At 38.9% G+C, this 115,343-nt stretch carries 119 protein-coding genes, 1 tRNA gene, 1 other RNA gene and 1 riboswitch (2 of these 122 only partly in view); of the genes, 53 read left to right on the top strand and 68 right to left on the bottom strand.

The annotated features are described in order from the left end of the window. The 6 genes from I6J03_RS15690 to xpt all read right to left on the bottom strand — a co-directional run. Positions 1-677: the beginning of a SusC/RagA family TonB-linked outer membrane protein gene (locus tag I6J03_RS15690; RefSeq protein ID WP_232279636.1), read on the bottom strand. It extends 2,686 nt beyond the left edge of the window; the window shows 677 of its 3,363 coding nt (coding positions 1-677); its start codon is at positions 675-677; its stop codon lies beyond the left edge, outside the window. A gap of 257 nt (positions 678-934) precedes the next feature. After that, positions 935-2,032, bottom strand: coding sequence for a FecR family protein (locus I6J03_RS15685; protein ID WP_003004482.1), 1,098 nt, complete (start codon positions 2,030-2,032; stop codon positions 935-937). 63 nt (positions 2,033-2,095) lie between these two features. Next, positions 2,096-2,641, bottom strand: coding sequence for an RNA polymerase sigma factor (locus I6J03_RS15680; RefSeq protein ID WP_003004485.1), 546 nt, complete (start codon positions 2,639-2,641; stop codon positions 2,096-2,098). A 327-nt stretch (positions 2,642-2,968) separates the two neighbouring features. Then, positions 2,969-3,991: a nuclear transport factor 2 family protein gene (locus I6J03_RS15675; protein ID WP_157600391.1), complete on the bottom strand. Its 1,023-nt coding sequence runs from the start codon at positions 3,989-3,991 to the stop codon at positions 2,969-2,971. 419 nt (positions 3,992-4,410) lie between these two features. Continuing rightward, positions 4,411-4,992, bottom strand: a complete 582-nt coding sequence (locus I6J03_RS15670) for a helix-turn-helix domain-containing protein (protein ID WP_003004491.1) — start codon at positions 4,990-4,992, stop codon at positions 4,411-4,413. A 458-nt stretch (positions 4,993-5,450) separates the two neighbouring features. Further along, on the bottom strand, positions 5,451-6,020 hold the full coding sequence (xpt, locus tag I6J03_RS15665; protein ID WP_003004494.1) for a xanthine phosphoribosyltransferase: 570 nt from the start codon (positions 6,018-6,020) through the stop codon (positions 5,451-5,453). A 255-nt stretch (positions 6,021-6,275) separates the two neighbouring features. Here xpt and I6J03_RS15660 point away from each other — a divergent pair, with 255 nt between their 5' ends. The 5 genes from I6J03_RS15660 to I6J03_RS15640 all read left to right on the top strand — a co-directional run bounded on the left by I6J03_RS15660 (position 6,276) and on the right by I6J03_RS15640 (position 9,690). Beyond that, positions 6,276-7,307, top strand: coding sequence for a L,D-transpeptidase (locus I6J03_RS15660; RefSeq protein ID WP_003004497.1), 1,032 nt, complete (start codon positions 6,276-6,278; stop codon positions 7,305-7,307). A 66-nt stretch (positions 7,308-7,373) separates the two neighbouring features. Beyond that, complete coding sequence (locus tag I6J03_RS15655) at positions 7,374-8,126, top strand: murein L,D-transpeptidase catalytic domain family protein (protein ID WP_201693802.1); 753 nt, start codon at positions 7,374-7,376, stop codon at positions 8,124-8,126. Positions 8,127-8,346: 220 nt separating this feature from the next. Further along, entirely contained in the window at positions 8,347-8,859 is a 513-nt protein-coding gene (locus I6J03_RS15650) for a GNAT family N-acetyltransferase (RefSeq protein WP_003004503.1), read from the top strand. Positions 8,860-8,873: 14 nt separating this feature from the next. After that, entirely contained in the window at positions 8,874-9,449 is a 576-nt protein-coding gene (locus I6J03_RS15645; RefSeq protein WP_201693800.1) for a pentapeptide repeat-containing protein, read from the top strand. A gap of 40 nt (positions 9,450-9,489) precedes the next feature. Next, on the top strand, positions 9,490-9,690 hold the full coding sequence (locus tag I6J03_RS15640; RefSeq protein ID WP_236586193.1) for a DUF6965 family protein: 201 nt from the start codon (positions 9,490-9,492) through the stop codon (positions 9,688-9,690). A 103-nt stretch (positions 9,691-9,793) separates the two neighbouring features. Here I6J03_RS15640 and I6J03_RS15635 read toward each other — a convergent pair whose 3' ends face one another. After that, positions 9,794-12,985, bottom strand: a complete 3,192-nt coding sequence (locus I6J03_RS15635) for a TonB-dependent receptor (protein ID WP_232279638.1) — start codon at positions 12,983-12,985, stop codon at positions 9,794-9,796. Between the two features lie 94 nt (positions 12,986-13,079). Beyond that, positions 13,080-13,715 (bottom strand): helix-turn-helix transcriptional regulator, encoded by a 636-nt coding sequence (locus tag I6J03_RS15630; RefSeq protein WP_039989614.1) that lies wholly within the window; start codon positions 13,713-13,715, stop codon positions 13,080-13,082. A gap of 75 nt (positions 13,716-13,790) precedes the next feature. On the opposite strand from I6J03_RS15630, the gene I6J03_RS15625 reads away from it, so the two are divergent. From I6J03_RS15625 to I6J03_RS15615, 3 genes are read left to right on the top strand one after another with little or no spacing between them, the layout of a single operon-like run. After that, positions 13,791-14,411 (top strand): superoxide dismutase, encoded by a 621-nt coding sequence (locus tag I6J03_RS15625; RefSeq protein WP_003004520.1) that lies wholly within the window; start codon positions 13,791-13,793, stop codon positions 14,409-14,411. Beyond that, entirely contained in the window at positions 14,408-14,905 is a 498-nt protein-coding gene (locus I6J03_RS15620; RefSeq protein WP_003004524.1) for a DUF2480 family protein, read from the top strand. Before I6J03_RS15625 ends, I6J03_RS15620 begins: the two co-directional genes overlap by 4 nt. Before the next feature lie 8 nt (positions 14,906-14,913). Continuing rightward, positions 14,914-15,495: an NADPH-dependent FMN reductase gene (locus I6J03_RS15615; protein ID WP_003004528.1), complete on the top strand. Its 582-nt coding sequence runs from the start codon at positions 14,914-14,916 to the stop codon at positions 15,493-15,495. A 760-nt stretch (positions 15,496-16,255) separates the two neighbouring features. Here the strand turns inward: I6J03_RS15615 and I6J03_RS15610 are convergent. From I6J03_RS15610 to I6J03_RS15600, 3 genes are read right to left on the bottom strand one after another with little or no spacing between them, the layout of a single operon-like run. After that, positions 16,256-17,557 carry a hypothetical protein gene (locus I6J03_RS15610; RefSeq protein WP_003004531.1) on the bottom strand — a complete coding sequence of 434 codons (1,302 nt, stop codon included), beginning with the start codon at positions 17,555-17,557 and terminating at the stop codon, positions 16,256-16,258. Positions 17,558-17,567: 10 nt separating this feature from the next. Then, a complete protein-coding gene (locus I6J03_RS15605; RefSeq protein WP_003004534.1) occupies positions 17,568-19,595 on the bottom strand; it encodes a hypothetical protein in 2,028 nt (675 codons plus the stop codon). A 37-nt stretch (positions 19,596-19,632) separates the two neighbouring features. Next, positions 19,633-20,307 (bottom strand): hypothetical protein, encoded by a 675-nt coding sequence (locus I6J03_RS15600; RefSeq protein WP_003004537.1) that lies wholly within the window; start codon positions 20,305-20,307, stop codon positions 19,633-19,635. Positions 20,308-20,517: 210 nt separating this feature from the next. Here I6J03_RS15600 and I6J03_RS15595 point away from each other — a divergent pair, with 210 nt between their 5' ends. The 4 genes from I6J03_RS15595 to I6J03_RS15580 are packed head-to-tail and all read left to right on the top strand — an operon-like array spanning position 20,518 to position 24,622. Continuing rightward, positions 20,518-21,288, top strand: a complete 771-nt coding sequence (locus I6J03_RS15595; protein ID WP_003004540.1) for an N-formylglutamate amidohydrolase — start codon at positions 20,518-20,520, stop codon at positions 21,286-21,288. A gap of 3 nt (positions 21,289-21,291) precedes the next feature. Further along, positions 21,292-23,133 carry a flavohemoglobin expression-modulating QEGLA motif protein gene (locus I6J03_RS15590; protein WP_201693798.1) on the top strand — a complete coding sequence of 614 codons (1,842 nt, stop codon included), beginning with the start codon at positions 21,292-21,294 and terminating at the stop codon, positions 23,131-23,133. Positions 23,134-23,151: 18 nt separating this feature from the next. Then, positions 23,152-24,159, top strand: a complete 1,008-nt coding sequence (locus I6J03_RS15585) for an ATP-grasp domain-containing protein (RefSeq protein ID WP_003004549.1) — start codon at positions 23,152-23,154, stop codon at positions 24,157-24,159. Positions 24,160-24,169: 10 nt separating this feature from the next. After that, positions 24,170-24,622, top strand: a complete 453-nt coding sequence (locus tag I6J03_RS15580) for a DinB family protein (protein WP_003004553.1) — start codon at positions 24,170-24,172, stop codon at positions 24,620-24,622. Positions 24,623-24,684: 62 nt separating this feature from the next. On the opposite strand, the gene I6J03_RS15575 is transcribed toward I6J03_RS15580, so the two are convergent. Beyond that, positions 24,685-25,014: a HopJ type III effector protein gene (locus I6J03_RS15575; RefSeq protein ID WP_003004556.1), complete on the bottom strand. Its 330-nt coding sequence runs from the start codon at positions 25,012-25,014 to the stop codon at positions 24,685-24,687. 538 nt (positions 25,015-25,552) lie between these two features. On the opposite strand from I6J03_RS15575, the gene I6J03_RS15570 reads away from it, so the two are divergent. The 4 genes from I6J03_RS15570 to I6J03_RS15555 all read left to right on the top strand — a co-directional run bounded on the left by I6J03_RS15570 (position 25,553) and on the right by I6J03_RS15555 (position 27,963). After that, positions 25,553-25,825 (top strand): helix-turn-helix domain-containing protein, encoded by a 273-nt coding sequence (locus I6J03_RS15570; protein ID WP_003004562.1) that lies wholly within the window; start codon positions 25,553-25,555, stop codon positions 25,823-25,825. A gap of 239 nt (positions 25,826-26,064) precedes the next feature. Continuing rightward, complete coding sequence (locus I6J03_RS15565) at positions 26,065-26,727, top strand: FadR/GntR family transcriptional regulator (RefSeq protein WP_003004569.1); 663 nt, start codon at positions 26,065-26,067, stop codon at positions 26,725-26,727. Then, a complete protein-coding gene (locus I6J03_RS15560; protein ID WP_003004572.1) occupies positions 26,724-27,557 on the top strand; it encodes a sulfite exporter TauE/SafE family protein in 834 nt (277 codons plus the stop codon). The genes I6J03_RS15565 and I6J03_RS15560 overlap by 4 nt, the downstream gene beginning before the upstream one ends. A gap of 4 nt (positions 27,558-27,561) precedes the next feature. Then, positions 27,562-27,963 (top strand): DUF1634 domain-containing protein, encoded by a 402-nt coding sequence (locus I6J03_RS15555; RefSeq protein WP_003004576.1) that lies wholly within the window; start codon positions 27,562-27,564, stop codon positions 27,961-27,963. A 173-nt stretch (positions 27,964-28,136) separates the two neighbouring features. Here I6J03_RS15555 and I6J03_RS15550 read toward each other — a convergent pair whose 3' ends face one another. The 7 genes from I6J03_RS15550 to I6J03_RS15520 form a co-directional block, all read right to left on the bottom strand. Then, the gene (locus I6J03_RS15550) at positions 28,137-29,513 is read right to left on the bottom strand and encodes a TlpA family protein disulfide reductase (RefSeq protein WP_003004577.1); all 1,377 of its coding nucleotides are present in this window, start codon (positions 29,511-29,513) and stop codon (positions 28,137-28,139) included. A 58-nt stretch (positions 29,514-29,571) separates the two neighbouring features. Beyond that, on the bottom strand, positions 29,572-31,038 hold the full coding sequence (locus I6J03_RS15545; protein WP_003004580.1) for a PKD-like family lipoprotein: 1,467 nt from the start codon (positions 31,036-31,038) through the stop codon (positions 29,572-29,574). A 19-nt stretch (positions 31,039-31,057) separates the two neighbouring features. Beyond that, positions 31,058-31,759 (bottom strand): DUF4843 domain-containing protein, encoded by a 702-nt coding sequence (locus tag I6J03_RS15540; RefSeq protein ID WP_003004583.1) that lies wholly within the window; start codon positions 31,757-31,759, stop codon positions 31,058-31,060. Positions 31,760-31,773: 14 nt separating this feature from the next. Continuing rightward, positions 31,774-33,201 carry a RagB/SusD family nutrient uptake outer membrane protein gene (locus I6J03_RS15535; RefSeq protein ID WP_201693797.1) on the bottom strand — a complete coding sequence of 476 codons (1,428 nt, stop codon included), beginning with the start codon at positions 33,199-33,201 and terminating at the stop codon, positions 31,774-31,776. Between the two features lie 12 nt (positions 33,202-33,213). Next, positions 33,214-36,684, bottom strand: coding sequence for a SusC/RagA family TonB-linked outer membrane protein (locus I6J03_RS15530; protein ID WP_232279639.1), 3,471 nt, complete (start codon positions 36,682-36,684; stop codon positions 33,214-33,216). A gap of 153 nt (positions 36,685-36,837) precedes the next feature. Continuing rightward, positions 36,838-37,950, bottom strand: a complete 1,113-nt coding sequence (locus tag I6J03_RS15525; protein WP_201693796.1) for a FecR family protein — start codon at positions 37,948-37,950, stop codon at positions 36,838-36,840. Between the two features lie 272 nt (positions 37,951-38,222). Next, complete coding sequence (locus I6J03_RS15520) at positions 38,223-38,759, bottom strand: hypothetical protein (protein ID WP_003004601.1); 537 nt, start codon at positions 38,757-38,759, stop codon at positions 38,223-38,225. Between the two features lie 212 nt (positions 38,760-38,971). Between I6J03_RS15520 and I6J03_RS15515 the strand changes: the two genes are divergently transcribed. The 4 genes from I6J03_RS15515 to msrA all read left to right on the top strand — a co-directional run bounded on the left by I6J03_RS15515 (position 38,972) and on the right by msrA (position 41,036). Further along, positions 38,972-39,541 (top strand): sigma-70 family RNA polymerase sigma factor, encoded by a 570-nt coding sequence (locus I6J03_RS15515; RefSeq protein ID WP_003004604.1) that lies wholly within the window; start codon positions 38,972-38,974, stop codon positions 39,539-39,541. Continuing rightward, positions 39,534-39,809 carry a hypothetical protein gene (locus tag I6J03_RS15510; RefSeq protein WP_003004607.1) on the top strand — a complete coding sequence of 92 codons (276 nt, stop codon included), beginning with the start codon at positions 39,534-39,536 and terminating at the stop codon, positions 39,807-39,809. Before I6J03_RS15515 ends, I6J03_RS15510 begins: the two co-directional genes overlap by 8 nt. 78 nt (positions 39,810-39,887) lie before the next feature. Next, positions 39,888-40,355, top strand: a complete 468-nt coding sequence (locus I6J03_RS15505) for a DUF417 family protein (protein ID WP_232279640.1) — start codon at positions 39,888-39,890, stop codon at positions 40,353-40,355. A 45-nt stretch (positions 40,356-40,400) separates the two neighbouring features. Further along, positions 40,401-41,036 (top strand): peptide-methionine (S)-S-oxide reductase MsrA, encoded by a 636-nt coding sequence (gene msrA, locus I6J03_RS15500; RefSeq protein ID WP_232279641.1) that lies wholly within the window; start codon positions 40,401-40,403, stop codon positions 41,034-41,036. 86 nt (positions 41,037-41,122) lie between these two features. Here msrA and I6J03_RS15495 read toward each other — a convergent pair whose 3' ends face one another. Genes I6J03_RS15495 through I6J03_RS15485 form a run of 3 tightly spaced genes read right to left on the bottom strand, consistent with a single transcriptional unit; the run spans position 41,123 to position 44,678 of the window. After that, positions 41,123-42,310, bottom strand: coding sequence for a sialidase family protein (locus I6J03_RS15495; protein ID WP_201693795.1), 1,188 nt, complete (start codon positions 42,308-42,310; stop codon positions 41,123-41,125). 14 nt (positions 42,311-42,324) lie between these two features. Further along, positions 42,325-43,746 (bottom strand): arylsulfatase, encoded by a 1,422-nt coding sequence (locus I6J03_RS15490; RefSeq protein WP_003004618.1) that lies wholly within the window; start codon positions 43,744-43,746, stop codon positions 42,325-42,327. Positions 43,747-43,778: 32 nt separating this feature from the next. Continuing rightward, positions 43,779-44,678: a DUF4886 domain-containing protein gene (locus I6J03_RS15485; RefSeq protein WP_003004620.1), complete on the bottom strand. Its 900-nt coding sequence runs from the start codon at positions 44,676-44,678 to the stop codon at positions 43,779-43,781. A 162-nt stretch (positions 44,679-44,840) separates the two neighbouring features. On the opposite strand from I6J03_RS15485, the gene rpsF reads away from it, so the two are divergent. The 4 genes from rpsF to I6J03_RS15465 all read left to right on the top strand — a co-directional run bounded on the left by rpsF (position 44,841) and on the right by I6J03_RS15465 (position 46,312). Beyond that, positions 44,841-45,209, top strand: coding sequence for a 30S ribosomal protein S6 (gene rpsF, locus I6J03_RS15480; protein ID WP_003004624.1), 369 nt, complete (start codon positions 44,841-44,843; stop codon positions 45,207-45,209). Further along, positions 45,209-45,472 carry a 30S ribosomal protein S18 gene (gene rpsR / locus I6J03_RS15475; RefSeq protein ID WP_002998940.1) on the top strand — a complete coding sequence of 88 codons (264 nt, stop codon included), beginning with the start codon at positions 45,209-45,211 and terminating at the stop codon, positions 45,470-45,472. The genes rpsF and rpsR overlap by 1 nt, the downstream gene beginning before the upstream one ends. A gap of 12 nt (positions 45,473-45,484) precedes the next feature. Continuing rightward, entirely contained in the window at positions 45,485-45,928 is a 444-nt protein-coding gene (gene rplI, locus I6J03_RS15470; protein ID WP_002998943.1) for a 50S ribosomal protein L9, read from the top strand. Between the two features lie 87 nt (positions 45,929-46,015). Further along, the gene (locus tag I6J03_RS15465) at positions 46,016-46,312 is read left to right on the top strand and encodes a hypothetical protein (RefSeq protein WP_003004628.1); all 297 of its coding nucleotides are present in this window, start codon (positions 46,016-46,018) and stop codon (positions 46,310-46,312) included. Here I6J03_RS15465 and I6J03_RS15460 read toward each other — a convergent pair whose 3' ends face one another. Next, positions 46,313-47,584: a sensor histidine kinase gene (locus I6J03_RS15460; protein WP_039989621.1), complete on the bottom strand. Its 1,272-nt coding sequence runs from the start codon at positions 47,582-47,584 to the stop codon at positions 46,313-46,315. It lies immediately after the preceding gene. 1 nt (position 47,585) lies between these two features. Continuing rightward, positions 47,586-48,257, bottom strand: a complete 672-nt coding sequence (locus I6J03_RS15455; RefSeq protein ID WP_003004635.1) for a response regulator transcription factor — start codon at positions 48,255-48,257, stop codon at positions 47,586-47,588. A gap of 227 nt (positions 48,258-48,484) precedes the next feature. On the opposite strand from I6J03_RS15455, the gene I6J03_RS15450 reads away from it, so the two are divergent. The 3 genes from I6J03_RS15450 to I6J03_RS15440 all read left to right on the top strand — a co-directional run bounded on the left by I6J03_RS15450 (position 48,485) and on the right by I6J03_RS15440 (position 50,613). Next, positions 48,485-48,557 (top strand) — tRNA-Lys (locus tag I6J03_RS15450). A 248-nt stretch (positions 48,558-48,805) separates the two neighbouring features. After that, positions 48,806-50,023 carry a site-specific integrase gene (locus tag I6J03_RS15445; RefSeq protein ID WP_003004637.1) on the top strand — a complete coding sequence of 406 codons (1,218 nt, stop codon included), beginning with the start codon at positions 48,806-48,808 and terminating at the stop codon, positions 50,021-50,023. 53 nt (positions 50,024-50,076) lie between these two features. Beyond that, positions 50,077-50,613 carry an ORF6N domain-containing protein gene (locus I6J03_RS15440; protein WP_003004640.1) on the top strand — a complete coding sequence of 179 codons (537 nt, stop codon included), beginning with the start codon at positions 50,077-50,079 and terminating at the stop codon, positions 50,611-50,613. A gap of 140 nt (positions 50,614-50,753) precedes the next feature. Here the strand turns inward: I6J03_RS15440 and I6J03_RS15435 are convergent, their stop codons facing one another. Beyond that, on the bottom strand, positions 50,754-51,029 hold the full coding sequence (locus tag I6J03_RS15435; protein ID WP_003004646.1) for a hypothetical protein: 276 nt from the start codon (positions 51,027-51,029) through the stop codon (positions 50,754-50,756). 190 nt (positions 51,030-51,219) lie between these two features. Between I6J03_RS15435 and I6J03_RS15430 the strand changes: the two genes are divergently transcribed. Then, a complete protein-coding gene (locus tag I6J03_RS15430) occupies positions 51,220-51,636 on the top strand; it encodes a helix-turn-helix transcriptional regulator (RefSeq protein ID WP_003004649.1) in 417 nt (138 codons plus the stop codon). A 93-nt stretch (positions 51,637-51,729) separates the two neighbouring features. Here the strand turns inward: I6J03_RS15430 and I6J03_RS15425 are convergent, their stop codons facing one another. The 10 genes from I6J03_RS15425 to I6J03_RS15380 form a co-directional block, all read right to left on the bottom strand. Then, positions 51,730-52,002, bottom strand: a complete 273-nt coding sequence (locus I6J03_RS15425) for a hypothetical protein (RefSeq protein WP_003004652.1) — start codon at positions 52,000-52,002, stop codon at positions 51,730-51,732. 97 nt (positions 52,003-52,099) lie between these two features. Then, positions 52,100-53,053, bottom strand: a complete 954-nt coding sequence (locus I6J03_RS15420; protein WP_003004654.1) for a DUF5712 family protein — start codon at positions 53,051-53,053, stop codon at positions 52,100-52,102. Positions 53,054-53,056: 3 nt separating this feature from the next. Beyond that, positions 53,057-53,569, bottom strand: coding sequence for a BfmA/BtgA family mobilization protein (locus I6J03_RS15415; RefSeq protein ID WP_003004658.1), 513 nt, complete (start codon positions 53,567-53,569; stop codon positions 53,057-53,059). A gap of 47 nt (positions 53,570-53,616) precedes the next feature. Further along, complete coding sequence (locus tag I6J03_RS15410; protein ID WP_050767769.1) at positions 53,617-53,934, bottom strand: hypothetical protein; 318 nt, start codon at positions 53,932-53,934, stop codon at positions 53,617-53,619. Position 53,935: 1 nt separating this feature from the next. After that, entirely contained in the window at positions 53,936-54,199 is a 264-nt protein-coding gene (locus I6J03_RS15405) for a helix-turn-helix domain-containing protein (protein ID WP_039989784.1), read from the bottom strand. 448 nt (positions 54,200-54,647) lie between these two features. Further along, the gene (locus I6J03_RS15400) at positions 54,648-54,944 is read right to left on the bottom strand and encodes a helix-turn-helix domain-containing protein (RefSeq protein ID WP_003004667.1); all 297 of its coding nucleotides are present in this window, start codon (positions 54,942-54,944) and stop codon (positions 54,648-54,650) included. 58 nt (positions 54,945-55,002) lie between these two features. Continuing rightward, positions 55,003-56,067, bottom strand: a complete 1,065-nt coding sequence (locus I6J03_RS15395) for a hypothetical protein (RefSeq protein WP_003004671.1) — start codon at positions 56,065-56,067, stop codon at positions 55,003-55,005. A gap of 203 nt (positions 56,068-56,270) precedes the next feature. Beyond that, positions 56,271-57,527, bottom strand: coding sequence for a hypothetical protein (locus I6J03_RS15390; RefSeq protein WP_003004673.1), 1,257 nt, complete (start codon positions 57,525-57,527; stop codon positions 56,271-56,273). A gap of 335 nt (positions 57,528-57,862) precedes the next feature. Then, positions 57,863-58,489 carry a phage protein gene (locus I6J03_RS15385; protein ID WP_003004679.1) on the bottom strand — a complete coding sequence of 209 codons (627 nt, stop codon included), beginning with the start codon at positions 58,487-58,489 and terminating at the stop codon, positions 57,863-57,865. Between the two features lie 2 nt (positions 58,490-58,491). After that, positions 58,492-59,694 carry an ImmA/IrrE family metallo-endopeptidase gene (locus tag I6J03_RS15380; protein WP_003004682.1) on the bottom strand — a complete coding sequence of 401 codons (1,203 nt, stop codon included), beginning with the start codon at positions 59,692-59,694 and terminating at the stop codon, positions 58,492-58,494. Between the two features lie 329 nt (positions 59,695-60,023). Here I6J03_RS15380 and I6J03_RS15375 point away from each other — a divergent pair, with 329 nt between their 5' ends. The 3 genes from I6J03_RS15375 (at position 60,024) to I6J03_RS15365 (ending at position 63,856) form a co-directional block, all read left to right on the top strand. Then, entirely contained in the window at positions 60,024-61,226 is a 1,203-nt protein-coding gene (locus I6J03_RS15375; protein ID WP_003004684.1) for a PIN domain-containing protein, read from the top strand. A 380-nt stretch (positions 61,227-61,606) separates the two neighbouring features. After that, positions 61,607-62,479, top strand: coding sequence for a helix-turn-helix domain-containing protein (locus I6J03_RS15370; protein WP_003004687.1), 873 nt, complete (start codon positions 61,607-61,609; stop codon positions 62,477-62,479). A gap of 123 nt (positions 62,480-62,602) precedes the next feature. Next, complete coding sequence (locus tag I6J03_RS15365; RefSeq protein ID WP_201693794.1) at positions 62,603-63,856, top strand: TCR/Tet family MFS transporter; 1,254 nt, start codon at positions 62,603-62,605, stop codon at positions 63,854-63,856. Positions 63,857-64,202: 346 nt separating this feature from the next. On the opposite strand, the gene I6J03_RS22765 is transcribed toward I6J03_RS15365, so the two are convergent. Genes I6J03_RS22765 through I6J03_RS15355 form a run of 3 tightly spaced genes read right to left on the bottom strand, consistent with a single transcriptional unit; the run spans position 64,203 to position 65,194 of the window. Next, a complete protein-coding gene (locus I6J03_RS22765) occupies positions 64,203-64,346 on the bottom strand; it encodes a hypothetical protein (protein WP_003004693.1) in 144 nt (47 codons plus the stop codon). A 35-nt stretch (positions 64,347-64,381) separates the two neighbouring features. Next, positions 64,382-64,828, bottom strand: coding sequence for an Imm25 family immunity protein (locus I6J03_RS15360; protein ID WP_003004697.1), 447 nt, complete (start codon positions 64,826-64,828; stop codon positions 64,382-64,384). Positions 64,829-64,846: 18 nt separating this feature from the next. Next, complete coding sequence (locus I6J03_RS15355) at positions 64,847-65,194, bottom strand: hypothetical protein (protein ID WP_039989788.1); 348 nt, start codon at positions 65,192-65,194, stop codon at positions 64,847-64,849. Positions 65,195-65,456: 262 nt separating this feature from the next. Between I6J03_RS15355 and I6J03_RS15350 the strand changes: the two genes are divergently transcribed. Continuing rightward, positions 65,457-65,951, top strand: coding sequence for a cytidine deaminase (locus I6J03_RS15350; protein ID WP_003004702.1), 495 nt, complete (start codon positions 65,457-65,459; stop codon positions 65,949-65,951). A gap of 172 nt (positions 65,952-66,123) precedes the next feature. Here I6J03_RS15350 and I6J03_RS15345 read toward each other — a convergent pair whose 3' ends face one another. From I6J03_RS15345 to I6J03_RS15310, 8 genes are all read right to left on the bottom strand, one after another. Beyond that, positions 66,124-67,356 (bottom strand): M1 family aminopeptidase, encoded by a 1,233-nt coding sequence (locus I6J03_RS15345; protein WP_003004705.1) that lies wholly within the window; start codon positions 67,354-67,356, stop codon positions 66,124-66,126. A 296-nt stretch (positions 67,357-67,652) separates the two neighbouring features. Then, positions 67,653-68,567, bottom strand: coding sequence for an NmrA family NAD(P)-binding protein (locus I6J03_RS15340; RefSeq protein ID WP_003004706.1), 915 nt, complete (start codon positions 68,565-68,567; stop codon positions 67,653-67,655). Then, positions 68,554-68,961 (bottom strand): hypothetical protein, encoded by a 408-nt coding sequence (locus I6J03_RS15335; RefSeq protein ID WP_003004709.1) that lies wholly within the window; start codon positions 68,959-68,961, stop codon positions 68,554-68,556. The genes I6J03_RS15340 and I6J03_RS15335 overlap by 14 nt, the downstream gene beginning before the upstream one ends. A 66-nt stretch (positions 68,962-69,027) precedes the next feature. After that, on the bottom strand, positions 69,028-69,441 hold the full coding sequence (locus I6J03_RS15330) for a DUF2141 domain-containing protein (RefSeq protein WP_039989623.1): 414 nt from the start codon (positions 69,439-69,441) through the stop codon (positions 69,028-69,030). Between the two features lie 36 nt (positions 69,442-69,477). Beyond that, positions 69,478-70,473, bottom strand: a complete 996-nt coding sequence (locus I6J03_RS15325) for a DUF6268 family outer membrane beta-barrel protein (RefSeq protein WP_003004715.1) — start codon at positions 70,471-70,473, stop codon at positions 69,478-69,480. A gap of 67 nt (positions 70,474-70,540) precedes the next feature. Beyond that, the gene (locus I6J03_RS15320) at positions 70,541-71,431 is read right to left on the bottom strand and encodes a helix-turn-helix domain-containing protein (protein ID WP_003004719.1); all 891 of its coding nucleotides are present in this window, start codon (positions 71,429-71,431) and stop codon (positions 70,541-70,543) included. A gap of 90 nt (positions 71,432-71,521) precedes the next feature. Further along, positions 71,522-72,022, bottom strand: coding sequence for a hypothetical protein (locus I6J03_RS15315; RefSeq protein ID WP_003004722.1), 501 nt, complete (start codon positions 72,020-72,022; stop codon positions 71,522-71,524). A 77-nt stretch (positions 72,023-72,099) separates the two neighbouring features. Beyond that, positions 72,100-72,561 (bottom strand): hypothetical protein, encoded by a 462-nt coding sequence (locus I6J03_RS15310; protein WP_157600394.1) that lies wholly within the window; start codon positions 72,559-72,561, stop codon positions 72,100-72,102. Positions 72,562-72,576: 15 nt separating this feature from the next. Here I6J03_RS15310 and I6J03_RS15305 point away from each other — a divergent pair, with 15 nt between their 5' ends. Further along, complete coding sequence (locus I6J03_RS15305) at positions 72,577-72,804, top strand: hypothetical protein (protein WP_039989625.1); 228 nt, start codon at positions 72,577-72,579, stop codon at positions 72,802-72,804. 8 nt (positions 72,805-72,812) lie between these two features. On the opposite strand, the gene I6J03_RS15300 is transcribed toward I6J03_RS15305, so the two are convergent. Beyond that, complete coding sequence (locus tag I6J03_RS15300; protein ID WP_003004728.1) at positions 72,813-73,133, bottom strand: DUF4870 domain-containing protein; 321 nt, start codon at positions 73,131-73,133, stop codon at positions 72,813-72,815. 243 nt (positions 73,134-73,376) lie between these two features. On the opposite strand from I6J03_RS15300, the gene I6J03_RS15295 reads away from it, so the two are divergent. Next, positions 73,377-73,892 (top strand): hypothetical protein, encoded by a 516-nt coding sequence (locus I6J03_RS15295; protein ID WP_198137088.1) that lies wholly within the window; start codon positions 73,377-73,379, stop codon positions 73,890-73,892. A gap of 90 nt (positions 73,893-73,982) precedes the next feature. Next, a complete protein-coding gene (locus I6J03_RS15290; protein WP_198137089.1) occupies positions 73,983-75,224 on the top strand; it encodes a helix-turn-helix transcriptional regulator in 1,242 nt (413 codons plus the stop codon). 225 nt (positions 75,225-75,449) lie between these two features. Here the strand turns inward: I6J03_RS15290 and I6J03_RS15285 are convergent, their stop codons facing one another. Next, the gene (locus I6J03_RS15285; protein WP_157600395.1) at positions 75,450-77,711 is read right to left on the bottom strand and encodes a glycoside hydrolase family 16 protein; all 2,262 of its coding nucleotides are present in this window, start codon (positions 77,709-77,711) and stop codon (positions 75,450-75,452) included. 410 nt (positions 77,712-78,121) lie between these two features. On the opposite strand from I6J03_RS15285, the gene I6J03_RS15280 reads away from it, so the two are divergent. After that, the gene (locus I6J03_RS15280) at positions 78,122-78,424 is read left to right on the top strand and encodes a hypothetical protein (RefSeq protein ID WP_003004741.1); all 303 of its coding nucleotides are present in this window, start codon (positions 78,122-78,124) and stop codon (positions 78,422-78,424) included. A gap of 19 nt (positions 78,425-78,443) precedes the next feature. Here I6J03_RS15280 and I6J03_RS15275 read toward each other — a convergent pair whose 3' ends face one another. Further along, a complete protein-coding gene (locus I6J03_RS15275) occupies positions 78,444-78,839 on the bottom strand; it encodes a VOC family protein (protein ID WP_003004744.1) in 396 nt (131 codons plus the stop codon). Between the two features lie 191 nt (positions 78,840-79,030). Here I6J03_RS15275 and I6J03_RS15270 point away from each other — a divergent pair, with 191 nt between their 5' ends. From I6J03_RS15270 to I6J03_RS15250, 5 genes are all read left to right on the top strand, one after another. Then, complete coding sequence (locus tag I6J03_RS15270) at positions 79,031-79,867, top strand: AraC family transcriptional regulator (RefSeq protein ID WP_003004747.1); 837 nt, start codon at positions 79,031-79,033, stop codon at positions 79,865-79,867. Between the two features lie 91 nt (positions 79,868-79,958). Then, positions 79,959-81,071, top strand: coding sequence for an agmatine deiminase family protein (locus I6J03_RS15265; RefSeq protein ID WP_232279642.1), 1,113 nt, complete (start codon positions 79,959-79,961; stop codon positions 81,069-81,071). A 105-nt stretch (positions 81,072-81,176) separates the two neighbouring features. Beyond that, positions 81,177-81,512 (top strand): carboxypeptidase-like regulatory domain-containing protein, encoded by a 336-nt coding sequence (locus tag I6J03_RS15260; RefSeq protein WP_232279643.1) that lies wholly within the window; start codon positions 81,177-81,179, stop codon positions 81,510-81,512. Between the two features lie 104 nt (positions 81,513-81,616). Beyond that, complete coding sequence (locus I6J03_RS15255) at positions 81,617-82,057, top strand: hypothetical protein (RefSeq protein ID WP_003004760.1); 441 nt, start codon at positions 81,617-81,619, stop codon at positions 82,055-82,057. A gap of 17 nt (positions 82,058-82,074) precedes the next feature. Then, positions 82,075-82,797, top strand: coding sequence for a hypothetical protein (locus I6J03_RS15250; RefSeq protein ID WP_003004763.1), 723 nt, complete (start codon positions 82,075-82,077; stop codon positions 82,795-82,797). A gap of 102 nt (positions 82,798-82,899) precedes the next feature. On the opposite strand, the gene I6J03_RS15245 is transcribed toward I6J03_RS15250, so the two are convergent. Next, entirely contained in the window at positions 82,900-83,133 is a 234-nt protein-coding gene (locus I6J03_RS15245; protein WP_003004767.1) for a hypothetical protein, read from the bottom strand. A 49-nt stretch (positions 83,134-83,182) separates the two neighbouring features. Then, on the bottom strand, positions 83,183-83,509 hold the full coding sequence (locus I6J03_RS15240) for an import component protein (RefSeq protein ID WP_050767773.1): 327 nt from the start codon (positions 83,507-83,509) through the stop codon (positions 83,183-83,185). 267 nt (positions 83,510-83,776) lie between these two features. Between I6J03_RS15240 and I6J03_RS15235 the strand changes: the two genes are divergently transcribed. Further along, entirely contained in the window at positions 83,777-84,148 is a 372-nt protein-coding gene (locus I6J03_RS15235; RefSeq protein WP_003004772.1) for a VOC family protein, read from the top strand. Positions 84,149-84,166: 18 nt separating this feature from the next. Here the strand turns inward: I6J03_RS15235 and I6J03_RS15230 are convergent, their stop codons facing one another. From I6J03_RS15230 to I6J03_RS15215, 4 genes are all read right to left on the bottom strand, one after another. Further along, complete coding sequence (locus tag I6J03_RS15230; RefSeq protein WP_003004774.1) at positions 84,167-84,733, bottom strand: hypothetical protein; 567 nt, start codon at positions 84,731-84,733, stop codon at positions 84,167-84,169. 97 nt (positions 84,734-84,830) lie between these two features. Further along, positions 84,831-85,586: a LuxR C-terminal-related transcriptional regulator gene (locus tag I6J03_RS15225; protein WP_201693793.1), complete on the bottom strand. Its 756-nt coding sequence runs from the start codon at positions 85,584-85,586 to the stop codon at positions 84,831-84,833. A 122-nt stretch (positions 85,587-85,708) separates the two neighbouring features. Continuing rightward, on the bottom strand, positions 85,709-86,185 hold the full coding sequence (locus I6J03_RS15220) for a DUF6438 domain-containing protein (RefSeq protein WP_003004784.1): 477 nt from the start codon (positions 86,183-86,185) through the stop codon (positions 85,709-85,711). A gap of 86 nt (positions 86,186-86,271) precedes the next feature. Further along, positions 86,272-86,718: a GNAT family N-acetyltransferase gene (locus tag I6J03_RS15215; RefSeq protein WP_039989796.1), complete on the bottom strand. Its 447-nt coding sequence runs from the start codon at positions 86,716-86,718 to the stop codon at positions 86,272-86,274. A gap of 90 nt (positions 86,719-86,808) precedes the next feature. Between I6J03_RS15215 and pdxR the strand changes: the two genes are divergently transcribed. Then, positions 86,809-88,278 (top strand): MocR-like pyridoxine biosynthesis transcription factor PdxR, encoded by a 1,470-nt coding sequence (gene pdxR, locus I6J03_RS15210; RefSeq protein WP_003004790.1) that lies wholly within the window; start codon positions 86,809-86,811, stop codon positions 88,276-88,278. 37 nt (positions 88,279-88,315) lie between these two features. Here pdxR and I6J03_RS15205 read toward each other — a convergent pair whose 3' ends face one another. Both I6J03_RS15205 and I6J03_RS15200 read right to left on the bottom strand, forming a co-directional pair. Further along, positions 88,316-88,573 (bottom strand): Ada metal-binding domain-containing protein, encoded by a 258-nt coding sequence (locus tag I6J03_RS15205; protein ID WP_003004794.1) that lies wholly within the window; start codon positions 88,571-88,573, stop codon positions 88,316-88,318. Further along, on the bottom strand, positions 88,573-89,274 hold the full coding sequence (locus tag I6J03_RS15200; protein WP_003004796.1) for a 2OG-Fe(II) oxygenase: 702 nt from the start codon (positions 89,272-89,274) through the stop codon (positions 88,573-88,575). Before I6J03_RS15200 ends, I6J03_RS15205 begins: the two co-directional genes overlap by 1 nt. A 251-nt stretch (positions 89,275-89,525) precedes the next feature. Next, positions 89,526-89,640, top strand: a riboswitch (SAM riboswitch). A gap of 8 nt (positions 89,641-89,648) precedes the next feature. On the opposite strand from I6J03_RS15200, the gene I6J03_RS22800 reads away from it, so the two are divergent. The 4 genes from I6J03_RS22800 to I6J03_RS15185 all read left to right on the top strand — a co-directional run bounded on the left by I6J03_RS22800 (position 89,649) and on the right by I6J03_RS15185 (position 93,550). After that, entirely contained in the window at positions 89,649-89,774 is a 126-nt protein-coding gene (locus I6J03_RS22800; RefSeq protein WP_262895127.1) for a hypothetical protein, read from the top strand. 112 nt (positions 89,775-89,886) lie between these two features. Continuing rightward, positions 89,887-91,194, top strand: a complete 1,308-nt coding sequence (locus tag I6J03_RS15195; protein WP_003004797.1) for an O-acetylhomoserine aminocarboxypropyltransferase/cysteine synthase family protein — start codon at positions 89,887-89,889, stop codon at positions 91,192-91,194. A 92-nt stretch (positions 91,195-91,286) separates the two neighbouring features. Continuing rightward, entirely contained in the window at positions 91,287-92,342 is a 1,056-nt protein-coding gene (locus I6J03_RS15190; protein ID WP_003004800.1) for a homoserine O-acetyltransferase family protein, read from the top strand. Positions 92,343-92,368: 26 nt separating this feature from the next. Then, positions 92,369-93,550, top strand: a complete 1,182-nt coding sequence (locus tag I6J03_RS15185) for a homoserine dehydrogenase (RefSeq protein ID WP_003004802.1) — start codon at positions 92,369-92,371, stop codon at positions 93,548-93,550. A gap of 417 nt (positions 93,551-93,967) precedes the next feature. On the opposite strand, the gene I6J03_RS15180 is transcribed toward I6J03_RS15185, so the two are convergent. The 5 genes from I6J03_RS15180 to argS all read right to left on the bottom strand — a co-directional run bounded on the left by I6J03_RS15180 (position 93,968) and on the right by argS (position 100,108). Next, positions 93,968-95,371: a sigma-54-dependent transcriptional regulator gene (locus I6J03_RS15180; RefSeq protein ID WP_003004804.1), complete on the bottom strand. Its 1,404-nt coding sequence runs from the start codon at positions 95,369-95,371 to the stop codon at positions 93,968-93,970. A gap of 65 nt (positions 95,372-95,436) precedes the next feature. Continuing rightward, positions 95,437-95,823: RNase P RNA component class A (gene rnpB, locus I6J03_RS15175), an RNA gene on the bottom strand. 111 nt (positions 95,824-95,934) lie between these two features. Continuing rightward, the gene (locus tag I6J03_RS15170) at positions 95,935-97,125 is read right to left on the bottom strand and encodes a BaiN/RdsA family NAD(P)/FAD-dependent oxidoreductase (RefSeq protein WP_003004806.1); all 1,191 of its coding nucleotides are present in this window, start codon (positions 97,123-97,125) and stop codon (positions 95,935-95,937) included. A gap of 2 nt (positions 97,126-97,127) precedes the next feature. Beyond that, complete coding sequence (locus I6J03_RS15165) at positions 97,128-98,204, bottom strand: Gfo/Idh/MocA family oxidoreductase (protein WP_003004807.1); 1,077 nt, start codon at positions 98,202-98,204, stop codon at positions 97,128-97,130. 119 nt (positions 98,205-98,323) lie between these two features. Further along, the gene (gene argS, locus I6J03_RS15160; RefSeq protein WP_003004809.1) at positions 98,324-100,108 is read right to left on the bottom strand and encodes an arginine--tRNA ligase; all 1,785 of its coding nucleotides are present in this window, start codon (positions 100,106-100,108) and stop codon (positions 98,324-98,326) included. Between the two features lie 109 nt (positions 100,109-100,217). Between argS and I6J03_RS15155 the strand changes: the two genes are divergently transcribed. From I6J03_RS15155 to I6J03_RS15140, 4 genes are all read left to right on the top strand, one after another. Then, positions 100,218-101,609, top strand: a complete 1,392-nt coding sequence (locus I6J03_RS15155; protein ID WP_003004811.1) for an arginine decarboxylase — start codon at positions 100,218-100,220, stop codon at positions 101,607-101,609. A 162-nt stretch (positions 101,610-101,771) separates the two neighbouring features. Continuing rightward, positions 101,772-103,862, top strand: a complete 2,091-nt coding sequence (locus I6J03_RS15150; RefSeq protein ID WP_003004812.1) for a M48 family metalloprotease — start codon at positions 101,772-101,774, stop codon at positions 103,860-103,862. Between the two features lie 41 nt (positions 103,863-103,903). Continuing rightward, complete coding sequence (locus I6J03_RS15145) at positions 103,904-104,278, top strand: DUF423 domain-containing protein (RefSeq protein ID WP_003004814.1); 375 nt, start codon at positions 103,904-103,906, stop codon at positions 104,276-104,278. A gap of 66 nt (positions 104,279-104,344) precedes the next feature. Continuing rightward, complete coding sequence (locus tag I6J03_RS15140; protein WP_003004817.1) at positions 104,345-105,526, top strand: M20 metallopeptidase family protein; 1,182 nt, start codon at positions 104,345-104,347, stop codon at positions 105,524-105,526. A gap of 14 nt (positions 105,527-105,540) precedes the next feature. Here I6J03_RS15140 and I6J03_RS15135 read toward each other — a convergent pair whose 3' ends face one another. The 6 genes from I6J03_RS15135 to I6J03_RS15110 all read right to left on the bottom strand — a co-directional run bounded on the left by I6J03_RS15135 (position 105,541) and on the right by I6J03_RS15110 (position 113,668). Beyond that, positions 105,541-107,247: a GMC oxidoreductase gene (locus I6J03_RS15135; protein WP_003004821.1), complete on the bottom strand. Its 1,707-nt coding sequence runs from the start codon at positions 107,245-107,247 to the stop codon at positions 105,541-105,543. An 834-nt stretch (positions 107,248-108,081) separates the two neighbouring features. Beyond that, complete coding sequence (locus I6J03_RS15130) at positions 108,082-108,801, bottom strand: menaquinone biosynthetic enzyme MqnA/MqnD family protein (protein WP_201693792.1); 720 nt, start codon at positions 108,799-108,801, stop codon at positions 108,082-108,084. Further along, a complete protein-coding gene (locus I6J03_RS15125; protein WP_003004828.1) occupies positions 108,794-109,423 on the bottom strand; it encodes a histidine phosphatase family protein in 630 nt (209 codons plus the stop codon). Before I6J03_RS15125 ends, I6J03_RS15130 begins: the two co-directional genes overlap by 8 nt. Positions 109,424-109,427: 4 nt before the next feature. Continuing rightward, positions 109,428-110,630: an aminofutalosine synthase MqnE gene (mqnE, locus tag I6J03_RS15120; protein WP_003004831.1), complete on the bottom strand. Its 1,203-nt coding sequence runs from the start codon at positions 110,628-110,630 to the stop codon at positions 109,428-109,430. A gap of 88 nt (positions 110,631-110,718) precedes the next feature. Next, a complete protein-coding gene (locus tag I6J03_RS15115; RefSeq protein ID WP_003004833.1) occupies positions 110,719-112,542 on the bottom strand; it encodes an ABC transporter ATP-binding protein in 1,824 nt (607 codons plus the stop codon). A gap of 130 nt (positions 112,543-112,672) precedes the next feature. After that, positions 112,673-113,668 (bottom strand): Gfo/Idh/MocA family protein, encoded by a 996-nt coding sequence (locus tag I6J03_RS15110; RefSeq protein ID WP_003004836.1) that lies wholly within the window; start codon positions 113,666-113,668, stop codon positions 112,673-112,675. 160 nt (positions 113,669-113,828) lie between these two features. Here I6J03_RS15110 and I6J03_RS15105 point away from each other — a divergent pair, with 160 nt between their 5' ends. Both I6J03_RS15105 and I6J03_RS15100 read left to right on the top strand, forming a co-directional pair. Further along, positions 113,829-114,983 carry a pyridoxal phosphate-dependent aminotransferase gene (locus I6J03_RS15105; protein ID WP_201693790.1) on the top strand — a complete coding sequence of 385 codons (1,155 nt, stop codon included), beginning with the start codon at positions 113,829-113,831 and terminating at the stop codon, positions 114,981-114,983. A gap of 85 nt (positions 114,984-115,068) precedes the next feature. Further along, positions 115,069-115,343: the beginning of a prephenate dehydrogenase gene (locus I6J03_RS15100; RefSeq protein ID WP_003004845.1), read on the top strand. It continues 565 nt past the right edge of the window; the window shows 275 of its 840 coding nt (coding positions 1-275); the start codon lies at positions 115,069-115,071; its stop codon lies beyond the right edge, outside the window.

Below are 115,343 nucleotides of genomic sequence, written 5' to 3'. Positions count from 1 at the left end.
AGATTGGCCATAGCCCCCTGTAAGCCAGTCCCTACATTGGTAATCGGGCGGCTGTCTAAGAACTTTTCACCAATCTGATCCACTGCTCCGGAAAGATTAACTCTTCTCTGTGTACCGTATCCCACTACAATGACTTCTTCCAGATGGGATTCTTCAGCTTCCATACGCACATTAATCTCACTTTTGCTACCTACAACGACTTGCTGATCTTTGTATCCTATAAAACGAAATAGAAGTATTCCTTTTTCAGGAACCCGGATGGAGTACCTGCCGTTGGCATCTGTTTTGGTTGAAAGTCCTGCAACACCCAATACAGATACTGTGACTCCGCGCATGACACCGGTAGAATCACTGACTACTCCGGATACTTCATTATCTGTTTTTTTTCTTTCTTTGATAATAATAGTGCCTCCTAGAATCTCAATTGCCAGATTCTGGTCTTTTAGTGCGCGGCCCAAAACAACCCGCACATCCGATTCAGAAGCAAATACATTAATGCGGCCTGCGCGTTCGAGTAATTTTTCATCATAAAAAAAACGCAACTTCGTTTGTTTGGATATCTCCTGAAGTACATTTTCGATTTTTGCATTTTTCATAGAAAGACTCACTTCCTGCGCATATCCTGATGCTCTGGCTCCCACTGTACACAGCAGTACCAGAATACAAATTAACTTCATAGTTAGTAGGACTTTAAAAACAAGTGGATTTGATCGACTTCTCCAGTCAACTTGTTCTATTAATGGAGAAAAAAAATTCATAACTTTGAATTGTTAAAGGTTAATAAATCAATAGAATTCACATTTCAATTAAAATTTGCCTTTCTCAATACAGGGGGTGCTCCAACACCTCCTTTTTTTATTGTTCAGGCACTAAGTCAGATACCTCAGGTTCGATTCATATTCTTGTGGTTTAGATTAATAATTACTATCGTTCATTATTTTACGATGACTCTACGTCCGTCTATTTCAAATCTGCGTTGCGTGGCCGATGACAGTATATTCAGTACTTCTGACAGTTTCATCTCTCTGCTAATGGCACCTTTATACGTAGTGTTTACTGTTAAAGAGTCCGCATTTACAATTTCCACATCGTACCATCTTGCCACCTGGTTGATAATCTCTTCCAGATTATCACTGTCAAAATAAAATTCACCTCTCTGCCATGCTGTATTTTTTTGAATATCTGCGGGTGCAACAGCTACATGACTGCCTTTTATAAGTGCTTCATTTCCGGGAGATAAGAAAGTTTCCTTTTGACCGGTAATGATCTTCACCTTTCCTTCTACAAGTGAGGTACTGATTTCTTCGGTATAGGCATTGACATTAAAACTGGTACCCAGTACTTCTATTACTGACCCGTTCAGCTCTATCCGGAAAGGTCTGTGTGCATCCTTTGCAACATCAAAATAGGCTTCTCCTGATAATTTCACTATACGCTGATCCGAACCAAATGTCGCCGGATAAGTCAGTGTTGAGGAAGAATTGAGCCAGACATGTGTACCATCACTCAGAATCACTTTATATTTTCCGGCATTGGGAACCTCTACTGACAACATACCGTTTTCGGCAGATGAAGACAGGCTGTGATCAGCCTGCGAATCCGCAGAGGTCTCACGTTTACCATTGGGATAGGTAATAACAGCATAGGAAGAACCAGGCATAATATCATTTTTGTATTGCCCGGTAGAGTCCGGAATTACAGCCGCCAGGTCAGCAGTTACAGACAAGGAGTTGTTTTTCCAGTATATTCCTAAGACTCCGCTCATAACAATAAGTGCAACCGCAGCAATCAGCATACGCTTCCATGTGAAGAATCCGGGAGATACTATCCTATCGTCCTGTAGCTGAATCTGATCCAGGAGTGCCGACTTGGATCTTTTGAGCACATCTTCCTGTTCAGGGACTGCCGGCCCCTCTACTTCAAAAGAATAGAACCATTCCATCACCTGTTGCTCCTCTTCAGGAGTACATTGACCATTCAGATATTTCTGTAATAATTTTTTAGCCTGCTTATTCAGGTTGTCTTCATTCATACAACCATATAACCTGACTAAACCGAAAAAAGTACCGAAGAAAAATGAAAAAATTTGAAAAAATTATTTGACCAGGATTTTGAGACGTGACATGGCCAGAGAAATATTGTTTTTGACTGTTTGCTCTGAGATGGACAATTGGCAGGCGATATCTTTTATACACATATCCTCTCCTCTGCTCAGGTTAAATATAGAGCGCATAGTGACGGGCATCTTCTGGACTTCATCTTCCAGTAATTTGGCCAGCTCTTTGGCCATTAGTTTTTCCTCACTATTGTGCGGACAGATTATATCTTTTTCTGCTTTGACCTCCAACCGCTCAAAATGCTTTATGCGTTTTTCACTTTTGACCATCCAGTCTATTACTTCGTAACGTGCAGCTTTGAACAGATATGGATATATGGAATCTCCTACCTCGATTTTTGCACGCCTGTTCCATAACGATAGAAATACTTCCTGCAAAATATCTTCTGTATCTGTAACAGAATGTGTTCTTTTCAGGATAAAACGAAAAAGAATATCCGAGTACCTGTCAAACAAAATCGAAAAGGCTTGCGTATTGTTGTTTTTAATTACATCAAACAATTCTTTATCGGACCACGTATTCATGACTTTCCATCCCAAATTTAAGTATTCTTTTAACTGTGAATTATTGTATCATCCACAGCACAAAGTTATAATTGTAATGCTAAGCTAATGTTAAATTAATATTTTTCCAAAATAATTATAGGCCATCGCTTATAAGAGCATGGATTGCATAAAATCACAAAAAAGGATTGCTAAGTGGTTTTACCTTATATTAATTAATTACTAAAAAACAGATTACAATCCGTTATATTAAAAATAAAGCTATGAACTCTCAGAGAAAAAGCGGTGTGATTACGTAAACCACAAACCGCCCTTTATAACTTACATATTTTTTATATTACAGCCTCTTTATAAATCTAGCTGTAACGGATTTACAATATGTTCGTTCGATACTTTAGCAACAGCTTTCCAGCCATCATGATATTTTATATAGGACAGATAGTCTGTAATAATCAATTTTTTATCCCGAAAAAACTGTGTTTTCACTATCGCCGCATTTCCTGTAACTTCCATTATTTCAATAGCATAATCCAGATTTCTGATTCCAGATTTCCTTTTATCCGGAGTATTTTTATACGCTTTTACGACTTTCATCCAGTCCTGCAGAGGCAGACGAAAAAGACTGTTGTCCTTCGCTATAAGGATAGCAAAGTCTGGATGAAAACCTCTGGACATTTCTTCCACATTGAGTTTATTCAAAGCTGCATTTGCAAATGTTTCTTCCACAAGCGTCTTTAGTACCTGCTCATCTGTCATTGTATCTCTAGAAGTATGGATCAACCTGTCATCGTGTAACCATTTTTCGGTAATCCGTGCATTTTTACTGTTATCCCATTTTATATTACGTTCATATGTAATTACGGAACCGTCAAAACCGACAACCACCCAGCAATAATCGTTTTGAGCGGAATAATAACATTTATATTTCATTCCGGCTACTGCCGTTTTTTCTCCATCGATAAGGATAACTTCATCATGTCTTTCAATCCATAGATTCTTCAGATTAGCGGCTAGCGTTTTATCCAGTTTGAATAAAAATTCCATAGCTATTCTTTCTGTCTCGGATTCAGACAGCATGTGTACATTTGAATATTTTTTATCCATCGTACTAAACCCTAGAATCTGTTTGTCCTTTTTTGAAATAAGGAATGAAAAATGTTCTCCTTGAAGACCTTTGTTTTCCGGTTTTTCAAATCGGAACAAATAAGCCTCTACATCATTTGATTTTACATTTTTCACTGTGTGGAAGCTGTATCCATCCGGAATTCTTATTACTTTTTCCAATTCCTCCAAATAGGTTCTGATTTCCTTTTCGGACAGTCTGTATCCGGTCTTAAGTGTTACATTACGGGCATTTGTAGTAGTGATCATAGCGAATGAAGTTATTATGAACATCAATAGAATTATTAAATATCGTTTCATATAAAAAATGTTTTTAATTATCAAAAAATGTAAATAATCTACAAATGTAAATTAAAAACAAATATTTCATATTAACAACACTAATTGTAATTAATTTACAATTTAAGATTAGCGGTATTTATAATAAAGAATTCATCTTCTTAAATCCTATACTAAAAAGAAGTGCTGATATTGAGGAATCAGTGAAATTTAGGTTAAGTTGAAAAACAAAGTCCGGGCTGACAAATGCACCTTTAAGATACGTGCCAATATATTAAAAAGGTATTAACAGCACTGCCTTAGCTCTGATTGAGTAGGATAGCGGTAAAGCAACCAGATTCCTGGCAGCGTGATTATAATAAATAGCTATATTAATATCCGTATAAAGATCAGGCTTTATCCTGTTCAAAAAAATACACGATCAACATGCTTGCTTTCTGCGTCCCTGAATTACGTGGAGAATGAGAAAGTCTACCGTCAAACAATATAGAATCTCCTTCTTTGAGGTGTATAATTTCATTTTCAAAAATATACTCCACCTCTCCTGCCAGAATGTACTTGTATTCAAAAGCTTCTGTAGTGACCATAGGACGGTTTGCATCGGGTTCTAATTCCAGCAGCACAATATCCATTGTCGAATTGACGATTGAGGTCGTGAAGATCCTTCTGTACATAAATCCCAGTGCATGTTCTTTTTCAAAGGGTTCATACTGCTCTTTACGACGGACAATGACCGGTCCTAAATCGCCATCAGATGTAAATCCTTTAAAAAATTCTGTAAGGTCAATTTCCAGCGCACCGATAATGTTGATCAGAACCAGTAGTGAAGGAACAGTACGGTTATTCTCCACCTGAGAAATTAGTCCTTTACTCACACCTGCCCTGTCTGCCAGATCCTGTATAGTAATTCCTTTTCCTTTACGGATCTCTTTGATCCTTGAACTTATCTTGAATATGGTGTTGTCTTTCATCGTGTATAATTTGCTTTAATGCCCGCTGCCAACCGCAGATACAATCGTATATTCATATCCGCGAAGTAAAATCTATGTTACGAGAATATTTTCATATTTTAAGGCATCTCTTTCAAACATAATAAATAAAATCAAAACCCAAACTCTGAAGAAGCCTGATACCAGTTAAAAAAGCTAATATTAACAGCAGTTTAACATGTAGCTAACACCAAAAGAACTACTGTTATTTTTATTCTTCTGAAAATCAATATTATGTTCAAAAAACTATGTTAAATTGTATTTAACACATAATATCCACTATATTCTACCCGTTATATAGCCAAAGATTTATTTGTCCGATCAAGTATAACAGGTGCAAATAATATATCATAAACGGAAAGCCCGGACAGTATGGATACTGTCCGGGCTGTTTATTTAATCATCCACTCCTTTAAATAAAAAAGTATACTGTTAATTTCCTATCCGAAAACGACTTTTCCGTCTCCCAGCTCTTTAATTTTTGCCAGTGACTCTACCTGAATATCCGGCATTGCCCGTAACAATTCCCCGCCCTTCTGAAAAGATTTTTCAATGATAAACCCCATCCCCAACAGTGTTGCTCCGGCTTCTCTTATCAGATCGCAAATGCCTAAAGCGGCATTACCATTAGCCAGAAAATCGTCAATAAATACTAACCGGTCTGCAGCCCCCAAAAAGTCACGGCTTACACAGATATCATATGTCTTGTCTTTAGTAAAGGAATAAACCGAGGATACAAGCATATTTTGCATTGTTTTGGGCATTGCCTTTTTCACAAATACCACAGGGAGTTCCAGCAGATAACCCAGCATAATTGCCGGTGCTATCCCACTGGCTTCAATGGTGATAATCTTGTTTATCGGAAGGTGACCAAAACGCCTTACAAATTCTACTGCGATCGATTTCATCAACACAGGATCCATCTGATGATTTATAAAACTATCTACTTTCAGAATACCTCCCGCAAAACTTTGTCCGTCTTTCAAAATCCGATCTTTCAATATATCCATATCTTCTATTCTCTTAATACTGCCTTTTATTCTGTTCTCAGAAACTTCTTTTCTGAAAAATGATGCAAATATACGACAATCCGGACATCGTCAGGTTGATCAGGACACTTTAGCACACTTTTTGTATAACTGAGCTATTACAAATCCATACCTGATGTACTACGATTATTTGATTTTGCTTTGATATAACAAAAAGTGGCAGTATATTGATTAAAAAAAGCACATCAGGATGACTTAGCAACGGCTATTTAAATTATGAAACAAACAAAACAGGTTTACTTAACTTTTTACATTATACTCTTATTATCTTCATGTACCTCTAAAAAGAGTCCTGAGCAGACACAGGAAAACAACAAAAAGGATTCACTGGAGCAGGTTGCAAAAATGCAAAAGGAAGCTGAACGGCAAAAGCCGGTCGAAGCTTCAGATATCAATCTGAAAAAAGATTTTCTCTATGACAACCACAGTCTGGAAGACACTTATCCTTATAAAGATACTACACGCAGTTTTCAGTGGGATAAGATAAAAGAACGACTGGCATATGTGGTAAATTTTCAAAAGAAAGCCGGACAATACGCTATCCTTCAGAATTATAAAAACAAAAACAGGGAAGCTCCGGTTGTCAAACACTTTGAGCGGAATGCCTATACCCGTGTCTCTGATTCACTGGGTGTGGAACGCTATCAGTCGGCCCCCCTATATGTAGTTGGTGAATCAGATAAACCGACCCGATACGGAAGAGACGGATCATTAGTCAGGTTATTGAGCAGTGATACACTGGATATGGTCAAGGTTGAGGGTATTTCATTTGACGGCACCTGGGATGTGCCCAAAAGATATGTCAAAGCTATCAGCGATTCGACGACTTTCAATCATGTCGTTGTCGTCGATGTACGCAACCAGAATATATGTACATTAGAAGGATCCGGCAAGGACTGGACTATACGGAGTATGAATCCGGCAACGTCCGGCAGACACAAACCGCCTCATGCGCAAGAGACTCCTGTAGGCTTGTTTATGATACAGGAGCACAAGTCTAAAATGTTTTATTATAAAGACGGAACGACCAGTATTGACGGCTTTGCGCCATACGCAAGCCGCTTTACCAACGGAGCGTATATACATGGAATACCGGTCAACAAACCGGCTACAGCTATTATTGAATATAGCTCATCGCTGGGAACTGTGCCCCGCTCACATATGTGTGTTCGCAATGCTTCTTCACATGCAAAATTCGTCTATAACTGGGCTAAACCCATGAATGCACTGGTAATAGTGATAGATTAACGTTATTTAACATTTTGAAAATCATATTATTACTACCTTTGTAGTGGAAAATTGTGATTTTGTGTTATGATTAGATTTTTGTATATTTTCTCATTAGTATTGTTTACCTCGTCATCAGCATCTGTTTATACAGGTAAGCATATTGAAAAAAAAACCGTTGTAAAACCAAGTAAAAAAGTATCTCCTGTTCAACAACTGTACGCCAGCATGCATCTGGAGCCTATTCTCAAATTAGAGGCTTTTGAGCAGGCTATGCGCGGACGGAGTATGTTGTCAACGGACAACAGGGACACGATGACGATTATTGATTTTACACTCCCTTCAACGGAAAAAAGACTGTACGTACTCGACCTGAAAAACAGAAAAGTACTTTATCACAGTCTGGTATCGCATGGTCGCAACAGCGGCGAAAAATTTGCGACTTCTTTCTCTAACCGCAACAATTCGTACCAAAGCTCGCTGGGTTTTTATGTTACAGAAAAAACCTATCAGGGTAGTAACGGCTATTCGCTGGTATTGAATGGTCTGGAAGAAGGAATAAATGACCATGCAAAGGAAAGAGCTGTAGTGATGCACGGAGCAGATTATTGCAGTGAAGCCGTCATTGCTTCTACCGGACGTCTTGGCCGGAGCTATGGATGTCCTGCACTTCCGCGTGAACTCAATGCCGAGATTATCAATACGATTAAAGAGGGAACTCTTCTTTACATCTATGCCGATAATCAGAATTATGCGAATAAAAGCAACATTCTTAACCGTGAATCTTCACTGCTTGCACAAAGGGATGTTGAAAATAATGATAAACATCATTTAAATTAACATAGTTTCTAAAGAGGTATGTTTGAAGATGTTAAAATCAATCCGATAACGGGTAGATATTACCTGATTTTGGGTTTATTTTAACATCTTTTTTGTTTACCGTATACCCGTCCAAACATCTCAAACTGTTCTCATACTCCTGTTTTCTTTTCTGAAAAACCTGCAGCTTGTTGGGCTGCTGTAAAAGGATTTGTATCTTTAGTACCTAATACTAAAGCAAATGATCCGTCTGGTTCCTTTCCAACAATCCAACTTTGAGCAATTGATCCGAATGGTGCCAGATGAAGAATTACTGGTACAATTTGCCGGCTCTATTTTTTCATTCCCACTTACCTCTCAACAATTAGATTTCTATTCAAGTGATCCTGACAGAATTGCTTTTGCTGTCTTTACACTGTCTGAAAACCGATATATTGGTCATGCAGAATTGTACAAGAGCGAACATAATCATTACAAAATCTGCAGGGTATTAATAGGAACTTCCGGGGACAGAGGAAAAGGCTTTGGCTCTGCATTGATTGACGTATTGTGCAGGTATGCATTTAACGATTTGCAGGCCGAAGAAGTAGAACTCAATGTATTTGACTGGAATGATGCTGCTATACACTGCTATCAAAAGAACGGTTTTTCATTCCGCCCTGAAAACAATAAAATTATAGAATCCTCTAATGGGCAAATGCTGAATTCGCTGAATATGGTATTGAAAAAGGAACTATTTAACAAATCAAGCTAATACAAATCTATCTCATGAGTGAACAGTATACACAGGATGAAACTTTTGAAAGAATGGACTATACTTCTCTTGCTCTGGCAAAGGGGGAATATGATAATTGTACATTTATCAACTGCAATTTTGCAGAACAGGATCTTTCGGGATTCAAATTTATAGACTGTAGTTTTAAGCATTGTAATCTGAGCCTGGTTCGCCTGGAAAAAACAGCATTGCGCGATATTACCTTTGAAGACAGCAAAATGATTGGCATACGCTATGAAAACTGTACGGATTTCGGACTTGCTTTTTCATTCACTCGCTGTCAGCTGCAGCATTCCTCTTTCTATGGGCTCTCTCTAAAGAAAATAGTTTTTAAGGAATGTTCTCTTCAGGAAATAGATTTTTCGGAGAGTGATCTTTCGCAGGCAGTTTTTGAGAATTGTGATCTTCTCAGAGCCAATTTTTACCACACCAATCTGGAAAAGGCAGATTTCCGGTCGGCCTGTAATTACTCGATCGACCCTGAAAATAATAAACTTAAAAAAGCCAGGTTTTCAGTTTCGGGAATAGCCGGATTACTGGATAAATATAATCTGCAGATTGAACATTAATTGACGTATATCTATTGGTTATTTGGCTATATTTGCGGCTATGGATGCAGCTGAACTAAAACAGTATTTTTCAAGCCGAGAACTACCTACCGAAATCCGAATAGCACCACACATGGTGGTGACAAATGTTCCTGAATTTTTAAGAATTAGCTTTATATGCGTAGATATGTGGGAAAAAGATGTAGAAAAATGTCCCTCATGGGTACGTCTGCAATTGCTTAAAGATGCAATAGAGCAATAAGCAACGTATATCTTTTGATCTACTTCTCCGTTTCGGGCTTATAGCAGTCAAATAAAAAAGCACGTCTTACGGACGTGCTTTTTGAATAAGATATCATTAAGGATTAGAATCCGTACCGTAGACCTAACTGGAACTGGTATGGATTTCCGGAAGGATTGACAATTCCGGAGTTGTTGACCCGGTAATTAAACTGCTGTTTTGTGACATCAAATTGAGGTACAGCAGCTGTGCCGGTTTCTTTATTCTCAGGTATACCCAGTGCATAGAGCGCCTGTGAACCCAATGATTCGTTGACACCCCAGTCTTTCTTAAAGAGGTTACCCAGATTGAAGACATCAGCAGATACTTCCAGTGATTGTGTGCGGCCAAACTTGAATTTCTTAGCTACACGCAGATCTACTATTCCGTAGAAGCCGTTTACTCCGCCGTTACGTTCAGCTATTTTACCTGAATATTTCAGGATATAATCTTTCAGACTCTGACTTGCATTCGGATTGTTCAGAAGATCATTCAATCCGGCAGTAACATTCGCAGCAGTATTCGGACTATTCGGATCAAATATATAGGCAAGATCATTGGTATTAGATACAAAGTCACCGTTGATATTACCACCCGCAAGTAAACTGTATCGTGTACCGCCGATTCCGGAGTAACGTACACCGACACTCACACCGTAGAATGTAGGTAAAGTACCATAGAATACCACTTTATGTCTGAAATGGCCGTTTGAATAGCTCATTTTACTCAGATCACGGGGATCATCTTTTACAGGAAGAGAAAGAGTAGCTGTATTTGCGACGTTACCGTTGTAGGAAGTATTATCTTTTGTATCATTCCACGTATAACTCAATGACACAGAGCCGTCCTGAAAGTATTGATATGATCCATCCACGACTACGGCAAATTGATTGATTTTACCTTCACTGTTCAATTCCAACACACGGCCAAATTTGTTACTAATACGCCCTTGTTTCCAGTCTGCAGCACCATTTACAATTGCAGTAGCAGGCACATATACGCCACGATTGTCTTCGTTAGCTAATCTGAAAAACGGATCTGCTACCATATTGCGGTCTACATACATATAGTTATTACGTCCCAATGTCGCAAAACCTGTCACACCTACCTTGATACGATCATTGATAAATCGGGTATAGGAAAGGTTGGCTTTGTATACAACCGGAATCTTTGCATTGTCTGAATAGGTATTGATGGTAGGAACCTGAAAAGCTGCCAATGTGGGAATACTACCCGGATTCTGACGATAGGCATTAAAATCCGGTCTTGGCACATCCGCACCTCGTACGTCTACAGTTGCAAAATGTTTTCCATCAAAAGTAAGGTTATTGATGGTCATATAGTTGTTGATGTCTGACGCAAAGATACCTGCTCCGAAACGAAGAAAATCGGTCTTGTTTTCATTGACATCCCAGGTAAACTGTACACGGGGTTGTACGACAAATGATTTCAGCTTGTTATCTGTACGAACTCCTACTTCAGAAAGCAACAGTTCATTGAGCGGCGAAGTCGGATAGCGGCCATAATCCAGACGAAGACCTGCTGTCATATCCAGTCCTCTTGCAAGTTTGGTCTGCATCTGCCCGTAGATACCGGCATTAAAAATATTACCGGTTACGGTAGGGTCAGCCATTAAAGGAACCTCACGATAGAATGCATATGGAGTCAGGTTATCAAAATTCTGTAATGCTGTAAACTGATCACTTGGTCTGAACTGAAAACGTCCGTTCACCTCGCTGCCATACAGAGACTTTGCATGCGTATACATCAGGTCTACACCAAACGTATAGTTTATTTTGTCTGTACTCAAATACACGTTATCTACCAATTGGATCACATTATTAGTAAATCCTTCCTGAGCAAAACGGTGTCCTCCCAGCTGCACATTAGTGGCTAGAGACTTTCCGTCTACAGGAGAGGCAATATTTTCAACAATAGCTCTCGGAATATTCGCCCCCGGAAGCTGATCGCCCGGACTGCTTTTCTGATACGTGTACAAGTGTTGTACTTTTAGTTCATTGGTCAGTCGCGGAGATAAGGATGTACGCAAAGTTGCCAGTAAACTGTTATCTATGTTTTTATCATTCCCATACGATTCAAACATATTAATGGCTGTATTATCTTCCAGTCCTAATTTGTTTCTGTCATTGGTATAATTGTCGCGTATAGTCAATAAATTTTTCTCATTGATCTGCCAGTCTATACGTGCAAATACGGCATCCGAACCACGGGTCTTGTCAAATGAGCCATACTGAGATCCATCTCCCAGACCATACTTACTACGGCCGATATTAACAAACTGATCTAACGTAGCACGTGTGATATTAAAGCGGCTTTCGTCTGTGGCAGATTGTACATCTGCAATAATCAGAGGGCGTGCATCTCTCTGATGATCCCAGGCTACAAAATAATGAAGTTTATCTTTGATAATAGGACCTCCTAAAGTAAAGCCATACTGATACGTAGAAAACTTGTTGTTACGTTTGTTACCACGAATGTCATACGGACTGGATAACCAGTCTGCACGTGCGTATGTCCATGCACTACCGCTCAGGGTATTGGTACCTGCCTTGGTCACAGCACTCACTGTTCCTCCGCCACTTCTTCCATATGTCACATCATACTGATTGGTGACCACTTTGAATTCACGTACAGCTTCGATTGAAATAGAATAGGGTGCTCCGCTTCGACTGGTCGTAGAACCCGCAGAAGTCGGATTTTTTGCAGTCATACCGTCGATGGTAAAATTAGTGGATGAGCCCAATTGTCCTGAAAGATTATCTCCTCTGCTTAAAGGTGAAAGATCCATAAGAGAGGTAAAATTACGACCGTTCACAGGAAGCTTTGCGATGTCTTTTGCGGATACCGCTGTGGCTGCTCCGAGATTCTCGATCTTATTTTTCATAGCATTAGCAGTCACGTCTACGACATCCAGTGTATTACTGGATTCTTCCATCGGAATGACCACGCGAATGATATCTCCCTGATTAAGCATAAATCCGTTACGGACCTGCTCACTATAACCTACATATGTAGCTCGTACTACATAAGGGCCTCCTAACGGAAGTTCTTTGAATGTAAAATCTCCGTTAGCTGTTGTAGATGTTTTGGTATTGAATCCTGTAGATTCATTTCGGATCTGTACTGTCGCTCCTGCTACTGCATGTCCTGCCCCATCTGTAATCTTTCCGGAAATACTGGCTTGTGTCGTTTGTGCCATGACGTCATAATGACCCCATAACAATAAGCATAAAATAGTAAGTAAATATCCTTTCATATACATTGTTTATTGATGGGGCTAAAATAGTTGTAGCGTATTAACTTATGACCACCAATAGATTAACAAATGATTTAGAAAGTGTAAAGTAATCTTACTCCTTTTGTTTAATGACATATGTACAGCGACGTGCACCCGCCACAATATGACTGATCCGGTCTACCGTTACCTGCGCACCTAATACTGTCCGGAAGGTGTTAAGCTCATTATCACAGAATCCCTGACACTGTGAAGCTGCCGCACAAATAGGACAATGATTTTCGATAAACAGATATTCACCATCCGCTTCGCTTCTGTATTCGGCCATATACCCTTCCCGCTGACGAATATCGACAAGTGCTTCTATACGTGGTTCGAGATCTCTTATCCCGGAAAGATGTTGCGTGTAACGGTCCAGAATTTCTTCTCCGTTAGCTTTTATGACTTGCTCTAATGCCTTTTCACCTAATGTCTCCCGGATAGTACGGATAAGATTAACAGTCAGATCTGCATGTGTATCCGGAAAACGGGATTGTCCTTTGGAGGTCAGTGCCCATATTTGTTGTGGACGTCCCCTCCCTTTTGATTCAGTAGTAGACTCTACCAAACCTTCATTTGCCAGTTTTAACAAATGGAAACGTGCGCCTTCAGTAGTCACTCCCATCTCTTTGGCCAAAGCAGCCAACGGAAGTGCTCCTTTGGTTTTGAGTATCCAAAGTGATTTTTCATTATCCGGCAAATTATTATTCATAATAAACAAAGTAATTATTTGGTTTAATAAACAAAGTTAATACCTTTGTTAAACAAAAACAAAATTACAAAAATTATGGCTTATCAATTACCGGCTCTGCCTTACTCATACGATGCATTAGAACCTTTCATCGACAAGGCAACCATGGAAATCCACCACGACAGACATCATCAGGCATATGTAGACAACCTGAATAAAGCTCTTGAAGGTCAGACTAATCCCGAATCTTTAACAGCTTTACTGGAAAATATAAGTAATTATTCTCCTGCATTGCGTAATAATGCCGGCGGGCATTACAATCATGAATTATTCTGGAATATTCTTTCTCCTTCGCCACAGACACAACCACAGGGAGCACTTGCAGATGCCATTCTGGCTAATTGGGGTTCATTAGACAATTTCAAGGAGCAGTTTGGCCAGCTTGCAATGACACGATTCGGCTCCGGCTGGGCCTGGCTGTATGTCAAATATAATGGCAGTATTGCGATATGTTCTACTCCTAATCAGGACAATCCGCTCATGGACATCAATATTACAGACAGGGGATTCCCGATAATGGGGATAGATGTATGGGAGCATGCTTACTACCTGAAATATCAAAACAAAAGAGCTGATTATCTGGCTGCTTTCTGGAGTATATTAGACTGGGAGGCTGTATCCCGCAACTATAATACTATACAGAACAGACAATCATGACAGGATCAATTGTGAACAAGGTACAGCAGTCAGGTATCATCGGTCTTGACCTCATGGATTATGCACCGCAGGTATCTTTTGTGCAACTGGACATCAAAGATATGCTGTATATGGGTATGATGCTCAGGGAGAAGGAATTCAGGGAGAAACTGCAGCAGCTCGATTTTTCCTTGTTCGAAGGCAAGGCGGTCACTATTATGTGTTCCTCTGACGCAATTGTTCCTCAGTGGGCATACATGCTGCTGACAACTTTACTTCGTCCCCATGCATTCAGCTTATCCTTTGGAGAACAGGATCATCATTATCAATCACTTTGGATAAACGCGATTACAGCAGCTGACTTTACACATCTCAAAGGGACAAAAGTAGCTGTCCGCAATGATATCCGGGTACCTGAAGGAATCTATATGGCTGTTACGTCCCGGTTATTACCACTGGTATCCGGACTTATGTACGGAGAGGTGGGAATGCCAAAAGTTATTTACAAGAAATAATACAGGTTATGAACATACTAATATTTAACGGAGCTCTGGAAAGAAGACCATCTTCTACTTCACATAGTATCATTCAATTTTTACAACAAACACTGGAAGAAAATGGGATCCATTCTACCGTATTCAATCTGGCAGGATCTGCCATACCTTTATTTGATTTTACTCTTTCTAAAACACCGGTCGCTGTAGAGATCATGACGCAGCAATTCAGAGAAGCTGATGCGCATATCTGGCTTACTCCTCTCTATCATGGCAGTATGACGGGAGTTATGAAGAACTGTCTGGATTGGTTAGAAATATCAGCAAAGGAATCAAAACCTTACCTGACAGATAAAATGATCGGTCTTATTTCATGGGCTGATGGCGGACAGGCACTGCAAGGTATTAATGCTATGGATGCTATCGCCAAATCTCTGCGTGCCTGGCCGGTACCCTTCAGTGTACCGATCGTAAAACCCTTACTTTTTGATGAAGGAAACCCGGGACAGATTACGAAAGCCTATCAACAAAAATTGAAACTGCTGACCCATATTCTCATTAGCAAGCAGATATCAGCAAGATCGCTACAGGATAATGATGTTATACTTTAACATCTCTTAACATTTCAACACATACTATTGCAATTCTGACAGCGTTATAGTAGTGTTAAAAATGACTTTTCATAATTTAGGTTAATAATTGATAAGATCCTCATTCATCACCCCGGTGTTTGAGGATTTTTCATTTATCACTTTTATATTTTGCCGTTGATACTGTCCTAACCGGCTAGATTTCAACAGTTGGTGGAGACACCAACTGACGCTGGAAAGTTTCCTAATGCTGTAGTCATTTCAATGTTTCCATAGGTGTTTGGCGGACTCCTCACCGGCAACATTTCAACAGTTGGCGGGGACGCCAACCGACGCGAGAAAGTTTCCTAATGCTGTAGTCATTTCAATGTTTCCATAGGCATTTGGCGGACTCCTCACCGGCAACATTTCAACAGTTGGTGGAGACACCAACTGACGCTTGAAAGTTTCCTAATGCTGTAGTCATTTCAATGTTTCCATAGGCGTTTGGCGGACTCCTCACCGGCAACATTTCAACAGTTGGTGGAGATACCAACCGACGCGAGAAAGTTTCCTAATGCTGTAGTCATTTCAATGTTTCCATAGACGTTTGGCTGACTCCTCACCGGCAACATTTCAACAGCTGGCGGAGACACCAACCGACGCTTGAAAAGAGCACTTATATCACAGAGAAATAACTGCTCAGTAAATCAAGCTCTAAACATAGATTTTAAAATAAAAAAAGAGTCTGAATATAGTTCAGACTCTTTTTACTCATAACTCATATTCTGGGTATAAATACTTAAAACAGCTGGTATAAAGCATGTATATCCGCTTGTTTCAGTCTAATTTCACCTTTCAGAACTGACCAGTCTGCTGTTGATCTTGTTGCACTTAATGTGATATTATCGATATGATTCCATGCTGATCCGGAATCTTTCTTTAAAAACATTCTGTTCCAGCTATCAGCGCGCAAATGCAGATAGAAGTAATTCGGGACATTATTCCTGGTATTTGTAAAATCTGCAGGAGTTCCGGTATTCAAAGCTATCAGATCACCTTTCACCTGTTTTTTGAATTTATAGAACATCTTTTCCGGCAGATAAGCCGCCAGATGCGGAGATGACCGGATGACAAACTGCAGGTCCGGCACCTCAGCTTCTCTGACCTCCTTCTTCTCCGACATTTCAAAATTGTCATCCAGATCATAAGTGACAATAGTATCGATCTGTTTGACAGGATCTCGTCTCCATTGCAGATCTACATATCCGCCAAGGTATTTGGAAAGCGTATCCACGGGAATCTTATGCTTTTCCAGACTGTCTTTATATTGATTTAAAACAGGTCTGAAATCCACATTCAACCAGCCATACGCTACACTGGATGTATCCAGCTGACGAGCAGTTGCCTGCTCAGGGGCATGCCATAATGCCGAATATATATTACCTTCCACCTTGATATTCCCATTATAAAAGTTTGTCCTGATGACCGATTTATCAATCAAATCTGTATACAGCAGATCTGCTTCTAATGTATCTAACTGCATGGATTTTGCGGTAGCCAGATTCTTCGTATCTTCTAACAAGCTACGCATTACCGTAAGTCGCTCTGCCGCTTCCATTCCGAATGCAACTACAAATCTGTCCTGATTGAATAAAACTGCTGACCGTTGATTTCGCGCCTTGACAAAATAGAACTGTGATCCTTCCAGTAAGACCGGTTCCAGTGCAAAATTGACTTTCAAAAATTTAGCAAAAGCTTCCTTATCCTTCAGGGATTGAATGGTATAGTAAGTATGGGGATCGTTACGCAGTGAAAACAGATAGACATTGGCCGGGATATCCCATCCGGATTTCCATATCTTAATCCGCTCCAGACTATCTCTTTTTGATTCTTTTTTACCACCAAAGTAAGTACCCGGATGAATCAATGCATTTTTTGCAAGAGAAGTCAGCATCCGGTCAACAGAGATACGGATTACAGCTTTACTCTGTACATGTATCTGTGCATCTCCCGAAGCCGATTGCCGCACAGTCAGATACCCCCACACACCCAGCACCACTACAATAATCACAACTAAAATCCATAGGAATACCTTTTTCATGCGCTTCTATCTATTTTGCTGTTTTAAGAAAAGAATCTATTGTACCCATAATAAATGAAACTGCATTCTTTCCTTTTGACGGAAATTCGACAGACATCTCTCCACTGATCTTATTCCCCTTCATACCCGGAGAAGCAATATAAACCGGACCATATTGTTCCAGCTCATTAACCGTCTCCTGCATCTCTGATATAACAGGAACATTCAAATCTCTCAATATCTGAGGAATACGGGATGTATTCAGAAAAGCAAGGAAACTGTTTTTCTTCAATAACCTGGTATACGTTGATCCTGCTTTTTTGTGAATTTTATTATCCCGTATATCTTTTAATTCCTGACGGTCATTTCCTACGAATACAATTCCGTTATTGATCAGCACAAACGCATTAATATCTTGCCCTCTCTTGCGTTCAAATTCGTATACACCATCATTATACAGCACGACCTTTTCTTTCAGTCCGACTTTCAGCAATTGTTCAAAAATTCTAGGATCCGCAGAAGAGAACATCCACAAAAACTTAGGAAGTTCTTCCATTTTGGTACGTTCTACGGGAATACTATTATAATCTTCATCATATTCGTAGTCTGTATATTTCACTTCTTCTTTGACGACACCATTCAATACAAACAGGTTATCCCCAGGAAGTACTTTGGCTATTGCTTTTTCATCCAGCAGAATATCAAACAGCGTGGTTCCCAAAGTCAGTGCTTCTTTGTAATTAGGAATAAGAGAAGCATAATAGCCTTCCATATACTTCGGCATAAACTTCAGGTAAGCTTCTGTATTGATATTTGCAGAAATCACACCAAGTGCATTTTGATCTACGTATTGGTAAAACTTAGGGTTTGGTTTTTTCTTATAGATATCTTTATAATACCGAACCAGACTCTTATCCACTTCCATATCTGCGACCAGTTGCAGTTTATTACCCTCAACAACAAGATTAGCTGTCAATTCTCCTAATCCAAACTTGAATTTGGAATCATACAACGGGTCAAATCCGGTAGTCAGATACAAGAAGTATTTTGGAAAATAATCATTGTACAATCCTTGCACACTCTTAACCCAGATATTAGCAATTGCATTTGAATTCAGACGCTTTGCAAATCCGGTATTGGAAAAGTTATTCGCTCCCTGAGCACTAATAATGGTGGATAATCTTTGATTCATCGCCTGAGTTACAATGGCACTTTTGATGGAATCATCATGTACAACCATTTTATAATAATCCGTTTGATCCTCATCGTCCTCTTCACTGTCATCATAAGGTACATCCATTACGATTTCGGGAACACCGGTTGGTGGTGTTTCTATCTCCGGAACTGCGATGACTTCAGGAGCTTTAGGCGGAGATACAGGGACAGCCAGCGTTTTTTCTTCCGTGAGCTCTATGGCTTCTACTTCCGGCACCTCTTCTGCCATTACAGTATCTACTTCCATATCATCATACATATCAGCATAAGTAGTATCTGCCATTGCAGAATCTACCTCCACATCATCATACAGATGACTCAGTCCCCTGCTTTGTAAACCATAGCGTTCTGCAATACTATCTTGCTGAAAGTACTCATCTGTAATGATTCCTGTCAGCATATACAACGTATTGTTGTCCCAGCTCACACGTGTTTCGCGATCTTTAGAATAGAATGTCTGCATTCCATCTACCATCTCGATCTTTTTATGCGCAGGGATCATAGCACTGAATTTTTGGGCGTCCGCCAATGGAATCAATGCACCTATATAGTTGATACTATCGTTCTTAAGGTTATAAATATAAGCCTGAGAAGAAAGATTTATTCCAAGATCTTCGATGTTCTTTACATTTCTAAAATTGCTTTCATCCATCTTTCTGAAAAATCCTGCTTTTCGCAGTGTTTCATTAAAGTCCTGAGGATTGGCCAAAGAAAAGAATTTCTTTGTATCAAGAGTAACAACCAGATTGGCATCAGCAGGTATTTTACGAACCAGATCCTGTGCATAAGCGCCTACAGAGACAGCAGCAGTCGTCAATACTGTAAGCAAAAATTTCATATTCATATATTAATATTGGGTTTTTACTAAAAAAATAGTAGTATTAATTCAATTGTATTCGGTTGGACAAATCTATCTGTCCGTTGATCAGATTTACGATTCCCGTCTTAAGCATCACAGCTTTTTTATTTGGTGATACTTTAGCGTTGGTATTTTCCTGATTTTTCACCGGATCGGTAAACCTGTAGATACTGGTATAATAGGCATCCTTAAATGCGTTTTGATTTTCAGCATTCAGCTTTCCAAATTCCTTCTTTCCTTCCGGAGAGAACTTGTAATTACGTGTAAATGCTTTTTTATTAGAGTCGAACGCATAGCTTGTATGCCCCGATACTTTAACCTTGAAATGATTAGAGAGTGTAGTTGTAAATGCATTCAAAGCCTTTACATCGGTAAAGTCACATTTAATAGAGGCAATAAAGTTTGTAAAATCGACCTTTGAACTGACATTGGAGATACCGGGTGTCTGTTTTAATAGTTTGACGATGGTATTGATCTCTGTCTGAATCTTGGATTTGGAAGGAATCTTTATACCATTGACCTGGTCAAGCATCATCAGTGAAGATGCTTTTGTCTTGCTTTTACTCAGATTTAGTGTTGCCTGAATACTTCCGGATCCATTGGACTTTAAATCAATTTCTTCTACGATATCCAGACACCCCGTCAGTGAAAGAGATACGACAAAAAGTATAATACAACTTATAATTCTTCTTAACATAAAAATGTGTTTCCGTTAAAGATATAAAAATTTTAGTTTGGGCTGTAAAATCTGTTTTGAAACAGCCATAAATGAATAACAAACATCGATCCAAGATCCACCTTACAGAGTATAAATAGCCATTTTCAGGGATAAGGAATCATCAACCTGCCAAACCATTTACTTTCCTGATTGTTAATATAAGGTACATCACATCGAATACCTCTGCTTATGGATATTGCTTATACATTGAAGAAAAAAGACGGGCCTGTATGGGCCTTTGCTGTACATGATGGCCATGTGGTGCATGACGATCTGCAGCGATTAATACAACTCTCCTCTTCAGAACGTCTGCGTGAAGAAGATCCTTACACAGGCATGCTCACAGCTATTGATACCAGCCAGTTTATAGTACATACATCCCGTTTTCAGGTTGATCTTAATCGTCCACTGGAAAATGCTGTTTACCTGCATCCTGATCAGGCATGGGGCTTACAGGTATGGAAGATACATCCTGAGGAAGAACAGATTCTTAAAATGCAGAACGCATATCACAGCATACTAAGCGAGATAGGCTTACTGTTAGAAGAGACTATCCGGCAGTACGGATATTTTATTATCTATGACATCCATAGTTACAACAGTAAACGTTCAGGTCCGGATGAAATAACGGACACGCTGACAAACCCGCAAATCAATGTCGGAACTATTCACAACGATCCTAAGTGGAGACCGTTTATCAATACGTTCATTTCTTACATAGAGACACAGAAGATTGACGGCCAACAAATTGATATCCGTGAAAATGTTAAATTTTCCGGCGGTAATCTGTCTAAGTGGATCAATGAGCGTTACGGGGCATACGGATGTGTATTGTCTATAGAATTCAGGAAAGATTTTATGAACGAATGGACAGGTGAGTTGTATCCTGAACGTCTGGAGGAACTCCGCCAGTTGTTGGAGCGCTCTGTCGCATTAATGGTACCCGATCAAATCAGTTAATATATGGAACAGGCTAAATCAATACAGAAAGCTATTCAGGCGATCAAACAAAAGGAGCCTGTACACATTCAGTTTGCCGGAGACGGCAAACTGGTTTTCAAACGGATCAATCCTTTTCTGCTGGTATACCGTATACCTGAATCCGGGAAAGATCAGATGATATCAGCTCTGGCCAAATCTGAGGTTTCGTTTTTAATTGGCAAAGAAAAAGACATTAATTTTCAGAGCATAGTGCAGCCTGTCGTGCGTCAGCTTATAGAAGAATTCGGCTCCTGCCTGCTTATCGAAATCTGGAGAGAAGAAGATCTGGAACAGGATATTGCCATTCATCTGTCTCAAAAGACTGCTCTTAATATTGCAGAAAAACTTCGTAAAAGCCTGCAGAGTAGCGATGATCCGTATATCCATCTCAACATAGATCTTCAAAAGGAAACGAAATTCCCAAAACCGTCAGGTACTGAACCGCTGGTCGATCCTCAGGCTCCGGAATTCAAACAATTGCTGGGACTTGGCCTGAGTATTAAACCGAGATATATAGACCCGCATACAGGCAAACCCTATCCTTTGATTCTGCGAAGCTACCGCGATACGTTTTCCAGAAGTATACGAAAGAGTTTTCTGGAATTTATACGCATGCACACTTCGATGAAAGTTTCCCAGTTTAAGATGCTGGGAACTACGGAGTTGCAACCTCTGGTATGGGAGATTGATCGCGCTTTAGCACAGGAAAGTCAGCGGTTTGATTTCTTATTACTTGTCAGTCCTATCAATTCACATGAGGCTTGGTTGCAATTCAGAAAAGATAAATTTATGAAAACGCCCCGGTTTCAGTATCGTCCTATGCCGATAGATCCTGAACTGGTAAAGCGAAATCTGTATAATCTGCGTATAGAAGATCTGGATGATCCGACGATTGCTTATCTGTTTCGTGATAAACGAAAAGAACTGGATGCTATGATGACCATGCTCATGGATAGAGGCAATACCGGATTCTTACATGGCAGTCTGCAGATATTCGGCAACGTGGATGATAAATTGCTGGAAACGGCAAAGGCTATTTTGGTTGTTTACGGAGGAGTCAACAAATCCGCAAATACAAATACCGAAATGCTGAATGCGCAGGAATTTGCAAAACTGGCGAGGGAAGAACTTCGCTTTTTGCAGCATCAACTTCCAACTTTGGAAAGCGGAGTTCGGGTACGGGAGGACATTTCCGGTATCATGGTCAATCGGGGAATACTTAATATCAGCACCCACTACCGTATAGAAAAATCACGCGCACTAGCTCTTCTGCAGCATGAAGTAGGGACGCATATCGTCACCTATTTCAACGGGAAATCTCAACCCTTCAAATTATTCAGTCTGGGTGTACCCGGTTATGAGCAGCTTCAGGAGGGGATGGCCGTCTTTTCCGAATTTATGGTCGGCGGACTGACTCCGGAAAGACTTCGTATTCTGGCTGCGCGGGTGGTAGCCGTACATCATATGCTTGCCGGAAATACATTTGTTGATACGTTCTTTCTACTTGTCGAAGATTATGAGTTTGATGAGGAAACAGCTTTTCATATGACGAGCCGGGTGTACCGCGGTGGTGGCCTTACAAAGGATGCCCTCTATCTCAAAGGATTATTGGGTATTATCGAATATATACGTCAGGGACGGAATCTGTCAGCACTGACTGTAGGTAAAATAAGGGAAGATTATATCCCTATTGTAGAGGAACTGACTCAGCGCGGTCTGCTCCTTGCCCCTGTTCTCAAACCCCGGTATCTTTCAGAACCGTATCTTCACAATATCAGTGCTATCACACAGGGCGGGAATATCTTCAACCTTTCTAAGTTCTAAAACACATCTATCTATTATATGAAAATCGCATTTGTTATTAATCAAACACACAAAGAAGAGGCAAGCTTCACGACCACCTTGCTGGCATTACGGGCTTTGCAGCGCGGGCATGACATCTGCTATATCGGATTGGCAGATTTTGTTTATCTGGAAGAAGAAAGAGTCGCTGCTCATGCCAGATCTGTAGCTCCTTCACCGGATATCAAAGACACTAAGCAACTTTTGGATATCCTGCGTTCTACCGCCAAACTACGGATCGAGATGGACCATATTGATGTCATGTGGTTGAGATTTGACCCGGTACTGGATATGATCGGCAGGCCGTGGGCCGCTACTATGGGACTTCAGTTTGCACAGCTTGCTCAAAAACAGAATGTCCTGGTCATCAACGATCCTCATGCATTGATTGATGCAGAAAACAAGTTGTATCTGGAAAACTTCCCGGAAGAAGTGAGACCCAAAACGATGGTAACCAGAAGCTATGAAGACGTATTGCAGTTTTTTGAGGAGCAGGATCAGCATATCATTCTCAAGCCCCTGAAAGGTTCCGGTGGAAAGAATGTATTTATGGTGAATAAGAATGAAGTCAAAAATCTGAAACAGATCGTTGAAGTAATCTGCAGAGACGGATATCTCATCGCCCAGGAATATCTGCCGGAAGCTCAGAAAGGAGATATACGTTTTTTCCTGCTGGATGGCGAACCTGTAGTTGTTAACGGTAAATATGCAAGTGTCAATCGCGTACAGCAGGCTGGAGAAATACGAAGCAACATTCATCAGGGAGCTAAAGCACAGGTTGCACATATCACTCCCGAGATCCTGACACTGGTCGGAAAAGTATCTGAAAAATTAAAACATGACGGCATGTACTTTGTCGGACTGGATATCGTTGGCAATAAGATCATGGAGATAAATGTATTCAGTCCAGGTGCATTGCCTCAGGCTTCAGCTCTTAATGAAGAGGATTACACAACTGTTATTATTGAAAATCTGGAGAAAAAGGTATCTTTAAATAAAAGAAATTAATATATTCCATATGCTTATAGATACCTTGCAGACACTATTTGAGCGGGATCTTCAAAAATTAAGAATAGAGATTCTCCTGTATAAACATGAAGAAAACCTTTGGATCGCAGAAAAAGGAATTGCAAACTCTGCCGGAAACTTATGTCTCCACCTTATCGGAAATTTAAATACATACATAGGTGCTGAAATAGGCAAAACCGGATATATACGTCATCGTGAACTGGAGTTCTCTCTGCGGGATATTCCAAGAGCTGAACTCATACGCCATCTGGATGATACGATAACGACAGTTCGCGATTCGCTGAATGCATTATCTGAATCCGATCTAGATAAGGAATATCCGATATTGGTATTTGATCAAAAGACATCAGTAATGTATTTTTTAATACACCTTACCACTCATCTGGCTTATCATCTCGGACAGATCAACTACCACCGAAGATTACTGGATGGTTGGGATTAATAAAAAAACAATAAAGGGTAATGATTATATAATCATTACCCTTTATTGTTTAACAGCTAATCTTATTTCAATTTCAAGGCCTCTCCCTCAAAACGGATACCCTCCCAGCCATTAATCATAAACTGTCGGATATTCTGATGGTCAGTACCTTCAGGTGTTTCCAGTACAGCGGCATAATGTTCTGCAAATAACGTCAATGTCTGGTCTTGGCTAAGCTCCTGATCCTGAGCAAATGCAAATACTTTCGCACTTCCCTGATTCTCGGTTGCAGCATTATATTGCAGTCCGTTTTGAAAAGCTGCAGGTGTATAATCATAGCGAACAGCGATGTAAGCCAGTACATCGGCAAATGTTGCTTGTCTGGCAGACAATTGAGCAAGTAATTCTTCCATATAATGATTTAATTTATTTATTCCCGATATCAAGTAAGGTACGAAATACGTCCGAAGGCATTCAAATTTACTATTTTAAAAGAATATGAGAATGAGCTACGGACAGAAAATCGAAAAATTCAGGTGTGACCTTATCATTCTGTTTTAGAGAATATTTAAATTTATCGAAGCGCTTGCGCTGTAATTTACGACTACTTTATTATAGAAGTGGAATCGGATCAGAGTCGTGGGGGGAATTACAGCGCGCGCATTCGACAATTATGAAAAAGAATCAAAAAAAGCTTCATAAAGCCTTCTTATAAAGAACTTGCTGACCCTATGGGTTAAAAAAGCACAATCGGATCAGAAATTACTTTTATTTAAAAAAAATTACACTCATGTTTTTATTGAATTTACAAAAATTGATAAACAACGAAAACAAACCTTTAAAAATAATTATTTTTACTCCATCAACATTAATGTCAATATTAAAGATAATATTTTATTATTCCAAATTTGGAATAATAAAATTCACAGATATGTACTCTTTTTGATATAAATGGTACAACAATATATTGATAGAGAAACATTAAGAGTAATTCGTCATAATCTTTGGAAGATTGCTAAAGCGAAAGAAATCACACTCGAAGATATAGAGGACCGAACCGGATTCAGTTACAGTCAGGTATACCGAATAATGAGAGGTGATAACAATATGTCTGTCAGCGGACTGATGGCTGTTTGCCGGGCATTAGAAATTCAGCCAGTCCAGCTTTTTGATTTCAAACTGGATATACCCCCTCATCTTCCTACACGCAGAAACAGAAAATAGTACAGGCTGTCTCTTCCTGACAAATACATATTATACAAATTTATATATGTTTTATAGAATTTCTGTGTAAGAATACCGGAATAATACAACCTGTTTAAAATACCATTAAGAAATGTTTTCCTGATGTATTATACAAAGTTTCCTTTTCTTGCTTTGTAACAATTTATGCTATTTTCCTTACAAACATATGATGTTTAAATTAAACATCATATGTTTGTATTGTTTTTTACTGTAAGATCATGATAAAACAAAAAGAAAGACTATCAGATCAAGTCTATAAGCGCATCAAAGAAGATATACAGCATGGTCTGTATGTGGCCGGACATAAGATTCCCAGTGAGAGTGAATTAATGGATATCTATAAAGTGGGACGCTCTACCATAAGGGAAGCTATCAATTCCTTAGCCAGCTCGGGTATACTGTTGGTCAAACGAGGTGACGGAACTTACGTTCGACAGCTATCAGAAGAGTCTGCTATCGATGAACATTTACGGACGGCAAATTTTGAAGAAGTAAATGATGCCCGCAGGCTTTTAGAAGCTGAACTCGTGCGCAGAGCCTGTATTTCTGCTACCATACCGCAACTCAATAAGGTAGCACATTACCTGCAACTCCGGAAAGAGGCTATCCTCACGGAAGATAAATCCGCCTGTATCCATGCTGACATACAATTTCATCTGCACATTGCGTCAGCTGCTAATCATCATGTATTCTTTATTTTATACCAGAATTTCACACATCTAATTTCTAATTTCTTTCAGGAACGTGAACCTCGCGGAATCAGCTACTTTGCGATGAGTCATCATCTGCACGAACAGTTGTTTGAGGCGATTAAAGCTAAGGATGAGCAACAGGCTCTTCATGTATTGGCTAGCATCCTGACTAATAATCATTCATCATGACCATCCTTATCTTTTCACTTATCCTGCTTTTGGGAGCTTACTTTGCCGGTCTTTTGGGATCACTGACCGGATTAGGAGGAGGCGTTATTGTTATCCCTCTGCTTACACTATATTTTCATGTAGATATCCGGTATGCCATTGGTGCAGCTCTACTCGCCTCTATTGCTACGTCATCCGGTGCAGCTACGGCATATGTAAAGGAGGGTATTACAAATATCCGTCTCGGAATGTTTCTGGAAATCGCTACGACGCTGGGAGCTGTGATCGGAGCACTTGTAGCGATCTATACCCCCACAAATACTATTGCAGTTATATTTGGTGTCGTACTCATTTTTTCAGCTGCTATGACTTTAAGAAAGAAAAACGAGAGCGCACTTACAGAAGGCAGTAAACTGGCTGAAAAGCTCAAGCTCAACAACGATTACCCTGTTAATGGCAAAAGTGTATCTTACAAGCTGACGAATGTAGCCGGAGGTTTTTCTATTATGACACTTGCAGGCGTGATATCCGGACTGCTGGGTATTGGTTCGGGCGCATTGAAAGTCCTGGCTATGGACGGAGCTATGCGTATACCATTTAAAGTGAGTACGACAACCAGCAATTTTATGATAGGTGTAACTGCAGCAGCCTCGGCCGTTGTATATCTGCAAAGAGGATATATGGATCCGGGAATCGCTTTTCCTGTGATACTGGGTGTACTCGCCGGAGCATTTACAGGCTCGAAGTTACTGACCAGAATCAATCCAAAAGTATTACGGATCATCTTTGCGGTAGCCATCACACTGGTCGCTATCGAAATGATCTACAACGGTCTTAATCATCAATTCTAATCATATGAAAAAAATATTTTCTAAAGACTACTGGGCAGATCAGGATATTGAGATTCTGGTAGGTCAGATATTAAGAATCGGTGTTATTTCCGCCTCAATAGTAGTGATCATCGGAGGTATTGTTTACCTTATTGCTCACGGGCAACAACTGGTACCGGACTATCAGCATTTTGTTGGTGAAGGGGAAGTCAATACTACAATAAGTGGTATTCTGGAAGGTGTAGGCAAATTTCAGGCACCGCAGATCATTCAGTTTGGTGTTGTCATTCTTATTGCTACCCCTGTATTACGGATTATCTGTTCACTTTTTGGATTTGTTCTGGAAAGAGATCGTCTGTATATTATTATTACCTGTATTGTACTGGCTATTATCACCTTCAGTATACTAGGAGGAGTCAAAGGATAGGCAGACAATACAATCTGTACTTAATATGTAAGAACTGTTGTTATAATTATTCTCTCTTTCTTAAGGAAAGATCCCGATGTATTGGTAGAAAAGTTGATAATAAAAGTGCAGAACCTCTCCCTAACCCTCTCCTTAGAAAGGAGAGGGAATTGGGTAACAACAGTTTTTCTTTATTATTTATCTGCTTCTGAAAGTAACAGTTCTTTTAATTTAGGGTCTGAAGGACGTGGAGCATCTACAGTAACAATTTTTCCGTTCTTATCGAAGACCAGAAAACGAGGAATAGTATTTATTTTATAATAATCAGAAAAATTATCTTTTGATCCGGCAAATAGCTGTATCCCACCCAAACTTTCTTTTTTAATTATTTCTAACCATTTCTCTTTGTCTTCATTGTCATCTACTGAAATGCTTACTATCTGGATAGGTTTACCCTGAATATCTTTTTCAAGCTGTTTTAAATAGGGAAACTCTGCTTTACAAGGTCCACACCAGGTTGCCCAGACATCAACCAACACTATTTTACCTCTTAGACTGCTAAAAGAAATCTGGTTTCCATTCTTATCTGGAAAATCAAACTCAAAACCGTCGGTTCCCCGGTCATAAGTCAGTAAAGGAGCTATAAGACTAATGTAATTTTCTTTTTGTGTTTTGGTAAGCAAATATTTTCCATATTTATCAGTAACAGATTTATATCTTTTGTAATCTTTGATCTGAGCTAGATATTCAAGCACTAAATCTCCTTTTAAGGTGTCATTTGGTATATACTCGATTGCCTTGACCAGACCATCACTACCAACTTTATCCTGCTCCATATTCATCCAGACTAAGGACGAGAGCACCTGTTGGCCATAAGGGTAATTGTATATTTTCTGTGTATTTACAGCCAATTCTTTTGTTTTTAATGTAGCATAAAAAGGACTGTATTCTTCAACTTTAGGATGTACCGTTCTGGCGCTGCTGCTTATAAAAAAAGTTGCATAGTTGATCAGATCCATTTGCATAATGGTTTTGATTTCCTTGTCAAATCGGATATTACCGGTAGCTTTTCCTACTAAAAAATCTCTAGATTTAGCTATTATGGCCTCCTGTTGTGGAAAATAGTCAATATATGTACTCTGAACTTTCATAAAATTGATGGATTTTTGAAACAATGAATTAGTAAAATCGAACCACTGTTTCATAATCGTATTTTCTTTTGAATTTGATGTACCGTTAAGCAGGTAGGTCGTATCCATCAACGTAATATCAAGCTGATCCTCCCCTTTCAGATAAAACTTGTAGTTATCCATTTGTTGATTTTCATTTCCTGTCCCTAATACATATATACCTTCGTAATCCGGAAAAAACAGAAAGCCGAACCTCCCGCTTTTTGCTACTGTACTGTTTGCAATTTCTATGATCCGGCCTTCGCTGACTTTGAACAACCGTACATTATCTGCTTTATATTTCAATTCTCCTTTGATTTGCACAGGATTGGCTTTTTGTTGTCCAAAGAGGCACACAGACATCGAGACTAAAACAGCTGCATTTAAAAATTTTTTTATCATTTTTCTTATTCTTAGAATTAAGCAACCAAAAAAGCACTTCAGATTTCCTGCTCAGAAATCATTTCTTATTTTTATATTCAAGGTATTTAATTTTCTTAAACCCGGTATATTCCTTTGCATAGGTATCACCTTCAAAATCGCCTGTATTGCTAATGTCAAATTTGTATATTTTACCTTCTCCGCCCTGATAGGTAGCTGCTACAAACTGCTTATTATCATCAGGATAGTCAACTACAAGGCTTGTTGACTGTTTCAGTTTAATAGCCGTTATCTCCGTACCTGCGGGAAAACTATATGCCAATCTTGATTTCTGAGCAGGTATATCCAACAGGTAAATTTTATTGTTCACCGCATAATACATATGCGGAAACATTCCGGAAAAGGCAAAAAGACTGGCATTCTGTAGTTCAGCTGCGTCTTCAACTTCATATTGTTCCACTGCAATAACATCAGTAAAAGCACTGGCATCTACCGTATATACAAAGAACTTATTCTCGTTATTATTCTTCATCAGGCAGTTATAATAACTACCAAAGCTCGAGCCTGCTCCTCCAAAAACCATTTCTTTACCAACATTTCCAGGATCAAAAGCAGAGCCCGGCGGATTAGAAAGGGAAGATATAGATGCGTAAGAATGAGCCAAAAACCTCTGATTCTTAACATCATACAACAGTGCATAGTCCCCAAATGTGAACGGGAAAATATAGGGTGATATTTTCCAATCCCCCTTTATAGGAGCCCCAAATTTATAAATCGGGTCTTCACCACTCATTAGACTTAACGAATATAACTCACTATCATTTACAACAAAGGCTACGGCTCCTAACTTACCATAACTGTAATTTTGAACATTAACAACAGATGGCATAGAGAAAAACCAGTCTTTCATTTCGTCTATTTTTTTAAACCCTGCATAATTAATTTCAATTGCATTATTATCAGCCAGTACAAATATACGTTGTGCATTGCCACGCCCTGAATTTACGACCCTTATGGTATGTGCATTATCAGGTAAACTCTGACCATTGTTAGCCGTTTGATAAAGGTTATGAAACACTTCATCACTCGCATTAATCATAGAGATTTCCTGTTTTCCGTTCGATATATCCTCCAATATCATCCAGCCTTCACTCAGTCTGGTGCTAACCGCTATTTTGTATTCTTTGAAAAACAGCACTCCAGTCTGTGTATCCTTGACCGTGTAAAGTATGATATAATTACCTGGCAACAATTCTATTTTCACATCAAGATTTTTTGTATTACTGATAGGATAAGAAGTTTTTGGATTGGCTTCAGCATATGCCAGCCAGGAATAGACAAGTTTATCCTCATCCACAGCCATAGTTTGTTCCAATCTGGGTGTTAGTTTCAGATTATCATATTGAAAGACAGGAATAGTTCCTGTTACCTGATCATCGATACTGATCTGATTGATGGGAACCAAATCATAGTTGCCTTTATCTTTGGAACAGCCTGCAATTAACAGGTAGCATATTCCCAAAAGTATACTGCTATATTTTTTCATGTCTGTTTGATTAAAAAGATTAGGGGAACACTACAGGTTCATTATATTCATCCATTAGCGGGCTATTATTTTGAGACTCGTATTCCAATAAAGCGTTTTTACAGGTTTGTGTAATAAAAAACATTTCACTTTCATTAAACTCATTAAAGCTGATATATCCTGTATTTTCTATAATAAAGTCATATTTGGTATTACTATACTTTCCAAGATAGTCATCGGTCCATGTTGCAGGTCTGGAAAGGTAATTATTAATCTTAATCAGATAAGTAAGCTGGTTGACTATGCCGGGTTCAAAATCTTCTGAAGCTATTATTTTTACCCATAGTCTGCTTTCCTTTTCTTTGAGTGAAGTAGCTTTCTTTACCAATACCTGTATATGACCATCAAATTTACCGGCTTTAATTACTGCCGGTAACAACTGATAACTTTCCTTATCAGCCAAAGAGCTGTTCATTAATTCGTAATTTACTTTGCGGTCATAATTTACTACATCCCCCATAATTCTGAGCGGGATTAGAATGGTATCGTTTTGCGTATTATCCGGCCGTACAGCAAAAGAGTAAGTAACGCTGTCATTTGTGTAAAAGCTCTGCACCCATGACTGACTAGTCTTATAGATATATACCATTGGTTTTTGATCAAAGGACATCAATTTATCCTTTTGACAGGCTGCACTTACTAAACAAAGCAAGCCAATAATCAGATATGTATATTTTTTCATCTGTTTTTGATATTTTATTCAGTGACATATTCTATTTCATCGTCAGGTAATGGCAGTACATATATTTTGCTGCTAACCTCAGGCCCGTAACCATCTATCTTCAACTTATTTTTGCGTTTGTAGTAGTAAAAGAGTTGACCCTCCTGATAAAATTCTTTTTTATACTCCTTAAAAAGCTCATTTTCAATATCTTCATCTGATAAAGTTTTTAATAACGCACGTAACCCCCGGTTTGCTCTTACTTCATTCAGGAGGTCAATTTTTTCATCTTTATCGTTGCTCGTCTCAGCACAGATATAGTACATTTCAGAAAGCCTGATCAAAGGAACTCTCTTTATTGTAGTAGCGCTGGCATTACTGCCAATATCATCAAACCGATACTTTACAGGATATTTTGTGGCTGTTGGACCATCTGTTTTCCATAAATTCAGGTACCGGTAATCTGTACTTCCTCCAAATCTGGTTTCAAAACGAGTGTTGATAAAATCATTTGTGTTATTAAGTATCTGGCTGGCATCCACTGTTGCTCTGAATAATTCATCGTTAATTTCTCGTAGATTGGCTACATAAACTGCAAGCAAATGTTCGGTGCTGAAGGTTCTGTCAGGGGCAGAATTACTGTTGCTGATAGCAGAAGAGCTTATAAAAGGAAATTTTTTTGCATCGATCACTTCCTTAGCCTTTTGATATGCCAGTACTTTTTCGTCCCTGTACAAATATATTCTTGCCATTAGGCCGGTTACAGCCCAGTAGTTCATATGATTACGGGTAAAGGATCTATATACGTCACTGTGTCCATAGTAGACGTTTTTGTCAGCTGCCAATAGTTTGCCGGCTGCATTAAGATCATTGATACATTCATCGGTTACTTGTCTCAGGCTGAGCGAAGGTCTGATATTCATATCAAACTCTTTTCGGTATGGAATAGCCTCGGTATCCATATTACCAACAGGTACAGGACCAAAGGCTCTCAACAGATCAAAGTGTAAAAAAGCTCTTAATGCCAGCGCCTCCCCTTTGATGATCTGATAATTGATTCCGCTAAACACATTCTGTTTTTGATCTATTTGTTTCAATAAGTTATTAAGGTTGGCTATAGCTTTATAAGACGAATTCCAGAAAAAATCAATTTTAGGTCTCGTCATTATACTATTGTAATTGTAGTTTCTGGCCTGATAATAACTATGTGTATTGAGACTAACGTCATAATTTTGGGCAAGGACTTCAATGAGCCCCATTGTGCACTCCCGTCCGTAGAGATCACGGGAGGCCATTTGGGTATATACACCAGTCATTGCATCTTTGAATCCTTGTTCATTTTCAAACAGCACAACTTCACTTACCTCAGTTTTAGGCCTTATATCGAGCCATTTTGTACATGCCGTACCGTACAGGCTACAGGCAAGTAAGAAGAAGAACAAATATTTATTTTTTAGTTTCATAGCTTTAGCTCATTAAAGTGAGGTACTTATATTGAATGTAAAGTTTCGGGCAAAAGGGTAATCTAATCCGCGTTCGGCCTTTATAGTTGCAAATCTGAATAAGGAATTAGACTGAAAACTTACACGTGTATTTTTCAAGCCCCATTTTGCAGTGATTTTGTTTGCAAACAAGTAGCCTAGTGAAAGACTTTCCAACTGAATAAAATTGTCTTGTTGTAAAAACCTTGAAGTAGCATTGGTTGGTGTGGTAACAGTCTCTCCGTTAAGATCTACTATACCTTTAAAAAAAGTTTTATCACCCGGCTTTTGCCATCTTCCAAGCAATACCCGTTCATCAACGTTGCGAGACATATTTGCATTCTCTATTCGGTCCGCCAGTGTCTGGTTGTACAATTGTCCTTTCCATTGATAGCTAAAATACAGGCCTAACTGTATGCCTTTGTAGTTAACATTCGTTCCCAGGTTACCTCTCAGCTTTGGCAGAGCATCCCCTACAATCACTTTATCAGATGCTCTCCAATCATAAGTAATATCACCATTTCTCTTAATAAAAATTTCCCGGCCGTTGCTAGGATCTATACCTGCAGAACGCACTGCCCAAATGGCATTCACTGATTGTCCTTCTTCAAATCTGAGCTGTGGTCTGAGTTGCTTTAACTTACCGTCAGGATCCCGGATAGCATCATTGTCCTGATTCATCCTTTTTAAAGAATTGGAGATTTCTATTATTTTATTTTGGTTGTGAATGCCATTTATAAATACACTCCAGGTGGTAGATTTTTCCATATTTCGCAGAATAAACACATTGACATTTCCTTCAATACCTCTATTCTGAAGCCTTCCTACATTTTCCTTATAACTGCTTACACCTAATGAAGGGGGTGTATTAATGTCTAATAGCATATCGTTGGTAGTTTCCAGATAAGCATCGATACGTATACCGATTCTGTCTTTCAGTAAAGAAATATCTGCTCCCAGATTTCTTTTTAACGTTTGTTGCCAGCGTAAAGATTCGTTTCCAAAGCCCATTAATGACGCCCCTAACATACCCAAATAGTCCTGCGAAGTATTATACTGATAGGTACTTATCCCCATAAAAGGTGGAAACTGCTGATTTCCAGTGGTACCTATTCCAACTCTTATCTTGAATCGATTGATGGTTTTCTTACTCAGCTCTGACATAAAATTTTCTTCATGCAGGTTCCAGCCCAGACCAGCAGCCCAAAAGGGTGCATAACGGTTTCTGGCTCCAAATTGCGTAGATCCGTCGATATTGAAGGAAAAATCAGCAAGATAGCGTCTGTTATAAGTATAGTTTAGACTGGTGAATGCTGAAGCTCGCCTGCTGATATTATTTTTGCCGATGGGACGACTGTCTTTTTGGTAACCGTTTCCTAAAAAAACCTCATCAAGTCTGGTATTTGGAAAACCTCTGACAGTAATACCATAGCTTTGGCTATTTTGCTGAGCGGCAGATATACCCCATGTACCAAAAATAAGATGCTTATTAATACTGCGACTATAGTCAATAAAGAGACCTGCATCATAGGATAAAAAACTGCCGTTGGTTTTGCTATATCTTCCCCTATTAAAATATTCCGGATTATTATAATCTGTCATTTTGACGAAATCAGTATGATCTGCCGGCAGAAAGAGATCTGATTGATCTTTTTGGCTGGTAATTCCCAATTTCCCGGTTAATCTAAGACCGTTATCCAATCGTAATTCCAGCATAGTATTGTTATTAAAGCCTACATACTTAGCATAGTTTGCTGTACCTAAAGTAGCATTGTACATGGGATTAGAAACAATATCCTCATAATCTAAATAGCCTGGATTTAAAATAATTTCCATTATTTTTCTAATTCTGCCCTTTTCGTCATATGGCGACCAATATTGATTAAGAGATGAATAGTCAGCAAAACTTCCCCACGGCGATTCGTCAGCACGGTTGGCGCTGATATTTAACTGATTTCTGACCAACAGGCTTTTCTTTCGGTAAGATAAAAACATTCCTCCATCGTAGTTTTTTCTTGAAGATCCCTTCATTACACCACGATTTGCCATATATCCAAAATTTACACCATATCGAATAAATTCGTCCCCTCCCTCTACGTATAAAGACTGCTTATTACCTATACCTACTTGTAAAGGTTGAGACAGCCAATAGGTATCGACCCCCATTACTACATCGGCTCTTCTTTTTGAATACAACTTATCATAATAGAGTTGGTTCTGAGGGTTCAGTCTTGCATCTTTATACATTCCTGCCTTCACTTCCAGATCAAGTTTGTCGGCTGCATTTAACAGTTTATATGAAGTAAGATCTGGCCCTGTAATTTGCAGGGTTGAGGTATAGCTGAGCTGTAATTTACCTTCTTTAGGCCGAATAGTCTCCACTACTACTACACCATTTGAAGCTCTGGATCCATAAGCCGAAGTACCTACAGCATCTTTCAGAATAGTAATACTGGCCACACGATTAATATCAAGATCATATATTTTTTGCAAACTGACCTCAAAACCATCTAATATAAACAGGGGCATACTGGGATTAGATACATAAGCGGACATAAAATCAGCTCCTGAACTGGGAATTTTAGCAGATCCTCCCTGCACAGGAAAGTTATTAGTACCCCGTAAACTGATTTGAGGGAGTGTATTAGGGTTGCTGCCCATCTGTATATTATCGGGCATGCGAATAGCGGGATCAAATACTTTCAGGGCTTGCAATACATTCATAGCATTGACTTCCCGGAGTTCCTTGCCGGTAACTGTAGTCGCCGCTCCTGTAAAATTTTCAACTGGTCTAGAAAACAATCCTGTAACGACCACATCTTCCAGTTCATTTTTGCCTGGTTTTAATACAGCTATAATGACATTTTCATTACCCGGTTTTACTTTATATACTTCGTACCCTATATGTGTGAAGATTAGTTCTTCATTCCTATCCGAAATTTTTATACTATATTTTCCGAAAGAGTCGGTGATGGCAGTAACCTTACTGTTAGCCTGCCTGATTGTTACTCCAGGAATAGGTTTATTTTTTTCATCTGTGACCCACCCCGTAACCGTAATCTGCATTGTCTGATACCCTATCATTACTTTTGAAACCACTGGTTTTTCTTTGACAATGATACTGTTATCATAGATTTCATAATCAAGAGGTTGTCGGGTAAAACATGCTTCCAAGGTTTCTTTTAAAGAAGCTTTACTTACGTTGACAGTTACATTTTTAGCTTGTTTCATCAGCTCCGTACTGTACACGAAATCATAACCACTTTGTTTACCTATCTCTTTAAATATCTGCTGTAGTGGTGCATTTGTTTTATTCAAACTTATCCTCTGCGCATAGGAGGCTGTACTAATTTGCACAAAAAATGTGGTGAGCATAAAAAGAGTCAGATGAAAACGCATCAGACATCTCATCCTATCGATTTGCCGGATCTGACTTGAAACCAAATGGTTCAGGTGAAATTTCATACATTTAAATTTAAATCCCCTATTTTTTGGAAACAGGGACTGGTTAATAGTTAGTGTGATTGAGGTTTAGTATACGTATCAATAGTAAAGCAATATGGTATCCCGGGCAGGATATTCTTTTCGTTTACTTTTTGATCTGTTATTTGTAAATGTTTATATCACGATCACCCTCCTTCCTTTTATTTGAAAATCGACTTTGCCTGTTGATTTTAGCAGATGTAAGGTTTTTGTCAGTGGTCTGTTAACGGATATTTTGCCGTCAAAAGTTGCCTTATTTGTCTTATTGACATAGACAACTTCTATATCATACCATCGTGCTATTTTGCGCATAATGCCATAGATATCTTCATCTGCAAAACTAAATTCCCCGTTTTTCCATGCTACCGATTCTTCAACATCTACCTCTGTTATCTGTAGTGTATTGCCGCTATAACAAGCCCCCTGCCCCGGTTTCAATAATACATCTGCTACCGAAGCATTTTCAGTATGTATTTTTACAGTACCTTCCAGCAGAGTGGTACGGACATACCCGTCATCCTGATAATTGCTTACATTGAAATGTGTACCCAGCACTTCTATATGTTGTTTTTCCGTTTGGACAATAAAAGGATGTTCTTTATCCTTTGCAATCTCAAAATAAGCCTCTCCTTTGAGTTTGACTATACGGTTCTTTAATCCGGAGAAAGAGCTTGGAAAGCTTATAGAAGATGCAGCGTTAAGAAACACATGCGACCCATCTGCTAAACGCACCTGCCATTGTCTTCCCCTCGGTGTCGAAAGGGTATTCTCCGCTTTCTCTTTTACTGCATGTGCATCCGCAACAGTAAAGACGACTTCTCCGTCCGCTGTTTTGGTCACTTTAATACCTGATTTTCTGGCCAGATCACCCTGCTGTGCATCTTCCAGACTAATCTGCTCACCACCGGATAAGGTAAGCATGGCTTTATTCCCGACTGATTGTACGATCACAGAATGGTCTTCCGGAAGGGAAGCCTGCTGTCCTCTATAATAATAAAGCAGACCTGCACTTAAAAAAAGTACTAAGGATGCCGCCACGGCTATCTGTTTCCGTCTAATGATCTTCCTGTTGACTGATCTGTCGGTGAGTTGCATATCCATAAGCGAGATCCAATCACTGTACGATAGACTATCCGGCTGTTCTGCATTATGCAGCACATACCAAGAATACAGAAGATTTAATTCTTCTTCCGTACATCTATTGTTACGATATCTTTCCAATAGCGCTTTTGCTTCCTGATTTTTCATTCAAAAGGTTATATACTCTGGTTTAGTATATGACGGCAATCCCACCGGTTAAGGGCTAGTCTATTTGAAAAAAAATAACAGAAATATTATCGCCAGCTTTTGAAATAACAAAAAAAACACTGATAATCAGATTCTTAAATAAGAAATTTTGAAAGTAAAAACTCTTAGTATATGGGAATTACTAAAGTTTGCGGTGAATTAAGGATGGAAAAGAGGTAATTATGCGGTGTGTCAGGGAGTAACTAAATTATATTCACTGATCTTTATAGCGCTCAGGTCAATACTCTTATTTTTACTTTTTGAGCTATACGGGGTTTCTGCCTGTAAAACTCCTGATAAAAATCGTCAATACCTCCCAGATCATGATGAATAATGATATACTCCCTGCGACTACTGGACAGCCTTATACTTCCCGTATAAGTATTGTAGACGGCATGTCTGATATCTTTCCAGTGAATCACCTTTTCTTGTCCCCGGGTATTATAACAGGTGATATGATGTTCATTATAAAGTACGGTATGCACATAATACAATTTTAGATTATAGACTCCCAATATGCCAAACAAAAGAAAAACGGAAATTGCAAGCACTGTCGCAGCAGCATCTATCTTTGAATAATCATATATCACACCACCTACGATGCCTGCGCAAATCATCAGACAGCAATAGCCAAAATACATATAAGCAGCATGCATACGCATCTGCAATCTGTTATCAGCTGTACGCCCCGCCTGAGCAGAAGTATTGATGCAACGAAAAATGAAATAACAGAGCAGCCCTGCTATTGCTATAGTCACAATGCTTTTCATAGGTTCGCATTTTAGGATTAATAAATTGGAGCGCACAAACTTGAGGGTTTATGATCCGAATACAAGATAAGCAATATTATCACAGTATTTAAATAGGGTAACCTAAATATTTTTTACAACAAAAAAATCCGGAAATGACAAGGATTAATAATTATATCCGGACAATTTGATACTTTTGAATGCTGATATTTGCAATCAATTATTAAATACCTATGAGTTCTTCCCAAAAAGATGTTGAACTATGGATCGAAAACTATTCCGGATCGCTACTGAGACAGGCTTATTTTTTATTGGCCAATAAAGAGGATGCGGAAGATCTGGTACAGGATGTTTTTATGACTGCTTTTCTGATGAAAGATCGTTATCAGGGAAAGAGTAGCCCGTTGACCTGGCTTAAAGGCATTTTAAACCACAAAGCCGCTGATCTGTACAGACGCAAATACAAGGGTAATGAAACTGTCAGTATGGATTACTTTTTTGATGAGAACGGAAGCTGGCGAGATCAGGATGTACGGCATCACTGGGATATCAGCACAGACACATCTGCATCTCTTCTGGATAATGAGAATTTCAATAAATCACTTCAGGAATGTCTTCAGGCACTCCCTCAGAAATGGGGATTTCTAATCAGGCAATGTTACATTCAACAAAAAAAAGCAGAAGAAATCTGTCAGGAAGTCAGTATTTCAACGACTAATTACTGGAAGATCCTGCAACGAAGCCGTATGCAGCTACGAAAATGCCTCGATATCAAATGGTTTAATAACACGAATAATGCTTGACAAGATCATACATACTATCATTCTCCCCTGCAGTCAGGCAACACTGTTAGTGGAAAAGAGATTGCATATGGATATTCCGGTATGGAAAAAAATACAGCTCGGCGTACATCTGAAGGCCTGCAAATCCTGTCATATCTATTCCAAGAAAGCCGACTTTATTGAACATGCAATTGCCTATTATATCAAACAGCATGAGGGGGATGCAAAAAAATATTTTACTGACAACAAGGACTTTATAGAAAAAGTTAAACAAAACATAAAAAAATAACTTCTTTCTGTGTCAGGATTTTGATCAGGCAGCGACTATAACTATAAATCGAATAGTTAATATCAATTGATCATAGACATGGAATCTTTAATTTCGACATCCCGCAGCAGACCAACAGTCATGTACAGAGCCGGATATTTTATTTCACTGGCAGGAAGTGTTCTTATACTCCTCTGGATAGGAATTTATAAGTTTACTGCTGTAGAGGCCGAGGCGATCAGACCACTGATGGAACAACATCCATTACTTTCCTGGATGTACAGTATCTTTACTATACAACAGGTGTCCAACATCATAGGTATTACAGAAATATTACTGGCACTTGTATTGATACTGAGTATAAAATGGATCAAATTGAGAAAAATAGCATCTATCGGTATGATTATCACATTTGTGCTTACCCTGAGCTTCCTTTTCACCACTTCGGGAATGTGGAAATTCAGAGAAGGCATTCCGACAACAGACTTTTTTATCCTTAAAGATCTGCTGTTGCTTGGATTTGGCCTTATGCTTCCTTCTCTGCCATCCCCTATCCGTACGAACTAAAAAAATCTGTTAACATCAAATTGCAACACCATGAAATACAGCATCATGACTTTAATAATCTTCACGCTGAGTATCGGACTTGTCAGGAGTAAAAACACGACTTCAGTCCCTCAGACAGAGCGAGGTAATACGCAGGAAATTTATTTTGCAGGAGGATGTTTCTGGGGAACGGAGCATTTTTTCAAACAAATCAACGGTGTGAAAAGCACTGAGGTGGGATATGCAAACGGAAAGACCAAAAATCCGACCTATGATATCGTCTCCCATACCAAGAGCGGATATGCCGAAACTGTAAAAGTGCGCTATGATCCGGAAAAGGTAGCTCTCAAAACACTGATAGAACTTTATTTTAAAACGATAGATCCGACCAGTCTGAATCGTCAGGGTAATGATATTGGAGAACAATACAGGACAGGTATATATTACAAAGACGAAAAGGATCTTTCTGTAATCAAAACATGTATAGCTGCACTATCCAAAAATTATTTAAAGCCACTGGCCATAGAAGTAAAACCATTGACTAATTTTTACAAAGCGGAAGACTATCATCAGGATTATCTGGACAAAAATCCACAAGGTTATTGCCATATTGACCCCGCACTGTTCGAAATGGCGAGAAAAGCCAATCAGGATACCACAAAAAATAAAGGTAAGGATTCGAAAAAGACCAGCACACACTAAATACTAAGAAGAAGTCTGACCGGGAATTGAAAACTCCCGTTATGTCTGACAAACATAACGGGAGTTCTTTTTTTATATTATACTTATTAATGCCACTTCACGGGCTGAAATACGATATTCTTATAATTATCTTTTTCATACAGCACGCCTATCCGTTTAGCATCCAGCTGTACCAGATCAGAATATGCGGCATAATCGCCCTTATATCCTGCGGGAGCTGTTGCAATCCGCTTATTATAAAACCAGGTTTTTCCGTCATCCTTGCTTACACGCAGTGTCAGGCTGTCTCTTTGTGTCTTACTTGCTGCATTACTGAAAGCCAGCAGTTGTTTTTTTCCACTCAGTGATAATATGCTTCCCTGATTGACAGGGTCCGGAAGATCCTTATCAAAGTAAGTAGTATCCCAACTTGCTCCTCCGTCAGTACTGACGCTTATTAACCTGTTACGCACCTGACCTTGCTGATTTCTGCTATTCATCAGCAACCGGCCCCCGCTGATCTGCGCAGCAATGGATTCATTGCCACCTTCAGCCAGTACAGTAGCTCCCAGATGAAATGTCTTGCCGTGATCATCCGTATAGTAACCATGTGCCTGATAATCTTTAAAAGCAGCCTGAGGATTACCGGCAGAATGATTGGCAGATACAAAGATGCGTCCTTTATATCTTCCGGACTCAAACTGCATAGCATGTCCCGGAGTATTGGCATAGCTTCTCCAGTCTTCTTTAAAGGTATAGGCCGGATGAAATGACGGTGCATTTGGTCGGTGTACCTGAGTCGTTATATTAACTGCAGAGGACCAGGTTTCTCCCTGATCTGTAGAGGTGATGTACCAGACTTCCCGCACACCATTCCCTTTACGGATTTCACCCTCGTGATTGTTTCCTGTATTGTAGAACAAAAAGATACGTCCTTTCGGATACTCTGGATCCGTCATATCCAGCACGGGAGCAGGATTGCCTGCCTGTAAGTTTCCATAGTCCACTACTTTATCCAGAGTTGACCATGTCTTTCCCTTATCCGTACTTCTTTTCATTACGATATCGATATCTCCAAAGTCTCCGGCATGCGCCACTCTTCCTTCACTGAAAGCTAAGATATCACCATTCGCAGCCTTGATAACAGCTGGAATACGATAACTTTCGTATCCGTCTTTTCCGGATGCAAATACAATCTTCTCCTCTCCTTCTTTTGTGACTTCCGTATCAGTAACGAAGGAAAGATTCATCAGAATACCACCTGAAAGCAGCGCAATTAATAAATTTCTTTTCATAGGTTATATACGGTCTAAAACGTAAAATAAGGATTAGCTGTGTGTGCCTGATTCATAATGTTTTCCAGCTGCCTTACCCGTTCAGGATTTTCTGCTGCGACATTCTTTTTTTCGGCAGGATCTTTCTTTAGATTATATAGTTCTGTAACGGTCTTTTGCTTATTCTTTACCTGTAGTTTGACAGCTTTCCAGTCTCCTGCGCGCACAGCCTGGCGGCCACCGTCTTCTTGAAATTCCCAGTACAAATAAGGATGCTGCTGTTGCTCATTTGTTTTGCCCAACAGTGTTGGCACTAAAGATACACCATCGGTATATCGGGCTTTCCCGGCTCCTGTAATATCTAAAAGAGTAGGCATTACATCCCAGAAGGCGCCGGTAAATTCACTTGTACTATGGGATTTTACTTTATGAGGCCATTTGACAATAAAAGGGGTACGGATACCTCCTTCATAGAGATCCCGCTTGTATCCTCTGAGACCTCCCGAACTGTTAAAGAAAACAGGATCTGCACCTCCTTCACGATGTGCTCCGTTATCACTGGAAAATATAACGATTGTATTCTCTGTAAGTCCGAGATCATCCAGCTTTTTCAATACCTGTCCTACATAAGCATCCATCCTGCTGACCATACTGGCAAAAGTTGCTCTTGGCTTTTCAACAGAAGCATATCCGGTAACGGTAGCTCCGGGACCATAATCATTGCCTTTATGTGGAGTTTCTTCAAACCGTGAAGCATATTTCTGATAATGTTCATCGTCAATGCCGGATAATTCGGCATGTGGCAGTACGGTAGGAATAAACAGGAAGAATGGTTCATCCTTATGCGCATCTATAAACCGGAGTGTCTGTTCCTGAATTAATGCAGGTGCATATTGCACCTTATTTTTAAGATCATTTCCCTGAAGTTCCACACGCTGATCATTGTGCCACAAATGGGTAGGAAAATAACGGTGGGATTGCCTTTGACAATTGTATCCGTAAAATTCATCAAAACCCTTTTGATCCGGTGCTCCTGTCGTGCCGACCATACCCAAACCCCACTTGCCAAAGGCTCCTGTAGCATAGCCGGCTTTCTGAAGCAACTGCACAAAAGTCTGTACGGAATCCGCAAGAGGCTGTTGTCCTTCCGGCTCAATTTCCCTGTTGCCACGGATATAGGTATGACCGGTGTGCTGGCCAGTCATTAATGAAGATCGGGAAGGCGCACATACGGAGGTGCCGGCATAGAATTGTTCAAATTTCATTCCTTCTGCAGCCAAACGATCAATATTAGGCGTCTGTATCTTCTTCTGTCCATACGCACCGAGATCACCGTAGCCTAGGTCATCGGCCAGAATAAACACAATATTCGGCTTTCTCTCCTGAGCCTGTAGTCCGATTGTGCTCAAACACAAAAAAGCTGCAGTAAGCAGTCTGATTTTTTGAAGGTTTATCATTAGTTATAGGTTGGTTTTGATTAATATATAGTTTATCTGGATATATCCATTATCTGAAAGGCTTTAAGAGGTGTTATTGCAAAAGGATGTAAAACAGCTTCGTGTGCTGCTTTCTTTGCTATTTCAGCCTGAATATCAGTCACTTTTAGCGGCTTGTAAACATTGGTTGTTACATCCTGCTGAAAAAGAGTTTCAAACCAGGTACAGGCTGCTGTAAAACGTCCGTAGTCCAGATTAAGGTGGTAACCGTCTCTTGTATAATGGTCGGCTATAAAACTTGTCCGCGCATTCTGCACAGCAGTACCTGCAGGAACTAATAAGTCAAAGGGAATCAGTTTGAATGCTTGCTGAGAAGTACGCGCAATAGCTTCATACATCTTTAACTGACTCCGGTCATAGTTTGCAAAACCATCATGCTTGGAATCCTGCTGATATGCCCATGTCTGGTGCAGAATATACTTTGTAGAGGGATACCGTACATGTGTTTTTACATAGGCAAACAAAGCCGGAAGATCGGCCTGATATGTTTCGTATTTACCCGAAAGCGGACTGGCCTGCTGAAAACTGATATAATCCCAGGGTTCGTCAACCAAAGCATCTGATATACGGACATCGGGAGTGACGGTTTTATTTCCGTCGGAGGTTATTTTGCGGTAGCTGTAGGCAGCCTTATCTTCATTCACATTGCGTACATGCAGAGACAAAGGCGCCCCTCCGATATACAGATTACCGATGACCATGGTTTTGCCACTGGCCTTTGCCAGCTCATAAAGATAATTTTCAATTGCATCTTCTGAAAAACTGTTACCAATAGCTAATATCCTTAATACACCATCATCGAGCGGATCTTTTTGTGCCAGGACCGCAGATGGAGCAACGCTAATAAAAAAGACTAAAAAGAGGCTGAGAAAGTAATTTTGGATTGTTTTCATAGCAAGTAAAGTTATTAAATATTTGCATCAGGCAATACTTTGTACCTTGATTTTGACAATAGCTCACTTATTCTAAATTTCTCTTTTATAAATAAAAGTAATTTTATACCTTTGCACTTCCGTAAGTGCGGAAATTTTAAATTAACAAAAATATTTAACAAAATGCAACAGTACGAATCTGTAATCATTCTTACCCCGTTGCTTTCTGATGATGTTGCGAAAGAAGTAATCGCAAAATTCAAAAACATCTTAACAGAAGGCGGAGCCGAGATTGTCGCTGAAGACAATTGGGGTTTGAAAAAATTAGCGTATCCTATCCAGAAAAAAACAACTGGATTTTATCACTTAACTGAATTCAAGGCTCCAGGTGAATTAATCAGAAAAATTGAGATTGAATTGAGACGTGATGAGCGCGTAATGCGTTTCTTAACGATTGCATTAGACAAACATGCTATTGCATACAGCGAGAAAAAACGTAGCGGAGCATTCAACAAGAAAGCAGAAACTAAAACTGAGGAGGTAGCAAACTAATGGCAAACGAAAACATCCAATACGTAACTGCTCCTAAAGTAGAGGACAACCGTAAAAAATATTGCCGTTTCAAAAAGAACGGTATCAAATACATTGACTACAAAGACGCAAACTTCCTTTTGAAATTTGTGAATGACCAAGGTAAAATTTTACCTCGTCGTCTTACTGGTACTTCATTGAAATTCCAACGTAAAGTTGCTCAAGCCGTTAAACGTGCTCGTCACATCGGTTTATTACCTTACGTTACTGACTCATTAAAATAAGGAGAATACGACATGGAAATTATCTTAAAACATGATATCAAACACCTTGGCGAAAAAGACGATGTTGTCGTAGTAAAGCCGGGTTACGGTCGTAACTACTTAATTCCTCAGGGTTTCGCTGTATTGGCTACATCTTCTGCAAAGAAAGTATTAGCTGAAAACATCAAACAAGCGCAATTCAAACAAGAGAAAATTAAAAAAGATGCGACAGAATTAGCGACTAAATTAGAAGCTATCAAGTTGACAATCGGTGCTAAAGCTGGTGAATCAGGAAAAATCTTCGGTAAAGTAAACAGCATTCAGATTGCTGATGCTTTGAAAGCGCAAGGTTTTGACGTAGATCGTCGCCGCATCACTTTCGAAACTGAACCAAAATTAGTTGGTGAATATATCGCTAACTTGAACCTTCACAAAGAAGTTAAAGTTCAGGTTCCTTTCGAAGTAGTAGCTGAATAATACTGTTATTCAACACAAAATATAAAGGAGATAACGCAAGTTATCTCCTTTTTTTATTATTTTCGGTTTCAGGTAATTCATTGTCAAATGCGCATTAAGACCATATTCTTATTAATACTGACCATTCTGCTCACTATTGTGCTGATGAAGAATACAGAATCGGTCAATTTTTGGATTTTTGGCGACCATAGTGTTTCCAAACTGGCTATTCTGGCTGTATTCTTTCTGCTGGGTATTATTGTAGGCTTGATACTCGCGCGGTCAGGAAAGAAAAAAGACCAGCACCCTTCAGTATACAGTATTACAGGTGATGCAGGCGAGACGCTCCCTCCTGCTTCCAAATCTTTGAGTGCAGAAGACGAAGAGTATCTGAGAAACGATTAATTAGTCAAAATGTACCGTAAAGCTGTGCATATGATCTGTATATGTATAGTCAATGTGACCATTTGTCGAATCCACTATAGATCTGACGATCGCTAGTCCCAGACCTGTGGATTGCTGATTTTCCACATCCTTATAAAAACGATCAAAGATATGCTGCGTATTAAGCGCCATTTCTTTGCCTGTATTGGCTATGGTAAATCCATTCTTGCGGATACGCAAGACAATATGCCCACCCTCATAGTTATGGATATGTGCATTGCGCAGCAGATTAGAAATAAGCATCTGCGCCAGATCGGGATTAAAATCGAGTATAAGCACTTCTTCTTCCGACAGATCTACATGTATACTTTTATGCTCCAAAAGTTCTCTGAAGGCTTCTATTTGCTTTCTCCATAGCATATTGAAATCCGTTGGCTCCTGATTTAAAAATTGCCGGTTATCGATTTTAGTCAGCAACAACAGCGATTTGTTCAATCTTTTCATCCGGTCCAGTTGATGCAGCACCTCCGCCAGCTGATTTAATACTTCTTCATCTTTCTCAAAATGAGGTAACAGCATTTCTACTTTTGATTGTGAAATGGCCAGCGGTGTCTGCAATTCATGTGCAGCATTTTCGACAAAGTCTTTTTGCCGCTCATAGACAGCCGTATTATCATCCAGCAGCTGGATGATTGTATTATTCAGCTCCTTAAATTCAAGCACAGAAGTTTTGGGAGCAACAAAGGTATTTCTTTTCCCCAGTTCAAATTTTTTCAACTGATACCCCAGTTGATAGAAAGGTTTCCATATTTTACTCAATATCAGCTTATTGATAATAAAAATAGATATCATAACCACGACAAAGAGCGTAAGAAGAGAGTACAGTAAACTGCTGATCAGATCATCTTCCTCCACCATAGAGGAGATAACCTGCAACTTGTAATATTTACCATCATTATCCTGAAAATAGGTTGTCAGCATACGCACGACTTCAAAATCTTCTTCATTAACCATATACATGGATGTGTCAGAATAAGTTTCCAGCCCGCTGATTGCAATATCCTCCGGGACAGGGATCAATCTGTAATTGCTTTCGCCAAAGTCTCTCTTCTGGTAAACCATCTCATCTTCATATGCCTTATGTATAATAAGCATCTTGTGGTTTTCCAGACCATCATCAAGGCTGTCATACACTTCATCCATCATATCCAGATAGAAGATCACAGCCCATACACTCAGGATCAGCAGCAGTGCACCGGAAAGATACAACATAGTTCGGTTCAGCAGTCTCATCTTATACGCTCATTTTATAACCTACACCATAGATCGCTTGTATTTCGAGCTGCGCATGATGCTCTTTCAACTTTTTACGAATATTTTTAATCTGTGAATAAATAAAATCAAGATTATCGGCCATATCTGAATCATCTCCCCATACATGCTCCGCCAATGCGGTTTTCGTCACCAGCTTATTTTTATTGAGGACAAAAAAAGAAAATACATCAAATTCCTTACGGCTGAAATGCAGATCCTGATCATCGACACAGATACTACGTGTGTCGTAATTGATCTGCAGATTATTGAGCTGAACAACAGGGTTGCCGGCAAGCTGCTTACGTCGCAATACAGCTTTGATACGCGCATTCAATTCGGAAAGATGAAAAGGCTTTGTCAGGTAATCATCCGCCCCGAGATCCAGCCCTCTTATCTTATCATCTATAGAATCTCTGGCCGAAATAATAATGGTATGCTGCTGCTCTTTTCCTCTCAACTCATCCAGCAACGTAAGCCCGTTGCCTCCCGGCAGATTTATATCCAACAGTATACAATCATAGGTATACAGATTGATCTTTGACAAGGCTGAAGAATAATCCGAAGCTACTTCTACGACATATTGCTCTGCCTCCAAAAATTCCTGAACACTCCTCTGCAATTCGAGCTCGTCTTCTACAATTAGTATTTTCATGCTGTATTCAACTTATATTGTACAAAATAAGGGTTTAATTCTGGAAAGAAAAGGGAAATATGGCATGGCACTATCATCAGTGCAATTTTATTTGAAAAAATAAATCACTATAAATGAATAAGTTTTACTTTTTTTTGTGTTTTAACAACGGAATTCTTTGCATATATAATTTATATTCCTACCTTTGCATCACTTTCAGAAACGGAATTAGTTTCACAAAAAGAAAGGATTCCGTAGCTCAGCTGGTAGAGCAATACACTTTTAATGTATGGGTCCTGGGTTCGAATCCCAGCGGGATCACAGAAAATAGTATCAAAACTACGTAAAAGCTTGCAAATCAAAAGATTGCAAGCTTTTTTGTTTACTGAAAAAACCCAAAATATCTAATAATTCACAAATAAAATGGTGAGTAATTAGGTGAGTAAAAATTGGGTTTTTCAACTCACCGAATTAGATATAACTATCTGTATTACAGAAAGTTCAGTCATTGAACGACTTGATATGTTTAGACTGCAAGGCTAACTTTGTTTAACCTTAAATCAGTTATCATGAAAACTAATTTCAGTCTGCTTTTCTATCTTAAAAGGCCAAAAGATTACACTACAGGCATTGTACCTATCTATTTAAGGATTACCGTTAACGGAAAACGTGCTGAGCTTGCCACAGGAAAGGAATGTGAACCCGAACAATGGAACTCAAAAATCGGACACATTAGAGGCACTAAAGAGGATACCAAAACTTTTAACGCCTATTTGGATAAAATGAAAGCGGGTGTTACTACAGCTTATACAACATTATGCCTACAGGATGATGAAGTTACTACGGAAAGTATTAAGTGCAAGTATCTCGGCAAAGCAGAAAAGCCACACACTTTAGTTGAGGCTATTACATTGCATAATAAAAATATGAAAGCACTTGTGGGTAAGGACTATGCGCAAGGAACGCTCAAAAGGTTTGAGGTATTAGAAAGACATGTACTTGATTTCCTTGCTTTTCAATACCGCAAAAACGACATCAATATCAAAAGTATAGACCACGATTTTATTAGCGCTTTTGATTTTTACCTACGCACCGAAAAAGCTAATACGAATAACACGGCCATCAAACACCTCAAAAATTTAGGTAAAAACATTAGGATCTGTATTTCAAAAAAATGGATAAATGCAGACCCTTTCTTTGGCTATAAGCTAAAATCCAAAGATGTACATCGCGATTATCTTACAGCGACGGAACTGCAGAAGATAGTAGAGAAGGAATTTACTACATTAAGACTTTCACAGGTGCGGGATTTTTTCCTGTTCAGTTGTTATACTGGTCTATCTTATGCAGATGTACAGAAACTCAAACCAGCTGACATTCGCATTGGTGCGGATGGAGAGCCTTGGATCATTACTTACAGGCAAAAGACAAATACGAGAGCAGCTATTCCACTGCTTCCTGTTGCTAAAAAAATTCTCGACAGGTACAAAGATCATCCCATGTGTATTAATAAGGGCAAAGCCCTACCTATTTCCAGCAATCAGAAAATGAACGAGTATTTAATAGAAATTGCCGCTCTTGCTGGTGTAGACAAAACATTAGGAAACCGAATAGCCAAACGAACGTTCGCCACAACGGTAACACTCATGAACGGAGTGCCTATTGAAAGCGTATCAAAAATGCTTGGTCATACAAATCTCCGCACCACGCAACTGTATGCGAAGATACTTGACGAAAAGGTTGCCAGTGATATGGCACCATTAAGGGAAATATTTACTTCAATTTAGCCCGATTCGGTCGGCACATGAGGTGCCGACCGTACTTAAACAAATCTTAAAGAATGGAAACTAAGATCAATATTTCTGATGAACTGGTTATGAACCAGATTTATATCATAAGAGGACATAAAGTGATGCTGGATGCCGATCTGGCTGAACTATACGGAGCGGAAACCAAACAGCTAAAGCGGCAGGTAAAAAGAAACGCAGAACGTTTTCCCGAAGATTTTATGTTTGAGCTAAACACGGAGGAACAGAAAATCTTAAGGAGCCAATTTGGCACCTTAAGACATGGCGCACACTCCAAATATAAAATCATGGCCTTTACAGAACAGGGCGTGGCAATGCTTTCAAGCGTGCTAAATAGTACTAGGGCTATTGAGGTGAACATCCAGATCATCCGCATTTTTACCAAAATGCGCCATTTGCTATCCGACAATACAGAGATCAGGCTGGAAATTGAAAGGATTAAAGGGAAACTGGATAACCAAGATAAAAACATGGAGATCGTATTCCGCTATCTTGACGAACTGTTGGAGAAACAGGAACGGCCAGCAACTAAAAGAATACGCATTGGGTTCAAACCTGACGAACTGTAGTTTTCTGTTACTGGCTTCTCCGTATATGCCAAAAGCGGGAACAGCAACGGCCAAGAGCGTGGTCGTTCCGCAGGCCGCAAATGTGGGGCGGCCAGTTTTCAGACATTAATCAAGTAAATGTTATTTGATTGATAGTATCGTTATTTGTTTTTTTCGGCCTTTTGGGCTAAGATGTAGCACAGGTTCAGCAATTCCTCCAATTGATTATAAAAAAACAGCATTTCTGTCAGTTCCTCTCCATCGGGCGACTCGGCAGCGAAATAAATCCATCCCTTGTATAGTTCCCATAGCTTGGTGCGGGATTGGTGAATGGGATGGTTCACGAAAAAATAGGCTATTGATGGCACAGGGTTATCAAGGTCGTCATCAGATATATTAACGGGTTGATAATGTAAAGCCTTTAAAATTTCTTCCATAACTTTTTTATTTATTGATAAAACTTATATACCATTCTTAGTGTGTGAATTGTGCTTCCATAATTGTTACACTATTTTAATTGACAGGTTAAAATTACGGGCATGATTTGGCGTAACCTACCAAAAGAGCGGGTATTTTACTACTACATATTTGTTTATTACTATATTAGGGATTTATTATATTTGTTTTATGGAAACGCCTACAACATCCAACAAAGCGCATCTCGGCCGAAAAATCAGCCGAATCAGAGAAATACGTGGTATAAAGCAGGATTATCTTGCTATCGAACTTGGCGTAAGCCAACAGACTATTTCAAAGATTGAGCAAAGTGAAGAGGTAGAAGATTTGACATTAGAAAAAATCGCCGCCGTCTTGGGTGTTACAGTTGAAGGAATAAAGAATTTTAATGAAGAGGCTATTTTCAACTATTTTAATACTTTCAATGATGAAGTAACACATTCTTTCAATACTTACCATAGCTGTACATTCAATCCTCTTGATAAATTGATGGAAGTTATCGAGGAAAACAAAAGTCTTTATGAGCGATTGCTTGCTAGTGAGCGTGAGAAGGTAGAACTATTGAGAGGAAAAAGTACGGAAATTTAACTTTTCTAACTAGTACTTTTCAATCACAATATTAAGGCATCTGTAATCGCTACAGAGGCCTTATTTTGAAATACAATTAAGCTATTGAAGTAGCTATAGATTGTTCTTTAGCCAACTGGAGCATTCATCAGTAAATCCAGTCCATGCACCCTCTCCACTCAATAGGACTACAAGCAATTCATCATTATTATCAATGTGTGACATCAAAGTATCACGTATGGCACTGGCTGTACTTGTTGATTTGATAATCCAAGTAGAATCTAGGCAATGCCACCATGTAGGCGATAACTTTTTTATCGCATCGATCAAGTCATTATAATCTTGACCTGTCTTGTTTAAATCATAACCTATAAGATATGTCTTCATACAAATAATTTTATTTATATACTAAATTAATGACAGTATACAAGTTCTACTTACGGGAAACCATATTTAGAAATTAAAGATACAGTCCTCTGGACCGTTATATTATTTTCTTCTTCTTACGCTTTTTCGGTTCTATTGGGTTATCTTGGGGCGCAGTATAAACAGGCTCCATAAGCATACCTAACAAATCAGCACCTAGCTTTCCAGCTGTGCCGACCATCTCTCCGACACTTTCAAACACTCCTTCAGCAACGCTTTTCCCCAAATCGTTAATGATGGTCTGGTCAGCATTTTGATAGGGAATATTTTCCAATAAATTCATCTGTTTTTTCTGTTCGACCGTTCCATTTTGCATCGTGTTGGCATAGGCAAGGGTATCTTTCAGTCCCCTTTCAAAATCGAAAAAGTCGTCGAAAAGGCTTTCGCCTGATTGTTTAAATACGGTACGGTTAAATTCCCCAAGTTTGGCTGAATGCTCCTTATTCGTACCCTTTGATGTATTCTGTGGGCTAAGTTTAATCTTATTGGTAATATCCTTACGGCTTACAATGATCTGGATATGATCCTGCCGCCCTTCTTTGCGCTCACCTATTTGCCTTGTCCCGTCCTTTACTTCCTTATCGGTGTGTTTGTAGTAACGGTAATTTTCGTGCTTGCCATACCATAACAAATCTTTATGGTTGTTAATGCCTGGTCTTTTGAAGTTTTTAGCATACTCATCCATTATCTTCACGGCAAATTCCTTTAGCTTCTCTTTTGTGCCTTCCTTTCCATATTTTTCGTAAAGGTGCGCCAGTTCTTTTTGGCTGGGGCTGATGTTTATCAGAAAAAATTTACTGTCATTACGTCCAAGTTTAGCAATGTTGCTATCTATTTTCATTCTTACTTCCTGCCTCCGTATTTCGCTACCTGTACCGTTAAACCAATTTTCGTGTCCGAAACTTTTTCCTTTTTCGAGCTGCATTTGGTTCTCTTTTTCGAGATAGTTGACCAGTGCTCCGCTGCTGCCTTTGTTATCTCCTGTTTCTGATGTAGTGATATTGATGAACATAAGCTATAGATTTTCGAGCGACTGCCTGATATAGGCTTGCAGTTCTTCTTTTTTAACGTTGGCCGTAGTCCAGCCCAGTGATTCCCGTTGTGTGATGTAGTGTTCCAGTATCTTGCTAAAGCGTGATTTCAGCAACGCTTTTTCTTCCAGATAGGTCTGTGTTTTGGCAATACCACGTTCCAGTGTCATCATCCGCTCTGCAAGCTTTTTTACATTTTCTACGTCCTGTTTAAGATATATCCCAATTTCTTTAAAATATAATGTATGTTGTTTTGCAATAGCGAGCAGTGTGCCGACATCGCTAAAGACGGGCAACAGGAAATCTTTTTCCTGCGTTTTAAAAAAACTAATAATACGGTTGTTCCCGTTTACCAGCTCTTTTTTCAGCAGTTCATCATTGAGGTCAATGGGATCTTTTTTGCTACGGTAGAAATATTCTACCATTTGTATCACTGTCGTCTTTTTTGTTCTGCCCAGCTTGAGTGCTATTTTTTCCAGTTTAATATCGGTGGCCACAGGGTAGCGCACCGATTTTGTATTGATATCCTACATATTCCAAATGTTTAAGGATTGCCTGATGCTTCAATAATAAGTCTTACCTGCGTACCTAGTTGTGGGTGCCACGAGGGATTATATGTTATGTAGCCGTATTCTACAAGATCTTTAATGTTCTTATGGTAGGTGGCTATAGACCTGATACGGGAGAACCGCATCAGCTTCGGCCTGCTGACCCTAAAGGATTTTTCGGGTGCATCGCTGTCACTGTAATAGAACAAGGCCATCAGCAGGCTGATATGGGTCGCATAAAATCGGCTTTCCATTGATACCCGTTCAAAATAGCCGCTAAGGGCGTGATGTTGTATGTTCAGATAGTTCTTCATGTTATTCTCCTTTCAATATTTTTTCTATTTGTACTTTACTATAGTAAATTGTGCCACCAATCTTGCGGAACGGCAATGTTCCATTGATACGCAGATTCTGTAAAGTGCCAGCGGATATATTTAGCATTTTGCGAACCTGTGCACTTCTTAACCATTCTTCGTTCTGTTGTCTTTCGGTATTTTGTCCGATGATTCCTTTTATTTCCTGCAATAGTTCTGTTTTGAACTGGCGGAGGTCATCGATGGTAATGATGTCAATTTTCATAAATTTCGTTCCTTTCTGATGTTTTAATTTGCTGGATAGCTGGCTAATCATATATCTAATTAGCTAGCTAATTGGTATACCCGAAAGTATACCGTTTATGCTTTCTAAAAGGCTTACAAAGCCCCAAAGTAGCTCTGGAAGCTACTTGAAACCCCTGTAGCGATAGCGTAAGGGCAAGCAAGTAGGGCTCTGCCCAACTTCCGCTTGCTCAGCCCCGAAAAGGGGACTGACTGAATAGAAACGATGCCTTTAGCCATGTTTAATAGCATCGTGAAAACTCAAAGTATGCTTACCAGCCTATTCCCATATGCTCCCTTTTGGGTTTAATAGCTTTGTCCATATACACCCTTATATGAAAAAGCAGATATACACTGATGTGACTATTTAGCTAAACAGCTATTCCGATACATAGTAATGTAACGATAAGGTTATCCGTCTATCCATATGTCTAAGTTTCATCTGTGGGTTTCTTTTTGTATTGTCTTGCCCATTCAAGCAGTTCGGTACGGGAAAACAGTAGTTTTCCTGCTGTTTTGGAAAATGGGATTTTGTTATTCCTTACAAAACCATAGATAGTTGACCTGCGGTAGTTAACGAGTTTTGAGGCTTCTCTTGCATTCAGAAGTTGGTCTGTGTAGGATTGCCTGATTTCGTTATGTCCGATAACGTTCCTTACAGAAGTTTCCATGATTTCGGAAAGTTCCTCTGCGGATAGTGCGGTAAATAGGATTTTTTTTGTGTCCATAATATTTCGTTTATGAACACAAAGAAATAGTGCTAATTCGCTTAAAATCGCAATGACATTAATGTATTAGCTTATGATTTTTAAGGATGCTTAACATTTCTTCGATATACGGATTGTTTTTGATACTGTTTTTCAGCACTTCAATTCCCTTTGGGGTATAAGTAGCCATCACACTTTTGGTACTTTCTAACTTGGAAGTTCCAAAAACAGAAAAATAACGTTTCAGCATAGCTACGTACATAATCTGGTTTGAGCCCCTGTGAAACTTCCTATTGAGGCAATAACAAGAATACATCAGCGCAATTAAAACGTTACGCATATCGCCTCTTGATATGCTCTTTGGAGTAGGCCAGCCATGTGACCTGAAAGTATCAGGGAAGGCACCCGAACAAAACATTGAGCCGAGATACTTTTCAAGTTCGTTCCTGCTGAAAACTGGCTGTTCAGTTCCTTTAGCTGTACTGATCGGAGCTGTAAGCACTTCCCATATTTTTTTGATTTCGTTCGTATTGCAATAAATTTCGATGCGTTTGGGTTCTTCTACTATTTGTGCTTCTTCGTTTGGCATTGCCGTCTCAGAGGAAGAAACGGCCAAAGCTTCTAGATTATTGATCTCGACAAATGCAAGGTACAGGTTTGCCTGAATATAACCGAGATTATAAAACAAGGTCTTATCAAGCTCCCCGTCAAAATAAAGGAAGTCCAAACAGTACAGACAGAAGTTGCGCAGGTATTCCAATTTATGGCCATATGTTAGGGCGTTGTAGGATATTCCTATGTTCTTTCTAAAATCTGTGATCCCGATCTCATAACCACTAAGGAATATTTCTAACAGGTATTCTTTGGCCTTAAAATTCCAGTCCCGATAATATTCTACATGGTAGTTTTTTAGTGTTTCTTCGGTAGCCAGAAAAAAATCGTACAGTTCCAAGTCGCTGACAAAATAGGCACATCCGTTCCTGCGCATTTCCCTGAAAGGAAAATAACCCGTGCGCTCCATCAGGTCGAAACGGTCATCGCTCTTGATGATTAGTTTGCCGTTTTTTCTTATGATACCCGCCCTTAGCTCGTTATAGATGTGGCCAGAATAGGGGCTGAAACTTTTGAGATGGGTAAAGAACATAAGTTTTGATTTTTGGACACTAATATTGCTAAATTAATGAAAATTAGCACGTTAATGAGATTGATTGTTTTAACAAAGAATTCATTGATCCCCAGACTCCGTAATTTACTGTAGATATAATTTATTCACCTTAAATAAATAAACCAACTAAAAATCAGCTGGTTTATCACTTCCGATAAGCAAAATGCTTTTAATAAGTTGTCTTATTCTGTATGTTTACCATATAGAAGAACATTTGAAATTAGATAACGAAGTTCAAATTTCAGATCATAATTCATATCTATCATCTCAGCCTTGCCGCATAATTTTAAAAGAGTACTAAGATTGTCCACATGTCCAACTTTGTCTCTAGTAAACAAATCTTTCAATTCTTTTATTCCCTTAAATGGACTACGTGAACTTATAATTTTTTCTTCTATTTTCGCTCGTAATTCATCTGGTGAAGTAGCATCCTTCAAGAAGTAAAATTCTTCTTTGAAAGATTCCATATCGTGAAAGAACTCCGATATGTTTCCATAGCTCTCTACGAATGTTTTAGCTACTACGGTATGATTAATTGTTTTATCTAATTTAATGTCCTTAACACGCTTGTTAGGGAAAAAATATAATTTGCCATTCTCATCCTCATGGGCTAATTTAAATTCCAAAGAACTGTAAAATCCAATTGAGGTGTTCCCTTGATCTTCATTACGAATAGCTATTGATGGATAAATATATCCTAATTCTTTTAAATATGTTTGCTGAGAACTTCGGAGAATTATCTCAATTTTAGATTCACTTAAAGCAACGGAGCTAATCTTGAAACTATTTCCTTTAACTGCACTAACTCGGTTTAATTCCAAAATCGTTAATACAAATGTTTCTGCAACTCCGTACTCTCTATACTTATCAGAATTAATACTTTTTAAAAAATACCTCTCGTCTACACTGTCATATAATATTCTATACAATCTCTGTGATAATTTCGATTTCTTCTCTAAATAGTGGTCTTGCCATGATTTATTGACCGCATGTAATAAATGTTGATCTCGAACATTTTTTTTCAAGTAATTGATATATTGGCTTAATTTCCTTCCTTTATAAAACATATTCACAGAATCATAAAGTCCTGTAGCTACCAATTCATCCACTACTGTATCTTCGATCTTTGCATTTCTAATTGTGAAAACAACATCGTTATTTTCATTGCTATCAAATGATGTGAGAACATTATCGCTAGTAGCCATGAGTCTCATTTGCTCAAATCGAGAAGTATACTTCTTCACCAGTGGCACAAGTTGATCTATCTTATCAAATTCAATTTTCGTGTCATCTTCCAGTTTATACTTAGCTACAATTAAATCTTTGACTTCTTCATTTTTTATTAAGTCAATTAACTGATCAGAGTATATGTAGCCTTTACTGTCCACAAAATTTTCCATTTTGTAATTCTTCTGTAAGAAGAAATCCTTTATTTCCATACTTATTCATTTTAAAATCTAATAAACTTTCCGTCAAAAAGCATTGACATGGCTGACTAGCTATGAAAACAACAGATTCTCATACCTTTCGCTAATAAGCGACCATGAAATCAATCAGAAAAAGAAGAAGTGGAATTATTTTGCTACATATAAAACAAATTATACCTTTGCAGCGTTTTTTAGACAAACACGTTTACCAAGTCTTCTTTTCAATCCTAGCTGATTGGTTTGATGATGACGTAAAATTTATAAAGACTCAGGTTGAGTAGGATCTTCCTGAGTTTTTTATTTATCATCTCAATCTCTAAAAAATTAACTTTTCATATCTCCTTAATCTATTTTATAGAACCTAACTGCTCAAACATCCTCAATTGTACATTAAGGTTATATCTTATTCCATATTTCAATCTAAACTCATACCATGTTGTACATTCTTTCATGCACTCCGTTGCTTCATATATAAATCGATCAAGCAATATTTTAGCTTCATCATTTAGAAATTGAAAATGCTTAAATTCTCTGGTAAACATTCGCACATACGGGTTCATAATTTGAAGTTTTGACAGCCCCTCGTTAGTAAACCTCATATATATAAGTTCATTTGTGTATCTACCAATAATAAATTTACGGAAAGTCTTATTTTTGGGAATTGGCCAATTGTTCAGCCGATAAATTTCATCATAAAATGATTGAGGAAACCGCTTAATATATTCAGATGCATACGCAGTTATAAATATATCTAGCTTGTCCTTTATATCAGATAAGGAAATTTCCCTTCCACCTGTTAGGAGTATCTTCTCATTCTCTCGGTCAAGATTAAAATCAGAAAATTTTTCTTTAACAGGTGCTTCTGTAAGATCAAAAATTAATTCTTGCAGAGCTTCCTTACTCAAGTGATCTTGCTTTTTATCAACACTAGGATGTAAAAAGCTGGCAACTATTTTATCTTCTCTTTTTTTCATAACTAACTATATAGTTCTCTATTACGGAATACATATCTGTCAATACTTTCAATATTATCCCAAGCAGAACTTAAATCACCTAAACTTTGAGATACATCGACATTATATATTCTTGCTTTCATCCAATTAGTTGCCTTATTACCCGCATCATACGCTTCAAACAGATAAATCATACATGGATGAACATCATTAAATTTTGCAAATTTTAATACTTCTTGATGATTATTAAGATGTCTTTTTATCATTGCAGACTTCTCCTTAGAAAAAAGATACTTTCTAGCAAAACTGTCTGCTTCCAGTTCCTTTTGTGCTAAAACAGCATTTTCTGTTTCATCTAAACTCAAATGATAATTCCCTTGAGATATTTCTTCCCAATCAAAGAGAACATGATATAACTCATGTATTAAAGCAAACCATAATGTGGCGTAAAAACCTTTATAATCAGTCAATATCACTGCTGGTTTGCCATTTACTGGAATAGTTGCTCCTCGCACGTGTAGATTTGGAAAAGAAGGCACAAAAATAACACTAACTCCGCACTTGTAAAGCTGTGAGATGACATCTTTTAAACCAAGTTTTTCTTGAGTAGAGTACCATCTTATTTTTGGGAAAACTTTTATTAACTTATCTCTATCATAAGTGTAAGGATTATCAAGATCTTTCAAAATGTCTTCAGCTTTAGTTAGCCAAATATTCTGACTCAGGCTATTTGTCTTTTTTATCTTACCAGAACTAAAAGCTGGAACAATATTAGATGGTTTATAATCGAGTACATTGTTCAAACGAAAGAGCTTGCAAATTTTTTCCTCAATCTCATCGACGTCGGTAATATCATTTATAAAACCAACTTTTTTTAACATAGCTAGGTCAAAATTATCCCGAATAAACGTAACTTTTTCTTGGTTGTCTTTTGAAGGAAGATTATCCCTAAAGGAATTCATAAACAATTCTAAAACTTCTTTTTCTGGTCTTTGTAAAAAAGAAGATAACTTTATTAAAGTTAAGAAATCGACTCTCTTCAATGTACCAGTAAGGACACCAACTAGTCCTCTATGCTGAATCCCCATTATCTCAGCAGCAGCGGTCTGATTAATATTAAGCTCGGCTAATCTTTTCTCAAACACAGTGGTCAATGTCTCCGAGTCCCCTTCATTCATATCAGAAATGATTTTACCCAAAAAATCATCAACATTAAACTCTCCCATAATAACAATATATTTACATTACAAATGTATGCAAATATATCAATAAAACAATTTAAATGATAAATAAAATGTATTAATACATTTTATTCGACAAAAAAATCAACTCAGAGGTGTAATCTAAAAGATTAGTGGTTAAAGCGAAAAAATATATGTATTAAGGTTATTCATTTTAACCAAAATTTAAATAATTCAACAAAATAATTGCTTTAAAATTCCCAGTTAATCAATAAGCAGTTTTAAGGTGATAGAGAAGTATTTGATATTGATTAAATAACATGAAGCTTTATTATTTAAAAAAAACTATTTTGTAAAACAAAAACGCAATCGTAATGAAAGAAATGTTCAAATGGTATTTTCCATCAACTAAGAAGGAAATTGAAGATATATGGAAAAAAGGTATTTTAACAGTTGACACAAATGTTTTATTGGATTTATATCGATATCATTTAAATACTCGTCAGGCTTTATTATCATCTTTAAAGAAATTTAAGGGAAGGGCTTGGCTTTCTCATCAAGTAGCAGATGAATTCTTTAAAAATCGTAATAGTGTTATTTTATCTGCTGCTGGAGCATTTAATGAGGCAGAGAGACTGTTGCTGGAAGTTAAAAAATCCGTAGAAGAACCTCTTAAGAAGCTCAAAAACAGTCGTATCATTCCAGATGAATTAGAAGAAAATCTAGAGACGGCCATAAACGCAAGTATAAGTGGTGCAGAAGAATCATTAAAAAAAATTCGATCAGAATATCCTAACTATAAAGAAAATGATCCTATATTAAAAAGTATTTGCAATTTATTTGAGTCCAGTGTAGGTTTACCTTTTGAGAAGGAAATTTTGAATGAAGTTTTAAAAGAAGCAAAGCGTAGAAAAGAGAATAAAATCCCACCAGGATTTAAAGATTCAAATAAAGATGGTGATAGACCTTTTGGAGATTATATAATCTGGCGTCAAATTATTGAGCATGTAAAAGAATCGAAACAACCTTTAATATTTGTTACTTCAGAACAAAAAGAGGATTGGTGGGAAAAGTCTTCAGGTCAAATTACTGGTCCATTATATGAACTATTAAAAGAGTTTTATATGGAAACGGGACAACGTTTTTTATTTTATCGAACTGATAGGTTTTTGGAGTTTTCCAATGAAAGTTCAAGTTCACAGGCAAATATAGATGCAGTTGAAGAGATCAGAGAATTTGTCAGTCAGCGTCAACGCACCCGAGAGATTCCTTTGATAAAGGAGATTTATCAAGAACCATCTATAAACACCATAGATTCCGCAGTGGGAAAATTATCTGTTGAGTTACAAGAATCAACATTCAAATTTACCTGTAGTGGCCATTTCTATCCTAATCTATGCAGAGTTCCATCATTAAAAGTAAAATTAGTTAGTTGCCCTCCAGGAAGTCCAAGTCACGGCCTAAAAATTGGAGCAGGCACTACATTTGATTTTCACATTCATATCAAATCGACCGAAATTGGCTCATTACTACAGCCTGGGGAATATATTTTTGAATACGAAGCTAAAACAAATTAACATATTTTATAGCTTAAGCAGAAACTAGACTGCATCAATGAACAACGCTAATTATTAATTGCTTATATAAGCATTTATTTGTATATTGGTTGTAGCAATTGCAGCTAAAATGTATTAAAAAAAATGGTGAGCTATTCGGTGAGTAGATTTTAAAAGCACCTTTAAATACTATTAAACGCTGATATTTGGACAAGGTTCAAATCCCAGCGGGATCACAAAAAAGCAACTTCAAAAGAGTTGCTTTTTTTTGTTTCCCTCGGGATGAGTAGCCATTTATAATACTCCTCATCATTTGTAAATATCCCATTTTCAGACAGCAAAACTGCTGTTTTGTAGTTTATTTTAGTATTTTTTCAGCTTCGTTTTTTGGATATTTGTATATGGCTCTATTTATAACTTTAGATAATGTCTATGAATTGTATAATCTTGATCCTTCAAAAAAGACGGAAGGGATAATTGTTCTCAGTCAACGAAATGACCCAAAGAAGAAATATACAGCACATAGCCGCCTATTTGATGGTTTATTATTAGGCTTCATGATTAAAGGATCCATGAAATCGCAAATCCATTTTTTAGAGTATGAAATAAATGCGGGTGATATTGCTATTTTACAACCACAATTGATGATTGACACAAAATTATTGAGTGAAGATGCAGAAATAGTAACGATTGGTCTTTCTTTAGATTTTATTACAGAATTTCCTATTTTACGTGAGTTTGTAATGAACAATCAAATCAGATGGCACCCCATTATCAGACTTCAGCCCGAAGATATAAAGCTCCAGAATGAACTATTAACGCTTATACAAAATTTCTATCATAAAAATCCGAGTGCTAATAAATCCCAAATGCTACAGCATCTGGTTATGGTTCTGATTAGTATGATTTCTGAAGTATATTCTAATTCACCGAAGAACAAAAGCTTAGTAAAAAACCGCACACATGAGATTATTGACAATTTTTATCTGCTAATTTCAAAGCATGCTAACCAACAAAGAAGTGTTGCGTTTTATGCTGAAAAGCTACATTTAACACCACAATATCTTTCTACTTTCCTAAAACAGAAAACTGGAAAATCTGTATTACAGTGGATTGATCATATCACAATTCTGCATGCTAAAACATTATTAAAATCTTCTAATTTATCAATTAAGGAAATTTGTAATGAACTTCATTTTGAAGAAACAAGTGTCTTTAGCAGATACTTTAAAAGAATAGCAGGAGTTTCACCAAAAACTTATAGAAACGAATAATAATTTAATTTACTTATGTATCTAAGCTATTTACTGATCGCTGCGAATTATTAGCTTTCAAATTGTACTTAAACTCCATTAAATTGTCAATCCTTTGTTTTTATCTCTGTTTAGTTTTACAGCATGAAAAAAACAGGTAAAAAAGCAGCAGTTGGCTTTATATTTATCACTTTGCTGATTGATATTACAGGTTGGGGAATTATACTTCCTGTAGTCCCTAAACTTATTGGAGAGCTTATTCATAGTGATATTACTGAAGCGGCGACCTATGGGGGTTGGTTGGGTTTTGCTTATGCTTTCACTCAGTTCATATTTTCACCAATCGTCGGCAATCTTAGTGACCAGTACGGAAGACGTCCTATCCTATTAATTTCGCTCCTGGGATTTGCATTAGATTACCTGTTACTTGCAGTAGCCCCTTCTTTGGGTTGGTTATTTGCCGGGCGAATCATTGCGGGGCTCACTGGAGCCAGTATCTCAACGGCAAGTGCTTATATTGCCGATGTGTCTACGGATGAGACCAGAACTAAGAATTTTGGATTAATCGGTGCTGCATTTGGTTTGGGATTCATTATAGGACCAGTAATTGGAGGGCTACTAGGCCACTATGGCGCCAGAATTCCCTTTTATGTGGCATCTGTTTTATGTTTATTGAACTTTCTATATGGGTATTTCATTCTTCCTGAGAGCTTGGATCAAAACAAAAGGCGACCCTTTGATTGGAGACGTGCAAATCCCATCGGATCACTGAAGTTTTTAGCAAAGCATCCAAAAATTTCGAGTTTAGTGATTGCTTTAATATTAGTATATATCGGGCTTCAAGCTGTACAAAGTAACTGGCATTTCTTTACGATGTATCAATTTAATTGGTCAGAAAGAACCGTAGGTTTATCGTTAGGGGTACTTGGGCTTCTGCTGGGATTTGTTCAAGGTGTTTTAATAAGATGGACAGCACCTAAATTAGGTGAGCAAACAAGCATATATTCCGGATTGATTTTTTACGCACTAGGTTTATTACTATTTTCTTTTGCAAATGAAGGTTGGATGATGCTGATGTTTCTTATTCCTTATTCATTGGGTGGCATCTGCGGGCCTTCACTTCAGTCGATGATTAGCAAAAGTATTTCTTCCAATCAGCAGGGTGAACTTCAGGGAGCATTAACAAGTCTGATAAGTGCAACTTCAATTATTGGGCCGCCTATTATGACCCATCTTTTTTACTATTTTACCCACGATAAAGCTCCGTTTAAATTTTCAGGGGCTCCTTTTTTCTTGGCTTCTGTTTTGATGATTTTAAGTGCAGTTATCATACATTATACAGCAAAAAAAACAAATCTTCAAATAAAAAATATCCCGAAATCTAAAACAAAAGATTAGAGAATACATTTTAAAAATCGTCAACAGGATATAAACCTGCATAATAAATAACAAATCACTATTAATCAATAACATAAATTCAAAACACACGCTAAATCCATAAAAAATTGGTTCGATGTTACAACCAAGGAGTTAACCAAAAGAAAAGTTAATCTTGCGATTAGCTTTTCTTGTTTAATAGTATCAGTATTCGAAAGAAGGGTTGGAATCAACTATAAAATTGTGGACTCAATAAATAATTTGATTAGTCTGAACAGGAAAAAATAATATCTCCAAAACCTCTAAACCGACTTCTCCGTGCTGTTTCCTTTACATGAAATGACTGTACCGAAGCGTTGGTACAGGTTTAGAGGGAATAAATATAACACAGTTCCCAGATCTTATCCTGTGTAGCTTTAAGCCCTAGCTGATCGAAAAATACTTTTTTATCTGAGGAGAGAGTTGCAAATTCATTTTCGATCAAAGCCTGACATTTTTTCTTATCCTTCATTACACTTTTATCGTTACCGCCAGCTTCTCTGACTTTTAAAAAGAAAGGAAGAAGATACTGCGTATAAACCTCATATCGACGTTCTTTATTGAAGGATGGTTTAGCTCATTTTGGACATCCTTCAAAAGAGTTTTCAGAATGTCCCTTTCAATAAGTGTGATAATTCTAGATTCACAATTTCGAAAAAATAGCGGATCCGATACCTGAGTGTAACCGATCTGTATTTTGATATTTGCGGATAGGTTCTCTAAACCATCGTCCGGTCTGTTTATCGGACCTACCCATAATGTCGTTTCTAAAGAGCCGTCAGTTTTATACACACGGGCTATAACATAACAATAATAAATATCCTTTACATTTTTGCTCAAGGAAATAAGATTAGGATACCACAGCTTCTCAGGACAAGAGAAACCAAAGTCGTTAATAAGGTTCCCAAATTCGGCAACCACAGAACGGAAATCATCAGTATTTTTTTCTTTCATTCTATTTATCCTCGTACCCTATTTAACGCCATTCGTTTTTATAAAATCCGTCAGTTTTTTATTAATAAAACTCAGATCATCGGCGGCCTTATCCTTGTCTTTATTTCTGTTATAGCGTGCAGTCCATGGTCTGAAAAATTTCAGTCCTAGTGGAGTGAGGTCTCCAACGGTTATTTGTGAATCATCAGTAGCCTTTTCACCGGCTTTCAAAGTAGTGCAAGTAGTAAAACCATTGTCCTGCAGAAAATGTACCTGATTTTCAAAGAAACAGTATTGCCTTTGGATATATTCCTCCGTTAATGGCGGAGTGGATTTTATTTGTGTTACCCAGCCGATTCTGTTGATTACCCGATCTTTATTTTTCATCTGTTTCACTATTATTTTACGGACATCTTCATCTGAATAAATATAACAATAATGCAGACACAATACTCATATTTAAGTATTTACAAAACCCAAACACTCTTTAGCTCGGGTTTCATCAGCTTACCTACACATCTATATATTTCAGTAGCCGGGCAATCAAAATCTAGTATAACATCATATTTATTTGAATAATCCAATAAATTACCCTAATTTGTTTGCCCGATATTAAAATTATCGGGGATATTTTAGTAAAGACATTAAGATGAGATCGATCGATTTAAATATAACTTACGAGCATTACGCCAATATTGAAGAGTTAAGCGAAATAGACAAAAATTTATGTGAGATGGCCGAGAAGGCGCTGGAAAGTTCTTACTCTCCTTATTCCAAATTTAGAGTAGGTACAGCCATTAAGCTTGAATCAGGTGAGACTTTTTTAGGCAGTAATCAGGAAAATGTAGCTTATCCCTCAGGGTTATGTGCCGAGCGGGTTGCGCTTTTTTCAATTGGAGTAATGCATCCTGATGGAGTAATAGAAAGTATGGCTATTACTGCTCAAACAAATGCTTTTGAAATTACCAAACCCATAACTTCTTGCGGAGCCTGCCTACAGGTAATGGCCGAATTTGAAATGAAACAGAACAGACCTATTCAGGTGTTGTTTTATTGTCTTAATGGTGAAGTTTTGAAAGTTAACGGAATTAAAAGCCTGTTGCCATTTGTTTTTGTTGAGGATAGATTGGTAGCTAGTCTTTAAAGCATTTAATTTCTGAGATGAATCTTGTGGATTCTAGAACCCATATAATTAGTAATTTACTATCAATTATGTTGCTACAGCCCGTGCTTTTATCTGGTCATACCTTATCATTTAGTGATCTCCGACCCTTTCTGATCCATGAGACTGAAACAACCGTTTTCAGTTATGGTATTTAATAGATTTCATTTTCTAATATTTTCACGGACTTTTCATCAGCATAGTGTTTTAACAATTCTATTAATTTTTCTGTGGTGGAGATTTTGTCTTTGTAGACCTTCTTCAAGAATTGCAGCATTTTTTCCTCTCCAATATTTTTTTCCAATTGATATAACATATAGGGTCCTTTAAAATAAGCAACCGAGTGCCAGTCAGTATCTCCCGTTTTCGTCTTTGAAACTTTTACAGGCTTTTTGTATGCATCTTCATATTTTTTCAGTTGTTTCTGAAATATTTCATCGGAGAGCGTTTTCTCCATCCATTTCAAAGTGGAAAATTCTGCAAAAGATTCATTTAGCCAGTCTTCCCAGACACCAGTCTTTGCATTTTGCCACCATAGGTGTGCTATTTCGTGTGCCAGGACTTTTCTATCGACAAGACCATAATTATCCAGTAATGATAATGAAATAAATCCTCTTCTTGCATAAGACATATCATGCCCAAAGGGATTTACTGTCACAATGAGGTTGTCGGTGGCACTTTTGCCAAATCTGCTTTCATAAAAATTGTACATTTCAAGGGACGTTTCCTGAATTTCCTCAATCTTTTCAGCAGGAAGCTGTACACTGAAAAATTCTATTTTATTATTACGGGTACTGAATCTCTGGAACTTTCCGGAAAGTACAACAGGAATGTCAAAGTGATTGCTGGTATTGGTAATTATGGTATTTAAGCCCTTTTTTCTAACCACTCCATTGCCAATAATATCGTAATTTTCGGGGACTTTAAAATTCAACTGATACGAGTAGTTTTTGTCATCAATATTTACAGGAAACCAACCTGTATAAAGGCTTAATTCGATCCAGTTGGGATTATAAGTAAATATTTTACTCTCAATCTTGTCCAGAGGATATGTATATACGATATTCAGGACAAATTTTTTGGGAAATGTGTTTTTAATACGGACCTTTTTCAGATCTTCTACAACACCTTCAATTGTATATTCTACAGACTTGTTCCCGAACCGGAGCTGTTTAATATCCGCATTCTTATTGAGATAGAAGTCAAGCTCATTTTTATCTCCATTCAGATAACTGATATTAAAAGCAGCATTGATACTTTTTAGAGAATCTAAAGAAACGTTACCTTCATAATGAGTAATTTTTTGTGCTTTACTAATATGCGTAATCAGAATACAGACTGGTAGCAGTAGTATAGACAGTATATTGGTTTTGACTAAATTTTTCATTACATGATAATTTGAGGACTTCATATCAGGTATTACATTTTACTATATGACGTCAAAAAACGTAAAAACGTTGCAAAGTTCAGAAACCGGTTCTTCAAAATCACAGGCAGTTGGTCAAATGATCCGGGTTAGTCTTTTTGTTACGAAAGATACAATATGTATCGTAAATCAATTCATATTTTCATTCTTTAAGTTGCTTTTAATAAATCACTTCAAATCAATTATCTGAAAGCCTGGGATTGCCGGTTAGAGTTTTAAATAAGAAAAGCTCAATCTTAAGATTGAGCTTTTCTTATTTATATCAACAACTTCCAGAAAGGTTTTCTTTTAAAAAGATGTCTGTATTCCTGGAGGTATTCATCCATAATACGAGGTTTTCTTAAAATTAAGTTGGTGATCGTATCGCACTCAGGTTCCGGAATATGAAGAGCCAGATTATCCAGTTCTACAATATGGCTGGCTAACCATTCAGGCAATTTTGCTTTTCTGGTTAACTGACTAAAGAATTCATCCGGTGTAATATTTACATATTCGATTTTACGTCCGGTTACAAGAGACAATTTGCCGGCTATTTCTATATTAGTAATAGCCTGAGGGCCTGCCAGAATAACGGATTTCTCCTTTACTTGTTCCGAGGTTAACAAATAATGGATCGCTACCGTTGCCACATCTCTGCTATCAATATAATTTCTCTTCGCCTCTCCTAATGCTCCGTAAATTTTACCAAAATATTGAATGGTAAATGTATTGCGTTCCCAATTCTGCATAAACGAATGGGGTCTCAGGCAACAGAATTCATCCATGTTCTGCACAAGGTAATCATCAATTATACTATGCCACTGACTCACCTCGACATGAGCAGCCGGCTGAACGACCGGAGCAGACAACTTCACTATCCTTTTGACGCCGCTTTGTTTGGCTGCATCTATTATATTTATTTCATATTGCACCTGATGTGGTGATGTTGCTGTCAGGAGAAACAAAGCATCTGCTCCGATACAAGCTTTTTGAAGCTGTTCTATTGAATTCAGGTCAGCGCTTACATACGTTATATTTGAAGTCCGGGAGTCTGTCCGTACTGGATATGTCCGTTCAGGATGTCTGAGCACCCCTCTTACTATGCAGTCATGCTCTGTTAATTGATGCATCACTTCACTTCCAACTGTACCTGTGCATCCAAAAACAACTATAGTTGGTCTAATTTTTTTCATCTTTATAATTTTTCACGTGTTGACGGGTCGTTAATATGACTGCTCCCAGGAAAGCTGAAAACGTGATGTTAAAACATTCCGATGGCAGGTTGAGTAGGGATGTACAAAATATCCCCAGGCTGATCATCAAAAAGACAACGAGAAGGGATCTTATCAGTTTGTTTTGCGCTAAGATCTGTCTCGACTCAAATTGCCACAGTATAATAAAGCTCAATAGCGTTGACAATAAGGAAGACAGACCTATAGTCGTATAGCTTGCCCTCATAAGTTCTGTTTTTTGAAGAAAATAACCAGACAAAAAAGACATCAGTGCCGGGAATACATAAGAAGGTACAGCCGCAGCGACCAATTCACGTAAATTGAAAGCGGAAGGAAGATAATCTCTATTTCTCATAATGTATTATTTTATAAGAACCGGAAAACTTTCTGAATTGAGCCGTAATCCGGTTCGGAATAGTATTTAATAAAGTTTAATCGTTTGAATCACATGATCACGGTCTACCGTTATCGAGCAATCCTTAAAACCGGGTTTTGCAGATGGTTTGAAATTATTTCCATAGCCAACAGGTTCCTGCGGAATACCAAACCAATCTTGTTTTAATTTCTTATTGTCATCCTTATCCTGAAAAACAGTAATGGCGTAGATACCTTTCTTGGGCAAATCAATAACGAATGTCAGGTTTGAATCATCTGCTTTAAGTGTTTTACTCAGGAAGACTTTCTTCAGGAAATCTTCTTTTTTATCATAAATATTCAATACGACCGTGCCTTTACCCGGTTCAACATTCATAACATTGATACTCAATTTTGCCTGTTGCGCCCTCGCCATAACTGAAGCACACAGGAGAAGAGCTGTAAAAATTGTTGTTTTCATGATTTTCAATGGATTATTTTAATGGATTTAAATTATTTATCTCCTACCAATACGATAAGTCAATGCTGCTTTTCCGTATGCCATATTAGAAATAGAGAACTTATTCACAGTTTTTTGGTTAGTGTCGTACAGTTCGTAACTGTTCAAAAGTCCCATTCCTCCCTGTGCCTGCAACCAGAGCCCTCCTATCAGCCGTTGATGTATCTGCAATCCGCCATGAATCGTGGAGAACTGAGCATAATCTATCTCTCTGTCGTTATAACCGCGATAATTTTTCAGGTTAAACCGTGTCCAGTCTATGGAGCCTGCCAAACCGACCTGCGTATTCGAACTTACATTATAAAGCACATTTAACCGGGGCCAGTAAAATTGTGCCAACCATTTATTGTTAGTACTGCGATAATCAACAGTTATTCCCGGCGTAATCAATGTCTCTCCGAAAGAATACAGTGCATGAACGCCAAATCCTATCTCAAGATTTGATTCAGAACCAAATTTTTTGGATACCCCAAGTATACCGTCCAAAATCAGATCATCAAACGAGACGGACTTTTCTCCAGCAAGGGTTGGCATAGCTATCGCCATGACAGACCATTTACGCGAAATGGGGTGTTGGATAATTATGGTTGATTTAATTTCCTGAATCCTTCCGATACGATTTGGATCAGCGATCGTATTGTCATCATAATTGAAGTCCATCAACCGATAATTAAGGTTAGTAAAAATGCTTGTTTTACCAATATTAACAGGAGGAACCGACAACCATGCATCATAGGTATTCAGTTGAAACTTGTTTGCTGAACTTAAACTTTCGGAAGGAAAATCTTTAAAATCAGCTTTATTATGACTCGTAACTGCAATTCCACCAATATCCTGAATAAGCTGGCTGTAACTGTTATTTATAAAGAAGATAGAAAATAAAGCGACCAAATACAGACGTGCACATTTGATCAACGCTTTATACTTACCATGAGGGGTGACCGAAAGCCTGCTGCCGCTATCACCGTTTTTAATAACTATTAATGTTTTCATTTTTCTTTGAATTTATTAATACAAAGATGGCCTGAAAACTAACAGTGCTTTAAAACGAAATCACGTTTTACTCGGACAAATCCTGCATAAAAGCAATCCGATATTCCGATGGAGTTACTCCGGTTATTTTTTTAAAGAGGCGTCCAAAATAGCTGGGGTCACCATAATTGAGTTCAAAAGCAATTTCGGAAATGCTTTTGGTCAGATCCTGCAATAACAGCTGGCTTTGCAGGATACTTACTTTGTTGATCCATTCTTTCGGACTTTCACCGATAGTTTCACTTACACATCTATGGAGGTAGTTTTCAGATACAGATAGCGTAGCGGCATAAAATCTGATGGTCTTATGTTCCAGATAGTGCTTGTATACCAGTTCCTTAAAATTAAAAGTAACCTCAGCACTTCGGTTCATATTTTTATTCAACTCCTTACTGGAAGTAAATATCTTCTGCAGTCCTGCCTGAAAAAGTGAATAGCAGATTCCCAGATTTGGATTGGGGTGATAAAGCTCGGTACTCAACAACTCAAATAATGAGTTAAGCCATACACTGCTTTCCTCCGGTAACTGAACAACCACATTGGCTGAAAAAAGCTTAATAAGTTCCTGTTTGGATAACAGCTGATTAAGCGTCTGATCTTCAAATAGAATCATAAATCCTGAAGCATCCGGACTCACCTCTCTTAAAGAGGTTACATTCCCCTGTCTGACAAACAAGATCTCATTTTCTTTCAGGGATACCAGATTAGCATCTACCTGCTGTTTGGCGCTTCCTCTGGTAATATGAACAATAAAATTGAATTCCGGCCTGTGTAACGGTGTAGGCACTTTAATAAAACCTGATGTTTTTGCTATATCGTGTATCTGAATAGGCGTTCTTAAAATCGCAAATTCAGTCGACATTTCTGACATAAACTGCCCTATGAAATCTGTCGGAGTTATTCTCTTTATTTTACTCACAGCACAAAGTTAAAAGCGTATATCAAATGGATTATAATCTTACAACAATAAAAAACAGCAATTTAGGACTAATATAGGATTTTGTTGTTTTTAGGATTCCAGTAAATGCATTAATGGGTCTAATATTTCTTCTTCAAATTCCATTGACTCTCTTTCACAGACCTTTCGTTTACTATAATTCGGACTGATTTTATAATTCTTTAAAAACTGTTTCTTTTTAATACCCAGACTATAATGCCAGCATCCCGAATCTGCATTTATAAAAATCACAGCCTCATCAAACTTCATCAGCTTTCGTCTGCCAAAAGGAGGGTTTTCGCGATAGACAACCCGATTGTATCTGTCAAAAATGTACCGCACATGCAAACGAAAAAGTATATCATATAAGCCATGAAGTATAAAATAGATGATTATGGATAAACATAAGATCCTGCCGCCATCCCCAAGTTGCTGTACAAACAAATTCAGCACGACAACAGTTATCATAACTGCTACAGCATAACACAACAATGAGGATACAATTCTGCGGTTAGGCTGCAGGGAGATACTGTCAGATGTATCCTCAAATCTAAGTTTATCTCTGATGCTCATTACTTATTATTCAGCATAACTATTTATTCAGCATAACTATTACAGAATATATTCTCATCATTTTTTCTACGCTGTTTTTATTGATTTAAGACTTCTTCCAGTTCGTTGTACAGTTGCTGTATCTTTTTCTTACTTAGTGAAGAGGCCAGCTCAAAGCGCCTCGTTTTATCAGCAGATCTGAATCTCACATACAAAGTGACGTGGATCGGTATTCCGAAAATCCATTTTATAACATATATTTCTAACCTTTCAATCTCCGAAAAGCTATAGAGCAAAGGGGCCTGTCCCCTTACTCCTGTATCAATTTTAAACTTTCTCTCCTGAGGAAATATTCTGGTTTTGGATAGTCTTATTAATACCAGTACCAGCATCAGCGAAGTTAAAACTATAATGCTGACACCTGTTTTGAAGTGGTCGCTATAGATAATTATTGCTGCTCCGATAAGCCACCAGGCTACGATAATAATATGAAAAAAAGAAATAAAACTTTTCAGTTTATAACTATTACCGTCCTGTATGAGATACTTGTATGCTTGCATTATTATACTGTTTTTATGATATTTCCTGATGTACAAGATCTGTTTATCCAGAAACTGCTTCATGAATTAGAATTTTCAATATCCGCAAAAGGAACTGCTTCCTGGGATAAAAACAGTCCCGATTGCCGGATAATGGTCTGGCTGTTTGAGTCAATCACTACACTGCTGAAACATCCATTTATAAAACTGAATCTGTCTGAAAGCTTCCTTAATCCGGTTTTACCTGCTCAGATTTCTCCTTAAAGAAAGGTTTATCCGATAAAAGCGAATTTATTTTCAAAGAAACTACCAATAAACGGAAGTGGTTTTTTAGCCCCGTTTGAAGCATTGATCGCTCCGATAATAAGAAGTACCAGTGAAATAACACTGATATAGCTTAACGCATAGATATGCGTAATACTCATGAAGATCTGCAGTACAATACTCAATGCGAAAGAAAAAACGATCAAGCCAAGTCCCTGTTTCAAATGATACCTTGCAGAATCGTCTGCCTTTTCTTTCCCTGCAAAATAAGCGATCAGCCATCCGATTAAAGTAATGTACGATAGGATTGAAATTGTTTTGTTGTCCATAATAATGTATTTGATTACGTTTAAATTCTGTTTTGAAATTCGTTGAGTCAAAGTTGCACCTATTCCGACAAAAAATTTGTTTTGGAATTCCTACAAAACAGCTACTACAACAAAAACAGGCAACTACAAAACGACTACAGAATAAAACAACAACCTAAAGATCAACAAATTAAATATCAACTGATTATTTCGAAACCTGCGCAAATCATTGCTGTGTGTCTACAATTTTTGTACTTTAACAGCATGAAAATCAGGTTTTGTTTTCTATTTATAATTGTACTTTGTGCGGGGACCTACTGTACTGCACAAAATCTGCTGACAGACAGCCTGCAAAACAGGTTGAAAGGGAATGCTGTTTCTGTTACCGAAAAATTCAGAATTTACAACGAACTTATTGAGCTGTACCGGATAAATGACAATTATCCTTTAGCAGAAACAACTGTACAGCAGCAACTCCTCTTAGCAAAGAATACAAGTAATGAGACAGAACAAGTAAAAGCGCTGGTCCAAAAAGGAGTAATTACACTCAATAAATCAGAATATGATAAGTTTCAGACGGATCTGGATGCAGCGGAGAGAGCCGCAAAGAGAGCCGGTACTCCAATAGCAAAGCTTTATGCCAGCTATCTCCGCATATATTATTACAACACACTGGGAGAATATGAGAATGCCATAAAACTGACTCAGGTCCTATTACCCGAAATAGAAAAACAGCCTGATGAAGTTCTGCTAAAGGCCAAACTCAATTATATTTTATAAGGAATTTATTCAGAATGGAACGATGCAGAAAATGCAACCTTATATGCAAAAAAAGCAATAGCGCTCTCTGAAATGTCCGGGCATAAAAATATGTTGAGCTCAGCATACTCTGCATTAGCAGTATGCTATGCATATAAATATGAGAAAACAGGAGATATCAAAGATCTGGATGCTGTGATTGAAATGTGTCAAAAGGCGGTAGCACTATACCATCGTTTTCCGGGACATATTTCGGATTATACCTATTCTTTATCTTTACTGAACCTGGCTAATTATAATCTGATGTACCCGGTTATAAAGCCTGCAGTTCGCAGGGAAATTGAAAGCGCCTCTAATGAAATACTCCAACTTACCCGGCAAATATCCAACAGTCAGCCTCTTCAGGCAGGTGCTCTTGGTATTTTGAGCAATCTGGCTATGAAAGACAACAATGTGCTGCTCTCCGAACAGTATTTACTTAAGGCAGAAGCTATTGCGGTGACTCAAAGACCCGTTTATTATTATACACTGCTGAATATTGTAAGCGATCTGGCAAAGCTGTATGCGGATCAGAAAAACTTCCGGAAAGCTTATGAATATCAATCCAAAACAACGGAATACAACAGCCTGCTGTATAATGAAAATCAGGCTGCTACCGCAAAAAAACTGGAAGCACAGTATCAGGCGCAAAAAAGAGAAGCAGAATTTCAGACATTAACAGAGAAGACCGCAAGCCTTAAGCGTGAAAAATTACTGTATATAGGATTAGGTGTCATTGGATTAATTGGAGCATTTTTTATGTTTCGTTCCTATCATTTCAAACTGCGTTTTTCGTTAGAAAGTGAGAAAAAACTGATCACCGAAAAACATGAGGCAGAAATTCAGTTTAAACTGGAGCAAGAAGAGAAAGCAAGACTAAAAGCAGAACAGGAACTGCTTACATTGAAACAACAGCAACTTCAGCGCGAAGCACTGGCAAATCAACTTCATTTACAGCATAAAAACGAAGTACTTCAACAACTGGAAAACAGATTATCCGATAAAGATATTAATATCCGGCAGGTAGTCAAAGAAGAGTACCGTATGGACCACGAATTTGAAAAGGCCAAATTCAGTTTACAGGAGCTGCATCCGGATTTTTTTAAGAATCTCAATGAAAGAGCCAGTCATAAACTGACAAATCTTGATTTTAAATATTGTGCTTATCTCTACCTTGGCATGGAAACCAAACAAATTGCCCATTTGCTCAATGTAGAGCCCAAAAGTGTACGTATGACTAAGTATCGTCTCAAACAGAAGTTTAACCTGGATTCGGAGACAGATCTTACAGTTTACCTTAAGAATATTGTTTAAAAGATCTGAAATCTATCTTTTACACTCGCTTCTACCTTTCTGAATACGGCTGGTTGGGTAAACTATATTTTTAGTATTCTATTCTCTTTTATTTTATTTTATAAAAAGGTACAGATAAGAATCATTAGGATGTTGGTCAGTTTGATTACTCATACAGTGTAAAGAATATAATAAGAACCTGCTGATAAAACCCAGGATATATCTATCAGCAGGTCGTAATGTTAATTATGGATTCCTAACAGATATTATAAAATCCTGGGTCGTTGTTCTATCCACCTGACCACATGGACCGGGATCAACATTCCAGGCATCATAAAAGCGAACACGCATACGGGTCTTTCCGGTTTTTGCTGTTGATGGTACAGTTATATTACTGCTGATATTGAGTACAGTTGCACTATTGTCCTGAGATGCATTACCAAGTGATAGTACAGTCTCTCCGACACTGATAAAATCGCCATTGCCATTCCAGTCTACATATACCTTGATCCGGGACCATTTAGTATTAGATGTATTATTCATTTTTAATGTGAAAGAAGTTCCTTTTGAAACCACAATACTGTCAGCAGAATAATAATTGTATCCGTTAGCCGGTTGTACGTTGTTTATATAGGCTATATTACGGACAGCATTTGTAGTACTTAGTGAAGTAATATAACGATCCGCTGCATTTATTCCACCTGAGGCCGTACAATATTCTGCTCCTTTTACAGATATTACAAAATCCTGTGTAGTCGTATAATTTACATCTCCGCAGGGTCCCGGATCTGAATTCCAGGCGTCGTAAAAGCGAACACGCATACGTGTTTTCCCCACTTTTGCTGTTGCCGGCACAGTTATATTACTGCTGACATTAAGTACAGTAGAACTATTATCCTGTGATGCATTACCTAGCGCTAACACATCTTCACCTGCACTCACAAAGTCACCGTTGCCATTCCAGTCCACATATACTTTGACTCTTGACCATTTTGTATCAGGGGTATTATTCATTTTTAGGGTAAATGATCCCCCAGGTGAGACAATAATGCTGTCTGCCGAATAGTAATTATACCCATTGACTGGCTTGACATTATTTGTGTATGAGATATTACGGATGGCATTTATAGTGCTTAACGAAGAAATATAACGATCAGAAGTAACCGCCGTTCCACCTGAAGCAGAACAGTATCCTGTACTATTCATTCCGCCGTTTCCACCTTTAGTAAGTGCTATATTATCCAATGTAATCACACTGGAACCAATATTTGTAAAAGTGAGTTTCACGATCTTCAGATCAGTACCGTACATCGGTTCTGTTTTCAGATCCATGACATCATTGACAAATGTAGATCCTGCTGTTGATGCTTTTGTAAATGTACTGGTTGCGGTCCCCACTACAGGTGTAATATTCTCTGCTCTGACCACCATATCACCGACTCCCTGTAACCAGTATTTTAACTGATAATTGGTATTATTGTCTAAGTAAACATATTGTGTGATATACTGTCCGGCAGCTAATCTTGCAGCGGCTGTGCCTGAATATTTTGTGGTCGTACTTAATGTTGCTGTACCTTCCCAAGGCAGCATATTTGTATTTATATCGAAGCCCGGATTGGGTAGTTCATTACCTCCTGTAAGCGGCCAGCGATATCCTCTGATGTAATCAACTTCCATCTTTCCGTTATGATAAGCTCCCAGAAGTACATTCATAAAATGATTAGGGGGATATATGTTGCTTTTATTACTGTAAGTTTTGATATGATTTCCATTAATGTAATGACTCACGATGCCTGGCCCCCATAATACGCCATGAGTAACCCAGTTATCAATATGAGTGTACCCGTTAGCAACATGAGTTACGAGATTTCCTTGAAATGATCCTGTTGACGAGACATTTCCATGCATTACGAATTGCGCATTTAAAAGCTCAAACACATCAATTTCAAACAGTTGACCCCGGGGCCTTATACCTGTCGCTCCAAAAGCTGTATTCCCAGTCTCCATATAGCGTTTCGCATCAGGACCCGGAGCATCCAGCCAAAAAGCTGTATTGGGATTCTGTCCATTGGGGTCTATCTTACCCCTTTTCACCCGAACTTCAAAATAACCGCCATGGCTATTATCCAGTTTATTCTGATCGCTCCCCCAGTCGTATGTCTGAATAGAAGAAATGCGACCATCTCCCAATAGAATAATAGAACTGTCTGTGAAATTCATAATAGGTTGGGGGCGTGAATTCAGTACAACATTCCAAACTGGTCCGTCACATGTTGAATAGTAATCCGTAAACCATTTGGTTCGGTCTAGTTGCCCGGCATTAAATTCATCCTGCCAGAAAAGTTCCATACCCTGCGGTACGGCTCCGGAACTGGGAATACCAGCGGTAGTCAACTCTAAATCCAGCTTCGGTTGTAAGATATTTTTTTGACAAGCCGTCATAAACAACGTCGTGATACAGACACAACTGACAAGAATAAAACCCGGGTTGATTCGTCTTTTTTTCATAAATTTTTGGTTTTTTAATTAATGTATAGTGTGAATTAGTGTGTTCAATTTTTGTACTCACGATTTTGCATTCAATAACATTTCATTAAGATTTACGAACCCTATGAAACTAAAAGATTCCATCCTTAGAATATAATTCTATTCAACCAACAAGATTATCTGCAAAAAAAAGGCAATAAATTGCGAAAAACAAAATTTAGGAATCGAACATATATTAACCCCTAATCAAGTGTGATTACACGAAAGTTACAAATTATTTTTTACTGGCTTAAAAAAAACAACAAATTACTGGTAGTTAAAAAATCAAATAAAAACAATTATCGCAAACGAATTAATTTCAAATTACATACGGCAGGTGCTTTTTACAGATATATAAATAAAATCGGCTATTTTTAAATAGTACATCAAAAATGAAAAGGATTAACAAAATCATACAACACAGTATAACTACATTGCTTGTCTTTGTTGGCATATGCCTGCTCAGCTACCATGATGACACACACAATGACGGCAGCCTTTCATTTGGATTTCCTTTAATGATTTATCAGAAATCAGTATATGTAATGTCCCTATCAACAGGAATGATTGGTGAGTCAACTCAATTCTCTGCCTATGCGCTGATATGGGATATTACTGTTGCAGGTATTATTACCCTGCTCATTTTTCTTTCCTACAGATTTATAAAACAAAGAAAGAATAAAACTTCAAAATAAACAGGGAGGCTGCAGGTCGTCACATTCCCGTCTCCATTAACAGGATATTAAACCTGTGACCGTCAGGATCTGCAAAGGTAAAACCATAATAACTAGAATCATCCCGGCTCATTTCATTAAAAACAGTACCTCCGGCTTGTTTAACTCTATCCGACCACGCCTTCACTTCCGATGCCGTTTCAGCAGAAAGTGTGAATATAATCTCACTGTTTTTTATTTCAGGAGACAGGTAGGTATCTATTTGTGAGCCCTGTTCAAAAAAATGAATAACGAAGTCATTTTCCCCGAAGAGAAAACTGACGAGTTGAGGATTATTACTAAACTTATTGGCAGTAAAACCCAAATGTGTATAAAATTCGCGGGTGCGGTTTACATCTTTAACGCTAAAGTTTGCCCATATTTTTTTCGCTTTCATATACTTGGATTTATGATCAGGTAATATTATACAAAGACGCTATCAGATATTAAATCTCAATGAAATTAGAACAACAAATACCGTATTTTGTTTACATAGATAGGTCAATGATATGGAGATAATTGCGCACATTCTGGTATTTCAAAACTCAGTTTGATTCCGGTATATTTGATAGATAATATAAAATCCGGATGAAACAGGATATTTCTTCAAATCTAAACTGTGTGTATAACACATTGAGCTTTATAGAAAAAAACTATGATCAGCTTATTTCTATTGAGCAGCTGGAAGATATTTCCCATTATTCATACAGAAATATTCAGCGGATATTCCGCTACACCTGTGGGGAAACTATCGGTGCTTACCAGAAAAGGTTGCGCGTAGAAAATGCATATAAAATATTGCTCTACAGCGATCATAGTATTTCTGCAATTGCTTTAAAGGTAGGATTTTCAAATGTAGCATCTTTTTCAAAGGCCTTTAAACAACATTTTTTAATCTCTCCGAAGGAAGCCAGAGCCGGGAAGACCCCCCTGTTTATGAAAGCCGATATTTTACCGGTCGAAGCGACACAGATTCTCCAGCCGCAGATTATATATGTCCGTCCTACAACAGTTTATTACAGAAGTTCCTTTATCAATTATATAGATACAGAGATCGAATCACAGTGGGATACATTCCTGCAAAACGAATTTCCTGAACAGGGAAATGACTTTTATGGAATTGTTGCTGACGAACCGCTTATCAGAGAAAATCTAAACTGCAGATACGATACCTGCTCATCGTTGCAGTCGTTGACAAGCAGGCTCCCTTCCAAGACAATTGGAGGAGGGAAATATGCACAGTTTACCCATTATGGCAGATATGAAACCATCGAAGACACCTACAGCCAGATATATTCCGGCTGGATACTGACAGCAGGACTCCGGTTCAGTCATACCCCTGTTATCGAAAAATATACCAGACACCCGGACAACACAGACTCCGTTGAAGAGCAGATAACCTACATATGGTTACCCTTAGATTAAAAAAATAAGGTTGTCAATTTTGGACAACAATCTGTTTTGTAAGGCTCGTAGCTTTGCCTTAACAAAATTTATAACATTAATGATGTACAAAATGGCAATCACACTAATGATCTTATCCACCCTATTTCTATCCTGCTCAAAAGAAAGCAGCACGACGAATCCGGTTTCTCCTGTTGATTCTACAGTCCTGTACCGAATGCCTGAAGAATCCGCTTTACATGAAGGCACCTGGCTGCAATGGCCACACGAATACCAATATGGAAAGACTTTCTGCGACAGGCTGGATGAAACCTGGGTCGCTATGACCAAAGCGCTTGTAAACAGTGAAAAAGTACATATCATCGTGTATGACAATACCGAACTGGAAAGAGTCAGCGCATTACTAAAGAAAGCCCAGGTCTCTCTTACTCATGTGGAGTTTACAATAGCACGTACCGACGATGTATGGATTCGTGACAATGGACCGATCTATGTAAAAGATGACAATGGGAAACTCCTCGTTGAAGACTGGGGATTCAATGGTTGGGGAGAAAAAGCGGAGTATGAAAATTGCGATCGTATCCCGGCACAACTCACCTCTAATCAACATGTACAAACTATCAATCTCAATGAGGTGATGGTCAATGAAGGTGGAAGCATAGAGATTGATGGCAACGGCACTTTAATGGCCTGTAAGAGCTCGATCCTCAATGAAAACAGGAATCCCGGCATGACACAGCAACAGGCTGAAACTATCTTTACCAAATATCTGGGCGCTACACATTTTATCTGGCTGGAGGGAGAAGCAGGACTCGATATCACGGACATGCATATTGACGGATTTGCCAGATTTGCCGACAAGTCTACTATTATCACAATGGCAGATGATGATCTTTTATACTGGCAGGTTCCGGAGCATGACATCACGACATTATATAATGCCGTTAACAAGGATGGTCGGCCTTACAATTTTGTAAATGTACCACTTACTAAAAATGATGTAACAACGACATATGGTAAAAATGTCGGAAAAGCTTCCTATATCAATTATTACATTGGCAACACTGTAGTACTCGTACCTAACTATAACGATCCTAATGATGCAGTCGCCAATGCTATTATTCAAAAGCTTTATCCGGGAAGAAGAGTTATCGGAATAGACTGTCGCAATTTATTTGCAAATGGCGGGATGGTACATTGTGTCACACAGCAACAACCAAAATAGATCCGGATTATTCTGAACATCAACAATCATACTGCAATATCCCTAAAAACAGTGATGTATACGTATAACGATATCTGTATTTTTATATATTCAATGCATTACATTATGAAAAGATATTATACAGCTCTTCTTCTGACATTATCCCTGTCATCCTGTGACATGATGGTTAGGGTCAGCGGAATTGTAACCGATGCTCAGACAGGAAAACCTCTTCCTGAGGTTGAATATGTAATTGTCAACAGCAGAAAGGGCAGTATACCATACCTTACAGATTCCATAGGTCAGTTTGAGTTTTATGAAATAAGAAGCGGATTTATCGGCACCAGCAAAATGGTAAAACTAAATTTTCAGAAAGATCATTATCAGAAACAGACTGTTATATTGAAAGCCGGTGATCATCAGGTGGTTGTTAAATTAAAAAGGGAAGACCCATCGCATTAGACCTTCCCAATTTAAAAAAACACTTATGCTCAGAATAGAACCTTCAATTGACCAATAAAATTTATTAATTTTAGTCAAACATTGACCCTAAAGCTGTAGATAGCATGATCGTTCGGATCCGATATATATTTTTATTACTTGTCTGTATTTCGCAGACTGCATATGCTCAGCATAAAACTGATATAGCGAATTCAAAAAAGATATATGAGGGTATATGGAGAGACAATGCCAACAACCGTAACATAAGCATTTCCTACGATTCCACTTTAACTTATGTCCTGATTAATGACTGGACCGGAGGAATGGAAACAATAAAAGACAGATCTCTTGCTGAAAATACAGATGCATATAAAGCCTTTATCAAAGGCGGTAAACTTATTATGCCTGCAGAAAATGATGATCATCATGCACCCTATTGCGAAATATCTGTTTCTGTTGATAAACTCCTTATCTATGAATGTAACGGTATGCTCAACTTTACAGACAACTTCTTAAAAAAATCAGAAAGCACAAATACATATATATTCAAACGAATCCGAGACTAAAATACATCACAAATAACATGGAACATTCTCCTGAACTTTTGATTTCCCAATATGAAGCCGAAAAGAAAAGACTTCAAAAGCTCATTAAGAATTGTGTGAAAGAAATGGAATACCTTGAAGCCTATTACCATAGCCGGGCCTTAAGTCGTCTGAATCAAAGGCTTCGTACCTTGTATAAGCTCACAGATAATTTGTACGAGAAGAAAGAATATGCACAAAGGAATATCCGCTTCTATGAAAAGCTTCTGAAAGATAAAAAGCTCGTGTACGCTAAAGAATACTTTGAAGAAAGCCTGCATAAATCAAAAGAACAGCTTGAAAAACTTAAACTTCAACCTGTTTCCAAACCCATTCAACAGGATCCTGATCTATTTCAGCAGGTACTTGAAAAACTGCTGGCAAATAGTATTAAAGATTTAAAATTGATATTAAACAAGCAGCAAAATATACATCTCAACATAACATATTCCCGAAAAATACTTAAAGTCACCATACCTCATATTAAGAAACTATTGGAAAAACATGTTTGGAATGAGTTTCAAATACATGATCTCCTGAAATCAGGTTTTGAATCAGATCACAATGGTACCAAACTCACATTGATTCTGAAAGGAGAAAAACAAGAAATCCTATCCCGGTTACACTACATAATAGGGAAAATAGTTTTTGAAATCTTTGACTTCCGGGATTTTGCCAATGAAAGTTACCTTCATTATAATGAAGTAGGGAATCAGACATAGCATAACAAAAAAATACGCCCGAAGGCGTATTTCTAATTGAAGTATTGCATTATAAAGACCGGCTTTATATCTGCAAAACCTTAAAAACAACAATAAAACCAATCAATTTTGTGCGGCATCATTCTGCTCTGCAGAAGAACTTTCTACTTGCTCAGAGCTCTTTCCTGCCAAAAGATACAATAGTCCGCCTAAAACTATAAGACCGATTTTAATACTCCAGGCCACTCCCTCTCCCCACTGGTAGATCCACATCAATATTTTAGGTACGTAATTAAAGAAACCAAGTATTATCGCCAGAATGCCGATAACAACCATAAATGAACCAATCTTTTGCATAATTATTATTTTTTTAAGTCAATAGTATTACAAAATCGTGGGTGGGAAATTAATCAAGAAAGGAAAACTTCTTTTCGAATATAGTCCCAACTACAGGTACCGGTTTCATTTCCTCTTTTACAGCATTAACAATCCCCAAAATCCATAAGATCAATATAAAAATATTGGCGTAGGTAAGTACAGCTAAGGCAGGTACAGCAATAACGACAATATTCAATACCAATCCAAGCAGGATACTTATTATCGTTATACCCAGGGATTGCTTAAGATGATAACTGACAAATGCGTCCTTCGTTTTATCTTTGTATTGAAAATAAGCTATAAGCCAACCTATAATAGTGATGTAAGAGATAATTGCAATCGTTTTTCTGTCCATGATATTTTTTTTGATGAATAACTTCAACAAAAGTATCTCTTCGAACAGCAATTTAAAATCCCCGAAAACAGCTAATTTAAAGAATACAGATAGATACACAGCCAAAAAAATACAAACTCAGGCACAACAAACACCAACTAAGCAACTGGAATTAAACAGATTACACAAACTCAGCAAATAAAAGTTGTACGGACAGCACGATCTTATTACGTTGTACAGATAAAACCAGAGTTATAAACGATCCTGATAATTTTAAAAAGAAGTATTATGAAATTAGGTGCATTTTCTGTTAGTCTCAATGTCAAAGACATTAACGTTTCAAAAGAATTTTACGAAAAATTAGGCTTTTCAGTTTTTGCGGGAAGTCTGGAAAGCAACTACCTGATCATGAAAAATGAAGAGACATTAATCGGTCTCTTTCAGGGAATGTTTGACAAAAATCTGCTGACTTTCAATCCGGGCTGGGATTCGAATGCCAAATTACTCTCAAACTTTGATGATGTACGCATTATACAGATGGCACTCAAAGAAGCCGGAATACAACCCCTGGAAGAAGTTGATATAAAAAGTTCAGGTCCGGCCGGATTTTTTATTATGGATCCGGACGGCAATCCTATCCTTATTGATCAGCATATCTGATAATTAAGAGGAATACTACTACTCCTTATTCTCAGATGTATTTAAATATTCAGAAAACTTCGGCTTGCCCGGCAGATCAGCCACCAGATACAACCAGGTAAAGTTTGTACCCTCCACTTTCTGATGCGTAAAACCATGCGGATAATCAAAGCGCTCAAAGAGTGTATATTCCTCACTCTTATCTATACTATCGATCCTTTTGGCAAATGCAAGTTCCACTAACTCGTTCTCAACCTCAGTTCCGCCCGGTTTTATCACGCTGCTTAAGATCGTGGTCATTTTCTTAGGCTCATCATAATATACCAGCACATATTGCAGACTGTCATCTCTAAATGCATGACAATATCCGGGCGTATCTCGGTCCTTCATATCCTGCTCCACACTGCTTTTAAGATTATCATCCACGGTATAACCCTTCTTTTTCATAAAATCAGGGAGTGTATTATAATTTGTAGTCAAAATAATCTCATGCTGAAGTTTGAGGTATTTATTCTTAAAATGGAGCTGACCATATGCGAGTGAAACGTATAGAAACAAAACTACAGACAGTATAATTTTGATTCGCGGGGATATAGGTTTATTCATTTAGTAGAGTAAGTATTACTGAATTAATACCACAAATTTACCTCAGGCCAGATCAGAAAGAAATACTCCTAAAGAAGTATTTTGAAAAAACCGGAAATCAGATCAGTCCCTGAAGAACACTGTTTTTGATAAGCTGTGCTGTATTTTTACAACCAGCCTTAAGCAATATATTCTGTCTGTGCTTTTTCACGGTAACCGATGCAATAAACAATTTTTCGGCAATCTCATTATTACTGAGCCCTTCTGCTATCAGCTTAATAATATCAACCTCACGCTTGGAAAATTTAGTATCTTTCTTCTCCTGAGTATCCACATTCAAATGAATAAAAGAAGGCTCGCCGTAAAGTCCGATCAGTGAAATTTTGTTTGTATTCTCTTTGGAGAGATGATCAATACGTGTATGAATATTTAAAGATTTGCCGAACTTCCCGGTATCATCCAGTGTCAGCATAAGTGCCTGATGGTTGAATAATACGTATCCGCTATCTTTGGTAAGCGCCCTGAAACAATAACTTATCTTATAATGGAGCAACTTATCTGCACCGATATTATTGTTAAAGAAGTCTGCTATTTTCGACTCGGCTCTGGATACAAAATCCAGATCATCGGGGTGGACAAGTTGAAGGATATCATCAAAAGTGACAGTATTCGGATCCGATCCGTGCAGATCGTATATAGCTGGGCTGATATGAGATAAAGACATATCATAGAAGTCCACTATATAATAATAAAAAGGGCCTGAACTGGTAATTGTATTGGCCAGTTCCTTAAATCCGTTTTTAGGAAAAAAGGTAGTTTTGACAGCACGGGAACTCTGCCAGATACGATGCAATTTTTGTATTTCAGTATTCATACCGGAGAGTGGCTAATAAAAATTGGATACACTAAAGTATTAATTATTTATCACTTACACCTTGCTTTTATTCAGTCAGCGGACAGAAAGCAAAATATGCGGTATGAGAATCTGTACAAAAACTATTGTGCCGGTACCCATTTTTGGGCGTAGAGTATTTCGTCTATTGTTTTATATAATTTTTCCAGTTCAGCTGTACCCCGATTACCATAGTCACGGATTTTCTTTATTTTATCATTCTGATAACGGATCTCTAAATGTACTGAAGGCAGATCCGAAATAAGTCTGTTGCCATAATCATCCTTTAATTCCGGAAACTGCAACTCATTAAGCTGCTTCATTATTTTATACAGATCGCCTGTACTGATCTGTGTAACATACTTTCCTTTAAGTCCGTTTTTCAGAAAATTATCAGCATCCAGTTGTGCTGTACCATTCTTACTGATCTTCAATACAAATACCGGACATGTTCCGAAACAAGGTTTTCTGCTAAAGCTGACCTCCTCAATTTCGTATTTTTTATTTACGGAATCACCGGTTTTGTAACTTTTGCAAGAGATAAAAAGCAGAACAGTAAAAGAAAATAACAGATATTTCATATAAAGCCGATCTAATAAATTACTCAAAAATAGACAAAAAGCCCCGGATTTACCGGGACTTCCTGTACTATTCTATTGCGTAAACTTTACTTCCACCAATAATAGTAATTGTGCAATCCGTCATACTCAAATCCACAGCGCGGATACAATGTATTGCCGATAGCATTGGTCTTTTCTGTTTCCAGCATCAGTCCGCAGGCATCAGTCTGTTCACACCACTTCTTGCATCTGTCAATCAAAGCCACCGAATAACCTTTTCCCCTGTGCTCCGGGTGAACATACAGATCACTCAACAGCCATTGCTTCTGAAGTTTGGTATAGTGAAACAATTTGTACAGCTGTACAAATCCTACCGCTTTCTTATCCTCAAACAGCAAAAATATATGCGATTCATCATTCAGTATTCTTTCCCGCAAAAATTTCTTCCCCTTTTCTACATTCGATTCCTGACGGTAAAAAACACGGTAAAGATCAAATAATTCTGCTGCCTGATCCAGATCTTCAAGGACCACTTTTTTAATGTTGTAATTCATATCCATATTATTTGTTATTAATTTTCAACAAACATATGCGTTATTTGGACTACCTTTGTAGTCCACAACAAAACCAACAAGTAGTCCAGTATGTTTCCGTTTGAGTCGATCATAACTATAGAAAGAACACACAAAAATCCGGTTTACCTGCAGATCGCCTTTGCAATCAGTAATGCTATACGCAACGGTATACTGAAGCCCGGAGCAGCCCTACCCGGTAGTCGGGAAATGGCACAGAAACTAGTGGTACACCGCAAAACGGTACTTGCTGCATACGAAGAACTTATTGCTCAGGATTATATCAAAGCCATTCCCCGAAAAGGAATTTATGTATCCGAACAACTGCCGCTGCTGAAACCTAAAAAATGGAACAGTGAACGCATGCTTAATGCCTATGGATATCGTTTGGAAATCCCGGGCGAACATATGATACAGCCTGCCGAACAGGAAGATCATACGACGATTCTGAAATTAATTATCGATGACGGGTATCCCGATGTACGCCTCTCTCCTATTGATACACTGTTAAAATCATACCGTTTTATTTTAACTAAGAAAAATAACATCGAACAGAGCAAGGAAGACAATGCCCGCGGTTCTACCCGTCTGCGCGAGCAGCTGGCTTTATTGCTTTCCGAGACAAGAGGAATAAACATTGGCAAAGAAAATATACTCATCACCCACGGTGCACAGATGAGTATCTATATTGCTGCCCATCTTCTGATTAATAATAATAATAATACACAGGTAATAGCAGGTGATCCCGGATATACCACAGCAACAAAGGTCTTTACAGATATGGGTGCAACAGTGATCCGTGTACCGGTAGACAAATATGGCCTGGACGTAGATGCAATAGCACAGATCTGTGCGCACCAGACTATTCATTTCTTGTATGTGATTCCTCATCACCACTATCCGACGACAGTAACACTGAGTACAGAACGCAGAATGCGCCTGCTGGAGCTGGCTAAACAATATGATTTTGTGATTATCGAAGATGATTACGACTATGATTACCATTACGATTCAGCACCCTATCTGCCTCTTGCAAGTGCCAATCATGAAGGAAGAGTGATCTATATCGGATCCTTTTCTAAGATACTGGCACCCTCCATACGCATAGGTTTTATGATTGCTCCCGGCAATTTTATCGATCATGCTGCAGATTTCAGAAAATCCATAGATGTGGGCGGCGATATGTTTATGCAGGATGCACTCGCTTCTCTTATTCAGGAAGGAGAACTCAAACGTTACCTTACAAAAGCAAAGAAAGCATACCATAGGCGAAGAGACCGCCTTTATGATCTTCTCACCAAAAAAGCAGGCCCCTATGTCTCACTTAGCTTGCCCGGTGGCGGAATGGCCATGTGGATTCAGCTGGACAAAAAAATTCCTGTCCGCCAACTACACGAAATTTTACTTCGAAACGGTATAAAAATTAAAGTGCTTAACGAAGAATTGAATGCTTTCAGATTCGGATTTGCCTCCTTGAATCGATCCGAAATAGAAGAAGCTATTGATATAATAGAAATGGCCATCCACAAAATTATAAGCTGATATTTGAATACATATGCATTGTCCTATGCAGGTGTACTTACATTTGCTGTATCTCTGTATTTTTCCATTTCACAAATTCAGCCCTCATACAATGGCCACAAGGTCTGTATTCGCATAGCAGAGCCTGCTTCTCAGAAGCAAAGAAAACCCTGTTCTGACGAAGCATCCTTTTACCCGATCTGCATGATAGTTTCCCGTAGATTTTCAATTTACGATTACCCGCAAAACATATTTCGGCAGTCCGGATTTTACTTCTTATTTCCGCATCTTCATATGCGATATGACGGATTGGCATCAGCTTAGCGCATCATGAAAAATAATACCCAGTGTATAGCGCTCCCCGCTATGCACCTCACTTACTCCATGTTTCATATTGGCCCGGTAATATCCCTTTGTTCCTTTCATCGGCCTGAAATTGGTCGTAAAAATCAATATATCTCCTTTCTTAGGTTTCAACACAACAGCCTGAGACTGGGCTCTGGGTATCTGCTGCAGCAATACAAATTCACCTCCCGTAAAATCCACTTCCGGTTCGCTCAGAAAAAGAAGAATCTGCATAGGGAAATAAACCTCTCCGTACAAATCCTGATGCAGCGTATTGAATCCACCGGGTCCGTATTTCAAGATCAGCACAGTCGCTTTGGTTTGTTGCTGATCGTGGCATTGCTTCAAAAGCACTTCGTGTTCCACCGGAAATTCTACCTCGATATGTAAAGCGCGGTTCCATGCATTGGCTACAGCCGCAAGATACGGATAAACCGTTCTTCGGATTTTTGCAATAAGATTCGGAAGCGGATAATCAAAGTACTTGTATTCTCCTTTTCCAAACCGATAACGCTCCATCACTACAGTTTTTCGGTAAGCATCCGGATGCGAATAATTTGCCTTCAGATCTTCACATTCCTGATCAGTAAGAACATCCGAAAGCAGAGCATATCCCTTATTATGTAACGCTGAAGTAATATCATTCCAGTTTAATTCTTCTATTTCTTTCATCTTATATGACCTTGATTTTACTTCACAAACATATTCAGCTTATGGCATCAAAAAAATCCGTTTTCTGCTCTTTTAAAGGCTGGTTTCAGCTGTTTTAAAATCTTTCTTCAACCCTGCATTCCGGACATTTCAGCACCTTGTTTTTAAAAGTTTTTGAGCAATTATTTGCAAGATTAAAAATCAAAAGATATATTTGCAGAGTCTTCAGCGGAAGACAACCTAATCATTACCTCTCTATATCGTAGGGTTTTGATTTATAAAGAAGTGGCGAGAGACTGGCTCAATGACCCACTGGCAACCTTCAAAAAACGTTTGAAAAGGTGCCAATTCCTGTCCAAAGCAATGTTGCTTTGGAGCATATAAATGAAAAGGCTATGAACATTACATTTTACAATTTCACATCATTCGGAACATCCTGTAATCAGGATCCCAACCTCTTGTCATACCATTCTTTGTTGTCTTCCAACCGAATGCGAATGCACAATGCGATGTGTTGCTAAGATTTTTCTTATCCCTCAGCACGGCTACCTCACGCCTAAGACACAGGACTGAGCAGCAACAAGTGTATTCTTTTAATCAATAATTCAATTACAATTTTAAACTTCCAAAGACATGTCAGAAAATACAAACTTAAAATTCGAAACACTACAAGTACATGCAGGTCAGGTAGCAGATCCGACCACAGGATCCAGAGCAGTACCTATATACCAGACCACATCTTATGTATTTGAAAATGCGGAACATGGTGCCAACTTATTTGCCCTGAAACAATTCGGCAATATCTATACCCGTATCATGAATCCGACAACAGATGTATTCGAAAAACGTATTGCTGCATTAGAAGGCGGAGTAGCAGCTGTCGCAGTCGCATCAGGACAGGCAGCTCAGTTTATTGCACTGAATAATATTCTCGAAAGCGGAGAAAACTTTGTTGCAGGATCCAATCTTTACGGTGGAACTTACAATCAGTTTAAGGTAGCTTTCAAAAGATTGGGTATAGAAGTTCGTTTTGCACAGGACAGCGAAGCTGAGCAGATCGAATCGCTTATCGACGACAAAACTAAAGCGATCTACATCGAGACCATCGGTAATCCGAGTTTCAACATTCCTGATTTCGAAAAAATTGCAGCTATAGCTAAAAAACATGATATTCCCCTGATTGTAGATAATACATTTGGTGCAGGAGGCTACCTGTTCAAACCATTGGAGCACGGAGCACATGTAGTCGTTGAATCGGCTACGAAATGGATCGGCGGACACGGTACCAGTATTGGTGGTGTCATAGTTGACGGAGGAAATTACAACTGGGGGAATGGTAAATTCAAACAGTTCTCAGAACCTTCGGAAGGATACCACGGATTGGTTTTCGCAGATGTATTTGGTCCTGATGGTCCTTTCGGAAACATCCAGTTTGCGATCCGCGCACGTGTAGAAGGCCTTCGTGACTTTGGTCCCGCCCTGTCTCCTTTCAATTCCTTCTTATTGTTACAGGGTCTTGAAACATTGTCTCTTCGTGTACAACGCCATGTAGATAATGCACTGGAAGTAGCACAATGGCTGGAAGCACATCCTCAGGTAGAAAAAGTAAGCTATCCGGGCTTAAAAAGCTCTCCGTACCACAACAATGCACAAAAATATTTACGCAACGGATTCGGAAGCGTACTTTCCTTTGCGATTAAAGGAGATCCTCAAAAAGCAAATGAATTTATTGACAGCCTGCAACTCATCAGTCACCTGGCCAATGTCGGGGATACCAAATCCCTGATTATTCACCCTGCGGCGACTACACATCAGCAATTGAGCGAAGAAGCACAGATCGGTGCCGGAGTATATCCTGGTTTATTGAGAATCTCTGTCGGGATCGAACATATTGATGATATCAAAGCGGATCTTCAGCAAGCATTTGAAAAGATTAAATAAAAAGACCTTACAGACTATTAAAGGTCTGTAAAGTATCTGTTTTTCGGATAATATGTAATCCCCTTCAGTGGGGACAATACAATAAAGCATACATGAGTAGCAAAACTTTTAAATATACTGAACCATTTGTATTTGAGAACGGCAGGCAGATCGATGATCTGCAGATTGCCTACCATACCTATGGAAAGTTAAATGCGGATAGAGATAATGTCGTCTGGGTATGCCATGCCCTGACGGCAAATTCCGATGTGTTTGATTGGTGGAAAGGACTATTTGGAGAAAACGATCTTTTCAATCCCCGGGATTATTTTATTGTTTGTGCCAATGTTCTGGGCTCACACTACGGATCTTCTGGTCCTTTATCTGTCAATCCACAGACAGACCAGCCTTATTACTTATCCTTTCCACAGTTTACAGTACGTGATATTGTACAGGCAAATCAGTTGCTGGCCGATCATCTGGAGATACAGAAGATCAACATCCTGATTGGTGGTTCACTGGGAGGGCAGCAGGCACTGGAATGGGCAGCTTCCGCACAGATCGACATCTCCCATCTTATAGTTATCGCAACCAATGCCGTGCATTCACCCTGGGGCATAGCGTATAATGAAAGTCAACGATTGGCAATCACTGCTGACCGTACCTTTTATGCAAACAAACCTGATGGCGGAGCCAAAGGATTGAAAGCAGCCAGAAGCCTGGCTCTACTATCCTATCGCTCATATGATACCTATGCAGCTACACAGACAGAATCTGATATTGAAAAAACAGAGCAGTACAAGGCTTCCTCTTACCAAAGCTATCAGGGAGAAAAACTGGTTAACCGCTTCAATGCCTACAGCTATTGGTTTTTGTCTAAAGCAATGGACAGTCATCATCTGGGACGCGGTCGTGTTTCTGCCGCACAGACATTGCAGCAATTAAAGCAAAAAACACTGGTCATCGGTATCACGACAGATGTATTATTTCCACCAACAGAGCAACAATTTATTGCGCAGCACATTTCAGGAGCCGAATACTATGAGCTGGATTCTCTGTATGGACATGATGGCTTTTTGATAGAGACAAAAATACTTTCTCAAATCATCTCCGGATTCCTGACAGAACAATTTGCAGAAGATGAATCAATAGAATTAACAACAGTATAAGATTAAAAGATATTTATTAAAAACAAATGAGTAAGAAGTTAACACTAGGCATGTTTGGATTTGGAGTAGTAGGACAAGGCCTTTATGATATAATAAAAACGAAGAATTTAAATTTAGAGATCAAAAAATTTGTAATCAAAAATGCCGACAAGAAACGTTCTCTGCCTGCTGAATTATTTACAACAGATCCTGCTGTCATACTGGACGATCCGGAGATCAATACAGTTGTCGAATTAATTGACGATTCAGAAGCTGCTTACCAGTTTACAGTGACGGCGCTTAAGTCCGGAAAAAATGTGGTATCAGCAAATAAAAAAATGATTGCAACACATCTGGAAGAACTTACAGAGATCCAGCAACAGACGGGTACAAGTCTGCTTTATGAAGGAGCGGTCTGCGGAAGTATTCCCATTATCCGTAATCTGGAAGAATATTATGACAACGAACTTTTGCATTCGGTAAGTGGCATATTCAACGGATCATCCAACTATATTCTGTCCAAGATCTTCAATGAAAATCAAAGCTATGATACCGCATTGAAGAAAGCACAGGAACTGGGATTTGCAGAAACAGATCCTACACTCGATGTAGGAGGATATGATCCTAAGTACAAACTTGCTATTGTAGCTTCACATGCTTACGGACTCTATATCAAACCGGATGATATTCTGAATATCGGTATAGACAAACTGGATCAGCAGGATATCCGCTTTGCAAAAGAGAAAGGCTACAAACTTAAGCTCGTGCCATTGGCCAAAGAAATCAATAATGCGCAGGTAGTGTTATATGTTCTGCCAAAATTTATTACCAAAGACAATATGCTTTACAATGTCGAGAATGAAAACAACGGCGTACTTGTAAAAGCAGCATTTGCGGACGAGCAATTCTTCTATGGTAAAGGTGCGGGCGGTCATCCCACAGGCTCAGCAGTATTATCAGACATTACGGCACTGCGTTATGATTACAGATACGAGTATAAGAAACACCTGGAAGCACAGGAACTTTCCTACAGCACTGACTATGAATTGAACGTATATTTAAGATATGAAGACGATACACTGATTAATAAATTAAACTTTAGCTCAATCAGTGAGCGTTATTATGCTGATAACTTCAAATATGTTATTGGAAAGATCAATCTTAAGCAGATTATAACTCATCTGGCTGACATCAAAAAAGATGGTGTATTTATCGCTGAAATCGCATAAGAGGCAACTCACCATAAACCAACCCGTTACTTCTGAAATGAAGTAACCATTTTCACAAAATGCGTCTTTTACATAAGTAGAAGGCGCATTTTTATTGTATCCAAAAAGTTACAATAAAAATATTGCGGTAATGGCATAAAAATTGTAAATTCCTACGTTCACAAACTAAATTTTATTATGAGAGCGTGGTTATTAATTTTAATGATGGGAATAGCAAATTTCGTATTTGCTCAGCATGAGACGGATAGACAAGATCATTCCACCTTAGGATATTTAGTTATTGGTCTTATTCTTATAGCAGTTGTTGTTTTTACACTTTATAACAAGCAAAAACGGAGATTTAACGATTAAAATTTCCATTCATTATTGCAAGCAATAAGGGGATCAAATTAATTTGATCCCCTTTTGTATAAGCATTTAGTCTCTTTTAAGACCGAATTTTTCTATTTTACTGTACAGATGGCTTCGCTGTATACCGATATCGTCAGCTGTTTTGGAAACATTCCAGCTGTTTTTATCCAGTTTGAAGTTGATAAACTCTTTTTCGGCATGATCCTTAAAGTCCTGAAAAGATTCAAAACGTTCGAATATGCCTTTATAGTCAACAGCTTTACCCGTTTCATTTCCTGCAGAAGAACCATTAGCAGGATTAACGATAGATGGATTGGCGTAAGTCAGTACATCTGCATCTGTGATCGACTTATCACTTAAGATAATCAGGCGTTCCACCATATTGCGAAGCTCACGGATATTACCTGTCCACGGCAGAGATTGAAGGGCTTTCATCGCTTCCATAGTGATCTTCTTGACCGGCATATTGTAGTCACCGCAGATTTCCTCACAAAAGCTGTTTGCTATTGTCGGGATATCATCAGTACGCTGAGACAAAGGCGGCACATGGATAAGGATCACACTCAGACGGTGGTACAAGTCCATCCGGAAGTTACCGGCATCAATCTCCTTCAACAGATCCTTATTGGTCGCCGCAATCACACGCACATTGACATCTATCTCTTTCTCCCCTCCTACACGTGTAATCTTATGCTCCTGTAAAGCTCTCAATACTTTTGCCTGAGCTGATAAGCTCATATCACCGATCTCATCCAGAAATAAAGTTCCGCCACTGGCCTGCTCAAATTTACCGATACGTTGTTTTACAGCAGAGGTAAAGGAGCCTTTTTCGTGTCCGAACAATTCCGATTCGATAAGTTCTGAAGGAATCGCAGCACAGTTGACTTCGATCAGCGGTAAGGATGAGCGATTTGATTTTTCATGCAGCCATCTGGCAACAAGCTCTTTACCCGAGCCATTCTCTCCTGTGATCAATACTCTTGCCTCTGTAGGCGCAACACGCTCTATCGTTTCTTTAATCTTGGAGATGGTATCCGAACTACCCAGTATTTCTTTGGTCTTGGAACTGAATACTTTTTTCTTCAGCACTTTAGTTTCTTCTACAAGGGAGCCTCTTTCCAGTGCATTGCGCACCGTAATCAGGATTCTGTTCAGATCCAGCGGTTTAGAAAGAAAGTCATACGCACCTTTTTTAGTTGCCTCTACTGCAGTTTCCACTGTCCCGTGCCCCGATATCATAATAAAAGGAACTTCAGGTTTGAGTGTCTGCGCAAATGTAAGCGCCTCCAATCCATCCATTTTTTCCATCTTAATATCACAAAGTACAAGATCAATTTTTTCTTTTTTTAGAATTTCAAGACCGTCAAGAGCATTATCTGCATCAAAAACCTTATAATCTTCGTATTCTAAAATCTCTCTCAGCGTACTTCTTATTGCACGTTCGTCGTCTATTATTAATATTGTAGTCATATGAGGTAACTCTCTTCTATCTAATTGTCGTGTACAAATTAAGAATTTAGGGGCAATATTCAAAAAAGGAAGCAAACCTTATAAGCCGGGTTCTGTACACCGAAAAATCGGTTTTCTATCATTTATCTAGATCTGCCATTGCTGACAGACTCCATCAACCTACCCATTACGAATCTTACCGAAGTAAAAGAAGACGAGCAGCCTTCGAGTTTCGTAACCTATTTGGTCTTTCAACACTCAAGGTTTACCGTAATCCATGTCGCCATGCAATACCGTGAGCTCTTACCTCACGTTTTCACCCTTACCCTGTCCGAAGACAAGGCGGTATATTTTCTGTGGCACTTGCTGTCTCCGCCTGAGCGGAGCCTTCCCGTTAGGAAGTGAGTTGCTCTGTGTTGCCCGGACTTTCCTCTTTCCCGAATAAACGGAACAGCGATAGAACCAGTTTGCTTCAGCAGCAAAAGTAAGACTTTTAAATGAGGAATCGTTAAGAAGAAGTAAGTATTAGAAAAAATCAGATCAGGGATTTTTATGAGCAGTAGCCGAAAATCGGCAGCCTGCGGTCAGATCGCCTGAGCAATGGTATAGCCTGATGCCCATGCCCATTGAAAATTATATCCGCCAAGCCAGCCTGTCACATCCACAGCTTCCCCGCCAAAGTATAATCCGGGAATCCGTTTTGATTCCAGAGTGGATGGATTTAGCTCATTTGTATCAACCCCGCCACGCATCACTTCAGCCTTATCATATCCCTTGTCGCCTGCAGGCTTCACATGAAACCGGTGAATTGTTTCTACAATCAGCTTTGCATCTGCCTTACTCAAAGAAGCAATTTTGGTCGTCAATGGCAAAAATTTACCAAAAGCATCCACCATCTTGCGGGTAAAATAATCATTCAGCACCTGAGACAATAATCGCTTACCACCGCTGTTGCGTTCATCTTTTATGATTTGCTCCAGACTGAATTTCGGTAACAAGTCTATCGTAAACTCCTGTCCGGCCCGCCAATAAGAAGAAATCTGCAGAATAGCCGGGCCACTCAGGCCCCAATGCGTGAATAAGATATTTTCTTCAAAACTGACCTCTTTATTATATACTCTTGAGAAAACACTGTTTCCAGAAAGAGAGGCATACCATTCGGCATCTTTGCCGGTAATAGTCAGGGGAACCAATGCCGGAGCTGTAGGAACAATAGATAATTCAAATTTACGGGCCAGCCTCAATGCAAAATCAGATGCACCCAGCTTCTGTACCGGAAGCCCTCCGCTGGCCATAACAACCTTCGCAGTTTTCAAAGTTTTTTCCCCTGAAGGTGTATCGACACAGATACGGAAAACTCCGTCTGCCTGATCCACGGACTTTACCAGGCTATCCAGCCAGATATCCTGTCCGGTCTCAAACATAAGATTTGTAAATACGGCAACAATATCTTTAGCTTTATTAGTGGTCGGAAAGAGTTGACCTAATGTTTTTTCCTGTCCGGAAATGCCATATGACTCAAAAAAACGAACCGTGTCATCTACAGTCCAGCGCTTGAATATGCCATGCAAAAAGTCCGGATTCTGTGTTACAAAGTTAGCAGTAGTAGTTCCCAGATTGGTATAATTACAACGCCCTCCACCTGAAATCAGAATTTTGGCACCGGGTTTATTGTTACGCTCCAGGATCAGCGTCTTCTTACCCAATAAGCCTGCCTGCACAGCGCACATCAGTCCGCAGGCACCCCCTCCTATAATTACAGCATCATATTGCATAATTAGTAAGCGATCAGCTGATCTTCGATAGGAATCACACGTCTCTCCTGCTGGCTTTGATAGCCAAGCTCAATGATACGGATGACATCACGTGCCTGCTCAGGCTGTACAATCAAAGGAGCAGCACCCCGGATAGCATCCACAACATTTCTGTAAAAATCCAGATAACTTCCTTTTTCGGAGGGAATGATTTTTGAAATATCTTCCCCGTCTTTCAATATATTCAGTTTGCCATAGATGGAAGGATCTTCTTCTCCCCAATGCGGGTCTTCGTCCGGAAAATGTCCGGCGCGCAGCAAAGTTTCCTGCGGATCCGAACCATTCTTTGTAAAGGTACCATTGAGACCGAAGATGAGGTATCGGGTCGTTTCTTCCTTAGCCAGCATGGATGCCTTTAATGATACCCGCAGATTAGGATAATACAGCAACAGATCAAAACTGTCAACAGCCTGTGCTCCGGTGCGCTGAATGGCTAAATCTGCAAAAACTCCTGTTGGTTTTCCAAAAAGTTGTAGCGTCTGATCAATCTGATGTGCCCCCAGATCATAGAATATACCCGATCCGGGAAGATTATTTTCACGCCATGCGTTCGGTCGCAAATAGTTTCTGAACCGGTCATAACGACTCTCTAAATTGACAACAGGTCCGAGTTCACCACTCTTAACGACCTTTTCAACCGTACGATAATCGGAGTTAAAACGGAGGTTATGATACACAGCCAGTTGCAATCCTTTTGCTTTTGCCAGTGCGATCAGTTCGTCTGCCTGCGCGGTTGTATTCGTAAACGGCTTTTCTACAACAACATGCTTCCCGGTTTCCAGGACCTGCTTTACAAACGGATAATGCATATCATTGGACGTGGCAATGACCACCAGTTCGATACGGTCGTCAGCTAAAATATCGTCTATCGTCTGCACGATCTCTACCTGCGGGTATTTAGCCTGTAAAATAGCCTGCTGTTCAGGCTTGCGAGCCGTTACTTTAAGCAGTTCCAATTCAGCTACACCTCGCATTACAGGGGCATGAAACACCTGCCCGGAGATCCCAAATCCAACTAATCCTACACCAATTCTTTTCATTGAATACAATTATTGATACACATTATATTTTTCCCGCCGGCATGACACGCTGTGACTCGCTCTGACAGAACGCATATGAAGCCCTGCTTTTGAGTAGCGGAGCTTCATACACCAATTGATTACATTCTTTCCGGAACCTGTATTCCCAACAGATTCATCCCTTTTGATATGACTCTGGCAGCTGTAGCAGATAAGTGAAGACGGAAATTTTTCACCTCTTCCTCCTCTGCTTTCAGAATACTCTCTTCATGATAAAATTTGTTATACAGTTTGGCCACATCATAAATGTAGTTGGCCAATTGTGCAGGGCTGAATTCTTTTGCCGAAGCTTCGATAACTACAGGAAAATTTCCCAATACCTGGATCAGATCCCGTTCATATGATGAGATAGAAGCCGGTTTAGTAACAGGAGTTGCTTCCGAGAAGCCGGCTTTGTTTAAGACCGATTTAATCCGCGCATGTGTATATTGAATAAATGGCCCCGTGTGTCCCTGAAAGTCAACAGACTCATTCGGATCAAATAACAGTCGTTTCTTAGGATCTACTTTCAGCAGAAAATACTTCAGTGCTCCCATGCCGATTGTATTGTACAGTTCAGCTTTTTCAGTCTCCGAGAAACCTTCTGTTTTACCAAGTTCCTCTGTACGTTCTTTTGCAGTTTCAACCATTTCGGACATCAGATCATCTGCGTCAACGACTGTACCTTCTCTGGATTTCATCTTGCCGGAAGGCAGATCCACCATCCCATAGGAAAGGTGAAACAAACCTGAAGCCCAGGATTTGCCCAGTTTTTTCAGAATCAGAAACAACACTTTAAAGTGATAATCCTGTTCATTACCCACAACGTATATGGACTCATTCATATGGAACTCGTCATATTTCAGCTGTGCTGTACCGAGATCCTGTGTGATGTAAACTGAAGTTCCGTCACCTCTTAAGACCAGTTTTTGATCCAGTCCTTCGTCAGTCAGATCTATCCATACCGAGTTATCTTCTTTTTTAAAGAAAACCCCACTGTCCAGACCTTCCTGAATAATATCTTTACCTAACAGATAGGTATTGGATTCATAATAATATTTGTCAAAATCAACCCCAAGCTGATTGTATGTCTTTTCAAATCCCGAATATACCCAACCATTCATGGTAGACCACAGTTCAATGACCTGTTGATCACCTGCCTCCCACTGCTGGAGCATTTCCTGAGCTTCACGGATCAGCGGCGCATTCTTTTTCGCTTCTTCTTCAGTCTGTCCTTCAGCCTTCAGCTCGTCGATCTGTTTTTTATATTCCTTATCAAAGATCACATAATACTTACCCACCAGATGATCTCCTTTTAATCCGGAAGATGCAGGCGTTTCTCCGTTTCCGAATTTCTGCCAGGCAAGCATAGATTTACAGATATGAATACCTCTGTCATTGACCAGATTGGCCTTGATCACATCATATCCGTAAGCTTTGAGTATTTCAGCAACGGAATAACCTAAAAGATTATTACGTATATGCCCCAGGTGCAGAGGTTTATTTGTATTCGGAGAGGAATACTCCACCATCAGTTTCTTTCCGTTTGCCGGAAAGCATCCGAAATCAGAAGCTAAAAGTGTTGAATTCAACAGCTCTATCCAATAGTTATCCGAAAGACTTACATTGAGAAATCCTTTGATCACATTGAATCCTGATAATTCCGGGATTCGGGATTGTAAGAACTCACCTACTTCGGTTCCTGTTTGCTCAGGAGACTTTTTAGAAAATTTAGTGATCGGAAAAACCACAATAGTTATCTGGCCTTCAAATTCCTTACGTGTTTCCTGTAATGCGATCTGGGAAGGCTGAATTTCGGCCTGATAAAGCTCGTGTACCGCTTGCACCGTATGGTCTATAAGCGCTTTTTCTATGAATTGACTCATGTAATGATTAAGTAATATTTACAACTTTCTGATACTGAACGACAAATAAATAGCATTCACTATTCAGGTATTCGCATTGAAAGCATATCTTTGCCAAAAATAATAAAAAATGCAGAGCTATCAGGAATTTCTTGACCTAAGTGTTGGTTTTCCGCAAGACGGATTCGAAATCATCGACGACGAATTGTATTTTCACGATCTGAATCTCATGGAAATGATAGAAACGTACGGGACACCGTTACGTTTTACTTATTTGCCTATTGTCAGCAAAAAAATCCAACAAGCGAAAATCTTGTTTCAGACAGCAATTCTGAAACACAATTACCGCGGTTCATATAAATATTGCTATTGTACCAAATCATCGCATTTTAAGCATATAGTCGAAGAGGCATTGAAAAATGATATTCACCTGGAGACTTCATCTGCTTTTGATATGCCGATGATTGACACACTTGAAAGACAAGGGACTGTAACAAAAGACATTACGGTTATTTGTAACGGATTCAAAACGTATCAATATAAGCAGTACATCATTGATATGATCCATGACGGGTACAAAAATATTATTCCGGTATTGGATAATAAGGAAGAATTCAACTTGTATGACGATGAGATCGAACTGGATGAACCTTGTGCACTGGGTATCCGTATCGCATCCGAAGAACAGCCGGATTCTCAGTTTTATACCTCACGTCTCGGAATCCGAAGCGAGGATATCATTGATTTTTACAACAATAAAATTGCTGATAATCCCAATTTCAAAGTTAAACTTCTGCATTTCTTCATCAATTCAGGTATTTCAGATACCCCTTATTACTGGAATGAACTGGAGAAATATGTTACACTTTACTGTAAATTCAAAAAAATAAATCCGGAGCTGGACACCTTAGACATCGGTGGAGGTATGCCTTTCAAAGATTCGCTGGTACATGATTTTGATTATGAATACATGGTCAACGAAATCGTAAACCGAATCAAACAGATCTGCGCACACCATGAAGTCATGGAACCGGATATCATTACAGAATTTGGAAAATATACGGTCGCTGAAGCATCCGGTATCTTATATAAAGTATTAGGACGTAAACAACAGAATGACCGTGAAAGATGGTTTATGATCGATGGATCATTTATCACCAACCTACCGGATGTATGGGCGCTGAATCAAAAATATATCTTATTGCCGATCAACAACTGGGATTCGGAATATGAACGTGTCAATCTCGGTGGTATCACCTGTGACGGACAGGATTATTACAATCAGGAAGCGCATATGAACTCGGTGTTCATGCCTAAAACCCGTAAAGTACAATATCTTGGTTTCTTCCACACAGGAGCATATCAGGATGTATTGAGTGGCTACGGAGGTATACATCATTGTTTACTACCTTCACCTAAACATGTACTGGTAAGACGTAACCGGGATGAAACATTCAACTATGAGGTATTTGGTGAAGAACAGAACTCCAAACAGGTAATGAAGTTACTGGGATACCAGTAAAACAGCCAGCTATCTATAAAAAAAGCGGAAGTACAGAACAGTACTGCCGCTTTTTTTATGATTTCAACCAGAAAGTAACATAATTTTAAAACACTGTTTTCATATAACTTAAAAAAGTTGTATATTTTGAGTTTTAAATTATTAACCTACTGATTTGGCATTATGAATGTGCAGGTTTCTCCCAATTTCAGGAAATACGGAAAAAAATCCATTACCTCCATTATCTTATTCTCTTTTGTTTACCTCGCTCTCTTACTGTCTGCTGTGGCATTGACAGTAGCCTGTGTGGCAGGAGGCATCTATATTATTGTACTCCGTCCAATGATATTCACATTTATGGTCGGAATAGGTCTGGGGAGTATTGGTTTTATGGTACTCTTTTTCCTTGTCAAATTCATATTTATCCGCAATAAAACAGACCGGAGTCATCTTAGAGAAATCAAGCGAACGGAATATCCGCAACTGTTCCGTATGATCGATGAGATAGTAACTGAGGTACAAAGCCCTTCGCCGAAAAAAGTATATCTGTCTACAGAAGTAAATGCTTCCGTATTTTATGATTCCAGTTTTTGGAGTATGTTCTTTCCTATCAGAAAGAATTTGCAGATCGGTGTGGGACTGATCAATGCAGTGACTCAGCAGGAGTTAAAAGCAATCCTGGCACATGAATTCGGTCATTTTTCACAAAAGAGTATGAAGGTTGGCAGTTACGTATACAATGTCAATCAGATCATTTACAATATGTTGTACAACAATACCGGCTTTGAAAATATGATTCAGAATTGGTCCAATGCAAGCGGATATTTTGCATTTTTCACCAGTTTAGCTGTACGTATAATTGTAGGGATTCAGTGGGTATTGAAAAAAATGTATACCTATATCAACATCAATTACATGGCCTTGTCGCGCGAAATGGAATTTCATGCTGACGAGATCGCCGCAAATGTTGCAGGATCACAAGCACTTAAACATTCATTACTGCGTCTGGAATTTGCCAATTTTGCATTGGACAGTGTATTTACTTTTTATGACGCCAAAATACCGGACAATATCAGAAGTCAGAATATTTTCAGTGAACAGGCCAGGGTAATGGAATATCTGGGAAAAGAAAACAACTACAGATTTGAACATGATCTTCCGCACATTACTATGGAAGACACTACCAAATACAATAAATCCAAATTAAACATCAAAGATCAGTGGGCTTCTCATCCCAGTATGCAGGAACGTGCAACAGCTCTGGACAAACTCAATATCCATAAAGAAAATACAGTCAACAGCCCTGCATTTCTCTTATTGGAAGAACGTGAACAACTGAGTGAAACGATTACTCAACAGTTGTTTGACAGGGTCAGCTATTCGGATGTCACCTCTACCCTCAGCCATGATGAATTCATGGAACAGTTTTGCAAAAAACATCAACGCAATACCTTCCAAAAGATCTACAATGGATTTTATGATTACAATAACCCCCTGGTTGAAGAAGCAGAAACCGGGGCAGAACAGGAATCCGGATATACACCGGAAGAATTGTTTTCGACTGCCCGTGCCAATACAACCTATGAACTCGTAGCTCTTGAAAATGACAAAGCTACACTTGAAAGCTTATTACAGGAAGTGCATACAATCAAAACCTTTGACTACGATCATGCAAAATACACGCTTGATGATATACCACAACTCATCGAACGGATTAATCAGGAGGTTGAAGAAAAAAAAGCAGAAATAATCCGCTACAACAAGAATGTGTACCGATTCTTTATTAAGAAAGCGGAAGAAACAGGACAGGCAGCGGTTCTCAAAAAGAAGTATAATGAATTCTACAAACTCGACCAGCTCTTCAATGATAAATATGATTTTTACAAGCAGCTTATTGAGGACACTAAATTCACCTTTCAACAGACTCCGTTTGAAGAAATAACAGCCAGACTGAGTGACCTGAGCAGAAAAGAGCTGAGACTGAGAGAAGAGATCAAAACCTTGCTCGAAAACCCTATGATCAGGGAAGAATTTTCAGGAAAAACATTAGAAACACTGGAGAAATACAGCTCAGCACATGAGATGTCTTATTTTGACGGTGTGACCTACAACGACGAAAACTTAGATCTGCTAATGAATAGTATAATTTTATATTCCAGCCTGATCTCATTTGAATACTTTGCAGCTAAAAAAGAGTTACTGGATCTGCAATACAGTTTTATGGATCAAAACAATAAAACGTATCAGGTGCACGATTCTATTGATTCTTTATAAGAGGGTTTTACTACCTTTGATAGCATAAAAATCAAAAACAGATGAAAGAACTGGTTATCATTACTGCCGCCATATTCGGGGCATCCGGCATTGTACTGGGTGCATTTGGAGCTCATGCCTTTAAAAAATTATTAAGTGAAGAAAAATTAGCTTCTTTTGAGACGGGTGTACGTTATCAGATGTACGCTGCACTGACACTATTAATTATAGGTTTTAATCTTTCTTTTGATCTGCCATCCGAGAGAACAGCATACTATACCATCACGGCCGGCACCCTATTGTTCTCGGTAAGCATTTACTTTCTTTCTTTTGCAGACTACTGGAAGAAAAATCTAAGGTTTTTAGGTCCTGTCACTCCGCTTGGAGGATTACTGATGATTATAGGCTGGGTTGCGCTGATGGTTCGGTTTATTTAGTAATCTCCATAAATATTTTTTATTTTTAGCCCGCAGACGGCTACCGTCTACCTGAACCTGCACCACATGAAAGACCAGATCAACAACCATTTAGCTACATTAACAGATGATATACGAAGTTGGAGAAGACATCTTCACCAGCATCCTGAACTTTCTTTTCAGGAATACGAAACCACCCGTTATATCACGGATATACTCACACAATTAGCTATTCCTTTTCGCTCGGTCTCGGAGACAGGTGTCATTGGTTTTATCAATGGAAACGGTAAGAGCGACAGGACACTGGCATTACGTGCAGATATAGATGCATTGCCGATAACTGAAGAAAATGACGTCGTCTATAAATCACTTCATACAGGAATCATGCATGCTTGCGGACATGATTTCCATACAGCAACCTTACTGGGTGTAGCCACTATACTCAAGAAAATGGAACAGCAGTTAGACGGCAACATTATCCTGATCTTTCAGGCTGCGGAAGAAAAGATCCCGGGAGGTGCACAGGCTGTAGTCGCATCAGGTGTACTGGATGTCCCTAACCTGATTGGTGTGATTGGACAACATGTCTCTCCGAAAATCGAAGTTGGAAAATTTGGGTACCGTGCCGGAAAATTCATGGCCTCGAGTGATGAATTGTATATCGATATCAAAGGCAGAGGAGGTCATGGTGCGCAACCGCATCTGAATATAGATCCGGTAAGTATTTCTGCACAACTTATTGTAACCTTACAGCAGATTGTATCCCGGTATGCAAATCCAGCTATCCCAACCGTACTTTCTTTTGGAAAGGTAATTGCCAACGGTGCTGCGAATGTTATACCTGACACCGTACATCTGGAGGGTACTTTCAGAACTATGGATGAATCCTGGCGCGAAAAAGCGCTGAGCCTGATGGAAAATATTATCAAAGAACTTCCACAAACACTGGGTGCGGAAGTAGAGGTAGAAGTCCGCAGAGGATACCCGGCTTTGCTCAATAATGAGTTACTGATTCAAAAAATAAAGAAAGCTGCCCTTTCTGTTTTCGCTCCAGAGCAGATCACAGAGACGGATCTATGGATGGCTGCAGAAGATTTCGCTTATTATGCCAAGCATTATCCGGCGGCATTCTATCTGATCGGCACAAAATGTCCGGAAAAGAATCTGACAGCTGAACTGCATAATCCCCATTTTAATATCGATGAAGATATTCTTCCCGAAAGTGTACGCATGATGACCAACGTAGCCGTGACATTAATCAACGGATAAAGCTCAGAAACATCTTATAATATACCTTCCCTAAGCTGATCTGCTGCGAAGTTGGCTGCTCTTGCCGTAAGCGCCATAAAGGTCAATGAAGGGTTCTGAACCCCCATAGAAGTCATACAGGCGCCATCTGTCACAAACACATTCGGACAATGGTGCAATTGATTGTTTGCATTCAACATAGAAGTCTGCGGATCACGTCCCATCCGTACGCCTCCCACCTCATGCACTTCAAGACCGGGTGTGCGGTTACCGGTTATTTTATGATCTGTAGGCTGAATATTCTTACAACCGGCTCTTTCTAACATAGATACCCCTTCCTTAAAGAAATCATGCATCATTTTCTCGTCATTCTCCGTATAGGCAACTGAAGTAATGAGCTGAGGGATACCATAAGGGTCCTTCTCCGTATCACTGATGCGAACGTGATTCTCGTAAATAGGAATAGTTTCCCCTTGTAAAGACATGTATACAGCCCATCCGCCAGGTTGAGTCAGAGTATCCTTATAGGCTGCGCCCAGCTCCTGCCCTTCCAGACTCCGGCTCCATCCAGATCTGGAAGCACCCAGCGTCATCATATAACCTCCCTGAAAATCGGCATCTTTGCTGTACAGATTCCGGAAAGACGGCACATATAGATTTGTTGGTCTTCTGCCGTAATGATATGCATCTTCAAATCCATCTATGGTAGCAGAGATACGCCCCCTGTAATTATGAAAAGCTATATAACGCCCCAGAATATCATTTTTGTTTCCCAGTCCATTGGGGAAAGCTGCAGATCTCGAATTCATAAGGATCAGATTACTGTTAAGGGTCGAACTATTCAGAAAGATAACTTTAGCTGTAATCTGTTTTCTTTCCTTTGTCTTAGCATCAATTACCTGTACAGCAGTAGCTTTCTTCGACACTTCATCGTATACAACAGACTCAACTACAGTATCGGTCATTAAAGTCAGATTACCGGTCTTTTCCGCAAAAGGCAAAGTAGAAGCATTGGAACTGAAGTAACCGCCAAAGGGACATCCGCGTTCGCAAAGTGAACGTGCCTGACATTTCATACGTCCCTGCTGACGGTGAAATTCGGTTAACTCAGCGAGATTCGCACAACGACCTATTATCACATGTCTGTCTTTAAAGTGCGTATTGATTTTTTCTTTGATATATTTTTCTACCACATTCATTTCAAATGCACCGACTACTTCACTATCCGGCAGACTATCTATATTATCTCTCTCACCTGAAATTCCTACAAATTTTTCGACACGGCTGTACCAGGGCGCTAAATCATTGTAGCGGATCGGCCAATCTACCGCAAATCCATCACGTAAGGGTCTGTTAAATTCAAAATCACTCCAGCGTTGGGTTTGTCTTGCCCATAACAAGGATTTACCTCCGACCTGATATCCTCTGATCCAGTCAAAAGGCTTTTCCTGAATATAGGGCTGATCTTTATCTTTAATATAGAAATGCTGAGTAGCTTCGCTGTAATTATAGTGTTTACTGATCACCGGATTTTGTTCGATCATTTCACGGGTTTTGGCATTGTGATGCGGAAATTGCCAGGGATCCGTATTGGCTGTAGGATAATCTTTGATATGTTTAACCATTCTCCCGCGTTCGATAACCAGCGTTTTAAATCCCCTTTCACAAAATTCCTTTGCAGCCCATCCTCCGCTGATACCTGAGCCCACTACAATCACATCAAAATCGGTGTCATTCATCATATTCGGTTTAGTACTTAGTATTTGGTTATTCTAAAATACTAAAATTCAGTTAGCTGTTACCGTCAAACTTTTGATACAATAACCTCTGTCCTTGAAAAGGAGAGAATTAATCCGGTTTGGTCCTTGTCACTTCTATAGCGCAAGCCTCCGCTTGTGCCTCTAAAGGCTATAATTCCACCAGAACCTCTCTGCCCTGCGGGCATCTCTCCTTGAAAAGGTGAGAAAAAGATGCGGTGCGCGGCAGCACGGTGAGCATATTGCAAAACACTTGTTAAGTTGATCCGTTTGCTTCAACCAGCGTATGTTGACGTCCCCGCCAACATTTTGTAATATGGAGATTTTGATCTATTTCTTAAGATGAATCTTACTTGTGCCTCTACAGGCTTTAGAATTCCACTAAAACCTCCCTTCTATGGCGCAAGCGTCCGCTTGTGCCGCTACAGGCTATAATTCCACCAGAACCTCTCTGCCCTGCGGACATCTCTCCTTAAAAAGGAGAGAAAAAGATGCGGTGCGCGGCAGCACGGTGAGCATATTGCAAAACACTTGTTAAGTTGATCCGTTTGCTTCAACCAGCGTATGTTGGCGTCCCCGCCAACATTTTGTAATATGGAGATTTTGATCTATTTCTTAAGATGAATCTTACTTGTGCCGCTACAGTCTCTAGAATTTCCTTCTATGGCGCAAGCGTCCGCTTGTGCTTATACAGGCTATAATTTCACTAAAACCTTCTCTGCCCTGCGGGCATCTCTCCTTGAAAAGGTGAGAGAAACTATTTAAAAAAGCTCCGGATTAAAATCCGGGGCCTTCCATTATTTTATACTAAGGATGAGCTTATAATGATCTGTAAAGCTCCAGATAGCGTTCTACCGCTTCACGTTTAGCATCTGTTAAATGAAAATCCAGATTTTGCGTCAGGTATTGTCTGTAATCCATGCCTTCGTAAACAGGAAGACCGGCTATCACATCTTCTGCATGCTCTACGCCATACTTCAAGGCTTCATTAAACTCTTCAACAAAGGATTCGGGGAGTTTCTTATTGGAAACCCATAAAGCAAAAGCAAATGGCAGACCCGTAAAGTTTTTCCACTCCAATCCCATATCGTATACATAAGGAACCGTACCTTTTTTACCAAATGTACGATCACCGATCAGTACATAAGCATCTGCTTCTCCTTCTGTAAGAATCTCCACATCCCGTTTCCAATGATATTTCAAAAGAATACGCGCGAGTCCGTTGGAAGTGCGGGACTGCGGATCAAGAAGAATTGAAGAAATCTGGTCTGCAGGCTTCTGCGAAAAGATAAATACGGAATCTACAGCACCTTCGGTACCGATACAAAAATCCGTATTGATATAATATTCCGGCAGACTCAATAAAGCTGCTGTGGGAATAATTCCCATATCCACTTCATTATCAATCACACGTTGTGCACAGGCACTTGGATGGTCTACGCGAAGATCTATTTTATTTTTGATATCGGAATGATTAATTCCGTTTAAAAAAGGCAGTGTATTGGTGTAGGATACGGCAGATATTCTTATTTTATTCATGCTCGGCTATTTCTTCCAAATGTTTGGTATTATAATAATCTATGACATTGAATTTGCCATTTTCAAATTCAACAATATAAAGTGCGGTATTTGTATGTGGAAAATCATCCATCATGCTTACATCCGTATCCGTAAGGACACACATCAGAATACGCAAAGCACGTCCATGCAGACAGACCAGAATAGTCTTTTCTTCCGGCTGATCCAGCATATATGCGATTGCTTCCTTCTGACGCTCCACCAGTTGGTTAGGAGATTCGCCCTCCTCAATATTCAGATCCAGTTCTCCGCTGCGCCAGGCCTGTATAACCTTTTCAAATCCGGACATGATATCCGGAGTCTGTTCGCGACCTTCATAAATGCCCCAACTGATCTCATCCAGTCCGATAAGCTGTTCCCAGTCTAATCCCTGCTCAATAAAGGGCTCTACTGTCTGGTGAGTACGCAACAAAGTCGAAGTATATACCTTATCAAAGGGTACATCTTTGTAAGCCTTATAAAAAGCATCAGCTTGTTTTCTTCCGTTATCGTTGAGCGGAGAATTAACTCCTCTTCCCTGTACGATCCCTTTGAGGTTGAGATCTGTCTGTCCGTGGCGTATAAAATAAAATGTCTTTTTCAAAAAATCAGCTGTTAAGAACCGGCAAAGCGTAATAGTTTTTCTTCTTTGCAGACTCATCATCAAATACATGATCCTTATAATCCGTAACGACACGATATAGCGTATCCCGTTCTATTGGATGGCGTCCTACATTCTTGATCAGTTCGACCAATTGTTGCGTGCTCATTGCCGGTGTCTGCTCTTCCGCTCCGGCCATACTATATATTTTGGTCGTATCGTCTAATGTACCATCGATATCATCAACCCCAAAGCTCAGTGACATTTGTGCGGTATCTCTGGAAATCATAGCCCAGTATGCTTTAATATGCGGAAAATTATCCATATAAATACGGGCAACCGCATAGTTGCGCAAATCCTCAATAACAGAAACCTCATCAACGTCAGACATCTGATTTTCTTTATTTCTGAATTTCAGCGGTATAAATGTTTGAAATCCTCCTGTTTTATCCTGCAACTGGCGCAGGCGTTCCATATGATCTACACGATGCCAGAATTTTTCAATATGCCCATAAAGCATGGTTGCATTGGTATTCATGCCCAGCAGATGCGCCTGTTCATGTATATCCAGCCACTGTTCTGCAGTACATTTATCATGTGCAATCTGCTCTCGGATCTCCGGATGAAAGATTTCGGCTCCGCCTCCCGGCATAGAATCCAGCCCCGCTTCTTTGAGGTATTTCATACCATCAAAGTGGCTCAATTTAGCTTTTTTGAAGATGTAATAATATTCAACAGGTGTCAATGCTTTGATATGTAATTCCGGACGGTGCGCTTTGCACTTACGGAAGAAATCAGCATAAAATTCGAGGTTTTGCTTAGGTACAACACCTCCTGTGATATGCACTTCAGTGACAGGCTCATCATCGTATTTTTTGACAATATCGATCATAGCGTCCACATCCATTTCCCACCCCTCTTCACGCTGTTTGATCATGCGCGAGTACGAACAGAACTTACAATCGTATACACATACGTTAGTAGGTTCGATATGAAAATTTCGATTGAAATAGGTGATATCACCGTGTCTCTTCTCCCGAATATAATTTGCTAATACCCCCAGGTAACTCAATTCTCCCTTTTCGTAGAGCAATACCCCTTCATCAAATGTAATACGCTCTCCTGCTACAACTTTCTCTGCAATGCGGCGCAATTCGGGGTCTAAACGGCTATCGTTGATTAAAAAATCTATTTTATGTCTAGCTTCCATTTCTCTTCTCCTATTAGACAAATGTACCAATATTAGAATAAAAATGCGAGCAGATTCTTGTTAAAACATTCAGTTTACAAAAAGATTACTATTCGCCAAACTGTTGCATATCAATAAGGCGCTTGTACAGCCCCTGTTTAACCAGCAGTTCAGAATGCGTACCATATTCCACGATCTTACCGCCTTCCACAACGACAATTTTATCCGCATTCTGAATGGTACTCAACCGGTGTGCAATGACCACAGTTGTTCTGTTTTCCATAAGTTTATACAACGCTTCCTGCACCAGTTTTTCGGACTCAGTATCCAATGCTGACGTCGCCTCATCCAGCAACATAATCGGCGGATTTTTCAGGACAGCTCTCGCAATACAAAGGCGCTGACGCTGACCTCCGGACAACTTAGCACCACGGTCACCGATATTGGTCTGATACCCCCCTTCCGTATTCAGGATAAACTGGTGAGCATTCGCAATTTTTGCAGCGGCCTCTACCTGCTCTTGTGTAGCAGACTCGTTGGCAAAAGCTATATTATTAAAGATCGTATCATTAAATAATATGGAATCCTGATTCACTACACCTATTAATCGGCGCAGGGATTCCTGGTTGAGATCCCTCAGATCTTTACCATCGAACAATACTTTTCCTCCGGTCACATCCATAAAGCGCGGTATCAGATCGACTAATGTGGATTTACCACCACCAGACGGACCCACCAGCGCAATTGTTTTTCCCTTTTCAATCGTGAGATTAATATCCGACAGCACCTTGTGTTCACCATAAGCAAAATCCACATGTTCAAAACGGATATCTAAATTGAAATTATCGACTACCACCGCATCTGCTTTATCCACCACTTCACTTCTTTCATCGATCAGCTCCAATACACGTTCACCTGCAGCGACTCCGTTATGAATATTACTGAATGAATCGGTGATAGCTTTTGCAGGACGCATAATCTGAGAAAAGATAGCAATATACGCTATAAAATCTGCAGCCGGAAGATCACCGCTTCCGCTTAACACCAGACTCCCGCCATACAACAGAATGACGGCCACCATGACTACCCCCAGCAATTCGGATACAGGAGATCCCATCTGCTGCCTGCGAACCATGCGGCGCATAATATTCGCATAGCGGTGGTTTTCATTATTGAACCTGTTCTTTACAAAATCTGTTGCATTGAATGCTTTGATAATACGCACACCGGACAGAGCTTCATCCAGATAGGTAATCATATTGGCATAGGACTGTTGTCCTTCCTGTGCCTGAGCTTTTAATGTCTTAACAATACGTGAAATGAAAAATGCAGAGACCGGGATCACCAACATGGAAAATAAAGTCAGCTTGGCCGATATCACAAATAGCATAACCAGGTAAGCGATCAATTGCAACGGTTCTTTAAACACGACCTGCAGTGTACCTGTAACTGAAAACTGTACCACCTGTACATCCGAAGCTATCTTGGAGATCACGTCTCCCTTACGCTGTCCGCTGAAATATCCCAGATGCAGATCCATGACATTCCCGAATACAGCTTTACGAAGATTCAACAGCGTGTGGATTCGTAAATTTTCCATTATTCGCTGAGAAAAGTATCGAAAAGCATTACTGATCAGTACCGATATGACAATCACTATACACACGATCTTCAGTGCTTCATACGGACCATATTGCTGATTAGCCCAATTGGCGTAGTAATTAAAATAGCCCAGAATATCAAACATACCATCCGGCTCGACTAAAGCAGCCTTTACTTCTCCTTCCGTATTGAATAACGTGTGCAGTAAAGGAGCTAACAATGCAAGATTGAGCGTACTGAATATGACTGTAACCAACGTACATATAATATACGGGATCGCATATTTTTCAATGGGTTTGGCAAATGAAAGTAGTCTAAAGTAAGTCTTCATTTAATGATATAAGCCAACAAAAATAGTAAAATTGTCAACCTTACGCATAAAGTTGAACATTATAATAAACAATGTTACACAATTAAGACAGGAATACCGCTTATTTTTTAATTCGCTAACGCCAATTTAACTATTCAGATACAGCGCTTATTCCGGACAGTTCGACGGCCTTTCCGTTATTGTTTTTGCTGATATCTGCAGCTTCTATAAAAGCACAGATTTCTAATGTCTGGCTCTCGTCTACCGGAGGTTCGCCGGAATCGAAAAAATCAACAATTTTATGCAGCAGCGGCTCATAACCTTTGAATTCCCCCAGTCTCACATTTTCCTGTTCACAAAAAATTACTCCGCCAAAATCATTCTTTCCCATACGCATACCACGTACAGTACCTATACGTCCTCCTTCCCACACCCCTACAATAAGATCCGAATCTGTAGTATGCACGCGTGACACCGATTTACACCCTGTTCCCATTGCGGCAAACAACATTTCTACACCATGAATGCCATACCAAAAAAAATCAGGATGTGTAGTTTCGAGCGTTGCAGGTGTAAAAACATCAGCCGCTAATACCTTTCCATATCTTCCTCCGGTGATTTCTTCCATTCCACCAATATACCGCAGCGAAGATGTAGAGAACATAGGGGTATTATATTGACGGGACAGTTTCATAATCCTGTAAGCATCTGCATAGGAGGCAGCGATAGGTTTATCAATAAAAACAGGTTTACCGGATTTGAAGACCTGGGTAGCCTGTTCGAGATGCAGACGTCCGTCATTCGTTTCCAGCAGCACAGCATCGACTTTTTTCAATAACTCAGCTATTGAACTTACAATAGCCACTCCATGACTTTTTACTTCTTCTATATATTTAGGAATACGGTCTGTTGCTGAAGGGATAGTCTTTGTTCCGTAAGGATATGCCGCTACAACATGGTAATCTCTGTACGCAGCAGGGTTTGTATTGATCGCTTTGGTAAAGGCGACAGCATGGGAAGTATCCAGACCGATAATTCCTATTCTTTTACCCTTTACAGCTGTTGCGGACAGCAACTGATGTATCATCATTGCGCCCAGAACTGCACTACCTGTGCGGATAAACTCTCTTCTGCCCGATGTATTCATGTAGTTGGTTGATGTTGAATGAATGATAAATGTACAAAAAAGGAAATGTGCTCCAAAAAGGAAATAGCTTTATCCGGCACTTTCCTTTCGCTTTTTTATTATATTTTAGCGTAAATAGGTTCATTATTTTTACTTTAGAGTTTTCAAAACACAAATTAAAATGCAAATTAACGTTGCCAAAAGGTTGCAACAGACCGAAGAGTACTACTTCTCTAAAAAATTGAGAGAGATTGACGAGCTCAACAAAAGCGGAGCCCGCGTGATCAATTTGGGAATTGGAAGCCCCGATTTGCCTCCACATCCCGAAGTTATTCAAACCCTTCATGAGCAAGCCAGCTTGCCAAATACCCATGGTTATCAAAATTATAAAGGTAGCCCCGTATTACGCAAAGCTATTGCTGACTGGTATGAACGATATTATCGCGTATCTCTTAATCCTGAAAAAGAGATTTTACCTTTGATCGGTTCCAAAGAAGGCATCGTCCATATTTGTATGACGTACCTGCAGGAAGGAGATGAAGTCCTTATCCCTAATCCGGGATACCCGGCCTATGCGGCGGCTGTACGTCTCAGTGGTGCAACAGCTGTTCCCTACACGATGACTGAGGAAAATGACTGGCTGCCCAACCTGAATGAGCTGGAGCAAACGGATCTGTCCAAAGTCAAGATTATGTGGATCAACTATCCGCATATGCCGACCGGATCTAAGGCTACTACTTCTTTTTTTGAAGCTGTGATCGCCTTTGGTAAAAAATATAATATCCTGATCTGTCACGATAATCCATATAGCTTTATTCTGAACGATCATCCGCAGAGTATTCTGGAGACAGAAGGAGCCAAAGATGTAGCTATAGAACTTAATTCATTAAGTAAATCGTCTAATATGGCCGGTTGGAGAATAGGTATGCTATGCGCAGCAGAAGAACGCATCAATGAGATTCTGCGATTCAAAAGCAATATGGATTCAGGAATGTTTCTGCCCCTGCAGCTTGCTGCTGCTAAAGCCCTTAGCCTGGATAGCGCATGGTATACGGAGCTGAATGCAGCTTACCAGAAAAGGAAAGATAAAGCCCTGGAACTGTTAGACCTGCTTAGTTGCAGCTACCGAGAAGATCAGGTGGGTCTGTTTATATGGGCCAAAGTTCCGGAAAAGTATACCAACGGATATCAACTGAGCGATGAAGTCTTAAATAAGGCTCGTGTCTTTATCACTCCCGGAGGAATTTTCGGAGATGCCGGCAATGGTTATATACGCGTCAGCTTATGTGCTACAGAAGCTGTATTTGAAGAAGCCATAGCACGGATCAGGGGATAGGTTGAAAACAGCCGGTACATAAAAGCGATACAAAAGCTGATGTGTAACGTCTGTTTAATTTTTACGTTTTAATTATCATTTTCTAATGAATTTAGCAATTGTCGGAATCGGACTGATCGGAGGATCAGTAGCCATCCGATTGAAAGAAAAAGGAAATTTTTCTAAAATAATAGGAGTTGACAAGAGTGAATCTAATCAGAAAAAAGCTCTTCAGCTTCATCTGGTTGATGAGATCGCCTCTCTGGAAGAAGCTGTAAAAAGCTGTAAGGTGATTATTCTGGCCGCTCCGGTAAATGCAATTTTACAACTTGCACCTAAAATCCTGGATCTGGTCACAGATCAGGTTGTCATTGATATGGG

Origin of the sequence: Sphingobacterium spiritivorum (assembly GCF_016724845.1) — a bacterium.
GTDB classification, from domain to species: domain Bacteria; phylum Bacteroidota; class Bacteroidia; order Sphingobacteriales; family Sphingobacteriaceae; genus Sphingobacterium; species Sphingobacterium spiritivorum_A.
The sequence above is the reverse complement of the archived record's forward strand: the minus strand, read 5'-3'. Positions and strand labels throughout refer to the sequence as shown.

Bases quoted from the DNA above. Each gene is read 5' to 3' on its own strand.
- I6J03_RS15435 (WP_003004646.1), bottom strand. From the start codon at position 51,029: ATGGAAGAAATTTTAAAGGCTTTACATTATCAACCCGTTAATATATCT.
- I6J03_RS15385 (WP_003004679.1), bottom strand. From the start codon at position 58,489: ATGAAAAAAAGAGAAGATAAAATAGTTGCCAGCTTTTTACATCCTAGT.
- I6J03_RS15220 (WP_003004784.1), bottom strand. From the start codon at position 86,185: ATGAAATATCTGTTATTTTCTTTTACTGTTCTGCTTTTTATCTCTTGC.
- I6J03_RS15610 (WP_003004531.1), bottom strand. From the start codon at position 17,557: ATGAAAAAGGTATTCCTATGGATTTTAGTTGTGATTATTGTAGTGGTG.
- I6J03_RS15285 (WP_157600395.1), bottom strand. From the start codon at position 77,711: ATGAAAAAAAGACGAATCAACCCGGGTTTTATTCTTGTCAGTTGTGTC.
- I6J03_RS15585 (WP_003004549.1), top strand. From the start codon at position 23,152: ATGAAAATCGCATTTGTTATTAATCAAACACACAAAGAAGAGGCAAGC.
- I6J03_RS15495 (WP_201693795.1), bottom strand. From the start codon at position 42,310: ATGAAAAGAAATTTATTAATTGCGCTGCTTTCAGGTGGTATTCTGATG.
- I6J03_RS15685 (WP_003004482.1), bottom strand. From the start codon at position 2,032: ATGAATGAAGACAACCTGAATAAGCAGGCTAAAAAATTATTACAGAAA.
- I6J03_RS15150 (WP_003004812.1), top strand. From the start codon at position 101,772: ATGAATGTGCAGGTTTCTCCCAATTTCAGGAAATACGGAAAAAAATCC.
- I6J03_RS15465 (WP_003004628.1), top strand. From the start codon at position 46,016: ATGCGCATTAAGACCATATTCTTATTAATACTGACCATTCTGCTCACT.
- I6J03_RS15420 (WP_003004654.1), bottom strand. From the start codon at position 53,053: ATGTTCATCAATATCACTACATCAGAAACAGGAGATAACAAAGGCAGC.
- I6J03_RS15625 (WP_003004520.1), top strand. From the start codon at position 13,791: ATGGCTTATCAATTACCGGCTCTGCCTTACTCATACGATGCATTAGAA.
- I6J03_RS15185 (WP_003004802.1), top strand. From the start codon at position 92,369: ATGAGTAAGAAGTTAACACTAGGCATGTTTGGATTTGGAGTAGTAGGA.
- I6J03_RS15140 (WP_003004817.1), top strand. From the start codon at position 104,345: ATGAAAGACCAGATCAACAACCATTTAGCTACATTAACAGATGATATA.
- I6J03_RS15560 (WP_003004572.1), top strand. From the start codon at position 26,724: ATGACCATCCTTATCTTTTCACTTATCCTGCTTTTGGGAGCTTACTTT.
- I6J03_RS15400 (WP_003004667.1), bottom strand. From the start codon at position 54,944: ATGGACACAAAAAAAATCCTATTTACCGCACTATCCGCAGAGGAACTT.
- I6J03_RS15460 (WP_039989621.1), bottom strand. From the start codon at position 47,584: ATGAGACTGCTGAACCGAACTATGTTGTATCTTTCCGGTGCACTGCTG.
- pdxR (WP_003004790.1), top strand. From the start codon at position 86,809: ATGTTTCCGTTTGAGTCGATCATAACTATAGAAAGAACACACAAAAAT.
- I6J03_RS15655 (WP_201693802.1), top strand. From the start codon at position 7,374: ATGATTAGATTTTTGTATATTTTCTCATTAGTATTGTTTACCTCGTCA.
- I6J03_RS15245 (WP_003004767.1), bottom strand. From the start codon at position 83,133: ATGCAAAAGATTGGTTCATTTATGGTTGTTATCGGCATTCTGGCGATA.
- I6J03_RS15535 (WP_201693797.1), bottom strand. From the start codon at position 33,201: ATGAAACTAAAAAATAAATATTTGTTCTTCTTCTTACTTGCCTGTAGC.
- I6J03_RS15315 (WP_003004722.1), bottom strand. From the start codon at position 72,022: ATGAGCATCAGAGATAAACTTAGATTTGAGGATACATCTGACAGTATC.
- I6J03_RS15430 (WP_003004649.1), top strand. From the start codon at position 51,220: ATGGAAACGCCTACAACATCCAACAAAGCGCATCTCGGCCGAAAAATC.
- I6J03_RS15280 (WP_003004741.1), top strand. From the start codon at position 78,122: ATGAAAAGGATTAACAAAATCATACAACACAGTATAACTACATTGCTT.
- I6J03_RS15145 (WP_003004814.1), top strand. From the start codon at position 103,904: ATGAAAGAACTGGTTATCATTACTGCCGCCATATTCGGGGCATCCGGC.
- I6J03_RS15165 (WP_003004807.1), bottom strand. From the start codon at position 98,204: ATGAAAAGAATTGGTGTAGGATTAGTTGGATTTGGGATCTCCGGGCAG.
- I6J03_RS15340 (WP_003004706.1), bottom strand. From the start codon at position 68,567: ATGAAAAAAATTAGACCAACTATAGTTGTTTTTGGATGCACAGGTACA.
- I6J03_RS15290 (WP_198137089.1), top strand. From the start codon at position 73,983: ATGTTGAGCTCAGCATACTCTGCATTAGCAGTATGCTATGCATATAAA.
- I6J03_RS15325 (WP_003004715.1), bottom strand. From the start codon at position 70,473: ATGAAAACATTAATAGTTATTAAAAACGGTGATAGCGGCAGCAGGCTT.
- I6J03_RS15130 (WP_201693792.1), bottom strand. From the start codon at position 108,801: ATGAATAAAATAAGAATATCTGCCGTATCCTACACCAATACACTGCCT.
- I6J03_RS15275 (WP_003004744.1), bottom strand. From the start codon at position 78,839: ATGAAAGCGAAAAAAATATGGGCAAACTTTAGCGTTAAAGATGTAAAC.
- I6J03_RS15505 (WP_232279640.1), top strand. From the start codon at position 39,888: ATGGAATCTTTAATTTCGACATCCCGCAGCAGACCAACAGTCATGTAC.
- I6J03_RS15575 (WP_003004556.1), bottom strand. From the start codon at position 25,014: ATGGAAGAATTACTTGCTCAATTGTCTGCCAGACAAGCAACATTTGCC.
- I6J03_RS15200 (WP_003004796.1), bottom strand. From the start codon at position 89,274: ATGAAAGAAATAGAAGAATTAAACTGGAATGATATTACTTCAGCGTTA.
- I6J03_RS15380 (WP_003004682.1), bottom strand. From the start codon at position 59,694: ATGGGAGAGTTTAATGTTGATGATTTTTTGGGTAAAATCATTTCTGAT.
- I6J03_RS15605 (WP_003004534.1), bottom strand. From the start codon at position 19,595: ATGAATATGAAATTTTTGCTTACAGTATTGACGACTGCTGCTGTCTCT.
- I6J03_RS15595 (WP_003004540.1), top strand. From the start codon at position 20,518: ATGGATATTGCTTATACATTGAAGAAAAAAGACGGGCCTGTATGGGCC.
- I6J03_RS15390 (WP_003004673.1), bottom strand. From the start codon at position 57,527: ATGGAAATAAAGGATTTCTTCTTACAGAAGAATTACAAAATGGAAAAT.
- I6J03_RS15675 (WP_157600391.1), bottom strand. From the start codon at position 3,991: ATGATCACTACTACAAATGCCCGTAATGTAACACTTAAGACCGGATAC.
- I6J03_RS15395 (WP_003004671.1), bottom strand. From the start codon at position 56,067: ATGTTCTTTACCCATCTCAAAAGTTTCAGCCCCTATTCTGGCCACATC.
- I6J03_RS15305 (WP_039989625.1), top strand. From the start codon at position 72,577: ATGATATTTCCTGATGTACAAGATCTGTTTATCCAGAAACTGCTTCAT.
- I6J03_RS15445 (WP_003004637.1), top strand. From the start codon at position 48,806: ATGAAAACTAATTTCAGTCTGCTTTTCTATCTTAAAAGGCCAAAAGAT.
- I6J03_RS15555 (WP_003004576.1), top strand. From the start codon at position 27,562: ATGAAAAAAATATTTTCTAAAGACTACTGGGCAGATCAGGATATTGAG.
- I6J03_RS15170 (WP_003004806.1), bottom strand. From the start codon at position 97,125: ATGCAATATGATGCTGTAATTATAGGAGGGGGTGCCTGCGGACTGATG.
- I6J03_RS15345 (WP_003004705.1), bottom strand. From the start codon at position 67,356: ATGAAAAATTTAGTCAAAACCAATATACTGTCTATACTACTGCTACCA.
- I6J03_RS15425 (WP_003004652.1), bottom strand. From the start codon at position 52,002: ATGAAGACATATCTTATAGGTTATGATTTAAACAAGACAGGTCAAGAT.
- I6J03_RS15230 (WP_003004774.1), bottom strand. From the start codon at position 84,733: ATGAATAAACCTATATCCCCGCGAATCAAAATTATACTGTCTGTAGTT.
- I6J03_RS15580 (WP_003004553.1), top strand. From the start codon at position 24,170: ATGCTTATAGATACCTTGCAGACACTATTTGAGCGGGATCTTCAAAAA.
- I6J03_RS15375 (WP_003004684.1), top strand. From the start codon at position 60,024: ATGAAAGAAATGTTCAAATGGTATTTTCCATCAACTAAGAAGGAAATT.
- I6J03_RS15105 (WP_201693790.1), top strand. From the start codon at position 113,829: ATGCAAATTAACGTTGCCAAAAGGTTGCAACAGACCGAAGAGTACTAC.
- I6J03_RS15520 (WP_003004601.1), bottom strand. From the start codon at position 38,759: ATGAAAAGCATTGTGACTATAGCAATAGCAGGGCTGCTCTGTTATTTC.
- I6J03_RS15235 (WP_003004772.1), top strand. From the start codon at position 83,777: ATGAAATTAGGTGCATTTTCTGTTAGTCTCAATGTCAAAGACATTAAC.
- I6J03_RS15550 (WP_003004577.1), bottom strand. From the start codon at position 29,513: ATGATAAAAAAATTTTTAAATGCAGCTGTTTTAGTCTCGATGTCTGTG.
- I6J03_RS15355 (WP_039989788.1), bottom strand. From the start codon at position 65,194: ATGAAAAATAAAGATCGGGTAATCAACAGAATCGGCTGGGTAACACAA.
- msrA (WP_232279641.1), top strand. From the start codon at position 40,401: ATGACTTTAATAATCTTCACGCTGAGTATCGGACTTGTCAGGAGTAAA.
- rpsR (WP_002998940.1), top strand. From the start codon at position 45,209: ATGGCAAACGAAAACATCCAATACGTAACTGCTCCTAAAGTAGAGGAC.
- I6J03_RS15370 (WP_003004687.1), top strand. From the start codon at position 61,607: ATGGCTCTATTTATAACTTTAGATAATGTCTATGAATTGTATAATCTT.
- I6J03_RS15195 (WP_003004797.1), top strand. From the start codon at position 89,887: ATGTCAGAAAATACAAACTTAAAATTCGAAACACTACAAGTACATGCA.
- I6J03_RS22765 (WP_003004693.1), bottom strand. From the start codon at position 64,346: ATGAAGGATAAGAAAAAATGTCAGGCTTTGATCGAAAATGAATTTGCA.
- I6J03_RS15645 (WP_201693800.1), top strand. From the start codon at position 8,874: ATGAGTGAACAGTATACACAGGATGAAACTTTTGAAAGAATGGACTAT.
- I6J03_RS15405 (WP_039989784.1), bottom strand. From the start codon at position 54,199: ATGAAAATTGACATCATTACCATCGATGACCTCCGCCAGTTCAAAACA.
- I6J03_RS15265 (WP_232279642.1), top strand. From the start codon at position 79,959: ATGGCAATCACACTAATGATCTTATCCACCCTATTTCTATCCTGCTCA.
- I6J03_RS15565 (WP_003004569.1), top strand. From the start codon at position 26,065: ATGATAAAACAAAAAGAAAGACTATCAGATCAAGTCTATAAGCGCATC.
- I6J03_RS15570 (WP_003004562.1), top strand. From the start codon at position 25,553: ATGGTACAACAATATATTGATAGAGAAACATTAAGAGTAATTCGTCAT.
- I6J03_RS15240 (WP_050767773.1), bottom strand. From the start codon at position 83,509: ATGGACAGAAAAACGATTGCAATTATCTCTTACATCACTATTATAGGT.
- I6J03_RS15660 (WP_003004497.1), top strand. From the start codon at position 6,276: ATGAAACAAACAAAACAGGTTTACTTAACTTTTTACATTATACTCTTA.
- I6J03_RS15365 (WP_201693794.1), top strand. From the start codon at position 62,603: ATGAAAAAAACAGGTAAAAAAGCAGCAGTTGGCTTTATATTTATCACT.
- I6J03_RS15530 (WP_232279639.1), bottom strand. From the start codon at position 36,684: ATGAAATTTCACCTGAACCATTTGGTTTCAAGTCAGATCCGGCAAATC.
- I6J03_RS15510 (WP_003004607.1), top strand. From the start codon at position 39,534: ATGCTTGACAAGATCATACATACTATCATTCTCCCCTGCAGTCAGGCA.
- rpsF (WP_003004624.1), top strand. From the start codon at position 44,841: ATGCAACAGTACGAATCTGTAATCATTCTTACCCCGTTGCTTTCTGAT.
- I6J03_RS15635 (WP_232279638.1), bottom strand. From the start codon at position 12,985: ATGAAAGGATATTTACTTACTATTTTATGCTTATTGTTATGGGGTCAT.
- I6J03_RS15180 (WP_003004804.1), bottom strand. From the start codon at position 95,371: ATGACTACAATATTAATAATAGACGACGAACGTGCAATAAGAAGTACG.
- I6J03_RS15335 (WP_003004709.1), bottom strand. From the start codon at position 68,961: ATGAGAAATAGAGATTATCTTCCTTCCGCTTTCAATTTACGTGAATTG.
- I6J03_RS15255 (WP_003004760.1), top strand. From the start codon at position 81,617: ATGATCGTTCGGATCCGATATATATTTTTATTACTTGTCTGTATTTCG.
- I6J03_RS15310 (WP_157600394.1), bottom strand. From the start codon at position 72,561: ATGCAAGCATACAAGTATCTCATACAGGACGGTAATAGTTATAAACTG.
- I6J03_RS15295 (WP_198137088.1), top strand. From the start codon at position 73,377: ATGAAAATCAGGTTTTGTTTTCTATTTATAATTGTACTTTGTGCGGGG.
- I6J03_RS15620 (WP_003004524.1), top strand. From the start codon at position 14,408: ATGACAGGATCAATTGTGAACAAGGTACAGCAGTCAGGTATCATCGGT.
- rplI (WP_002998943.1), top strand. From the start codon at position 45,485: ATGGAAATTATCTTAAAACATGATATCAAACACCTTGGCGAAAAAGAC.
- I6J03_RS15360 (WP_003004697.1), bottom strand. From the start codon at position 64,828: ATGAAAGAAAAAAATACTGATGATTTCCGTTCTGTGGTTGCCGAATTT.
- I6J03_RS15440 (WP_003004640.1), top strand. From the start codon at position 50,077: ATGGAAACTAAGATCAATATTTCTGATGAACTGGTTATGAACCAGATT.
- I6J03_RS15525 (WP_201693796.1), bottom strand. From the start codon at position 37,950: ATGAAAAATCAGGAAGCAAAAGCGCTATTGGAAAGATATCGTAACAAT.
- I6J03_RS15650 (WP_003004503.1), top strand. From the start codon at position 8,347: ATGATCCGTCTGGTTCCTTTCCAACAATCCAACTTTGAGCAATTGATC.
- I6J03_RS15270 (WP_003004747.1), top strand. From the start codon at position 79,031: ATGAAACAGGATATTTCTTCAAATCTAAACTGTGTGTATAACACATTG.
- I6J03_RS15115 (WP_003004833.1), bottom strand. From the start codon at position 112,542: ATGAAGACTTACTTTAGACTACTTTCATTTGCCAAACCCATTGAAAAA.
- I6J03_RS15110 (WP_003004836.1), bottom strand. From the start codon at position 113,668: ATGAATACATCGGGCAGAAGAGAGTTTATCCGCACAGGTAGTGCAGTT.
- I6J03_RS15350 (WP_003004702.1), top strand. From the start codon at position 65,457: ATGAGATCGATCGATTTAAATATAACTTACGAGCATTACGCCAATATT.
- I6J03_RS15640 (WP_236586193.1), top strand. From the start codon at position 9,490: ATGGATGCAGCTGAACTAAAACAGTATTTTTCAAGCCGAGAACTACCT.
- I6J03_RS15680 (WP_003004485.1), bottom strand. From the start codon at position 2,641: ATGAATACGTGGTCCGATAAAGAATTGTTTGATGTAATTAAAAACAAC.
- I6J03_RS15155 (WP_003004811.1), top strand. From the start codon at position 100,218: ATGCAGAGCTATCAGGAATTTCTTGACCTAAGTGTTGGTTTTCCGCAA.
- I6J03_RS15300 (WP_003004728.1), bottom strand. From the start codon at position 73,133: ATGGACAACAAAACAATTTCAATCCTATCGTACATTACTTTAATCGGA.
- argS (WP_003004809.1), bottom strand. From the start codon at position 100,108: ATGAGTCAATTCATAGAAAAAGCGCTTATAGACCATACGGTGCAAGCG.
- I6J03_RS15135 (WP_003004821.1), bottom strand. From the start codon at position 107,247: ATGATGAATGACACCGATTTTGATGTGATTGTAGTGGGCTCAGGTATC.
- I6J03_RS22800 (WP_262895127.1), top strand. From the start codon at position 89,649: ATGAACATTACATTTTACAATTTCACATCATTCGGAACATCCTGTAAT.
- I6J03_RS15490 (WP_003004618.1), bottom strand. From the start codon at position 43,746: ATGATAAACCTTCAAAAAATCAGACTGCTTACTGCAGCTTTTTTGTGT.
- I6J03_RS15545 (WP_003004580.1), bottom strand. From the start codon at position 31,038: ATGAAAAAATATAGCAGTATACTTTTGGGAATATGCTACCTGTTAATT.
- I6J03_RS15630 (WP_039989614.1), bottom strand. From the start codon at position 13,715: ATGAATAATAATTTGCCGGATAATGAAAAATCACTTTGGATACTCAAA.
- I6J03_RS15540 (WP_003004583.1), bottom strand. From the start codon at position 31,759: ATGAAAAAATATACATATCTGATTATTGGCTTGCTTTGTTTAGTAAGT.
- I6J03_RS15590 (WP_201693798.1), top strand. From the start codon at position 21,292: ATGGAACAGGCTAAATCAATACAGAAAGCTATTCAGGCGATCAAACAA.
- mqnE (WP_003004831.1), bottom strand. From the start codon at position 110,630: ATGGAAGCTAGACATAAAATAGATTTTTTAATCAACGATAGCCGTTTA.
- I6J03_RS15205 (WP_003004794.1), bottom strand. From the start codon at position 88,573: ATGCCAATCCGTCATATCGCATATGAAGATGCGGAAATAAGAAGTAAA.
- I6J03_RS15615 (WP_003004528.1), top strand. From the start codon at position 14,914: ATGAACATACTAATATTTAACGGAGCTCTGGAAAGAAGACCATCTTCT.
- I6J03_RS15600 (WP_003004537.1), bottom strand. From the start codon at position 20,307: ATGTTAAGAAGAATTATAAGTTGTATTATACTTTTTGTCGTATCTCTT.
- I6J03_RS15260 (WP_232279643.1), top strand. From the start codon at position 81,177: ATGAAAAGATATTATACAGCTCTTCTTCTGACATTATCCCTGTCATCC.
- xpt (WP_003004494.1), bottom strand. From the start codon at position 6,020: ATGGATATATTGAAAGATCGGATTTTGAAAGACGGACAAAGTTTTGCG.
- I6J03_RS15250 (WP_003004763.1), top strand. From the start codon at position 82,075: ATGGAACATTCTCCTGAACTTTTGATTTCCCAATATGAAGCCGAAAAG.
- I6J03_RS15330 (WP_039989623.1), bottom strand. From the start codon at position 69,441: ATGAAAACAACAATTTTTACAGCTCTTCTCCTGTGTGCTTCAGTTATG.
- I6J03_RS15190 (WP_003004800.1), top strand. From the start codon at position 91,287: ATGAGTAGCAAAACTTTTAAATATACTGAACCATTTGTATTTGAGAAC.
- I6J03_RS15670 (WP_003004491.1), bottom strand. From the start codon at position 4,992: ATGAAAGACAACACCATATTCAAGATAAGTTCAAGGATCAAAGAGATC.
- I6J03_RS15455 (WP_003004635.1), bottom strand. From the start codon at position 48,257: ATGAAAATACTAATTGTAGAAGACGAGCTCGAATTGCAGAGGAGTGTT.
- I6J03_RS15515 (WP_003004604.1), top strand. From the start codon at position 38,972: ATGAGTTCTTCCCAAAAAGATGTTGAACTATGGATCGAAAACTATTCC.
- I6J03_RS15410 (WP_050767769.1), bottom strand. From the start codon at position 53,934: ATGAAGAACTATCTGAACATACAACATCACGCCCTTAGCGGCTATTTT.
- I6J03_RS15215 (WP_039989796.1), bottom strand. From the start codon at position 86,718: ATGAATTACAACATTAAAAAAGTGGTCCTTGAAGATCTGGATCAGGCA.
- I6J03_RS15485 (WP_003004620.1), bottom strand. From the start codon at position 44,678: ATGAAAACAATCCAAAATTACTTTCTCAGCCTCTTTTTAGTCTTTTTT.
- I6J03_RS15225 (WP_201693793.1), bottom strand. From the start codon at position 85,586: ATGAATACTGAAATACAAAAATTGCATCGTATCTGGCAGAGTTCCCGT.